The organism is Brevibacillus porteri, assembly GCF_003013475.1.
Classification (GTDB): domain Bacteria; phylum Bacillota; class Bacilli; order Brevibacillales; family Brevibacillaceae; genus Brevibacillus; species Brevibacillus porteri.
Genome location: NZ_PXZO01000038.1, coordinates 1 through 115,343 on the forward strand (window position 1 = coordinate 1; position 115,343 = coordinate 115,343).

Annotated in this window: 109 protein-coding genes and 1 pseudogene; 86 read left to right on the forward strand and 24 right to left on the reverse strand. The window is 48.8% G+C overall.

Features of this window, described 5'->3' with window-relative positions:
* The first annotated feature begins 228 nt into the window (after positions 1–228).
* Genes C7R92_RS18870 through C7R92_RS18880 form a run of 3 tightly spaced genes read left to right on the forward strand, consistent with a single transcriptional unit; the run spans position 229 to position 3,911 of the window.
* A complete protein-coding gene (locus tag C7R92_RS18870; protein ID WP_106835273.1) occupies positions 229–1,461 on the forward strand; it encodes an MFS transporter in 1,233 nt (410 codons plus the stop codon).
* Between the two features lie 25 nt (positions 1,462–1,486).
* On the forward strand, positions 1,487–2,908 hold the full coding sequence (locus C7R92_RS18875; RefSeq protein ID WP_106835274.1) for a M20 family metallopeptidase: 1,422 nt from the start codon (positions 1,487–1,489) through the stop codon (positions 2,906–2,908).
* A 19-nt stretch (positions 2,909–2,927) separates the two neighbouring features.
* Entirely contained in the window at positions 2,928–3,911 is a 984-nt protein-coding gene (locus C7R92_RS18880) for a glutaminase (RefSeq protein WP_412679010.1), read from the forward strand.
* Positions 3,912–3,962: 51 nt separating this feature from the next.
* Here C7R92_RS18880 and C7R92_RS18885 read toward each other — a convergent pair whose 3' ends face one another.
* Entirely contained in the window at positions 3,963–4,295 is a 333-nt protein-coding gene (locus C7R92_RS18885; protein ID WP_106835276.1) for a hypothetical protein, read from the reverse strand.
* A gap of 124 nt (positions 4,296–4,419) precedes the next feature.
* Here C7R92_RS18885 and C7R92_RS18890 point away from each other — a divergent pair, with 124 nt between their 5' ends.
* The 11 genes and pseudogenes from C7R92_RS18890 to C7R92_RS18940 form a co-directional block, all read left to right on the forward strand.
* Positions 4,420–5,385 (forward strand): PfkB family carbohydrate kinase, encoded by a 966-nt coding sequence (locus tag C7R92_RS18890; RefSeq protein ID WP_106835277.1) that lies wholly within the window; start codon positions 4,420–4,422, stop codon positions 5,383–5,385.
* A 12-nt stretch (positions 5,386–5,397) separates the two neighbouring features.
* Positions 5,398–6,291 carry an AEC family transporter gene (locus C7R92_RS18895; RefSeq protein ID WP_017251275.1) on the forward strand — a complete coding sequence of 298 codons (894 nt, stop codon included), beginning with the start codon at positions 5,398–5,400 and terminating at the stop codon, positions 6,289–6,291.
* Between the two features lie 29 nt (positions 6,292–6,320).
* Entirely contained in the window at positions 6,321–7,097 is a 777-nt protein-coding gene (locus C7R92_RS18900) for a GNAT family N-acetyltransferase (RefSeq protein ID WP_106835278.1), read from the forward strand.
* Between the two features lie 134 nt (positions 7,098–7,231).
* On the forward strand, positions 7,232–8,215 hold the full coding sequence (locus C7R92_RS18905) for a helix-turn-helix transcriptional regulator (RefSeq protein WP_106835279.1): 984 nt from the start codon (positions 7,232–7,234) through the stop codon (positions 8,213–8,215).
* A 115-nt stretch (positions 8,216–8,330) separates the two neighbouring features.
* Positions 8,331–8,609, forward strand: a complete 279-nt coding sequence (locus C7R92_RS18910; protein WP_069848546.1) for a DUF2277 domain-containing protein — start codon at positions 8,331–8,333, stop codon at positions 8,607–8,609.
* Positions 8,610–8,701: 92 nt separating this feature from the next.
* Complete coding sequence (locus C7R92_RS18915; protein ID WP_106835280.1) at positions 8,702–8,938, forward strand: hypothetical protein; 237 nt, start codon at positions 8,702–8,704, stop codon at positions 8,936–8,938.
* Between the two features lie 135 nt (positions 8,939–9,073).
* On the forward strand, positions 9,074–9,403 hold the full coding sequence (locus C7R92_RS18920) for a cupin domain-containing protein (protein ID WP_106835281.1): 330 nt from the start codon (positions 9,074–9,076) through the stop codon (positions 9,401–9,403).
* Positions 9,404–9,632: 229 nt separating this feature from the next.
* Positions 9,633–10,325: an FHA domain-containing protein gene (locus C7R92_RS18925; protein WP_106835282.1), complete on the forward strand. Its 693-nt coding sequence runs from the start codon at positions 9,633–9,635 to the stop codon at positions 10,323–10,325.
* 170 nt (positions 10,326–10,495) lie between these two features.
* Positions 10,496–12,547: a penicillin-binding transpeptidase domain-containing protein gene (locus C7R92_RS18930; protein ID WP_106835283.1), complete on the forward strand. Its 2,052-nt coding sequence runs from the start codon at positions 10,496–10,498 to the stop codon at positions 12,545–12,547.
* A gap of 11 nt (positions 12,548–12,558) precedes the next feature.
* Positions 12,559–14,568 carry a peptidoglycan D,D-transpeptidase FtsI family protein gene (locus C7R92_RS18935; protein WP_106835284.1) on the forward strand — a complete coding sequence of 670 codons (2,010 nt, stop codon included), beginning with the start codon at positions 12,559–12,561 and terminating at the stop codon, positions 14,566–14,568.
* A 70-nt stretch (positions 14,569–14,638) separates the two neighbouring features.
* Positions 14,639–14,818: pseudogene (locus C7R92_RS18940) on the forward strand (iron chelate uptake ABC transporter family permease subunit); the annotation flags it as partial.
* Positions 14,819–15,058: 240 nt separating this feature from the next.
* Here the strand turns inward: C7R92_RS18940 and C7R92_RS18945 are convergent.
* Positions 15,059–15,937: a proline iminopeptidase-family hydrolase gene (locus C7R92_RS18945; RefSeq protein WP_106835285.1), complete on the reverse strand. Its 879-nt coding sequence runs from the start codon at positions 15,935–15,937 to the stop codon at positions 15,059–15,061.
* Positions 15,938–16,111: 174 nt separating this feature from the next.
* Between C7R92_RS18945 and C7R92_RS18950 the strand changes: the two genes are divergently transcribed.
* The 10 genes from C7R92_RS18950 (at position 16,112) to C7R92_RS18995 (ending at position 26,836) form a co-directional block, all read left to right on the forward strand.
* A complete protein-coding gene (locus tag C7R92_RS18950) occupies positions 16,112–17,017 on the forward strand; it encodes a hypothetical protein (protein WP_106835286.1) in 906 nt (301 codons plus the stop codon).
* A 27-nt stretch (positions 17,018–17,044) separates the two neighbouring features.
* A complete protein-coding gene (locus C7R92_RS18955) occupies positions 17,045–18,502 on the forward strand; it encodes a sensor histidine kinase (RefSeq protein WP_106835287.1) in 1,458 nt (485 codons plus the stop codon).
* The gene (locus tag C7R92_RS18960) at positions 18,499–19,194 is read left to right on the forward strand and encodes a response regulator transcription factor (protein WP_106835288.1); all 696 of its coding nucleotides are present in this window, start codon (positions 18,499–18,501) and stop codon (positions 19,192–19,194) included. Before C7R92_RS18955 ends, C7R92_RS18960 begins: the two co-directional genes overlap by 4 nt.
* A 180-nt stretch (positions 19,195–19,374) precedes the next feature.
* Positions 19,375–20,370 (forward strand): beta-ketoacyl-ACP synthase III, encoded by a 996-nt coding sequence (locus C7R92_RS18965; protein WP_106835289.1) that lies wholly within the window; start codon positions 19,375–19,377, stop codon positions 20,368–20,370.
* Positions 20,360–21,535: an ATP-grasp domain-containing protein gene (locus C7R92_RS18970; RefSeq protein ID WP_106835290.1), complete on the forward strand. Its 1,176-nt coding sequence runs from the start codon at positions 20,360–20,362 to the stop codon at positions 21,533–21,535. Before C7R92_RS18965 ends, C7R92_RS18970 begins: the two co-directional genes overlap by 11 nt.
* A 15-nt stretch (positions 21,536–21,550) precedes the next feature.
* Entirely contained in the window at positions 21,551–22,552 is a 1,002-nt protein-coding gene (locus tag C7R92_RS18975; protein ID WP_106835291.1) for an NAD-dependent epimerase/dehydratase family protein, read from the forward strand.
* Positions 22,542–23,393, forward strand: coding sequence for an MBL fold metallo-hydrolase (locus C7R92_RS18980; protein WP_106835292.1), 852 nt, complete (start codon positions 22,542–22,544; stop codon positions 23,391–23,393). Before C7R92_RS18975 ends, C7R92_RS18980 begins: the two co-directional genes overlap by 11 nt.
* Positions 23,381–24,715, forward strand: coding sequence for a F390 synthetase-related protein (locus C7R92_RS18985; protein WP_106835293.1), 1,335 nt, complete (start codon positions 23,381–23,383; stop codon positions 24,713–24,715). The genes C7R92_RS18980 and C7R92_RS18985 overlap by 13 nt, the downstream gene beginning before the upstream one ends.
* The gene (locus C7R92_RS18990; RefSeq protein ID WP_106835294.1) at positions 24,708–25,853 is read left to right on the forward strand and encodes a GNAT family N-acetyltransferase; all 1,146 of its coding nucleotides are present in this window, start codon (positions 24,708–24,710) and stop codon (positions 25,851–25,853) included. The genes C7R92_RS18985 and C7R92_RS18990 overlap by 8 nt, the downstream gene beginning before the upstream one ends.
* A gap of 95 nt (positions 25,854–25,948) precedes the next feature.
* A complete protein-coding gene (locus tag C7R92_RS18995) occupies positions 25,949–26,836 on the forward strand; it encodes a DMT family transporter (protein WP_106835295.1) in 888 nt (295 codons plus the stop codon).
* On the opposite strand, the gene C7R92_RS19000 is transcribed toward C7R92_RS18995, so the two are convergent.
* Positions 26,837–27,544 (reverse strand): ArsR/SmtB family transcription factor, encoded by a 708-nt coding sequence (locus C7R92_RS19000; RefSeq protein WP_106835296.1) that lies wholly within the window; start codon positions 27,542–27,544, stop codon positions 26,837–26,839.
* 133 nt (positions 27,545–27,677) lie between these two features.
* Between C7R92_RS19000 and C7R92_RS19005 the strand changes: the two genes are divergently transcribed.
* Positions 27,678–28,277 (forward strand): DJ-1/PfpI family protein, encoded by a 600-nt coding sequence (locus C7R92_RS19005; RefSeq protein WP_106835297.1) that lies wholly within the window; start codon positions 27,678–27,680, stop codon positions 28,275–28,277.
* A gap of 71 nt (positions 28,278–28,348) precedes the next feature.
* On the opposite strand, the gene C7R92_RS19010 is transcribed toward C7R92_RS19005, so the two are convergent.
* Complete coding sequence (locus tag C7R92_RS19010; protein ID WP_106835298.1) at positions 28,349–29,338, reverse strand: M23 family metallopeptidase; 990 nt, start codon at positions 29,336–29,338, stop codon at positions 28,349–28,351.
* Between the two features lie 199 nt (positions 29,339–29,537).
* On the opposite strand from C7R92_RS19010, the gene C7R92_RS19015 reads away from it, so the two are divergent.
* Both C7R92_RS19015 and C7R92_RS19020 read left to right on the forward strand, forming a co-directional pair.
* Positions 29,538–30,263, forward strand: coding sequence for a response regulator transcription factor (locus C7R92_RS19015; protein WP_106835299.1), 726 nt, complete (start codon positions 29,538–29,540; stop codon positions 30,261–30,263).
* Positions 30,253–32,016 carry a sensor histidine kinase gene (locus C7R92_RS19020; RefSeq protein ID WP_106835300.1) on the forward strand — a complete coding sequence of 588 codons (1,764 nt, stop codon included), beginning with the start codon at positions 30,253–30,255 and terminating at the stop codon, positions 32,014–32,016. The genes C7R92_RS19015 and C7R92_RS19020 overlap by 11 nt, the downstream gene beginning before the upstream one ends.
* A gap of 89 nt (positions 32,017–32,105) precedes the next feature.
* On the opposite strand, the gene C7R92_RS19025 is transcribed toward C7R92_RS19020, so the two are convergent.
* The gene (locus C7R92_RS19025; RefSeq protein ID WP_106835301.1) at positions 32,106–33,863 is read right to left on the reverse strand and encodes a methyl-accepting chemotaxis protein; all 1,758 of its coding nucleotides are present in this window, start codon (positions 33,861–33,863) and stop codon (positions 32,106–32,108) included.
* Positions 33,864–34,102: 239 nt separating this feature from the next.
* Between C7R92_RS19025 and lplA the strand changes: the two genes are divergently transcribed.
* The 3 genes from lplA to C7R92_RS19040 all read left to right on the forward strand — a co-directional run bounded on the left by lplA (position 34,103) and on the right by C7R92_RS19040 (position 38,592).
* Positions 34,103–35,092: a lipoate--protein ligase gene (gene lplA, locus C7R92_RS19030; protein WP_106835302.1), complete on the forward strand. Its 990-nt coding sequence runs from the start codon at positions 34,103–34,105 to the stop codon at positions 35,090–35,092.
* A gap of 108 nt (positions 35,093–35,200) precedes the next feature.
* Positions 35,201–37,669: a toxin Cry1Ac domain D-VI-related protein gene (locus C7R92_RS19035; RefSeq protein WP_106835303.1), complete on the forward strand. Its 2,469-nt coding sequence runs from the start codon at positions 35,201–35,203 to the stop codon at positions 37,667–37,669.
* A 32-nt stretch (positions 37,670–37,701) separates the two neighbouring features.
* Positions 37,702–38,592: a GNAT family N-acetyltransferase gene (locus C7R92_RS19040; protein ID WP_106835304.1), complete on the forward strand. Its 891-nt coding sequence runs from the start codon at positions 37,702–37,704 to the stop codon at positions 38,590–38,592.
* Between the two features lie 51 nt (positions 38,593–38,643).
* Here C7R92_RS19040 and C7R92_RS19045 read toward each other — a convergent pair whose 3' ends face one another.
* Positions 38,644–40,707, reverse strand: coding sequence for a methyl-accepting chemotaxis protein (locus tag C7R92_RS19045; RefSeq protein ID WP_106835305.1), 2,064 nt, complete (start codon positions 40,705–40,707; stop codon positions 38,644–38,646).
* 221 nt (positions 40,708–40,928) lie between these two features.
* Positions 40,929–41,900, reverse strand: a complete 972-nt coding sequence (locus tag C7R92_RS19050; RefSeq protein WP_106835306.1) for a DMT family transporter — start codon at positions 41,898–41,900, stop codon at positions 40,929–40,931.
* A 137-nt stretch (positions 41,901–42,037) separates the two neighbouring features.
* Here C7R92_RS19050 and C7R92_RS19055 point away from each other — a divergent pair, with 137 nt between their 5' ends.
* From C7R92_RS19055 to C7R92_RS19065, 3 genes are all read left to right on the forward strand, one after another.
* On the forward strand, positions 42,038–42,898 hold the full coding sequence (locus C7R92_RS19055; RefSeq protein ID WP_106835307.1) for a LysR family transcriptional regulator: 861 nt from the start codon (positions 42,038–42,040) through the stop codon (positions 42,896–42,898).
* A 106-nt stretch (positions 42,899–43,004) separates the two neighbouring features.
* Complete coding sequence (locus C7R92_RS19060; protein WP_017251240.1) at positions 43,005–43,784, forward strand: helix-turn-helix domain-containing protein; 780 nt, start codon at positions 43,005–43,007, stop codon at positions 43,782–43,784.
* Positions 43,785–43,988: 204 nt separating this feature from the next.
* The gene (locus tag C7R92_RS19065) at positions 43,989–45,182 is read left to right on the forward strand and encodes an MFS transporter (protein ID WP_106835367.1); all 1,194 of its coding nucleotides are present in this window, start codon (positions 43,989–43,991) and stop codon (positions 45,180–45,182) included.
* On the opposite strand, the gene C7R92_RS19070 is transcribed toward C7R92_RS19065, so the two are convergent.
* Positions 45,151–46,107 carry a helix-turn-helix transcriptional regulator gene (locus C7R92_RS19070; RefSeq protein WP_106835308.1) on the reverse strand — a complete coding sequence of 319 codons (957 nt, stop codon included), beginning with the start codon at positions 46,105–46,107 and terminating at the stop codon, positions 45,151–45,153. The two genes, C7R92_RS19065 and C7R92_RS19070, sit on opposite strands and share 32 nt — an antisense overlap.
* 120 nt (positions 46,108–46,227) lie before the next feature.
* Here C7R92_RS19070 and C7R92_RS19075 point away from each other — a divergent pair, with 120 nt between their 5' ends.
* Entirely contained in the window at positions 46,228–47,103 is an 876-nt protein-coding gene (locus tag C7R92_RS19075) for an SDR family oxidoreductase (RefSeq protein WP_106835309.1), read from the forward strand.
* A 98-nt stretch (positions 47,104–47,201) separates the two neighbouring features.
* On the opposite strand, the gene C7R92_RS19080 is transcribed toward C7R92_RS19075, so the two are convergent.
* The 4 genes from C7R92_RS19080 to C7R92_RS19095 are packed head-to-tail and all read right to left on the reverse strand — an operon-like array spanning position 47,202 to position 52,350.
* A complete protein-coding gene (locus C7R92_RS19080) occupies positions 47,202–48,437 on the reverse strand; it encodes a benzoate/H(+) symporter BenE family transporter (protein WP_069848484.1) in 1,236 nt (411 codons plus the stop codon).
* A gap of 35 nt (positions 48,438–48,472) precedes the next feature.
* Positions 48,473–49,909, reverse strand: a complete 1,437-nt coding sequence (locus C7R92_RS19085; RefSeq protein ID WP_106835310.1) for a sigma-54-dependent transcriptional regulator — start codon at positions 49,907–49,909, stop codon at positions 48,473–48,475.
* Entirely contained in the window at positions 49,878–51,191 is a 1,314-nt protein-coding gene (locus C7R92_RS19090) for a sensor histidine kinase (protein ID WP_106835311.1), read from the reverse strand. The genes C7R92_RS19085 and C7R92_RS19090 overlap by 32 nt, the downstream gene beginning before the upstream one ends.
* A gap of 10 nt (positions 51,192–51,201) precedes the next feature.
* The gene (locus C7R92_RS19095; RefSeq protein ID WP_106835312.1) at positions 51,202–52,350 is read right to left on the reverse strand and encodes an iron-containing alcohol dehydrogenase; all 1,149 of its coding nucleotides are present in this window, start codon (positions 52,348–52,350) and stop codon (positions 51,202–51,204) included.
* 259 nt (positions 52,351–52,609) lie between these two features.
* Here C7R92_RS19095 and adhP point away from each other — a divergent pair, with 259 nt between their 5' ends.
* The 9 genes from adhP (at position 52,610) to C7R92_RS19140 (ending at position 60,224) form a co-directional block, all read left to right on the forward strand.
* Positions 52,610–53,623 carry an alcohol dehydrogenase AdhP gene (adhP, locus tag C7R92_RS19100; RefSeq protein WP_007729533.1) on the forward strand — a complete coding sequence of 338 codons (1,014 nt, stop codon included), beginning with the start codon at positions 52,610–52,612 and terminating at the stop codon, positions 53,621–53,623.
* A 369-nt stretch (positions 53,624–53,992) separates the two neighbouring features.
* Positions 53,993–54,451 (forward strand): EndoU domain-containing protein, encoded by a 459-nt coding sequence (locus C7R92_RS19105; protein ID WP_106835313.1) that lies wholly within the window; start codon positions 53,993–53,995, stop codon positions 54,449–54,451.
* A 16-nt stretch (positions 54,452–54,467) separates the two neighbouring features.
* Positions 54,468–54,848, forward strand: a complete 381-nt coding sequence (locus C7R92_RS19110) for a hypothetical protein (protein ID WP_106835314.1) — start codon at positions 54,468–54,470, stop codon at positions 54,846–54,848.
* 290 nt (positions 54,849–55,138) lie between these two features.
* Entirely contained in the window at positions 55,139–56,422 is a 1,284-nt protein-coding gene (locus tag C7R92_RS19115) for a helix-turn-helix domain-containing protein (RefSeq protein WP_106835315.1), read from the forward strand.
* A 3-nt stretch (positions 56,423–56,425) separates the two neighbouring features.
* On the forward strand, positions 56,426–56,548 hold the full coding sequence (locus C7R92_RS33170; RefSeq protein ID WP_279629822.1) for a hypothetical protein: 123 nt from the start codon (positions 56,426–56,428) through the stop codon (positions 56,546–56,548).
* A 288-nt stretch (positions 56,549–56,836) separates the two neighbouring features.
* Positions 56,837–57,076: an HD domain-containing protein gene (locus C7R92_RS19125; RefSeq protein WP_106835317.1), complete on the forward strand. Its 240-nt coding sequence runs from the start codon at positions 56,837–56,839 to the stop codon at positions 57,074–57,076.
* Positions 57,077–57,193: 117 nt separating this feature from the next.
* A complete protein-coding gene (locus C7R92_RS19130) occupies positions 57,194–57,667 on the forward strand; it encodes a tripartite tricarboxylate transporter TctB family protein (protein ID WP_106835318.1) in 474 nt (157 codons plus the stop codon).
* 18 nt (positions 57,668–57,685) lie between these two features.
* Positions 57,686–59,212: a tripartite tricarboxylate transporter permease gene (locus C7R92_RS19135; protein ID WP_106835319.1), complete on the forward strand. Its 1,527-nt coding sequence runs from the start codon at positions 57,686–57,688 to the stop codon at positions 59,210–59,212.
* Positions 59,202–60,224: a tripartite tricarboxylate transporter substrate binding protein gene (locus tag C7R92_RS19140; RefSeq protein WP_069848462.1), complete on the forward strand. Its 1,023-nt coding sequence runs from the start codon at positions 59,202–59,204 to the stop codon at positions 60,222–60,224. The genes C7R92_RS19135 and C7R92_RS19140 overlap by 11 nt, the downstream gene beginning before the upstream one ends.
* Before the next feature lie 54 nt (positions 60,225–60,278).
* Here the strand turns inward: C7R92_RS19140 and C7R92_RS19145 are convergent, their stop codons facing one another.
* Positions 60,279–60,752, reverse strand: a complete 474-nt coding sequence (locus tag C7R92_RS19145; RefSeq protein WP_069848459.1) for a GNAT family N-acetyltransferase — start codon at positions 60,750–60,752, stop codon at positions 60,279–60,281.
* Positions 60,753–60,847: 95 nt separating this feature from the next.
* On the reverse strand, positions 60,848–61,936 hold the full coding sequence (locus C7R92_RS19150; protein WP_106835320.1) for a DUF418 domain-containing protein: 1,089 nt from the start codon (positions 61,934–61,936) through the stop codon (positions 60,848–60,850).
* A 273-nt stretch (positions 61,937–62,209) separates the two neighbouring features.
* On the opposite strand from C7R92_RS19150, the gene C7R92_RS19155 reads away from it, so the two are divergent.
* The 4 genes from C7R92_RS19155 to C7R92_RS19170 all read left to right on the forward strand — a co-directional run bounded on the left by C7R92_RS19155 (position 62,210) and on the right by C7R92_RS19170 (position 65,035).
* Positions 62,210–62,980: a 3-hydroxyacyl-CoA dehydrogenase gene (locus tag C7R92_RS19155; protein WP_106835321.1), complete on the forward strand. Its 771-nt coding sequence runs from the start codon at positions 62,210–62,212 to the stop codon at positions 62,978–62,980.
* A 45-nt stretch (positions 62,981–63,025) separates the two neighbouring features.
* Positions 63,026–63,556, forward strand: coding sequence for a MarR family winged helix-turn-helix transcriptional regulator (locus C7R92_RS19160; protein WP_017251219.1), 531 nt, complete (start codon positions 63,026–63,028; stop codon positions 63,554–63,556).
* A gap of 106 nt (positions 63,557–63,662) precedes the next feature.
* Positions 63,663–64,151, forward strand: a complete 489-nt coding sequence (locus C7R92_RS19165) for a hypothetical protein (protein ID WP_106835322.1) — start codon at positions 63,663–63,665, stop codon at positions 64,149–64,151.
* A 17-nt stretch (positions 64,152–64,168) separates the two neighbouring features.
* Positions 64,169–65,035 (forward strand): SDR family oxidoreductase, encoded by an 867-nt coding sequence (locus C7R92_RS19170; protein ID WP_106835323.1) that lies wholly within the window; start codon positions 64,169–64,171, stop codon positions 65,033–65,035.
* On the opposite strand, the gene C7R92_RS19175 is transcribed toward C7R92_RS19170, so the two are convergent.
* A complete protein-coding gene (locus C7R92_RS19175) occupies positions 65,032–67,626 on the reverse strand; it encodes a winged helix-turn-helix domain-containing protein (RefSeq protein WP_106835324.1) in 2,595 nt (864 codons plus the stop codon). The two genes, C7R92_RS19170 and C7R92_RS19175, sit on opposite strands and share 4 nt — an antisense overlap.
* A 236-nt stretch (positions 67,627–67,862) precedes the next feature.
* On the opposite strand from C7R92_RS19175, the gene C7R92_RS19180 reads away from it, so the two are divergent.
* Positions 67,863–68,927, forward strand: coding sequence for a CapA family protein (locus C7R92_RS19180; RefSeq protein WP_106835325.1), 1,065 nt, complete (start codon positions 67,863–67,865; stop codon positions 68,925–68,927).
* On the opposite strand, the gene C7R92_RS19185 is transcribed toward C7R92_RS19180, so the two are convergent.
* On the reverse strand, positions 68,914–69,330 hold the full coding sequence (locus tag C7R92_RS19185) for a GNAT family N-acetyltransferase (protein WP_106835326.1): 417 nt from the start codon (positions 69,328–69,330) through the stop codon (positions 68,914–68,916). The genes C7R92_RS19180 and C7R92_RS19185 overlap by 14 nt on opposite strands.
* A gap of 122 nt (positions 69,331–69,452) precedes the next feature.
* Here C7R92_RS19185 and C7R92_RS19190 point away from each other — a divergent pair, with 122 nt between their 5' ends.
* On the forward strand, positions 69,453–70,835 hold the full coding sequence (locus C7R92_RS19190; RefSeq protein ID WP_106835327.1) for an aminotransferase-like domain-containing protein: 1,383 nt from the start codon (positions 69,453–69,455) through the stop codon (positions 70,833–70,835).
* A 61-nt stretch (positions 70,836–70,896) separates the two neighbouring features.
* A complete protein-coding gene (locus tag C7R92_RS19195) occupies positions 70,897–71,283 on the forward strand; it encodes a VOC family protein (protein WP_106835328.1) in 387 nt (128 codons plus the stop codon).
* A gap of 312 nt (positions 71,284–71,595) precedes the next feature.
* On the opposite strand, the gene C7R92_RS19200 is transcribed toward C7R92_RS19195, so the two are convergent.
* Positions 71,596–71,967, reverse strand: a complete 372-nt coding sequence (locus C7R92_RS19200) for a hypothetical protein (RefSeq protein ID WP_106835329.1) — start codon at positions 71,965–71,967, stop codon at positions 71,596–71,598.
* 117 nt (positions 71,968–72,084) lie between these two features.
* Here C7R92_RS19200 and C7R92_RS19205 point away from each other — a divergent pair, with 117 nt between their 5' ends.
* The 14 genes from C7R92_RS19205 (at position 72,085) to C7R92_RS19270 (ending at position 86,480) form a co-directional block, all read left to right on the forward strand.
* Positions 72,085–72,741, forward strand: coding sequence for a TetR/AcrR family transcriptional regulator (locus C7R92_RS19205; protein ID WP_069848435.1), 657 nt, complete (start codon positions 72,085–72,087; stop codon positions 72,739–72,741).
* Between the two features lie 13 nt (positions 72,742–72,754).
* On the forward strand, positions 72,755–73,702 hold the full coding sequence (locus C7R92_RS19210) for a phosphotransferase family protein (protein WP_106835330.1): 948 nt from the start codon (positions 72,755–72,757) through the stop codon (positions 73,700–73,702).
* Positions 73,703–73,867: 165 nt separating this feature from the next.
* Positions 73,868–75,616 (forward strand): ABC transporter substrate-binding protein, encoded by a 1,749-nt coding sequence (locus C7R92_RS19215; RefSeq protein ID WP_106835331.1) that lies wholly within the window; start codon positions 73,868–73,870, stop codon positions 75,614–75,616.
* 87 nt (positions 75,617–75,703) lie between these two features.
* Entirely contained in the window at positions 75,704–76,660 is a 957-nt protein-coding gene (locus C7R92_RS19220) for an ABC transporter permease (protein WP_106835332.1), read from the forward strand.
* A gap of 11 nt (positions 76,661–76,671) precedes the next feature.
* Entirely contained in the window at positions 76,672–77,598 is a 927-nt protein-coding gene (opp4C, locus tag C7R92_RS19225) for an oligopeptide ABC transporter permease (protein WP_069848428.1), read from the forward strand.
* 103 nt (positions 77,599–77,701) lie between these two features.
* Entirely contained in the window at positions 77,702–78,688 is a 987-nt protein-coding gene (locus C7R92_RS19230; RefSeq protein WP_106835333.1) for an ABC transporter ATP-binding protein, read from the forward strand.
* Complete coding sequence (locus tag C7R92_RS19235; protein ID WP_279629823.1) at positions 78,678–79,643, forward strand: ABC transporter ATP-binding protein; 966 nt, start codon at positions 78,678–78,680, stop codon at positions 79,641–79,643. Before C7R92_RS19230 ends, C7R92_RS19235 begins: the two co-directional genes overlap by 11 nt.
* Positions 79,644–79,976: 333 nt before the next feature.
* Positions 79,977–80,171, forward strand: coding sequence for a YezD family protein (locus C7R92_RS19240; protein ID WP_069848422.1), 195 nt, complete (start codon positions 79,977–79,979; stop codon positions 80,169–80,171).
* A 36-nt stretch (positions 80,172–80,207) separates the two neighbouring features.
* A complete protein-coding gene (locus tag C7R92_RS19245) occupies positions 80,208–80,489 on the forward strand; it encodes a DUF2325 domain-containing protein (protein ID WP_007729617.1) in 282 nt (93 codons plus the stop codon).
* A gap of 222 nt (positions 80,490–80,711) precedes the next feature.
* The gene (locus C7R92_RS19250) at positions 80,712–82,355 is read left to right on the forward strand and encodes a peptide ABC transporter substrate-binding protein (protein ID WP_106835335.1); all 1,644 of its coding nucleotides are present in this window, start codon (positions 80,712–80,714) and stop codon (positions 82,353–82,355) included.
* A 71-nt stretch (positions 82,356–82,426) separates the two neighbouring features.
* On the forward strand, positions 82,427–83,317 hold the full coding sequence (locus C7R92_RS19255) for a serine hydrolase (protein ID WP_106835336.1): 891 nt from the start codon (positions 82,427–82,429) through the stop codon (positions 83,315–83,317).
* 5 nt (positions 83,318–83,322) lie between these two features.
* Entirely contained in the window at positions 83,323–84,738 is a 1,416-nt protein-coding gene (locus C7R92_RS19260; RefSeq protein WP_106835337.1) for a serine hydrolase, read from the forward strand.
* A 133-nt stretch (positions 84,739–84,871) separates the two neighbouring features.
* Positions 84,872–85,591 (forward strand): 3'-5' exonuclease, encoded by a 720-nt coding sequence (locus C7R92_RS19265; RefSeq protein WP_017251200.1) that lies wholly within the window; start codon positions 84,872–84,874, stop codon positions 85,589–85,591.
* A 25-nt stretch (positions 85,592–85,616) separates the two neighbouring features.
* The gene (locus C7R92_RS19270; protein WP_106835338.1) at positions 85,617–86,480 is read left to right on the forward strand and encodes a GNAT family N-acetyltransferase; all 864 of its coding nucleotides are present in this window, start codon (positions 85,617–85,619) and stop codon (positions 86,478–86,480) included.
* Between the two features lie 64 nt (positions 86,481–86,544).
* On the opposite strand, the gene C7R92_RS19275 is transcribed toward C7R92_RS19270, so the two are convergent.
* On the reverse strand, positions 86,545–87,513 hold the full coding sequence (locus C7R92_RS19275) for an MraY family glycosyltransferase (RefSeq protein ID WP_106653894.1): 969 nt from the start codon (positions 87,511–87,513) through the stop codon (positions 86,545–86,547).
* A 185-nt stretch (positions 87,514–87,698) separates the two neighbouring features.
* On the opposite strand from C7R92_RS19275, the gene C7R92_RS19280 reads away from it, so the two are divergent.
* The 13 genes from C7R92_RS19280 to C7R92_RS19345 all read left to right on the forward strand — a co-directional run bounded on the left by C7R92_RS19280 (position 87,699) and on the right by C7R92_RS19345 (position 101,006).
* Positions 87,699–88,091, forward strand: coding sequence for a hypothetical protein (locus tag C7R92_RS19280; RefSeq protein WP_017251197.1), 393 nt, complete (start codon positions 87,699–87,701; stop codon positions 88,089–88,091).
* A 30-nt stretch (positions 88,092–88,121) separates the two neighbouring features.
* Entirely contained in the window at positions 88,122–88,634 is a 513-nt protein-coding gene (locus C7R92_RS19285; protein WP_069848406.1) for a GNAT family N-acetyltransferase, read from the forward strand.
* 79 nt (positions 88,635–88,713) lie between these two features.
* Positions 88,714–89,100 (forward strand): GNAT family N-acetyltransferase, encoded by a 387-nt coding sequence (locus C7R92_RS19290; protein ID WP_106835339.1) that lies wholly within the window; start codon positions 88,714–88,716, stop codon positions 89,098–89,100.
* Positions 89,101–89,182: 82 nt separating this feature from the next.
* Positions 89,183–91,036 (forward strand): sensor histidine kinase, encoded by a 1,854-nt coding sequence (locus C7R92_RS19295; protein ID WP_106835340.1) that lies wholly within the window; start codon positions 89,183–89,185, stop codon positions 91,034–91,036.
* A complete protein-coding gene (locus C7R92_RS19300; protein ID WP_106835341.1) occupies positions 91,008–91,766 on the forward strand; it encodes a response regulator transcription factor in 759 nt (252 codons plus the stop codon). Before C7R92_RS19295 ends, C7R92_RS19300 begins: the two co-directional genes overlap by 29 nt.
* 91 nt (positions 91,767–91,857) lie before the next feature.
* Positions 91,858–93,150 (forward strand): ABC transporter substrate-binding protein, encoded by a 1,293-nt coding sequence (locus C7R92_RS19305; protein ID WP_069848397.1) that lies wholly within the window; start codon positions 91,858–91,860, stop codon positions 93,148–93,150.
* A gap of 54 nt (positions 93,151–93,204) precedes the next feature.
* The gene (locus tag C7R92_RS19310) at positions 93,205–93,891 is read left to right on the forward strand and encodes a hypothetical protein (RefSeq protein WP_017251191.1); all 687 of its coding nucleotides are present in this window, start codon (positions 93,205–93,207) and stop codon (positions 93,889–93,891) included.
* 11 nt (positions 93,892–93,902) lie between these two features.
* Positions 93,903–94,841 (forward strand): carbohydrate ABC transporter permease, encoded by a 939-nt coding sequence (locus C7R92_RS19315; RefSeq protein WP_017251190.1) that lies wholly within the window; start codon positions 93,903–93,905, stop codon positions 94,839–94,841.
* On the forward strand, positions 94,831–95,688 hold the full coding sequence (locus tag C7R92_RS19320) for a carbohydrate ABC transporter permease (RefSeq protein ID WP_106835342.1): 858 nt from the start codon (positions 94,831–94,833) through the stop codon (positions 95,686–95,688). The genes C7R92_RS19315 and C7R92_RS19320 overlap by 11 nt, the downstream gene beginning before the upstream one ends.
* A gap of 43 nt (positions 95,689–95,731) precedes the next feature.
* Positions 95,732–97,075 carry an FAD-dependent oxidoreductase gene (locus C7R92_RS19325; RefSeq protein ID WP_106835343.1) on the forward strand — a complete coding sequence of 448 codons (1,344 nt, stop codon included), beginning with the start codon at positions 95,732–95,734 and terminating at the stop codon, positions 97,073–97,075.
* A 30-nt stretch (positions 97,076–97,105) separates the two neighbouring features.
* Positions 97,106–98,794, forward strand: coding sequence for a DUF4127 family protein (locus tag C7R92_RS19330; RefSeq protein ID WP_106835344.1), 1,689 nt, complete (start codon positions 97,106–97,108; stop codon positions 98,792–98,794).
* A 73-nt stretch (positions 98,795–98,867) separates the two neighbouring features.
* Positions 98,868–99,341 (forward strand): MgtC/SapB family protein, encoded by a 474-nt coding sequence (locus C7R92_RS19335; protein WP_106835345.1) that lies wholly within the window; start codon positions 98,868–98,870, stop codon positions 99,339–99,341.
* A 552-nt stretch (positions 99,342–99,893) separates the two neighbouring features.
* Positions 99,894–101,006, forward strand: a complete 1,113-nt coding sequence (locus C7R92_RS19345) for an aminopeptidase (RefSeq protein ID WP_106835347.1) — start codon at positions 99,894–99,896, stop codon at positions 101,004–101,006.
* Between the two features lie 25 nt (positions 101,007–101,031).
* On the opposite strand, the gene C7R92_RS19350 is transcribed toward C7R92_RS19345, so the two are convergent.
* Both C7R92_RS19350 and C7R92_RS19355 read right to left on the reverse strand, forming a co-directional pair.
* Entirely contained in the window at positions 101,032–101,460 is a 429-nt protein-coding gene (locus C7R92_RS19350) for a DMT family transporter (RefSeq protein ID WP_069848378.1), read from the reverse strand.
* 23 nt (positions 101,461–101,483) lie between these two features.
* Entirely contained in the window at positions 101,484–102,182 is a 699-nt protein-coding gene (locus tag C7R92_RS19355; RefSeq protein ID WP_069848376.1) for a cyclic nucleotide-binding domain-containing protein, read from the reverse strand.
* A gap of 192 nt (positions 102,183–102,374) precedes the next feature.
* Here C7R92_RS19355 and C7R92_RS19360 point away from each other — a divergent pair, with 192 nt between their 5' ends.
* Entirely contained in the window at positions 102,375–103,259 is an 885-nt protein-coding gene (locus C7R92_RS19360; protein WP_106835348.1) for an NAD(P)-dependent oxidoreductase, read from the forward strand.
* An 18-nt stretch (positions 103,260–103,277) separates the two neighbouring features.
* Here C7R92_RS19360 and C7R92_RS19365 read toward each other — a convergent pair whose 3' ends face one another.
* Positions 103,278–104,369, reverse strand: coding sequence for an AI-2E family transporter (locus C7R92_RS19365; protein WP_106835349.1), 1,092 nt, complete (start codon positions 104,367–104,369; stop codon positions 103,278–103,280).
* Positions 104,370–104,571: 202 nt separating this feature from the next.
* Between C7R92_RS19365 and C7R92_RS19370 the strand changes: the two genes are divergently transcribed.
* A complete protein-coding gene (locus tag C7R92_RS19370) occupies positions 104,572–107,484 on the forward strand; it encodes a WG repeat-containing protein (RefSeq protein WP_106835350.1) in 2,913 nt (970 codons plus the stop codon).
* A 50-nt stretch (positions 107,485–107,534) separates the two neighbouring features.
* Here the strand turns inward: C7R92_RS19370 and C7R92_RS19375 are convergent, their stop codons facing one another.
* Positions 107,535–107,717 (reverse strand): hypothetical protein, encoded by a 183-nt coding sequence (locus C7R92_RS19375; RefSeq protein ID WP_069848368.1) that lies wholly within the window; start codon positions 107,715–107,717, stop codon positions 107,535–107,537.
* 39 nt (positions 107,718–107,756) lie between these two features.
* Between C7R92_RS19375 and C7R92_RS19380 the strand changes: the two genes are divergently transcribed.
* Positions 107,757–108,263, forward strand: a complete 507-nt coding sequence (locus C7R92_RS19380) for a GNAT family N-acetyltransferase (RefSeq protein WP_106835368.1) — start codon at positions 107,757–107,759, stop codon at positions 108,261–108,263.
* A gap of 65 nt (positions 108,264–108,328) precedes the next feature.
* Here C7R92_RS19380 and C7R92_RS19385 read toward each other — a convergent pair whose 3' ends face one another.
* Positions 108,329–108,847: an acyl-CoA thioesterase gene (locus tag C7R92_RS19385; protein ID WP_069848366.1), complete on the reverse strand. Its 519-nt coding sequence runs from the start codon at positions 108,845–108,847 to the stop codon at positions 108,329–108,331.
* 166 nt (positions 108,848–109,013) lie between these two features.
* Between C7R92_RS19385 and C7R92_RS19390 the strand changes: the two genes are divergently transcribed.
* From C7R92_RS19390 to C7R92_RS19405, 4 genes are all read left to right on the forward strand, one after another.
* A complete protein-coding gene (locus C7R92_RS19390) occupies positions 109,014–109,223 on the forward strand; it encodes a hypothetical protein (RefSeq protein WP_106835351.1) in 210 nt (69 codons plus the stop codon).
* Positions 109,224–109,605: 382 nt separating this feature from the next.
* The gene (locus C7R92_RS19395; RefSeq protein ID WP_106835352.1) at positions 109,606–110,550 is read left to right on the forward strand and encodes a GNAT family N-acetyltransferase; all 945 of its coding nucleotides are present in this window, start codon (positions 109,606–109,608) and stop codon (positions 110,548–110,550) included.
* A 233-nt stretch (positions 110,551–110,783) separates the two neighbouring features.
* Entirely contained in the window at positions 110,784–112,541 is a 1,758-nt protein-coding gene (gene spoIIP, locus C7R92_RS19400) for a stage II sporulation protein P (protein ID WP_106835353.1), read from the forward strand.
* A 63-nt stretch (positions 112,542–112,604) separates the two neighbouring features.
* On the forward strand, positions 112,605–113,480 hold the full coding sequence (locus C7R92_RS19405; protein ID WP_106835354.1) for a pentapeptide repeat-containing protein: 876 nt from the start codon (positions 112,605–112,607) through the stop codon (positions 113,478–113,480).
* A 152-nt stretch (positions 113,481–113,632) separates the two neighbouring features.
* Here C7R92_RS19405 and C7R92_RS32380 read toward each other — a convergent pair whose 3' ends face one another.
* Positions 113,633–113,782 (reverse strand): hypothetical protein, encoded by a 150-nt coding sequence (locus tag C7R92_RS32380; protein ID WP_167403224.1) that lies wholly within the window; start codon positions 113,780–113,782, stop codon positions 113,633–113,635.
* A gap of 128 nt (positions 113,783–113,910) precedes the next feature.
* Between C7R92_RS32380 and C7R92_RS19410 the strand changes: the two genes are divergently transcribed.
* Positions 113,911–114,495 carry a sigma-70 family RNA polymerase sigma factor gene (locus C7R92_RS19410; protein ID WP_106835355.1) on the forward strand — a complete coding sequence of 195 codons (585 nt, stop codon included), beginning with the start codon at positions 113,911–113,913 and terminating at the stop codon, positions 114,493–114,495.
* Positions 114,485–115,240 (forward strand): hypothetical protein, encoded by a 756-nt coding sequence (locus tag C7R92_RS19415; RefSeq protein ID WP_106835356.1) that lies wholly within the window; start codon positions 114,485–114,487, stop codon positions 115,238–115,240. The genes C7R92_RS19410 and C7R92_RS19415 overlap by 11 nt, the downstream gene beginning before the upstream one ends.
* Positions 115,241–115,343 lie beyond the last annotated feature (103 nt).

Here is a 115,343-nt window from a genome sequence, read left to right on the forward strand (position 1 = left end):
TCACTCCCTCCTACTCGATTTGCCGAGAAATCAAACTGTTAAAAAAAACCGTTGCCAATAGTCTCAACATTTCGTAGAGTATATATAACGACATGTCGTAATATATGCGGTAAATAAAGGAGCTGGACCATATTTGCGCGGATCGTCAGTCATCGAACGAGATGAATGCGCTTTCGCCAAAATGAAAGACTAGCTTAGTAATGCATCTAGAAGGAGGTATCCACACATATGGTATCAGCACGCACGAGAAACTGGATTTTAGCGCTACTCTTTTTGGGCTGGGCATTAGGGAACCTGGATCGATACGTCATGAACTATGCCATTTTGTCGATCACAGAAGACTTGCAGCTTAGTGCTTCATCCACGGGATTATTGCTCAGTAGTTTTTTTGCTGGCTATGCACTTATGCAAATGCCTGGAGGCTGGCTGGCAGACCGGTTTGGTTCCAGGAAAGTACTCATCGCATCCGTTGTCATGTGGTCTATTTTTACAGGATTGACCGGAGCTGCTTGGTCTTTGGCTTCGATGATTCTTATCCGCTTTCTGTTCGGGATTGGTGAAGGTGGCTTCCAACCAGCCAGCTCGAAGATTATCGCCACGATTTTTCCTGTAAAGGAACGCTCGCGAGCAATGTCTGTGATGCTCTCCTCTAGTGCCATTGTTGGGCTTTTCTCCCCGATTTTATCCGTTTGGATGATTCAAAATATGGGCTGGCGAACCATGTTCGTCGTCATTGGTGCAGTTGGTGCCGTGATTGCTTTCCTGTACTGGCGCCATATTAAACTTCCGCAAGATGAGTCTGCAACGAATACAATGAATGGCTCCGAGCAACCAAAAAGCTCCGTGTCCTTGTTATTAAAAACGCCTTTGCTATGGAGTCTGTTAATCGCTTACTTTAGCATTTATGCAGTAAACTGGGGTCTTGTAACCTGGATGCCGACTTACTTGAGCAAGGTACGCGGAATGGATATGATTTCGCTCGGCTGGCTGCAAACGATACCAGGCTTCGCTACGTTGGTCGGTATTTATGTGAGCGGCTATGTACTGGACAAGCTGCCAAAAGGTCGCGAAAAAATTATTGGAAGTCTCTCCTGTGTGGTAGTCGCAGTGCTCTTGTACTTCATGTTTACCGCTTCGAGCGTGACGATGTTTATTACGTACCAAGCAATTGTGTCGCTGTTCCTTTCCTTTGTGATCATTCTGTTGCCATCTGTTGTCCTGAAAAATCTTCCGGCTGCCGTAGCGGGAACAGGGATGGGCATCGTGAATACAGGTGGACAGCTAGCTGGCTTTATCACGCCAATGGCGATTGGTTTTATTGTAGAAGCGTTTAACGGTTCATTTGATGCAGCGTTCTGGATGCTGATCGGCTTCGCAGTCATTTGCATTGGCGCACTATTATCGTTGAACTATGAAAAAGGCGAGCTGTTGCAGCAAAACGCCGACAGTGCATCCGCCTGAACACTTAGAGAAAGGAGCGTATGAAATGAACAGAACCGAGATCATTTCTGCGTTAATTGAACAAAAAAGAGACGCATTTATTCGCGTTAGCGATAAAATTTGGGAAACACCAGAAATTTACTTCGAGGAGCATCGTTCTGCCGAGTACTTGTATCAAGCTTTGGCAGCAGAGGGCTTTGAAGTGGAGAAAGGAATCGCTGGACTGGGGACTGGCTTTGTTGCTAGCTGTGGAAGCGGCAAGCCCGTCGTGGCCATCTTGGGCGAGTACGATGCACTGGCAGGATTGAGTCAGAAAAAAGGCGCGATCAACCATGATCCGATTGTGACTGATGGTCATGGGCATGGATGTGGACATAATCTCTTAGGTGCCGGCGCGCTGGCAGCAGCGGTTGCCGTTAAAGATTACATGGAGAAAACAGGCTTAGCAGGAACGGTCCGTTATTTCGGGTGTCCAGCTGAAGAAGCTGGCTCTGGAAAAGCGTATTTGGCTAGGGCAGGCATGTTTGCTGACGTAGATTTTGCGCTCTCCTGGCATCCTGCAACAGCACCTAGCATCATGAACATCAGCTCGCTTGCGAATTACTCTGTTCGTTTTCAGTTCCACGGAAAAAGCGCACATGCAGCAGCAGCACCGCATTTGGGACGAAGTGCGTTGGATGCGGTTGAACTGATGAACGTAGGCGTCAACTATATGAGAGAGCATATGATTCCGGAAGCACGGGTTCACTACGCGATTACGAATACAGGCGGAATTTCGCCAAACGTCGTCCAGCCGTTTGCGGAGGTCGTGTACTTGATTCGCGCTCCGAAAAAGCAGCAAGTGAAGGAACTGTATGAAAGAGTTTACGACATCGCACGGGGAGCTGCCTTGATGACGGGAACCACCATGGAAGCGGTGTTTGAGGGGACAGCTTCTGATCTGGTGCCGAATACGGTATTGGCGAAGCTCATGCACAAAAATCTGGTTGAAATCGGCGTGCCTACGTACGATGAAGCAGATCAGCAATATGCCAAACAAATTCAGGCAACGTTAACATCCGAGGATATGAGGGCTTCGTTGTTCGGATTGGATCGTGAAACAGCGAAGCAACTGAAGGACAAAGCGATTGCGGATGTGATCGGGCCACTTTCTACGCACGAGTTTACGCTTGCTGGGTCTACGGACGTGGGAGATGTCAGCTGGCAGGTTCCGACAATGCAATGCATGACGACATGCTGGGCACTGGGAACGCCTTTCCATACGTGGCAGGTCGTCTCGCAGGGGGCTATGCCAATTGCACACAAAGGGATGCTGCAAGCAGGTAAAGTTATAGCTGCTACAGCGATCGAGGCGATGGAAAACCCGGCACTGATTGAACAGGCAAAAGCCGAATTGCAGGAACGTTTGGAAGGGGAAGAATACTTCTCGCTCATTCCGGACGATGTTCAACCACCTCAAAAAGCGTAAATCGAAGGTGAAAAGGAAGTTGGTTAGACAAGTGGCGCAGCAAACAAGAACGATCGAGACAGACTGCTTGGAACAATGGATCGAGCAATATCGCGGGGAGTCCAGTAAGGGCAAATGCGCTGCATATATCCCTGCTTTGAAAGAGGCTGACCCAACACAGCTAGGGATTTGTGTGATAGGACCAGATGGACAAATTAGCAGGGCTGGCAACTACGATGCTCCTTTCACCCTGCAAAGCATTTCCAAAGTCATCAGCTTCCTGGCAGCATGTAAGCACCACGGGATTGCAAATGTATTGGAGCAGGTGGATGTAGAGCCTACTGGAGACGCATTTGATTCGATGGTTCGGCTGGAAATGCACAAGCCAGGAAGGCCTTTTAATCCCATGATCAATGCAGGAGCCATTACGGTGTCTTCCTTGTTGCAGGGGAACGGAGTCCAGGAAAAATTTCGCTCCTTTCAAGACATGGTCGAGGGCATGACAGGACGCAAGCATCAGATCAACGAGGAAGTCTATCACTCGGAGTGGCAAACGGCCAACCGCAATCGCTCCCTCGCCTACTATCTCTCAGCTACTGGCTTTTTGGCCTGTCCGGTAGAGGATGCTTTGGACGTGTACATCCGGCAATGCTCACTCGAGGTAACGGCAGAGGACATCGCGAAAATTGGCTTGATCCTGGCGCATGATGGCTATGATCCGGTACGCAAGGAACAGCTTTTCGACAAAGAGAAGGCTCGCGTGACCAAAGCACTGATGGTTACATGTGGCATGTACAACGCTTCCGGCAATTTTGCTGCTTTTGTGGGTGTGCCAGCGAAAAGCGGTGTGTCAGGAGGCATTATGGCTGCCGTCCCTCCGCGTGGGCGTTCTGGCGAGCTGCCTTTTGCTGGCGGCTGTGGAATCGGTGTGTATGGCCCTGCTATTGACCAGTACGGAAACAGCGTAGCAGGGGTAGCGCTGCTCAAGCATATGGCAAGTGCGTGGGATTTGACGATCTATTAAAAAGAAATGGCTAGAGATCACAGAACATGTCTGGATCTTTAGCCATTTCTTTTACTTTCGTAATTGCTCTTTGATGAGTTGCTGTTCGTATTCTGTGGGATTCGAAATACTATTTTCAATAAAGAATTCAGCCTGGCTCTTTATGATGCTAATTTCTCTCTCTTCCTCTACAATCTTGATTCCATCTGGAGTAGTGAGGTGAGCAACTTCTGATAGATTTCCTTCTTTTTGAATATGATCTGATTGTAAATCAACGAGCACTGTCATCAGAAGTTTATCTTTATAGAAGATTCTTGCCGTCACCTGTTGTTTCTCCAAATCAACCAAAGGATAATCAGTTCTTATTCCAGTTGGTTCAAAAATGGTAAACCCAAAACTTTTCACAGCGAATCACCTCGTTTCTTGATTTTACCAAATGGCAGCATCAACATACAGTCACTGGCTTTCATTGGCAAAAAAAAGAACCTGTGACATACTGGAGCTATCACGGTCATCGGAGGAAATCAACATGGTAGATGTGGTTGCATGTGGCGAGTTATTGATTGATTTTACACCTGTACAGCAGAAGGAAAAGCCAGGCAGCGTTGCATTTGAGCAAAACCCTGGAGGAGCACCTGCCAATGTACTTGCCGCTCTGTCGCGCTTTGGGAAGCGGACTTCCTTTATCGGTGCGGTGGGAAACGATGTGTTTGGGCGGTTTTTACAACAGACCTTGAACCGACAGAATATTGGCACAGAAGGTCTCGTACTCACGGAGGAAGCGCCTACGACGTTGGCGTTTGTTCATCTCTATGAGACAGGCGATCGTTCTTTTCACTTTTACCGCAATCCGGGTGCAGACATGATGCTGCGGAAGGAAGACGTGAACAAGGAGCTGATTGCACAGGCAGCCATTTTTCATTTTGGTACGTTGTCCTTGACGCATGAGCCAGCCAGATCAGCAACCTGGAAAGCAGTCGAATACGCGAAAAAGCATCAGCGGCTCCTTTCATTTGACCCGAATATTCGAGCGTCCTTATGGGCTGATCTGGAGGAAGCGAAGGCTATGGCCCTCAAAGGCATGGCGCAGGCTGATATCGTCAAGCTTTCCGAGGAAGAGCTGGCTTTTCTCATGGGGAGCGAGGACGTCATGGAAGCGACAGCGTGGATGCTTGCGCAATATGATCTGCAAGCTGTTTTTGTCACGTTGGGGGAAAAGGGATGTTTTTACCGTACTCGAAATCACTTCGGTACAGTCGGTGGATTTCAAGTAACCGCGATCGATACGACTGGAGCGGGAGACGCGTTTGTGGGCGCGCTGCTCTATCAGCTTCTTGAGGAGGGGGAAAGTATGCTGGATATCCCACAAGCGACGTTAGAGGGCATGGTTCGCTTTGCTAATGCCGCAGGTGCGCTCACGACAACGAGATCAGGTGCCATTCCCGCCATGCCTTCGCTGTCTGAGGTCAAAAGCTTCATGGAAGCAGCACGGTAGGAGGGAAGAATCATGATATTTGTGGAGGTCATCCTGCCTGTCCTGCTCATTTTTCTTAGTGGCTATATTTTGCAGCGCATTTTCAAAATGGATTTGAAGCCGATCTCCTCCCTGGCGATTTACATCTTGTCGACGGCGCTCGTTTTTCGTACCTTTTACAAAACACAGCTCGACTTGCAATTATTTTATATCGTCGTGATTTCGCTGCTTCTGCTGGCTGCTCTCGTTGTGATCACGCAGCTGACGGCACGATTGTTCAAATACGACAAGCAACAGGAAAGCGCACTGATGCTCGCGACCGCCTTCATGAACAGTGGCAACTACGGGACGCCGATTATTTTGTTCGCTTTTGGAGAGGCTGGCTTTACGTATGCGGTGCAAATTATGGTTTTCCATTCGATCATGATGGGCGTATTCGGCGTGTATTTTGCCTCCCGAGGCGGGAATGGGATGGGGACGGCCGTCAAGGCGATCTTCAAGCAGCCATCCAATTACGCTGTGGTTCTCGCGATTTTGCTGCAACAGCTGCAAATCGTCATCCCGCAAAGCTACTACCAGGCGATTGATCTCGTTGCACAGGCGGCGATTCCAGTTGTGATGCTCATCTTGGGCATGCAGCTCGCCAATGTATCTACCAAAGCGCTAGAGTGGCAGGGACTCAGTGCTGCGAGTGTCATTCGGTTGGTGGCGTCACCGCTTTTGGCGTACCTCATCTGTCTGTTATTCCCGATTGATCCGCTGCTGCAAAAGGTGCTGGTCGTTCTGGCAGCCATGCCTTCTGCCGCAACTACTGCGATCTATGCGATCCAATTCAACATGCGTCCACAATTCGTCTCCAGCAGCGTGTTGGTTACGACGGTGATCAGTATAGGTACATTAACGTTTTTGCTGAACATTTTGCACTAGTCCTGACATAGACAAGGGAGGAAGAAAACATGAACAAGACAGAGGTATTGCGCCTTTTTGACAAAGAGATGAGAGTGGATATTACCTATCCGCCACTTCGACGGGAGGAGACAGAACACCTCGTTCGTCACGTTTCACCCACCTCGGATGATTCAGGAGTCGTCTTGTTTTCCAGGCTGTCTGAAGAAAATGCAGAGGTAGTTATCAAGCAGGAACTCGAATATTTCTCAAGTCTTCAGCAATCCTTTGAGTGGAAGCTGTTTGATTATGACCAACCGGCTAATTTGCTTGAGAGGCTGAAAGGCCATGGTTTTACAGTAGATGAGGAGGAAGCGACGCTTGTGTTGGAGGTGGCGCAGGCAGAGGAGTTACGAAGCCTTGTCATTCCGCCAGAGATACGGCAAATCACTGATTCGACAGGCATTGATGATATCATGCAGTTGAAGGAGCAGGTATGGGGCAGTGCGAATGAGGAGCTTGCTGCTAGATTAAAACGGGATTTGGCCGAAGATCCTGAGCACCTGCTCGTGTACGCTGCGTACAGTGGTGATCAGGCAGTGAGTGCTGCTTGGATGTACTTGCATGAGGATACGTCCTTTGGCAGTCTGTGGGGAGGCTCTACTTTGCCTGACTTCCGAAATAAAGGCTATTATACGGCTCTCGTGGCAGTGCGGGTACAAGCAGCACAGGAACGCGGGTATCCGCTTTTGATGGTGGATGCGAGTCCGATGAGCCGACCGATTCTGGAGAAAAAAGGCTTTGAATTTCTCGCCTATACTTATCCATGTTTTTTTGAGTATAAATAGTATCGTGGAAAAGAAAGCTACCCATTGCTCTGAGGGGCAGCTTTTGTAGTTGCAGATAGTCGCCTGTGTCACTATTATGAGAATAAGAATCATTTGCAAGATTATCCTACGTATGGTTAGGCAGGGAGAAGGTCATGGATCAAGCAACTGTACATTCCATATACGATAGCTATATTAATGCATTGCCCTCAACAAAAAGTGATCGCATTGTGTCCGAAGCGAATCGGTATACACTGACGAATAATGATGGCTACTTTCGGAGAGTGATTCCTCGACCGGGATTGGAGCTGGTCGAATCGAGCTATTCCCTTCAGGAAAACCGCGTCATGGATTTACAGTCGCAGGCAGCCATGGTGGAGCTCAGCTTTTGCTTGGAGGGGAGTGGGGAGTTCGTCGTTTCGGGAAGTCAGCACGAGTTTTTGCCTGGGAGTTGCTCCCTTCAATTGATGAACGACTTTCATGCGCATTTTATGTACCGGGCAGATGTTCCTCATCGATCTGTTGGCATAGGTATTTCCGTGGAGCAATTTAATGAATGGGTGGCGGAAAGCGATGAGGGAGCAGCGTATTCGTTTCAAGGACTGCTTGGCAATCAAGCCTATCGTCTGTTTCGGATGCCGTTGCAACCGAATATGGCTCGGATGCTCCAGCAGTTGAACGATTTTTCATCCTCCCATTTGAAGTTGCGGAGATTGCATACGGAAGGCAAGATTCTTGAGATTGTGTCGACGGCGCTGGATACGTTTTTGTTCGAGCGGGAAGAGAATCGACCGAGGTCACAGTTATCCCGGAGTGATCGGGAAAAGATTCACAACGCCCGTGACATTCTACTCGAAAATATGGAGTCTCCGCCTTCTCTGATTGAACTGGCGCGTATGGCACAGCTCAATGAATACAAGCTGAAGATCGGCTTCAAAGAAGAGTTCGGGACGAGTGTATTTGCCTATTTGCGGGAAAGGCGTTTGGAAAAAGCGCTTGGACTGCTGCTAGAGGGCAATCTGAATGTCAGTGAGGTTGCACTCATCGTAGGATTCTCCAACTTCAGTCATTTCTCCGAGGCGTTTCGCAAGCAGTATGGATGTAATCCTTCCGAAGTGAAGCGGGGGAGATTTGGCTAGTATTACAATCCGCCAAACCGTGAAATTCGTTATCCTCACTCCGTTTCCTCTCATCTAGGATTCATCGATCACGTATAGTAGAATGATACAAAAAAGGGAACAGAAGGTGTAAGCGATGTGCCGAAACATCAAAACCTTGTTCAACTTCGATCCACCGGCGACAGAAGATGAGATTGAAGCAGCAGCCCTGCAATTCGTGCGAAAGCTCTCGGGCTTCAACACGCCTTCGAAGGCAAATGAAGAGGCTTTTCACCGTGCGGTCCAAGAGGTCTCCGATGTTGCGAAAAATCTCTTGGATTCGCTGGTGACGAATGCAGAGCCACGCAATCGAGAAGTCGAAATCGAGCGTGCTCGCGCGAGAAACGCCAAACGGTTTGGCACGACAGAGTCGTGAGACGATAAAGACAAACAGTCTAATCTAGGGGCAGTCCATTAGGGCGACTGCCCATTTTTCTTATGCAGGAAAATCAATACGGGGGTGAGCCTATGGAGCGGTTACATGAGTTGAACGATTTGCTAAACAAATTGGAGGAGCGGCATATTTTTTATCGCTTGAGTAAAATTAGGAGCGAAAGCATCATGATCGAGGTAGCTGTCCCTGGTCAAAGATGGGAGATCGAGATGATGGAGGACGGTACGATAGAGATCGAAAAATTTATTAGTGACGGTGACATATACGACGAGAAGGAGTTGGATGTACTGTTTCGGGACTTCTCCGATTAATTTATGGCACTATCCTCTGTTCAGTCAGAAATTTCAGCATCTTATCATCTTCTTATGAGGTGATTTATCATTTCGCTACTATGTCTCTCTCCTGCAAATTATATTATCGTAGAGTGCAAAGGGGAGAGGATCATCATGGAGAAAGTGAACGTCGCACAACATCTATCACGCTTGCAAGATTCCTGGGGCTCTCTGGTTGTCGGAGAGATGGATGATACGTCTATTAAGCTAGAGAAGCTTCAAGGTGAGTATCCTTGGCAACAAAATGACCAGAAAGATGAACTGCTGTTTGTCGTCAAAGGCAGACTGCTGCTGATGTACCACGAGCGTAATATATGGGTGGAAGCCGGAGAGTTTATTGTTGTGCCAAAGGGAGTTTCCTACAAGCTGTTTATCCCGAATGGCGATTGTCATCTACTGGCGATTGAACCGAAAAAATTTGCTGCTCTCAAGCGCTGCTCCTAAGACGATCAACATAGAAAAATCGAGCGCTATTCGTTCTCGGATAGTGATGATATAGAGCTGTCAATCGACCGGTCACTTTCGTAGGCTGGACAATTGGTGGCTTTTTTGCTATTAATATATGTTCAAAAAGACAGCTTTTTGAACTTCGGCTCATAGAAAAAAGTGTTGACTTATGCGTAATTTACTATGTAATAAATACAGATAGCTCCAACTCTTTTCGAGGTGATGAATGTTGGACGACGGCATATATGTATTGATTAAAAAAGGAGACCCCGAGCAGCTTCAGAAGCGTCAGTTTCTACATAAGGAAGAGTGTACGATTGGGAGACGGGGCAATCAATTACAACCAGACATTGCTTTTTCCAGTCCGTATATTTCCAGAAGGCATGCAGTGATACGGAAAATCAATAACCAATATTCGATTTCTGATTTGCAAAGCAAGCATGGGACAGAAGTGAACGGAATGCCGATACAGCAAGCACCGCATTTTCTTTATCACGGTGATCATATTACGCTGGCTAAAGGCGTGGTAGAGATGATATTTTTCGCTGAGGGTAGCGAGATGGATGTGACGCGGGAGTTCTCATTTCCTTTGATGATTCCAAAAGAAACTACCGCCACTTCCGGCTTGGTCATCAATTTGGAACGCAGAGAAATTCGTCTCGATGGCGCGAGAATCCATTTGACCGGAAAAGATATGGACTTGCTCATGCTTCTGTACCAACGTGCGAATCAGGCGGTCAGCTATGATGAAATCATGGTACTCGTCTGGCCGGAGCGGTTGCTGAATGCGGAGAGCAGCGTCCCGGATGTTGGACGAGCCGAGATCAACGCTCTCGTTTATCGCTTGCGTAAGCGGCTGGGCAGATATGGCGAGAACGTCACCACGATCCCGCGCTTCGGTTACATGTGGGAAGAATAGTAAGCAGTACGACAGACACAGGATGAATTTCCTGTGTTTTTTTTGCATTTGATGTAACTGTCTGACACTTATCATCGTCCTATGAGAATAGTCTCATCTTGCCATCATCTTTTTTCCATATATTATGGTACCCGACTGTAATATCGTGTGGTAGGGAAGGTGAACGACTAGTGAAAAAGACATGGATAGTATTTTGGACGGTTTTTGTCATTGTTCTTTCAGGGTTTTTCTATCTTTTCTGGGACTTTTGGAAGGACACCACGCAGTCGGATGGAGAGAGGGCAAAGGCAGCATTCACCGCGTATACGACAAAGTGGGGAGAACAGAAATTCTCTGACATGTACGAGCAGCTTTCTTTACATACAAAAAAGACCATTAGTAAAGATGAATTCGTTTCGCGTTACCAAAACATTTACGGTGGAATCGAGGCTAAAGCGATTGCTGTCGAGCCGATGTACAATGGCGACGTCATCCTAGGGGAGGATGGGCAGATCAATTTTCATTACCGGCTGACGATGGAAACGTTCATTGAACCGATTTCCTTTACAGGGAAAGCAACGCTTGTCAAAGAAACGCAGAATGACTTGGAGGACTGGTACATTCATTGGAATCCTTCTTTTATTCTTCCAGAAATGAAAGAAGGGGACAAAGTAAGAGCCAATACGGTGTATCCCAAACGAGGTGAAATCACGGATCGGGCAGGGCGTCCATTGGCAACAGAGCGTGTCGTGGTAGATATCGGGATAAATCCGGGAGAATGGAGCCAGGCTTCCCAGACCGGGAAAATGGAAGTCAGCAAGCTTTTGCACATTCCGTTGGATGACCTCACCTCGAAGGTCCAAGCTACGACAAGCAAGTCGACCAAGTTTATCCGGATCACCACGCTGCCGCAGGACGATGCACGGATTAAGCAATTAGAAAAAACAGAAGGGCTCCAATTGCACAAAAAGAAAGTTCGCTACTATCCTTATCAGGACGCGACTGCCCATCTGGTTGGCTATGTAGGAGCGATCAGTCAGGAAGAGTACGAGAAGCGAAAGGATCAGGGCTATAAAACGTCCGATGTGATTGGCAAATCAGGACTGGAACAGATTTTTGAGGAGGAGCTAAGAGGGAGTGCAGGTGGTCGTATCGTCATTACGGATGCAGATGGTACGGAAAAAAAGACCGTGGCGGAACGCTTCGCCAAGCAAGGACAGCCACTGGCATTAACCATAGATGCTGAAGTACAAAAGACGATTTACCAGGAACTGAAAAACGAAGCAGGCACGGCTGCGGCCATCTCACCAAAGACTGGGGAAATACTGGCCCTCGTCAATTCTCCGTCCTTTGATCCGAATGCGTTTGTGCTTGGTATGTCGGCAACAGAGTGGAAGCAAATGAATGACAACCCGCAAAAGCCGCTTCTCAATCGATTCGCGCGCGGGTTTGCGCCGGGCTCCACCTTCAAGCCGATCACGGCAGCGATTGGCCTTGCGTCAAAAGCGATTACCCCTACGGACAGTATCCACGTCCGTGGACTGCATTGGCAAAAGGATGCGTCCTGGGGTGGATACGAGGTAACGCGGGTCAGCGATTACGGGGGACCTGTCAATTTGGAAAAAGCATTGGTGTACTCCGACAATATTTATTTTGCGAAAGCGGCGCTCTCCATGGGGGAGGAGCCATTCGTGAAAAAGAGCGAGTTGTTTGGGTTCCATGAAGCTCTCCCGATTCCATATCCACTGGACAAATCGAAGCTGTATAACGACAGTTTCAAAAACGAGATTCAATTGGCAGACTCCGGTTACGGTCAGGGCGAGGTAACGATGACGCCGCTACACCTTGCGTTGGTGTACAGTGCTTTTGCAAATGACGGAAATATCATTTATCCATCACTGTTGCAGGAAGACAAAAAAGGCGGGTATTGGAAGACGAATGTCATACCTTCTGATGTGGCGAGCACGGTGAAGCAGCATTTGATACAGGTTATGGAAGACCCGCGCGGCACCGGACGAGGAGCACGGGTGCCTGGTATTCGCATGGCGGGCAAGACTGGAACAGCTGAGCTGAAACAGAAAAAGGGCGAGATCGGGTTGGAAAACGGATGGTACGCCGTTTTTAATGTAGATGATCCGCGTTTGCTGGTTACCATGATGATCGAAGATGTCCGTGGTCGGGGTGGCAGTCATGTACTCGATGCACGTATCAAACGAATTTTCACGAAGGTACTGAAAGAGTAGGGAGAGTAAGGATGAAGGAAGCAAAAAGTGATCGTTTAAAACGACTGCAAATCGTCTATATCGTCGTATTCCTTATGTTTGTGGCAATTATTTTGAGATTAGCGCAAATCCAAATCCAGCAAGGGAGCGATTATGCAAATGAGCTGGCAGACAGATCGTATAAAAAAGATTACATTCCCGCTATGCGAGGAAACATTTATGACCGCAACGGGTATGTCATTGCCGAAAGTCGGCCTTCCCATCTCGCTGTCTTCCGTGAACAAGAGGTCATGGAGAAGAAAGCGTACTTTGTCCTGGTGGAAAAGCTGGAGAAAATACTGAGCCTCGATAAGGCCACGCTGTTAAAAAAGATGGATGTCGGCTATGCCTACGAGAAAGGCAATTATGTGGAAGCGGCACGACAATTGCCGCGCTATTTGGAAAAAGAGCTGAAGGTGGATTTGACAGATAAAGAAATCGCAGTGCTGGGTGAGCATCGCGGCGAATTGCCGGGGATTGAAGTGGTGACAAAACCGATCAGGAAATACGATCCCAAGCAAATCGCCGTACAGGCGGTCGGGTATGTCCGGCCCTTTCATATAGCTGAAAATGTGAAGCTCGCCTCCTACAAGGATGAGATCACGCAGTATTTGCCGAACCAGTTAGTTGGGTTCGATGGAATTGAGCTCTCTTACGAAAAAGAGCTTCGCGGGAGCAATGGGTACCGGATGTATGAGGTCGCAGCAAATCAGACGGTTGTAAAGCAAGTGGAGGAAGTTCCGTCCGTCCCAGGCAATCATGTGTATCTCACCATTGATCAGCGGGTCCAGCTAGATATCCGGGATTCGATCCGAGCGTTTCTTCCAAAGTTGCGTGCAACCATCCCTGAGGCGAGGGCTGCAAAGGGAGCGTACGTCGTGGCAGTCGAGGTCAAGACAGGCAAGGTCGTCGCGATGGTCAGTTATCCGGAATACGATCCAAACGTGTGGATTGAGGGGCCGGATCAAAAAACGTATGACGAGATCAAGCTGGCGGTGACGAATGGTACGATTCGGGAAGCGCCATACGATACGCGGCCATTAACGGGCGAGGCGGCGATTCAGGAGGGCTACAAGCACCCGGGTTCCATTGTGCCGTCAGGGTCTGTCCTCAAGCCGATTACGGTATTGCTTGGTTTGCAGGAAGGTATCATCGCTCCCTCCGATCGTTGGAATGATGGAGGGGTGTATCACTATGGACGTGGAACAGACCGGATTAAGAACGACAGTTCCAAAGCGCATGGCATAATTACACCTGCGATTTCCCTGCAAAAGTCATCGAATACGTACATGGCGAGAATCGGGGAGGAATTGTCCCGCCGAAAAGGAAAAGAGTCAGCGGCCGTGCTGCAATCGTACTATCACGCATTCGGGTTAGGGGTTCAGACTGGCGTGGATTTGCCGAATGAAAACAAGGGCAAAGAAGACTATTTGGTGATGGATGAAAACTATGGACCATTAGCAGCGATGGTGCAAGCTTCCTTCGGGCAGCAAGTTCGGGCAACGACGGTGCAATTGGCACAGTTTGCGGCGACATTAGCGAATAAAGGCGTTCGTTTGCAGCCGCAGATGGTAGATAAGATCACAGACGCAGAAGGAAAACTGGTGAAATCGTACACGCCAAAAACCATGAGTACCTTTCCTCACCCAGATAAATATTGGGACATTCTAGAGCAAGGCATGGTGCTGGTGACGAAGCCAGGGGGGACGGCAGTCCGTGCGTATGAAGGAATGCCGTTTCAGGTAGCTGCAAAGACAGGAACATCTGAGCAAGATATTTATGTACCGGTGACGGTGACAGATGAGAAAACCGGACAGAAAAAGACAAGATGGAAAATGCACCGCCGCATTACGAATGGTGTGAGCATTTCGTATGCCCCAGTCGACGATCCTGTCCTGGCAGTAGCCGTAATCGTTCCTGAGGGTGGTTATGGGGGAAGATCGGCTGCGATCATTTCACGTTCTGTATACGATGTGTATAACAAGCATATCGGAATCAAATAGCCTCCAATCCAATTAAAGAACAACAGCGGCAAGTCTAGGAAGAACTGCACCCCGTCAAGTAGACAGTACAAAGCACACACTTCTTCTCCCAGTCGCTGCTCTGCTCGGTGCTACGCTCATGGTCGCCGCTGATGGGCTAGGCAGATGGCTTTTGCCGCCGATGGAGGTTCCCGTGGGCATCGTGACAGCTGTCATTGGGGCGCCGTATTTCTTGTATTTGATCGGACGAGAGAAAAGAAGAGGAGTATAAAAGAAGGGACCGAATCTTGCAAAAGGACTTGCTTGCCATGAATTTCATCTAAGTGGAGATGCGATGTCCACCTAGATGTTTTTCATCATATTAGGGTTAAACATACTTCATTTCCTTCTTTACTTAAAAAAAGAAGGAGGGCTCGAAGGTTGAAAAAACGGAAAAACGCGCATCGTTCAGCGATACGAAGTCTTTCCGTTTTTTTATATGCCAGGCTAAGCCAGTGAGGCCGCGGCGTTTTTATTTCGTATCTGCTTTTTGCAAAAAGCTGCGGATAACCTGCACGTATTCGTCTGTCTCTTCCAAATAGCCGACATGTGAGCTATTTTCAAAGACATGGAGCTCGGCGTTTGGCACCAGAGACTGATAATATCCTGTCGATTCAGGCGTCGCTTCATCGTAACGGCCACAAACGAACAAGGAAGGGATGTTAATTTGATGTAGCTTTGGTGTGTAGTCGAATGTTTTCAGATTCCCTGTCGGGCAAAACTCAGAAGGTCCCCACATCGTCATGTAAACCTCTTTGTTTGCTTTTGGACGGCTTTCTGTCATGACTGTTGGCATTGGATCAAGGCGGCACACATGGCGCTTATAGTATTCTTTCATGGCATCCTGGTATTCCTGTGAATCAGTTGTGCCCTGCTCTTCGTGTGTGGCAATGGTTTGTTGCACATCCACTGGCAATTGCTCGATTAAACGATCTGCGTCGTGTTTCCAGCGCTCTGCGCTCAGGCATGGGCTGGAGAAGATGATGCTCTGTACCCCTTCCGGCTTAGCATCCACTAAATAGGCTGCTGCTAGCATCGTGCCCCACGAGTGCCCCAGGATGTGAACCTCTTTTAAGCCAAGGGCTTGTCTGATGCAAGCTAGCTCTTCCACAAAGCGTTCGGTTTTCCAAAGAGTCAGATCAGTTGGGCGATCGGAATTTCCTGACCCGAGCTGATCGTAGAAAATGACGGGTCTTTCGTTGGCTAAGACATGAAGTGTTGATTTGAGCGGATCATGCGTATTGCCAGGTCCTCCGTGTAGGACGATCAGAGGCGTGTTCTCCCCTTCGCCGACGCGACTGTACCATACTCTTCCGCCTGGAACTTCAATATAGCCTTCTTGCATGCTCATAGATAATGCCTCCACTTCAGGTTCATGCTGATCTCTTCTTCTTTCAATATAGCATATGAAATTGTTTTTACACTTTTTTTAGAATTGATTTAGAGCGTGTTTAGACCCTCTATTTATCATCACTGGTATAGAAAGCGATGACAGTTGCTTTCGATGAAAATAGGAGGGATCATCATGCGAAAAAAATGGTTAGGTATCGGCTTGTCGGTTGGAGTCACAGGAGCATTGATTTGGGGGTATGGGGCATCAGCGAGTGCGGATAGCACGACGATGGGCGTATATGAATCAGCCCTGCATCAGACGAAGGAAGCGAAAAGCATGACGGCCCACGCGCAGCTATCACTCACAGACAACGGAGCGAAGCTGCTCACACTGGAGGGAGTCGCAAAGATCGATTATAACCAGTACATCGGAAATGTAGATGCGACTTTTACAGACACGCTGGGCGAGAAAAGCATGCAGGCCTTTCTGGAAAAGGATCAAGTTGTGGTTAAAAAAGGGGATAGTAACGTTTATCGGGTCATGGAAAAAATGGATAGAAGACACCAACCAGAAAATGACGCCGATAACAAACGCGGGGCCATGATGCATAAGCTGTTTGCTACGGTATTCGGCGATCTCGGAAAAAACGCGACCGTTGAGAATCTGCCGGATGGAGGCAAGCGTACGTCGCTTCAGCTCTCCGAAACGCAAATTCCGGCATTTATTCAAGCAGCCGGACCTATTCTCTACGATAAGCTCGCCGAACATAGTCAAGAAGCGTCTTCCTCTGAAAACCATCTATCTGTCCAGCTTCCTCACTTGCAAGAGAATTTTCAAGTGGACCAAGTATTGCTGAACGCCAAGATCGACGAAAAAAATCAAATCGAACAGCAATCTGCTGTGGTGCACCTCTCGGGAACGGACGCGTCTGGGAAAGAGCACAAGCTCCAGCTTTCTTTGGATATCCGCTTGTCCGATCTGGGCACGACCACACCTGATCGCATCGATCTTACAGGCAAACAAGTTGAGAAGGTTTCCCGCGAGGACATGAAGAACAAATGGAGAAAAGGCTGGACGAAGCATTCCGATTCGGAGTAAACCATGACTACAAGGGGGTGATGAACCATGTCGATCAAAACAAGACTTTTGCTCTCCTATATTGCCATGATTATTATCCCCCTTGTTTTGTTTGGATTGGTGGCATCGGGATTGGCGAATTACTTTTGGGGGGAACGAGAAGCAGGCAAACCGTTCCTTCGTGATACTCTCAATAAACGAGACGAGTTGTTTGCTGGTGTCACATTCATGGCCAAATACGCTCCCAATCAATTGACGAACCAGAACATGCTAACAGAAACGGATGAGCAGCTACAAGCAGTTGGCGGAGCATTGATACTGACAAAGGACGAAAAAGTACTATTCCTCTCCCAGTCGATTGATAGCGCTGACTTGCCTGACTATTTGCAGGATCAGCCGGATCAGGGGCGCATGCATAGCTGGAAGCAGTTTCAACAGGACGGCTACACGTTTGATACGTACGAGTTTACTTTTGCTGATCAGAGTAAAGGAAAGCTCTACTTCCTCGCGAATTCTTTCCCATTCATGCAGACAGGCATTTATTTTTTTATCACATTGATTCTCAGTCTTCTAACGATTGTGGCGCTGACGAACGGTGTACTAACGTTTCTTGTTTCACGCAGTATCATTCGACCTTTGTACGCATTAAAGCAGGCAGCGAACGAAATGAAAGAAGGCAATCTGGAGCGCCCTGTTCAACTCCATCGCAAAGATGAACTAGGAGAGCTGGGAGAAGCATTTGAAGAGATGCGTGGCAGATTGTATGATTCTATCCACTTGCAGCTTCAGTATGAAGAAAATCGTAAACAACTGATTTCCAGTATTTCGCACGATCTGAAAACACCCATAACAGGAATCAAAGCCTGTGTGGAAGCGGTTCAGGAAGGGATTGCGGACACAGAAGCGAAGCGGGAAAAATATATGAAGATGATTGCCATCAAATCAGAACAGATGAACCGTCTGATTGATGAGCTATTTTTATTCTCGAGACTGGATTTGAACAAGCTTCCCTTTCACTTTGAAGAAGTCGATATGCGAGCATATATGGCACAGTTTACCGAGGAGCTGCGGCTAGATCCGCGGATGAACGGCGTTCCTATTCGCTATGACGAGCATAATGAAAGTCCGATTCCAGTCATGGCTGATCAGGAAAAACTTCATCGCGTGCTTATGAATATCGTGGACAATAGCCTGAAGTACTTGAACAAGGACGAGAAGCTGATCCAATTGGAAGTGGAGAAAGCTGACGGTGAAGTGATTGTGGCGATCTCAGACAATGGGACAGGGATTGAAAAAGAAGCCATGCTCCATATTTTTGACCGTTTTTATCGGGCGGACCCTTCGCGTAATTCGGCCATGGGAGGCAGTGGTCTTGGACTCGCCATCGTCAAACAAATTGTGGAGGGGCACGGTGGTCGTGTTTGGGCGGAGAGCGAAAGCGGACGCGGGACCCGCATTTGTTTTACCTTGCCAGATCTCAAGAGAGCCGGGGGTGACATGGAATGAAACACATTTTAATTATTGAAGATGACACGGTGATCGCAGAGGTGCAAAAGGATTACTTGGAGGCAAACGGCTACTCGGTCGATGTCGCTACTTCCGGGGATACGGGCCTTCAAAAGGCACTGCGAGAGGAGTATGACCTCCTGATTCTAGACCTGATGCTCCCAATCGTGGATGGCTTTGAAATCTGCAAGCAAGTCCGGAAAGCCAAAAATATTCCGATCCTGCTCGTCTCCGCTAAAAAGGAAGACATCGACAAGATCCGTGGTCTGGGTCTAGGAGCCGACGATCATATCAGTAAGCCGTTTAGCTTGGGCGAACTGGTAGCGAGGGTCAAAGCCCATCTAGCCCGTTACGACCGTCTCGTCTCCGATTCCAAACCGCGTACGGCAAAAGAGGAGATCAGGCTTCGTGGGATTCGCATCGACAAGCTGGCGCGGAGGGTTTATATCAATGGAAACGAAGTAGCTTTCACTTCCAAGGAATACGACCTCCTGCTCTTTTTGGTAACCCACCCGAACTGGGTATTTAGCAAAACGGAACTGTTTGAAAAAATCTGGGGTCTCGATTCCTACGGGGATATCGCGACGGTGACGGTGCATATCAGCAAGCTGCGGGAAAAAATAGAAAGCGATCCGGCTAAGCCACAATACATCGAGACGGTGTGGGGTGTCGGTTATCGATTTTTACTATAAATAGGTGGAAACGAGTGAACTATCTTTTGTGAGAGCAATAAAGAAATACTGCATACGTAAACACTTGGGTATTTCGTACCAAGTGTTTATTCTGTTTACCAAAAATCGACAAACTTAGGTAAAATAAATGGCAGATGTCGAATAGTGTGTGAGTAACGCGAGCTAAGGGAGACACAGATCATGGAGAGAAAAATCAAAATCCTCGGAACAGGGAAATACTTGCCCACTCGGCGTGTGACAGCAGCAGAACTGGAAGAAAAGCTGGGACTTGCGGCTGGATGGGTAGAGAAAAAGTCCGGGGTTAGCGTCAGGCATTTTGTAACGAATGAAACGGCAGCACAGATGGGAGCCATCGCTGCTAGGCGTGCTTTGGAAGCGGCGGGCCTCTCTCTTCACGATATCGATTGTATCGTATGTGCAAGCGGGACGGCGCAACAGGAAATCCCATGCACGGCTGCCTTGATTCAGGAAGAGCTTCAACTAAGCAAAACAGGTATTCCTTGCTTTGATATAAATGCGACATGCCTTAGCTTCGTCACTGCGCTGGATGTGATGTCGTGCCAGATGGCGGTTGGTATTTACGAGCGAGTCTTGATTATTTCATCTGAGATATCTTCCGCAGGTTTGAATTGGGAGCAAAAAGAGAGTTGTGTGTTGTTCGGAGATGGAGCTGCGGCTGTTGTCATCGGCAGGACGCCTGAAACAGAAAGCTCCCGCATCTTGGGTTCAAGTATGAAAACATACAGTGAAGGGGCGCACTATTCCGAAATAAGGGGTGGCGGTACGCTGATCCACCCGAGCCAATTTGCGCAAGGAAGAGAAGCAGACTTTGCATTTGATATGGACGGAAGGAAAATTTTTCGCCTGACCTCACAGTTGATTACCGGATTTGTGGATCGCTTGCTGTCCGGAGCCTCCGTAGCCAAGGAGCAAATTCGTACAGTCATTCCTCATCAGGCCAGTGGGATGGCGATGCGGATCATGGCAGGCAAGCTCGGTTTTAGCGACCAGCAAATGGTGAACATTCTAGCAGAGCATGGCAATGTCATCGCAGCTTCCATTCCAATGGCGCTGCATGAAGCGATTGGGCAGAATCGGGTACAGAGAGGGGATCACCTGATGCTGTTGGGCACATCTGCCGGCTTGTCTCTCGGAGGAATTGTGCTTGAATACTAAACAAGCAGTCTTGCTGACAGGAGGACGAGCTCCAGCTACGTTAGAGCTAGCGCGTTTGCTGGGTTCTGTGGGACATCGAGTCATTGTAGCGGAGAGTGCGCGGCGACATTTATGCCAGCACTCTCGTTATGTAGAGCGCTCCTACCAAGTGCCTCCTCCCCGTCAGCAGCCCGATGCTTATATTGAAAAGCTGTGCGAAATCATGCAGCGTGAGCGTATCGATCTGTTGATCCCGACTTGTGAAGAGATATTCTACGTCTCGCGCGGGCGGGATCGCTTGCTTGACTTTGGTGAAGTGCTTGTAGAAGGTATCGAGGTACTGCGTTCGTTGCACGACAAATGGCTTTTTGCCGAAATGGCGCGCGAGGTGGGAGCACTGGTTCCAGAGACGGTTCGAGTCCAATCTCCTGCTCAACTGCGGGAGGCCATGCTACAAGCAAGGGGGCCTTTTGTGCTGAAGCCCGTCTATTCGCGCTTTGCCGCTCATGTACAGATCGTGGCAGACCCGTCCTTTGCGGCAGGGCAGTCTATGCTACCCGAACCGACAGTTGGGCAGCCATGGCTAGTCCAACAGTTTATAAAAGGGAAACAGGTGTGCAGCTACGCCGTTGCTCAGGATGGGCAGCTCGCCTTGTACGCCGATTACGAAACAACACATACAGCAGGGCAAGGTGCCTCGATTCACTTCGCCTATTCAGCCCATCCACAGGTAAGAGAATTTGTTAGTCGCTTCGTGCAACGGCATAAGTTAAGCGGACAAATCGCGTTTGATTTCATTGAGAATGAGCAGGGAGAGCTATACGTGATCGAATGCAATCCACGCCTGACAAGCGGTGTGCATTTGTTTACAGGACAGCAAGAGGCTGCGACTGCTTACTTTTCTGATCGGGGAAAAACCGTTGTCCCTGCTGGAAAACAAGCTTGCATGCTAGGGATGGCAATGCTGACATACGGCCTTGCTGGCATGACGAATGGCAAGAAGGCAAAGCGTTGGGTGAAAGACCTGCTTTCTGCGAGGGATGTACTGTTTAGGCGGGATGATCCACGGCCTTTTTTTGATCAGTTCTCCATGCTGGCAGATTTGGCTTGGCAGAGTTTTCGAACGAGAAAAAGCATGATCGCTTGTAGTACGAGCGATATCGAATGGAACGGAGAAGAGTCGTAAGGACGTGAGGAAGAAATGAACAAGCGAGTGCTAGTAACAGGGGCGACAGGGTTTCTCGGACAGAAGCTGGCCACGCGACTGCATGAAATGGGCTATGAGGTGACAGCGCAAGGACGAGACGAGCGAATCGGCCGGGAATTGCAGGAGCAGGGCATTCGATTCCTTCGGGCAGACCTAAGAGATAGAGAAGCCATGCTGAAGGCTTGCCGCGATCAGGACATCGTGCATCACGCGGCTGCTTTTTCCTCCCCGTGGGGAACGTACCGTGACATGTACGAGACGAATGTGACAGGAACCATTCATGTCATCGATGGCTGCAAGCAACACGGCATAGAGCGTCTGGTCCATGTATCGACGCCGAGTATTTATTTTGCTTTTGACGACAAGCTGGGTATCCGCGAAGATGAGCCGATGCCCGTACGGTTTGCTAATACATACGCACAGACCAAATACCAGGCGGAGCTGGAAGTCGACAAGGCGTTTCTTGCAGGGCTTCCGACGATAACGATTCGTCCTCGGGCCTTGTTTGGCCCTGGGGACAATGCCATTCTTCCCAGATTAATCCGCGCCAATGAAAAGAAATTCGTTCCGCTGATCGACGGAGGCAAGGCGATCATTGATTTGACGTATGTGGAAAATGTCGTGGACGCGCTGATCTTGTGCATGGATTCTCCAGCATACACATTGGGACAGGCTTACAACATTACAAATGGGGAACCAGTGACGATGATTGAGGTGTTGTCAGATGTGTTTCGTCGCTTGGGAGTTCCACTGAAAACGCGCGAGCTGCCATATTGGAAGGCGTATGCGGCAGCATGGGTACTGGAGACACTCTCCAAGACCGTTTTGGGCTATCGAGAGCCGGTTTTGACGCGTTACTCGGTAGGCGTGCTCGCCAAATCACAAACCCTGGACATCTCAAAGGCGAAGCGCGATCTGGGCTATGAACCGCGGGTGAGCATTGCCCGTGGCATCGAGACGTTTACAGATTGGTGGAGGACGCATGATGGACGTTAAACTAACGCTGATGGACACGGGCTACTGCCAGCAGCTCGAGATGTTTTCCCGAAAAGGCGGCAGGATGAAAAACATTCCGTTTCACGCCATCGCAGGGCTTATCGAGCATCCCGTCCACGGCTTGCTGCTCTTTGATACGGGCTATTCACAGCGCTTTTTTGAAGCCACGAGCAAGCTTCCTTATTCGCTATACGGCAAAATAACGCCGGTATTCTCTGAGGCACACGAGAGTATTTCTGAGCAGCTCGCAGCACGTGGAATCAAAACGACAGACATAGCGGGTATTTTTATTTCCCATTTTCATGCGGATCATATTGGCGGTTTGCGCGATTTTCCGCATGCGCGACTATACTGCTTTGAGAGTGCCTACAACCACGTAAAGGGAAAGACGGGGTGGGCAGCACTACGGGAGGCGTATTTGCCTGATTTGATGCCTGACGATTTCGAAGAACGGGTGACTTTCATTGATCTGGGAGGGCTAGTGGCATTGCCAGAGGCTTACGCGCCATACGCCGAAGGCTATGATTTATTTGCGGATCAGAGTCTGTACATCGTCGATCTGAACGGACATGCAATCGGGCAGTTTGGTGTGTTCCTGCGCGATCGGGATCATGGGGATGTATTTTTGTGTGCGGATGCCGCTTGGTCGAGTGAAGCCTATCTCGGCAATTTGTTGCCTCACCCGCTGGCTAGGTTGATCATGGCGGATCGACAGGCGTATCGCGAGCATTTGCACAAGCTGCATGTGCTATCCCGCCAACGTCCCGACATGAAAATCATGCCAACACACTGCAGGGAAGTCTGGCAGGCCAGCAGAGGAGAGTTCACATGGAGATCATGACGCTCTTGAAGCAATATGTAAAAACGAAGTGGCTTGCCCGTCGTTTTTCCTCGCGTGAGCAGCTGGTGAAATGGCAAGAAGCGCAGGTCAGAGCGATGTTGTCTCGCATTTTGCCAGCTTCTCCTTTTTACCGAAAAAGATTGGGAGCGCCAGAACAATGGAGACAGATGGAGCCGATTGATAAAAAGTACATGATGGACCATTTTGACGAGTTGAATACGTGCGGAATCAAGAAGGAAGAAGCATTTGCGATTGGACTGAAAGCAGAAACGACACGCGATTTCACTTCCCAATTAAACGGTGTGACCGTAGGACTATCTTCTGGGACATCTGGTAATCGCGGGCTTTTTCTCGTGGGACCGCAGGAGCAGGCGAAATGGGCAGGGGTGATTTTGGCGAAAGCACTGCCTGGTCAGCTATGGTCGACACAGCGGATTGCTTTTTTCTTGCGAGCGAATAGCAACCTGTATACGGCGGTCAACAGGCGTCGCATTCAATTCTCGTTCTTCGATCTGCAAATACCGCTCGATCAGCACCTTGATCACCTGAATCAGTATCAGCCGTCGGTGTTGGTTGCGCCCGCCTCGATGTTGAGAATGCTCGCGACTGCCCAGCGTCAAGGGAAATTGCGGATATCTCCGATCAAGGTGATCTCGGTGGCAGAAGTGCTGGACCCGTTGGATCAAACATACATCGCAGAAGTGTTCGGGCAGATCGTGCATCAAATTTATCAATGCACAGAAGGGCTGCTTGCGGTGAGCTGCTCACACGGGACATTGCATATCAATGAAGACATCGTGGTGGTGGAAAAGGAGTATCTCGATGAGCAAAAGGAGCGTTTCTTTCCGATCATCACAGATTTTTCCCGGGCGACACAGCCGATTATCCGTTATCGTTTGAACGACATTTTGACGGAAAAACGTACGCCATGTCCGTGCGGCTCTGTGTTTATGGCGCTGGAATCGATTGAGGGCAGGGCAGATGATATGTTTGTTTTTCGCCATGAAACGGAAGCCCGATGGGTATCGGTCTTTCCTGATTTCATCCGCCGTGCCGTCATTACCTCGTCTGATGCGATAGAAGAGTATACGGTACGGCAGCTAAGCTACGAGCAAGTGGAGGTAGCACTGCTCATGCAGGATGGAGACGGACCGTCCACGCAAGAGCAGGAGCGAGTACGCCAAGGTCTGGAGCGAGTCATTGCCGATCAGCAAGGACAATTGCCTGCGATTGTGTTTGCACCGTACGAGTTGAATCTCGGTACGAAAAAATTGCGGCGGGTAGAGAGGATGTTTATTCAAGGTGAGCAGGCCATTGATTGAATGGTATGAAGGGACCTCGGATGGGCAAATCCCTTGGGAACAGGCGCAGGATGCCGACTACGTCAAAAGCTATTTGTTGCCCATGATGACGGAACAACCATCCCGCTATGTGCAAAATGTACAGACGCGGATGCATGCACTCCGTGTAGGTGATCGGATCATGCCTGTAACGGTGAACGATACCGAGTACGACAATTCGTATGTCAGTTCGGTGTTTACCCATTACGTGACGTACGCGAAGGAAGAGCTAAGTATGCTCGATTCAGGGGTGCTTAGGCGGGTATTGTCGACTGTAATCACAGGGCTTGGACGCTGGATGAAAAAAAGCCAATGCAACCAAATGGTCATCGTCAACAATTGGCTGTTATCGACAAATCTGTATCATGATGTGCGTGCAGATGAAGTGAAGAACATTACGGAAAACGGCATCCAAAAGTTCCCCGGTCATATTATCGCATTTCGATCTGTTTGTCGCAGGCTATATCCGGATTTCCACAAGGGACTCGTAGAGAAGGGCTATCTCATGGTTCCCAGTCGCTACGTCTACCTGTTCCACCCAGATTGGCCAGCGCAGGGCAAGTGGCGGGTTCGCAATACGCTCAATCGCGATCGGAAAATGCTTGCCAAATCCGGCTATCGCATCCTGCGTCATGAGGAGCTGGGAGAACAGCATGTCGAGCGAATCGTTGCTTTATATAACGCGCTGTATCTGGATAAATACTCCCAGCATAATCCACAGTTTTCGGTGGAGTTCGTCCGACTGGCGATGCAAAAGAGGACATTGACCCTCATCGGCTTGGAAAAAGACGGACGGTTGGACGGCATTCTTGGCTATTTTGAGCGAAATGGTGTGATGACGACGCCGCTATTCGGCTATGATACGACGCTTCCCAAAGAGACCGGGCTGTATCGGATGCTGTCGTGCCTCTTGGTACAAGAAGCAGAGAGCAAGGGCATCCTGCTCCATCAAAGTGCGGGCGTAGGTGCTTTCAAAGCAGACAGGGGAGCCGAGGGGGAACCGGAATATACAGCGGTGTATGTCAAACATTTGCCGTATTATCGTCAAACGGTCTGGAAGGTGCTCGCTGTTTTGCTGAATCAAATCGGGATCAAAATGGTAGAGAAGTACCGACTGTAAACCATTTGCACACTTCGACCCTCATCGAACTAACCGTCAGGTACACTACATGTAAGTAGAAACAAGTAGCTTGCCTGAAACGGGGGAACAACGCCATGAATCGAATTTTGTTCGGGATACTTGTCGTCGTGACGACATCATTGATGGGCTCGTCTTTTGCGGTGGGGAAAATTGGATTGGCCTATTTTTCACCATTGCTGCTGGTAGGACTGCGTTTTACGTTAGCAGGACTGATCATGGGAGCGTGGGTATGGAAAAAGCCGCTTCCGAAGTCGGCGGGTGACTGGGGGAAGCTATGTTTGATCGGATTTTTGCAGACGGCCGCCGTCATGGGATGTATCTTTTTGAGTCTGCGTACAATTACAGCAGGTGAATCCTCGATCCTGACGTTTATGAACCCACTGCTCGTGGTCATATGGGGAACGTTGTTTCTAGGAATATCTTATCGGTTGACGCAATGGATGGGCGTTCTGATTGGATTGTTTGGGGTGTTCATCACGCTTGGCTTCCATCTGCAATGGGAGACTGGGACGTTGTTCGGCATCGGGTCCGCCCTTGCGTGGTCAATTGCTACGATTCTCGTCAAAAAGTGGGGAGTCCGCTTCAATGTGTGGGTGATGACTGCCTATCAGATGTTGTTCGGAGGAATTCTTCTCCTTGTTATGGGGTTCACGCTGGAAACGCCGAAGCTGATTGTGACACCGACCGCTGTGTTCGTCGTCCTTTGGCTCGCGATTATGGCTTCCATTGTGCAGTTTGCGACGTGGTTTTACTTGCTGAATCACGGAGATCCGGGCAGGACGAGTGCTTTCTTGTTCCTCGCTCCGTTCTTCGGTGTTTTGTCGGGGTGGTTGCTGCTCGGTGAGGTCGTGCAATGGCATGTGTATATGGGCGGATTGTTGATTTTCGCAGGGATTTTCCTGGTGAATTGGACGTTTGCTCCGCGAAGGCAAATGAGTGAAAAAGCACAGCTGGCAGAGTAGCTAGCTGTGCTTTTTGCATTCATCCACATGCAGTCCGAACTCGGTCATAAATCCAGAGCTGCCTAACGGCGTGACACGGACTGCTCTCCCTCCCGGCACTCGCTCGATCCAGCCAAGCTCAAAAAATCGGTTAGTGAGTGAGGCCCCGAGGCTGCCTGCCAAGTGGTGGCGACGCTCGCTCCAATCCAAACACGGACGGGCAAAACGACGCCTGCTCTTCGGCTTGGGCTGAAGGTCTACGCCGAGTGATTGTAGCTTGTTTTTTCCCGCTTCACTGAGCATGTAGTCTTGACCGGATGCTTCAATCAACTGCAATTCCAACATTCTCTGCGTCAGGGCAACGCCCACTTCGCCTGCGAGATGGTCGTAGCAGGTGCGAGCATAGCGGATGGCTCGCAATTGGTCGGACTCGCGCAAGGAACGAACCGGCTTAGGTGCAGCGATAGTCATTAACGATTCCATGGCTTGGGCGACTTCGGGGTTGGCTAGGCGATAGTAGCGATGTCGGCCATGCGATTCGCTGACCAAAAGACCGCCTTCCACCAGCTTTGCCAAATGCGTGCTTGCCGTTTGGGGGGTGACTTTTGCGTTTCGGGCGAGTTCACTGGCGGGGAGTGCCTTACCGTTCATCAGGCTGACCAGGATGGAGACGCGGGATGGTTCTCCTATGAGAGATGCGACCTCTATAATATTCGGACTGGTACTCATCAGACAGTGGACCTCCTCATCCTTTTTCTCTTCTTACCCATGACTCTAGCAGATTCTTACAGTGAAAAAAACAAGAGATGTTCCGTAAAAAGTTTTTGTAAAATATATCCAAACAAGGATGGGGGAGATCTACATGGAGACCAAGCAATGGCGAGTAGGAATTTTTTTGTTTGACGATGTGGAGGTGTTGGATTTTGCAGGTCCGTTTGAAGTATTCTCGGTGACATCTATGGAAAATGGCAGCCATATACCTTTTCGTGTAAAAACGGTATCGGAAAAAGGGAACATGATTCAAACGCTAAATGGTCTAAAGGTTCAACCTGATTACAGTTTTGCCAATATGCCTGTTTTTGATATTCTCATCATTCCTGGTGGGATAGGTGCGAGGGAACGAGAAGTACATAATGAACAAGTAATCAACTGGATTCGTGAACAAATGCAGCAGGTGGAGCTGATGGCCTCTGTCTGCACAGGAGCTTTTTTACTTGCCAAAGCAGGCATATTATCGGGCAAAAAAGCAACGACCCATTGGGCCAGTCTCGATCGAATGGAAAAGGAATTTCCAGAAGTCGTTGTGCAAAAAGGAGTAAAATTCGTGGATGAAGGAAATATCGTGACATCTGCTGGGATCTCAGCGGGTATCAATATGTCTTTTCATATCATCAAACGATTAGTAGGCGCGGAAGTAGCAGAACAGACTGCGAAGATAATGGAGTATGATATTGTCCTCTAAATGAAAGCGGCAGTCCATCTTTTTGGATACAAGAAAAAGGGATGGACTGCCACTGATGAACAGCTATACGATCATTTCGCGGTAATGCTTTCGCCTTGACGCGGATTCAATCCGTTCTCCCATTGCACGCGAATGGATTTGCTGTTGAACAAATCTTTGCCGTCAGAAACCTGATAATGCAGATGAGGCTCGCTGGAATTACCAGAGTTGCCGCATACCCCAAGCAAATCCCCTTTCTTCACATGATCGCCAACCTTTACCTTGGCGGAGCCTTCCTTCAAATGGGCGAAGTAGCTGAATTCTCCGTTGCCATGATCGAGGATGACGACGTTGCCAGCGGGCTGCTGCGCGTTCATCGCTCCGACAGGGACATTATCCTTGATATCAGTGATGACATGCACGACGGTTCCTGCCTGCGGTGCGAGTATTTCTTGCCCGAATGCGAAATAGCTCTCGTTTTTCGCAGGATCACCTTTATAGGATAATCCGTCTTTGACCTGAATCAGATCGTATGCATAGCGTTGACTTTCCACCTCGTAGTGATAGTTTGAAAGGACATTCTGACCTCCCCAGAACACATACCACTCACCTGTAAACGGGGCACTATACGCCAGCTTTGTCAAAGCATTGTCGGTGTCAGGGTAGCTTTGCAATGGCTTAAATAATACGCCTGTAATGATCCCTTTTTCATCCGTCGTAAGGACGAGACCCCGTTTGGCGTCCTGATCCACCCAGGTATCATAATAGCTGCCGTTTACGTACGTGTGGGAATGGTGATTCCACGACTTCAACCCCTTGCTAAAAGCAGTATACCCTTCTACAAATTGTGCTTTTGAAACCTGCTGTTTGAATGACGAGCTTGTTTGCTCATACACATCCTCTATTTTTCCGTTATGGAGAGCTTGCACAAAAGATTCCGTTTTAACCGTCATCGACTTTGCACCTTCTTCTTTCTTTGTGGGGGATTCAGTAGTAGAGGGTATTGCGGTTGCTTCTGATTGCACAGCACATCCTGTCAACAGAATTGCTCCTACACCGAGTGAAATCCAAACTTTTTTCATGTTGCCACTCCTATCTTGTTTTAAGCGCTAGCTCTATTATAGAAAGCCACTCTTATCGGACATGAAACGCTACCTTACAGGATGCTTAAATCGAACGTACGCAAAATTATGATTCCGTTAAGGTTGTTGTGGACGCGCGCTGACACTACGCATGATAAAATGGAGGATAACGCAAAAGCGCAAAAGGAGCGAAGTGATCGTGAAAGATGCAACTATCCTTCTCGTGGACGATGAGCAAGCCATTCTCCAATTGCTTGAGACCGTACTGCACAAAGAAGGATTCCACTCGATCGACAAGGTGAAAACGTCTGAGGAGGCGCTCTGTGCATGCGAACGAAAAGGCTATGACCTGATCGTCTTGGACGTAACGCTTCCGAACATGAGCGGCATAGAAGCATGTCCATTCATCCGCCGTCTGACTGATGCGCCGATTTTGTTCCTGAGTGCGAGAGATACCGATTTTGACAAGCTGACCGGATTTGCCGTTGGTGGGGATGATTACGTGACGAAGCCGTTTAATCCGATGGAAATTGTCGCACGTATCAAGGCATTGCTTCGCCGTACGCGCAAACTGAACCCGGTCGTACCGACAGCACCCGTTCAAGGGGTCTATGATTTTGGTCGTTTTCAAGTCTATGAAGCAGCAGGGGAGCTCTATGTGGAGGGGAAAGTCATTCCTTGTCCGTCCCTTGTTTTTCAACTGTTGCTATTTTTGTGTAAAAATCCGAATCGGATATATTCGAAAAGCGAGCTGTACGAACGAGTATGGGGCGTGAATAGCTTACGTGATGACAACACCATCATGGTACATATCCATCGGATTCGGGAGCGCATCGAGCCCGATCCAGCGCAACCGGAGTTTTTGGTGAACGTCAGGGGACTCGGGTACAAAATGGTGAAAAAGGGCCTTCCTTATGAATATTAAGAGCAGAATCGCGCTCCATCTGATCATGTGGCTGGTGCTGGTTGGCCTCATCCTCTTTGTGTTAGCCGGGTTTACGTTATATTGGACGCTTGAAGAAATGACAAAGGTACAGTCCTCACGTGAATTTGAGAGTGTCGGCTTGCAGCGGCTGATCCAGACCATTGAAGTAGAGGGAGAGGATGTACGTTTTAACCCGAAGCTGTTGGAGAAGGTGCGAGAAAGCGGAGGGTGGCTTCAGCGGATTGATGAAAAGGGTTATGTCACCGACTCTTTCTTTACCCCGCCTGACGTACCCAGTTATTACGGTCCTGGTCAATTAACGGCTTATTGGCTCCGAAAAAGCCCGTTTCCGTATCGGTTATCGTTATGGATACAGGAAAAAGACGGCGTGGTACACACCTTGCTGTATGGGATGACGAACCGCGATGACGATTTCTTGCAGCAGATGATTAAGGTGGCTGAGCTTAAAAATAGCGAGATCATGCTTCCTCTAAGCACCCAAAACCAATTGAAGAGTAAAGAGGGCTGGGTACAGCTCCTGGACCCGAAGGGAGCAGAGCTGGCTTCATTCAATAAGCCTGCAAAAGCGATCAAGGATTTCTCTGTGGAAGAGCTGGCGCTACGCTCGATATACCCGGATCGCTACGGAGCAACAATCGTATCGCACTATGATCAAAAAAGCGGCCAAACCTGGGTACTCAGTTATCCGTTGCCAGGAACGACTCCCGGGGAAGAACCGCTATTGACACCGGAAAGTAAGGCCCTTTTCATCGGAATGGGCATGCTGCTCTTATCGGCGATGTTCGTCTTCGGGATTGTGTCCTACTTGTTCGGACAGCGATTTGGCGCACCGATTGTTCACGTATTACGGTGGCTGACCTTTCTGCGTGGAGGAAAGTACGAGGAGCCTGCCAATGCGGATGGTGTTCCACTCAGCCAAGACAAGCGAGGGAAGAGAAAGCGCAAATATCGTATCTACCAAGATGTGATTGACTCGATGGATTCCTTGTCACAAACGCTTTACCGCAACGAAAAGCTGCGCCAAGAAACGGAGCAATTGAGAAATGAGTGGATCGCAGGCGTTTCTCATGATCTAAAAACGCCGTTGTCCTCTGTCAAAGGATACGCGCATCTGTTAGGAAATGCTGAGTATACGTGGACGACAGAAGAGGTACATACTTTCGCGAAAATTATTTTGGACAAGTCAGCGTATATGGAAGACTTGATCAACGATTTGGCGCTGACGTATCGATTGAGGAACGGACAAGGAGCTCCTACAGTCGAGCTCGTTGACCTGAATGGTTGCACGGCTGAAGCCATTACGGAAGCAGCCAAACATCCCTTGTACCCGGAAGGCTGCATCCGGTTTACCCCCTCTGCCGAGCCTGTTTACATGCTCATCTACAAGCCTTGGTTTCAGCGAATCGTGGATAATCTGGTTGCCAATGCCTTGATTCATAATGACAGCGGTACAATTGTATCCATCAGCGTACAGGCTGTCGAGCCATCAACAGTTGTGCTCATTTTTAGCGACAATGGTAGTGGGATGGATGAAGAAACAGCAGATCGACTATTTGAGAGGTATTATCGTGGCACAGACACCGAGTCCAGGACGGAAGGCTCTGGTCTTGGGATGGTCATTACTAAAGCATTAGTGGAAGCGTTTGGTGGTTCCCTCGAAGTGAAAACGGCTGTCGGGCAGGGGACGACGATTGCGATTACGTGGGAAGCGGAGCAACCGCCTCGGGCTTAAATAGGTTTTGATGGAGAAGAAAAGGCTGCGTTTTGCGAGGTCAGGGTTGACCAGCAAAGGCAGCCTTTTTCGTTTGCAAGATTATATGGTTACACCTTAAATTGCTGAATCGATTCATGCAGCTCGTCTGCCATTTTTGACAAGGAAGCAGCAGAAGACGAAATTTCCTCCATAGAGGCTAATTGTTGTTCAGCAGCAGCGGAAATGTTTTGTGTTCCGAAAGCCGTTGTCTCAGCAGTGGAGGCAATAGTTTCAATGGAATGGACAGCTTGCTCTGCTCCGGTCGTCATGTGATGAGTGGCTGTGGTCACTTGCTGAATTTGACGTGCTACTTCTGTCGTTCCAGACAAAATTTCCTGGAAGGCCTTGCTGGCTTCATGTACGACTTCGATTCCAGCCGAAACCTCAGATGTCGTCGTTTCCATCACGTATACGGCTTTGTTCGTATCGACTTGAATCGCGCTAATGAGATCTTTAATCTGCTGAGTAGATTTTGCTGATTGCTCGGCCAAGATACGTACTTCATTGGCAACGACAGCAAATCCACGTCCATGCTCTCCAGCACGGGCCGCTTCGATTGCAGCGTTTAGCGCCAACAGGTTCGTTTGTTCAGCAATCGAGGTGATGACCTCAACAATTTTACTGATTTCCGAAGAGCGGTGACCAAGCATTTTGATTGAATCTGCCAACTCAAGAACAGTAGTGCTGATGGAATTCATTTGAGCGATGGCACCGTCAATCGCTTGATTTCCGCTTGAGACCAACATGTTCGCTGTATCGACTGTCAGAGACACTTGTTCGCTACTGGATGCAATTTGTTGCAGACGCGAAGACATGTCGTTGATCGTTTTGACCGTTCCATCGATCGTTTTGGACTGATCCTCTGCTCCGAGGGCGATCTCTTGCATCGTGACGGCAATTTGCTCGGTTGCCTTGCTCGTCTGTTCTGCACTCGCCGTCAGCTCCTCAGAGGTAGAAGCGACATGCAGAGAGCTGATGCGGACATGAGAAATGAGCTGGCGCAAATTCTCTGTCATATGGGTCACGTCATGTACCAATTGCCCAATTTCATCACGGTTTTTTATCACGATGTCTTTCCCTGATAGATCACCACCGGCAATTTCTTTCACGCGCTCAGCAACCAAGGAGATGGGCTTGGAAATGAACCCGGAGGCATACCATGAGACGACGAATCCGACGATCAAGGAGATTCCCAGCACGATCATCAAATCAGACAGCACTTCTTCGGCAGGGGCATTGAAGTCTTCCATGTAGCTGCTGGCGCTTACGATCCATCCCCAGTGAGGGTCTAGTTTGGAGTAGGCGATTTTTGGATAGAGAACATCTGGCTCCGTTGGCTTCAACCACTGATAGTATGTAAAGCCGCCACCTTCCTGACCGCGCTTAATCATTTCTTGGGTAAAAAAGATACCGTCAGAATCTTTTGCATCCCACTGATTCTTCCCCTCAATCGAAGGAGAGGCCAGCATGACACCTTTCTCATCCAGAACGAACATGTATCCACTAGCACCAGTATCGATATTTTTGTTAATCGAGCGGGTTCCATCCGATTGCTTAGGTCCGAGGATGTGAATTTTTACTTGCTCTTGTGCATCTTCTTTGCTGATTTTTCCAGCTTCGACTTGTTTCTGGAGAACATCAATCATTTCAATCGTCAAGTTCACGTTGTTTTTTAAGATGCGGCTGCCCATATCGTCCAAGCTGTAGCTTGCAGAATAATAGCCCTGAATTCCAATGTTAAGGCAAGGAATCGCCATTAGCAGGAGACATAACAGGATGAGTTTGGTACGAAGAGAGCTTGAACGGGAGAACTTGGCTGTTTTCATAAAGAACACCTCGTTGGTCCATAGTATTTGATCTAGAAAAGAAAACACCAAGATGATTGCCCTAGACTTACGTCCTATATCGACAATATGAAAACGTTTTTATAGAGGAATTTTAAAAAATCCACAAAAAAATTATATAAGTAAATGTTGCTGCATGTATGAGCAGATTCGAAAGCAGTACAGACCAGCAGGAAATGGTATGATAGGAGGATAGAACGCTTACGGATGGAGGCTATCCAATGAAATTTATCGATAATCAAGGGATAACAGATCCACGGATCAATTTGGCCATTGAGGAATACGCCCTGAAGCATTTGACCAACAGTGACGACTACTTGCTGTTTTATATCAATGAACCTTCTATTATTATCGGAAAAAATCAAAACACAATTGAAGAGATCAATTCGACCTATGTAGAGGATAACAACATTCACGTCGTTCGCAGACTGTCTGGCGGTGGTGCTGTTTATCACGATCTGGGCAATCTCAACTTCAGCTTTATTACGAATGATGACGGCGAGTCCTTCCACAATTTCCGCAAATTCACGGCTCCTGTCGTACAAGCCTTGAAAACATTAGGGGTAGAAGCAGAGCTGACTGGACGAAATGACATACAGGTCGGGGAACGGAAAATTTCTGGCAATGCGCAGTATTCGACCAAAGGACGCATGTTCAGCCACGGCACGCTGCTTTTTGATTCGGAGATGGAAAACGTCGTGTCTGCGCTGAAGGTAAACGCAGAGAAGATCCAGTCCAAAGGGATCAAATCCATTCGCAGCCGCGTCGCCAACATTTCGGAGTTTTTGGTGAATAAGATGACCATTGAAGAGTTCCGGCTGGCGATACTTCGTTCGATTTTTGGAGAAGGAGAGATCGAAGAATACAAGCTGACTGACGAGGATTGGGAGAAAATCCACGAGCTTTCCCGTTCCCGTTACCAGACTTGGGAGTGGAACTACGGCAAGTCACCGAAAAGCAATTACCGTCAATCCAAGCGTTTCGATATCGGCACCGTGGAGATTCAGCTTGATATTGAGAAAGGCAGAATGAAAGAAGCGAAAATATACGGGGATTTCTTCGGTGTACGTGATGTAGCAGAGCTGGAAGCAGTGCTGCGAGATACGCCGTATGATCGTTCCTCTATCAGTGAGCGACTGGCCGATATCAATCTTCAGGAGTTTTTCGGGAAGCTGGATCAAGCGTCTTTTGTCGATCTATTACTCGTTTAAAAAGTACGTCAAAAACCTAACTTTTGTTAGGTTTTTTTCATTTCCACCTCTGATAGCATTAGTTTGCATGATTTTGTCATACAAAAGAAAAAGAGGGGGTATTTACATATGAGCAAAAAGCAGCCAAAGGCCAAAATCATTTTAACGGCTGTTGTTTCAACCGGTTTTTTGCTTTCTTTTGTCGGCAATGCCTATGCAGCCGTTTCTTATCCGATTAAAGAAAGGCAGACAATCGGCATAGCCAGTCCGTCAGTAGCAGAAGACCAAACTGATGAGGAAGTTCGAGAGGCATCAGAGGAAGTAGGAGAAGACGAGAACCAGTCAGGGGAGTCCTTGCTAGAGTCAGAGGAGCATACAGCGACCAACGGCTTCATTGCCTATCGATTGGAGACAGCTCCAGACAAGGCACTTGTTGCAAAGGATTTCCGTTTGACGGCCGCTATAGATGATCGAGATCCCACTCGAATCAAAATCAAAAACTTTGTCTGGCTAGAGGAAGAACAGCTTGTATTGCTCAGTTTTTCACCGATTCGTGCAGCGAAAAAAGAACAGACGGTTTCCCTGCGCTTGCAGTATGACGGCGAAGAAGAGGAATTAGAACCATTCGTAATCGCCGAAAGAGGGACGAAAGCAGAGCGGATTGAGCTGGTAGCAGTCGCAGAGGATGCCCGGCTATCTACCAAAGATCATACGGATAAGTCGCTAACGCTGATCGCCGTTGCATTTGATGAAAATGACCGCATCGTTACTGGACGGGAGCTGTTCTGGAGCTCTAGCAATAGACGAATTGCCTTCGTCAACTTTGAGGGCAAGGTAACAGCCAAGAAAGAAGGCCTGGTAGAAATTACGGCAAAAATGGACGAGGCGGAGGCCGTCTTTGAGATAGCTGTAGATGGAGCCGAATTGCCTGATTTGCCCGCGCTTTCTGTCAGCGAGGCGGTGATAGAAGAGGCAGGAGCAAATGATGGCAGCATCACGGCAAAACAAACGCTTAAGCTGTCTAACGGCAAGTTCCTTGGTGAACTGTCTGCCAATGATATCGAGGTACATAATCTGCCTGACGGGCTGGATATTGAGAGCAAACAAGAGAGTGACGACGAGCTCACCATTTTGTTTACAGGCCAGGCCAGGAAGCATACAGGCGCGGACAATGTAAAAGAGGTCAGCTTCACGATCGACAAGCGAAACATCAAGCGCGCACAGGAAGATGTCACGAGTGACAGTTTTTCCATTCGTTTCAAAGACCCCGTCATTGTGATTCCGTCCCCAATCGATCCTCCGCCGATCCCGGCTCTGCTAAAAGCGAAGAGAGCAGTCGAAGAGCTGTTTACGGATGGGAAAAAAGAAGAACTGCGCCCAGGCACGACACAGAAACAGATCGATGATGCGAAGAAGCTGGTCGAGGGGCTGGACAATCGTGTATCAGAAAAGCCGGGTCTGCTCGCCGATATTGAGAAGGCACAGGAGCAGTATGACGACTTGTTGCTAGTCGAAGCAAAAAAAGCCGTTCGTGACCTGTTCACCGATGAAAACCAGACAGGGCTAAAACCAGGAGTGACACAGAGCACGATCGATGCAGCGAAGGAAAAGGTAGAAAAGCTGAAAGACGGCTCGGAGACAAAGGTATTGCTGTTAGCGGATATCCAAAAGGCGCAAACGTTATTGGACAACGGGAAAGATTTGCTGAAAGAAGCAAAGCAAGCAGTAGAGGGTCTATATACAAATAATGATATGGTTGAACTGAGGCCCAAGGTTACTCAGGAAATGATCGATGCGGCCTTTGCCAAGGTCGAGCTTCTGAGTGAGGGCCCAGAAAAAACACACTGGATGTCCTACATATCAAAAGCACATTTGTTGTTCAACAACCCACGAATAGATCGCTTGCCTGATGCCGAGATCGAGCTGCCGATTGCTCCGACCCAGTCTCGTCAAGTTACGATTGCCGACAAGTGGGAGCCAGCAATGGACAAGAGGGCATTGAGCGAATATCTTGAGGTATCTGTAAAAAATCAGCCCCTCTCGTATCGTTATGACAACCAGTTGGACCGTTTTGTGATCAATGAAAAGGAATACATCACCGTCGAGGTCGACGAGTCAATGCTGGAAATGACCCATGGAGATTATGGAGTGACGATCAAGGCAAAGCCAACGGTAATAGAAGATGACAACTCTTATGCAGTGTTTAAGCTGTATCGGGGTGAAAATTTGTTGGATACAGAGGAGATCAGTGTCGGATTTGACGCTACCCCCCCACAATTGTCTCCAGACGTCACCTGCGAGGGAACAACCTATACCTTGTCAGCGTCAGAACCACTTCGAAATGACCCGAACCCCAATTTGAGAATGTTATTCTCACCTTCCGGGAATTTTGACGACAAGAGAGAGGTAACGGCGTATGCCAAATTCCAGGTGTCAGGAAACACCATTCGCGTTACGTTCCAGGATTCGTTCTACACCACGTACGGGTCTCTCATCACGGAACAAAGCAAGGTTTCCTTTGAACCAGGCTTCATGAGGGATAAGGCCGGAAATCTTATACAAGGTACAGCAACAGCACCTGTAAAACCCAAACAATGAGCAAGCCAAAGTCCATCGAGGAGGTACGAACATTGCAACTAGAGGAACTGACTGCTAGCACTGCACGGGCGTATAAATCGTTAGTGCACCCCAAACACCTGGAGTGGTTGGACCAGATCAACGGCTCATCAGTTTGGGGATTCGGGGCTTCTAACAACAATCAGCCTGCGGGCATCGTGTTGGGGCGATCCGCTGTAAACGAAGGACAGGCCAAGATCATCGAGCTAGTGGTAGCAGAGGGGCATCAACGGCGGGGAATGGGCATGAAGCTGCTGTGGCACGCTGAGCAAAAAATGAGAGAGCAAGGCAGCAGCGATGGACAGTTCGCTGGGTTCATCAAAGCACAAGATTTTTCATGGCTCTCCAAAATTGCGATCAGGGAAGGCTGGCAGTTGCCAAAGGTAAAAACCTATATGTACACACTCGGCTCGATGCGGTTGGGTGAATGCCATTGGGTGGAGAGGCTGGCACTCCCCGAAGGTTATACCCTCTTTCCCTGGAAAGACCTGACACCAGCAGAGAGACTGGACATTGAACAGGGAGAAGGGCAATGGTACACGCCGCTGTTGTCTCCGTTTTTTGAAGAAGGAAAATTCGATCCTGATTACAGTACAGGCTTGCGCTATCAGGGGGAAGTCATTGGCTGGGTGATCGTACAGCGAATGGCTGGTAATATGCTTTTGTACAAAACGATGTTCGTACAGGAGAAGTATCAGCAGCAGGCAAGAGGAATTGCGCTGTTGATGAAAACCATTGCACAGGCTCAGCCAGCCTTTCCCTTTGGCATTTGCTTTATCGAGCATGACAACGAGCCCATGCTGCGGTTTATGGAAAGAAGATTGGGTCCGACGATTTTGCATCGGAAGCTCTGGATTGAAACGACGAAGGTGCTGGCACTGCAATATGCAGATCACCTGTGCTAAATGGATGGAAAGCTTCCTGTATTTGCAGGAAGCTTTCCATTTTACCTCGTATTAATTTTGCGAATTCTGGACCTTGCCCTCATTTTCTACCGAAAAGTGGAACAGACTTTCTTGAAGCTGGTCAGCGGTATTACTGAGAGACTCAGCTGCTTGCGCAATCTCTTTCATCGCTGTCAGCTGTGATGTTACTGATTGTTTTACCTCCCGCGTATGTTCGGAAGCGGAGCGACTGATCGCAACGATCTCGTTCATGGAAGCAGCCACTTCCTCCGTTCCCGCCGAGATTTCTTCCGTAGATGCAGAAACCTCTTCGGTCTGTCCAGTAATCTCAACGATATTTCGGTAGATGCCCCCAACCATTTCTCCTGCTTGCTCGATCAGATGCACGCCTTGCTCCACTTCTTTTACGCCTGATAAAAGAGTTGCAGCAGCTTTGTCGGTCATGGACTGAATATCATGTATCATGCTGGTGATATCCCCAAGGGAGTTCGTTGTTTGTTCCGCCAACTTTTTCACCTCGCTCGCCACGACAGAGAAACCTCTGCCGTGTTCGCCCGCGCGAGCCGCTTCAATCGAGGCGTTTAATGAAAGCAATTGCGTTTGCATGGCTATCTCATTGATGACTGCCACAATGGTTCCGATTTGTTTGGTCATTTGTTCCAGCTTGTCCATGTCTTCTGAGGATTGACCTACTGTTTTGCGAATACCGTGCATATGGGTGACAACCTGCTGCAACAAAAGATTCCCTTGTTCTGCGATTACCTGTGAGTCCTGGGTTAAGGCGGAGACCTCAGTTGCAGATGTAGCTACTCGTTGGACCCCTTCCGCCATTTCGTTCATCGCGAGCGCCGTCTGCTGCGCCCCTTCATGCTGAGATTCTGTCCCTCGCATGATACTGCTCATCGCCGCATCGATTCGGTTGCCCATCTGTGCGGCTTCTGCCGATACTGCCGTCAATTGCTGTGAAGAGCCTGCAAGAATCGCAACTGTGTCATGCGCCTGCTGAATCGTAGTGCGGAACGAATCGATCATCGTATTCAGACTATCCGCAGCGACCCCCAGCTCGTCCCGGGAAGAATCACGCCAATTCACAGTCAAATCGCCCGTGGACAATACCTGAAGGACTGTAGTCAAGCCTAACAAACGCTTGAGAAGACGGCGAGTCAAGATATAGACCACAAGTACAAGTCCGCTGCCTGATAAAACCATCCCCACCAGTAGGATCGTGTTGTATTGCTCCAGTTCTGCCAGCGCTTCTTTTACGGAAATGGTTGCCCCAACGGACCACCCGGTTATAGGGATGGGAGAGTAGGCAACATATTTTTTTACACCATCGATGTCGGCTTCCTCAATCCCGCTTTCGCCCTTAATCATTTTGGTGGCGATACGGGCACGATCCCCTTCCTGCTCTGTAAACTTGGCTTTCATCACCAATTCAGTCTGCGGATGATACAGGACCGTACTGTCGTCGGACAGCAGGAAGTTGTATCCCGACTCTCCCAGCTTATAGACGTTCATGATTTCCGGCAGCTTGTCCAGCAGCAGGTCAATTGCAACAAATCCAAGGACTTTTCCTCCGTCTTTAACAGGCAGAATGGCACTGATAACCAGCTTGCCAGTCATCGCATCCACATAAGGATCGGAAAACCATACATCGTCCTTTGCTCCAGCCTCTTCATGCCATGGGCGTGTTTGGATATCCCAATCCGGTTTGGAAAGTGTCTTCCCGTTCCCCAACAAAAAGTTCCCTCGTTCATGGGCAATCCATACCAACGACAGCAGCGGGTCTGTGCCAGCTATCGCATCAAGAGAAGCCATCACATCCTGATAACGCGTATCCGTCTGAACGGTATCCCTGTCTAGGTCGGAACCAAGCAGCTTGAGAAACTGTTGATTGGTCGCCATTTGCCGTACCAGAACCGCTTTCTCCTCTAACAGAGCATCTACATCTGCGACAATACTTTCGCTGTTCTTCTGGAGACTTTTTTCAACATTGCTCACAATTAACGCGCGTGTTTCTGAATAGATCCAGTAGCCCAACAAAGAAAAGGTAATGAGGATGACGCATGTCAGCAATAAAATCATTTTGAATGAGATAGTGTTACGCCATGCCATAAAATTCCTCCATTGTCTGCATCTCTGCGTTAATATATTAGATAGTTAATGGATACCCTGAATTCGTTTATGTCGAAACATGGCGAATTTAACCAATTCTCCTACAAAATAAAAAAATGGATAGAGATCCAGGGTTAGCTGAATTTCTATCCATAAATTTTGTGGGACGCAAGACAGTAGTTAATTCACCTTTGTAGTTAATTCACCTTTGTAGTTCTTTCTTACATGGACGGAACTTTTCTTCCACTCGGTTGTTGCTTTGTGACGGAACGGTATTGTAGTTGCTTTCTTTGGAAGTGGTTGTTCCCGATCAGGGCCAGAATCACGAGCAAGGTGCCACACAATTCGTAACGGCTAATCTCATAACCTTGTAACGCCATCATGGCAAAGGTCGTGATCGGAACCAGGTTGATAAACAAAATGCCGTTGAGCGGAGTGAGTAGCTTGATGCCTGCATTCCAGCTCAAAAGAGCTACAAAACCGGGTAAAAGAACCATGAACGCCATTTCGTACTGGATGGACATCACCGTTTCGACGGTAGGAACCGGAAGCCATTGAAAGAGTGAAGCAGTCGTGACAATCACGAAATTCAATCCTGTTCCTAAGAGACACGTCAACGTGGAGTAGCGAAGTGTAGACCACGTGTGAAAACGCCCGCCGCCGATCGAGTAGACGACCCAACCCACGACACCAATGAAAATGAAGAACAACGGAATCAAATGCTCACTTGCTGTAGTAAAGAAGGTAAGATTGCCATTGGTAATAACAAGGACAGCGCCGACCAAAGCTATCAGAATCGTCGCCAAAGTATAGTACGGTGGCAGCTTTCTAGTAGTAATGGACAAAAGTACAATCGAGATCATCGGCATGAGCACTTCCATAATGGACGCTGCAATCGTGCCGGGCTCTCCCATCAAATCCTGCCCGAGAAATACTCCCATATTGTAGACGGTAAACGCCATTGTTCCAAAAAATAGCAGAGACTTCCCGCGCCCCTCAAGACGAAAAGCAGACAAGCCTTCTTTTGCCCAGAGCAAACCGCACAAAATGATCGTTACGAAAAAATAGCGAAGAAATGAGAAGTAAAATGGATCGATCTCTTGCAGCGCGATGTGCGCAACTGGAAACATTGCCCCCCATGACATACTGGCCACCATGCAGAAAATAGACCCCAAAAGTAGTTGCTTGTTCATTATGCGATTTCTCCCTTTCAATCTGAAGCTGACAAAGTTGACTTACCACATCATACTGGATGGAAATATGTTAGTATAATGATTGATAATAACTTTATGTATCATTTTCAGTGATAGATGAAAGAAGGGGGAGAAACGTGGAGATCAACGATTTGAAAATATTCCAGATGGTCGCCACTTTAGGCAGCGTGAGCAAGACCGCAGCCGAGCTAAGTTATGTTCAGTCGAATGTGACTGCGCGGATCAAGCTGCTGGAAAAAGAGCTGGGGACACCTTTGTTTTATCGCAACAAGCGAGGCATGACCTTAAATACAGAAGGGAAGCGCCTGCTCGAATATTCGCGAGAAATCATCGCCAAATTCGAAGAAATGCAAAAGTACTTTCATCGGGCTTCCGAGCCGTCCGGTGTGCTGGAGGTTGGGATGGTCGAGACGATCAATGCCCTTCCGAGGTTGCTATCCTCGTATTGCAGCCAGTATCCGCATGTGGATATCTCTCTCAAGGCAGGTGTGACAGAGAATTTGCTGCAAAAAGTACTGGATCTCGCGCTGGATGGAGCGTTCGTGAGTGGACCGATTAACCATCCTTTGATCGAGCAAGAGCAAGTGTTTCAAGAGGAGCTGGTGTTGGTAACGAAAAACAGTTCCTTCACTGCCAGTGATATCACAGGGAAAGCTCTTTTGCTCTACAAGAAGGGTTGCGGGTATAGAGAGCGGTTAGAGACCTGGATGAAGGTAGAGGGCTTGATTCCGAAAAAAGTGATGGAATTCGGAACGTTTGAGACAATCATCGGGGGCGTAGCAGCGGGGATCGGCATTACCATTTTGCCGAAATCGGCAGTACACCATTTGGTCGAGAGCGGAACGGTTCATATTCATCGCATCCCGGAGCCTTATCATGAGGTGACAACCGTCTTTATTCGCCGAAAAGATTCATTTGTAACGAACACGATGCAAGCGTTTCTGAACGAAATTCGTTTGCAGAAAACGAAAAAGTAAGTGCTACAATTTCCTCTTCCATATGTCAGAAAAATATGGTAAATTTTATTTCAGAACAAACGTTCTGTGTTTGGCTGTGCAGAAAAAGGAGGGAGCGGCTCCATTGATGGACAGGTATACCGAAATTGACGAAGTGATCGCTTATATACATCGACATTTAGATGAGCCGTTGCCACTTTCCCGGCTGGCGAATCATGTTGCGTATAGCCAGTATCATTTTGCACGGATTTTTAAAGAAAGAATCGGTCTCCCGCCGCTTTATTACGTATCGACCATGCGACTCCAAAGGGCAAAGGATTTACTGCTACGCACGAACATGAGTGTTCGCGACATTGGTCTGGAAATTGGTCAGCAGAGTCTGGGGACGTTCTCTACCCGTTTTACGGAGCGTGTCGGGGTATCGCCTAGCGAATTTCGAGAAACGGCCCAGGTAGCGGAAGACCGTCTCCGTTCCTTGCAGCAGTTGACAGAGTGGACTCGGTTACATCCAGCCCCCGAGCGACCGATGACCATTGCAGGGACAATCGAGTCTACAGAGCCTTTTCAAGGCGTCATTTTGATTGGTTTGTTTGCCAAGCCGATCCCAGAAGGTCTCCCTTTATACGGCACATTGCTGCCCTCGCTAGGGAATTTTTGTTTTACCAATGTCAAACCGGGTACATATTACTTGATGGCGACGTCTGTTGCCTGGGGCATGCAGGCAATGGATTTTCTCCTGCCGTACGAGACATTGCGCACACGTTCCAAGAAACCAATCATTGTCACACCAACTACGATCGTCCCTCATCAGCAAGTTACTCTTCATGTGCCTCATCCGGACGACCCTCCCATCTTGATTTCTCTTTCTTTGCTCATGAACAGATTCATTCAGAGGCTCCCTCAATAAGAACAAGTCTCTTGTTTCAAAATGGCGGTCTTACGAATCAGCGGACTGCCTTTTCGTCATGGGCTGGTTAGAATGGAGCTTCTTGGGAAAGCCTACTATCACAATAGTCGAACTTTTTTCCTCGAGCAGGATATTGGGCGAAAAAGTGAAATGATAACTAGGCGCGAATATCTTGCGCAAAAGAAAGGAAAGCAGGGAACGAGCATGTCAAAGCCTTACAAAAAAGTTTTTTGGGCAGCCGGTTTTGGTTGGATGTTCGATGCCATGGATGTTGCACTTTTATCTTTTATTATGGTGGCATTACGACAGGAATGGGGTTTGACAGGGGAAGAGGCTGGGCTCTTAGGGACGGGTAATCTCGTCGGTATGGCGATTGGAGCGATTGTAGGTGGCTATTTGGCTGACCGAATTGGCCGCAAGCCAGTGTTTTTGCTGACCTTGATCTTGTTTGGCTTGGCGAGCTTTGCGAGCGCTTTCGCAACTGGTTTTGCGACGATGCTGCTGTTCCGCTTCCTGATGGGACTCGGTTTGGGTGCCGAGCTGCCGGTAGCCTCGACGCTCGTAAACGAGTTTGCGCCACCGGAGAAGCGAGGAAGTACGGTTGTGCTGTTGGAGAGTTTTTGGGCGGTCGGTTGGATCGCGGCAGCTGTCATATCGTATTTCATCATTCCGGACTATGGCTGGCGCGTGGCTGTCATGATCGGGGCGTTGCCCGTCGTGTATGCCTTGTTTGCCCGGCGGAGCATTCCTGAATCTCCGCAGTTTCAAAAGCAGGCCGAGAACATTCCGATTGCAACGCTGTTGACGTCCCATCGGACAGAGACGATTACGCTGTGGGTCGTCTGGTTTGCGATTGCTTTTTCGTACTATGGCATGTTTTTATGGATGCCATCTATTTTGGTCGACAAAGGTTTTACGATGATCAAAAGCTTCCAGTACGTACTGATCATGACGTTGGCCCAACTGCCAGGCTATTTCGCGGCAGCCTATCTCGTGGAAAAATGGGGACGGAAATGGACGCTGGCGACCTTCTTGTTCATGACCGGAGTCATGGCCTTTGCTTTTGGACAAAGCAGTGGCACGACAGAGCTGTTGGTGACGGGAGCCTTCTTGTCCTTCTTCAATCTGGGGGCCTGGGGTGCTTTGTACGCGTACACGCCGGAAAATTATCCGACACCGCTGCGCGCTACCGGTTCTGGGATGGCATCCGGTGTCGGAAGAATTGGCAGTATTATCGCACCGTATCTCGTCGGTTACTACTCGTCGCATCATTACAGCTACACGTTCATTTTTAGTGTCTTTACCGCGGTGTTGATCGTGGGAACAATCGTCCTGCTCATGTGCGGACGAGAAACGAAAGTCCATGCTAATTCGGGACCTCGTACTGGCCAAGTATAGCACGCGCCTGCTCTATGACCTCCCGTTTCAGTTCTTGTGGCTCCAACACTTGGATGTGCGGGCCGAAGCTGAGCACTAGCGAGCATGCTGACGCAAGTGTATGAAATTCAACCTCTGCTTCCATCCAGTCGTCTGTTGCGGCTTGGGTGGAGGCTATTTTTATATAACGCTCCTGTTTTACAGCAGGCAACGTCTCTTTTTTGATTAGCAACCGCGCAGGATAACGTGGGAGGCTGGATTTGAAGTCCAAGGTGGATTGTTCCCAATAGGAAGCGAGATCGAAATCGCTTGGGCGGATGAAGCTATCATCTAGCAGCTGCGCATCCAAAAGTCGTGAAATCCGGTACGTCCGCATGTCCTCGTCCACTTTGGCGACCAAATACCAGATGCTGCGCTTGGCGACGAGTCCGAGCGGGTAGACAATGCGCTCTACGGTCACATCCTCGCGCATGTAACGAATGAACAGCTTGCGGGAAAGCCATACGGCATCTTGAACCATCGATAAGAAAGGAACCGTCTCCGTCGATTCATGCCAGCCAGCCCCATCGATATGAAGGAGCTGGCGTACGTGGATGGCATCCTGCTGAACGGTTTTTGGCAGGGCAGACAACAGCTTGAGAAAAGCAGCTTCATAGTTTTCATGTAGTCCGAGATCATTCAACAAGGCAGCAGGGGAGGCTACGAGCAGGGATTGTAGCTCATCTATTTTCATTCCGGTCAAATTACTGCGATACCCTTCTGCCAACGTCCAGCCCCCATCTGCACCGCGCAGCGCATAGACGGGAACGCCTGACGCACTCAAAGCTTCCATATCACGATGAACAGTTCGCTCGGACACCTCCAGCCTGTCTGCTAATTGCTTGGAAGTCATGCGACCGTGGTTTTGCAAGAGCAACAAAATCGTAAGGAGTCGATCTGCCCGCATAAAAAGCCCTCCTAGAAGTAAAAACAACATTACTTTGATTGTATCTTAACGAATATGACAGCAGTTGTCATATTTCCTTCGTTATTCTTGATGTATGAATCGATAAAGGAGGCATTACGAATGAAACCATTACAAGGCAAAGTAGCGGTGGTAGCAGGCGGCACAAGAGGAGCAGGACGGGGGATTGCAGTCAGTCTGGGAGAAGCAGGGGCAACGGTATATGTGACGGGACGCACGGTGCGTGGTCAGCACTCTGATATGGCACGACAGGAGACGATTGAAGAGACAGCAGAGCTCGTGACGGCAAGCGGCGGAATCGGGATCGCTGTGCGCGTCGATCATACGCAGGAAGAAGAGGTAAAAGCGTTCTTTGAGCGAGTAAAAGCGGAGCAAAATGGACAGCTCGATCTATTGGTCAATGACATCTGGGGTGGAGATCCATTGACTCACTGGGGGACGCCGTTCTGGGAGCAGCCATTGGCAGACGGTCTATTGATGCAAGAGCGCGCCATTCGTACGCATATGATCACCAGTCACTATGCGGTTCCGCTCATGGTGGCACAGAAAAAAGGGTTGATCATCGAGATTACGGACGGAGTCGACTATCGGTACCGCGGCAATCTGTACTACAGCTTGGCAAAAATCTCGACGATTCATCTAGCTGCTTCGATGGCAGAGGACTTGCGCCCACACGGGGTTACCGCGTTGGCTTTAACACCGGGCTTCCTACGCTCGGAAGCGATGCTCGATCATTTTGGCGTGACAGAAGAGACGTGGAGAGAGGCAGTGAAGCAAGAAAAGCACTTTATCATGTCGGAAACGCCTGCGTACATCGGTCGAGCAGTAGTTGCGCTGGCTACGGACTCGGCTGTTGCAGAAAAAACGGGGAAAATGGTCAGTACATGGGGCTTATCGGACGAGTATCCTTTTACGGATAAAGACGGTAGCCGCCCGCATTGGGGAGATTACGCCGAGGAACAAGGGCTTTACCGCTAGTTGCAAGGAACATACAAAACGGCTCCCCGGATTCGTTCGAAGGAGCCGTTTTTTCTCTTTATACGCCTTTGGAATAGAGCCATTCTAAACAACCTTGGCTACGCCAACGGCTGTGTATTTTTCTTTTTCAAAAACCAGCTTTTCACGTTGCCATTCAAAATCAGATGGGTGACTACTCCCGCAATCAAGCCCCAGAAAGCAGCGCCGATCCCGCCAATGGAAATACCGGAAATCGTGACGAGAAACGTAACCAAGGCGCATTCCCGTTCCTTTGCTTCGCTCATCGCCTGTGCGAGGCTGGAACTGAGCGAGGCAAACAGAGCCAAGCCCGCAATGACGGCAATCAATTCTTTGGGCAAGGCAGCGAATACCGAAGCCATCGTAGCGCCAAACATCCCGAAGATTAAGTAGAAGCCCCCACAGGCAATCCCGGCAATGTAGCGCTTAGTATGATCCTGATGAGCTTCTTTTCCCGTGCAAATCGCAGCTGTAATCGCCGCCAGATTGATTCCCGGTGAACCAAAAGGAGCGAGCAATAGCGAAGCGATGCCAGTAGTCGTTACGAGAGGTCCAGCAGGTGTATCGTACCCGTCTGCTTTTAAGACGCTAATTCCCGGGGCGTTCTGCGAGGCAAGTGCGACGATGCACAATGGAATCCCCAAGCCGATGATCGCATCGAGAGAAAACGTCGGCATCGTAAAGATGGGCTGGACGAGGGACATCTGGACATTGTCCATTTGCAAACGCCCCAAAAGAAAGGCGACAACCAAGCCAACCAAAAGCGTAAGCACGACAGCATACCGTGGAGACCAGCGTTTGGCGAACAGGTAGCAAAAGATCATCGGAAGAGCCAATGCAGGCAGGTGTTGCATGGAAACAAAGACGTCTACGCCAAAAGACAGGAGAATCCCCGCAAGCATGGCGGTCGTAATCGACTGCGGCACGTATTTCATCAAGACGGAAAACAAACCGGAAACACCGACGAGCGTAATGACCACGGCCGAAAAAATATACGCGCCAATCGCGTCGGGAAAGGAGTATACCGTCAAGCTGGTGACTAACAGAACTGCCCCCGGCGTCGACCATGCTGTAATGATCGGGGTGCGAAACCAGATGCTGAGCACAATGCACGTCAAGCCGCTCCCAATCGAGATGGCCCAAATCCAAGAGGCGAGGACAGCATCGCTGAGTCCTGCACCTTTGGCAGCTTGAAAGACGATCAGCAATGGTCCTGCATAGGAGACCATCGTGGCGATGAGTCCAACAATAACGGCAGATAGAGAGAAGTCAGCAGGGATTTTTTTTAGGTTCGAAAAAGGTTTTTCAGGTACCACGACGTGAATGCCTCCTAGATGCGCCAATGCAGACGTTATGCTTTTTCGTTCAAAATGTAGCGAATCGTCCGTTTGGTGATGTTTAATTTTTTGCTTAAAAGCTGTCTGTTTCCATTCGTTTCGGTCAAGCCCTTTTCGATAATCGTTCGCCCGATCTCGCCTTCGAGCTGTTTAATCCGCTTGATCAAATAATCGAAGTCGATCCCTTCTACAGAGGTGACAAGGCGGCTAATTGTATCGACAAAGCGCTCGCATTCGTGATCGATAACTTGTTCTATCCGTTTGGGGACAGTGGGCGGATGCACCTGTACCGTGCGGCTCCGCAAATTCGCTGGCAAATGCTCGGCACGCAGTCGTTTGCATTCGTTCAACGCGATGGTTTGATTCAGTACGTTGATCAGTTGGCGGACATTGCCCGGCCAATCATAGCGCTGCAAGAGCTCGATGGCATCCTGATCGATTTCGCACGGGCCTCCACTGCGCTTTTGCAAGTAGTAGTGCGCGATTGTCGGGATATCCTGAATCCGTTCTCGGAGAGGAGGAATCGACAGCTTGATCCCTTCCAGACGATACAATAGGTCACTGCGGAAACGATTCATCCCGACTTCATGTTCCAGATCGCGGTTGGTAGCAGAAATAAAGCGAATATTGCTCTGACCGATCTGCTCGCCACCGACGCGCATGAACTCTCCCGTCTCTAGCGTACGCAAGAGCTTCACTTGGATGGAAGGGGGAGCCTCCCCGATCTCGTCAAGAAACAGCGTTCCGTTATGTGCCAGCTCGAACAAGCCTTTGCGGGATTTGAGCGCTCCAGTAAAAGCGCCCTTCTCATAGCCGAACAGTTCACTTTCCAGCAAGGATTCCGGCACTGCCCCGCAGTTAAAAGCGACAAAAGGTTGCTGGGCGCGATTGCTTGCTCCGTGGAGGAAACGGGCCATCAGCTCCTTGCCGGTACCCGTTTCGCCTTCAATAAGCACATGGATCGCCTTTTTTGCTAATTTTTTGGCAATTGCGATTACATTGGCCATCGGACTGTCAGATGAATACACGATACCATATTGGGCGGCTTCTTGGGATAGGTGATCGATGTGTTTGCTGGAAGAAGAGAGCACCGCGTCGATGACCTGCTCCAGACTGTCCAGATCGTCGAACGGCTTCTCCAAGTAATCGCGCGCGCCCCATTGCATCGCTGTCACAGCCGATTTAATCGTACTGAAGCCCGTCATGATCAAGACTTCGCAGGCGGGAAATACTGCCTTGATCTGTTTGAGCAGCGTCAATCCGTCTGCATCGGGCAGCTTCAGGTCCACGAGTGCAGCGTGAAAGCCGGTAGAATCCGAATGAAGCAGTCGTTCCACGTCCTTTCCAGAATTAGCGACGACGATATCGCAGTCTTTTTTCTTGAGGAAATAGGTGAAAAAGGTAGTCACCTCTGTTTCATCATCCACGATCAAAATCCGTTTTTTCTCCATCGTTGTCCTCCTCGTCAGCTAACAGTGGCAAAAGCATCGTGAACTTGCTGTACTCTCCCTCCACGCTTTCAGCAAACAGCTTCCCGCCGTGCGCTTCTGCAATTCCAAGACTGACGGAAAGCCCGAGACCAGTCCCTTTTGCCCGTTCCTTCGTCGAGAAGAAAGGCTGAAAAATCTGCGAAAGCTGTTCTGCACAAATGCCTGTGCCGTTATCGTAGACGGATAAGCCTACGTAAGAGCCGTCCTCCTCTTGTACGAGGAAGGAACGGATGACAATGTGTGGAGATTCCCTGCCTACCACAGCGTCCCGTGCATTTAACAGGAGATTGATCACAATTTGCTCGATCTGATGACGACTTCCATGAAACAGCAGAGGAGGCTCAGACATTTCCCGGGTTATGGTCAAGCCGGAAACAGACAGCTGGTAGCCAATCAGTCCTAGAACGTCCTCTACGACCACGTCAATAGAGGTAGTAGAAAACAAGTACTCTTCCTGCCGCGAGAAGGTGAGCAGGTTTTGAATGATCTTTTTGCAGCGTACCCCGCATTGATAGATGTCTTTCATCAAGGGAGCCTCTGGTGCATCTGTCATCTCGCGCATGAGCAATTGAGAGTTTCCGAGGATGGCCGTGAGCGGACTGTTCAGCTCATGGGCAATGCCGGCAGCCATCTCTCCAATTGCCGCCATTTTTGCGGATTGAATCAGTTGGGCTTCGATTTTGATCTTTTCATTCACGTCTTGAAAAAGCAGGCTGTTTTCTACGACGACACCGACATGGCTGGCGACGAGCTGAATCAATTCGGCTTCGTCCCGATCGACTAGCTGCTTTGTTTGGCGTAAGAGTGTCAGAAAACCAAAAGTCTGATTCAACTGACTGCGCAATGGAACCGAGGTGGCGTGATGCTCAGGCAGTACTTCGGCAAGGGTAAGATGAACCTGCCCGGTGAGCACAGGGGCTTCCACTGGAACGGTCTGTGTCATCGTATGGCATTGCCAATCCCCATCATTCCACTTGGCGAGATAGGAGGAGAGCGTGCCTCCCTTCACGATGGTTAGGGCGAAATGCTCGAACACGAGAATTTGCGAGAGCTGTGCGGCGATATAACTGGTTGTTTGTTGCCAGGTGGCGTTGATCTGAATTTGTGTCAGCTGGTTAATAACGGCGAGCTGCTTGTTTTTCCTTTTCATCTCCTCGATAAGATAGACGAGTTCACTGTAATAACTTTTTCGCGAGGATTGAATCCCGGTCAATTTTTCCAAAATCTCTTGTTTGGTATGCATGACGAACCTCCTACAAGGCTTGGCGAAACAACGTCGCGACATCGTGGACGGTCATGTCGCGGGGATTGGTCGTCATACACACGTCCAGTACGGCGAGAGTGCTGAGCAGGTCGATTTGCTCTGGATGCAGCCCGATAGCCGACAACGATTGGGGCACTTCCAGATCGCTTACCAGCTCCTTAACCGCTTTGAGTGTGAGACGAGAGGCAGCATGTGTGCTCAAGCCCGCAGTGTTTTCACCGAGGCATTCTGCGATGTGTCTGTATTTTTCCGGTGCCGCGATGTAGTTGTACTCAAGCACGTGTGGGAGCAGGATGGCATTCACCTCGCCATGCGGAGCGTCGAGGAATCCCCCGAGCTGATGGGACATGGCATGCACAGCACCAAGGATGGCGTTGGAAAAAGCGATTCCGGCTTGAAGACTCGCCATGGCCATCGCTTGCTTGGCCTCTGTATTGTATTGACTGGCGACAGATGGGCGCAGATGCTGGGCGATGAGACGCATGGCTTGCAGCGAATGCACCTCGGTAAGCGGCGTTGCGGCGAGCGAAATATACGATTCAATGGCATGTGTCAGCACATCCATGCCTGTATTGGCAGTGAGCAGCTTGTCCTTGGTCATCAAGGTTTGCGGATCGATGATGGCGATATCGGGTATGAGCGATTTGGAGATGATCGCCATTTTCACCTTGCGTGCACTGTCTACAATGATGGAAAATTGCGAAACCTCCGATCCGGAGCCGGCAGTAGTCGGTACCATCACCATGGGAGGAAGGGGATGCTGGATATTGTCGACGCCTTCGTATTGAACGATGCTGCCCTCGTTGGTAGCCAACAGCGCGATAGCCTTGGCTGCATCGATGGCACTGCCTCCACCGACACCGAGAATGGCATTGCATTCCTTGGCTCGATATTCGGCAATCCCGGCATGAATCTCGTAGTCTTTCGGATTAGCTGTCACGTTAGTCCATAGATGGTAGTCGAGCTTTTGCTGCTGCAAATAAGAGATGATCCGCTCAATCCAGCCTGCGTTTGCGACACCAGGATCACTGACAAGAAAGACGCGAGAAGCTCCCAATCGGCGCAAGCTTTCCCCTACCTGGCCGAGGGACTGGTTCCCGAAAATGATTTCCGGCGTCATGAACTTGGATATTTGCATGCATTCTCCCCCTTTTTCCACTACGTAGTAATACCGCAGGCAAGGATGAATACCCTTTTTCGGCCAAAAGGTTGGCAGGCGGGCCGTTTTTTCGGCTCATGTGCCGCCATATCGGCTGCTTGGAAGAAAGGAAACGGCTAGATCATTGAATGATTAAGCGTTTTCATGTTGGCATACGGCTTGCAATTAGTAGGAGGCGGGAAGAACACCTGCCCTTTACGCACATGCCTGAAGGGGAAAAAAGAGGAGGAAGGTCAAGATGAAAGCAGCAGTAGTCAACGAGTTCCATCAAAAGCTGGAAGTAAAGGAAGTCGCTATTCCAGAAGTCGGACACGGTGAGGTTCTGGTAAAAATCAAGACGTGTGGTGTCTGCCATACGGACCTGCATGCGGCACACGGGGATTGGCCTGTGAAGCCAAAGCTGCCTTTGATTCCTGGGCATGAGGGCGTAGGTGTTGTCGAAAAGCTGGGGGAAGGCGTTACCTCATTGAAAATTGGTGATCGTGTAGGAATTCCGTGGTTATTCTCCGCTTGCGGCGAATGCGACTACTGCCTGACAGGGTGGGAGACACTGTGCATGCAACAGTTAAACGGGGGCTATTCCGCTGACGGTGCCTATGCTGAATATTGCGTAGCACCTGCTGCTTACGTGGCACGCATTCCTGACGAGCTGGGGGATGTGGAAGCAGCGCCGATCCTGTGCGCAGGGGTAACCACGTATAAAGCATTGAAGGTAGCAAACGTGAAGCCAGGTGAATGGGTGGCGATCTACGGCATCGGCGGTTTGGGGCATGTGGCTCTCCAATATGCCAAGGCGATGGGCTACAACGTCGTAGCGGTCGATATTCACAAGGAAAAGCTGGACTTGGCAAAAGAACTAGGGGCAGATGTGACAGTAAACGGCAGTGAGGTTGATCCGGTCCAAGCCATTCAAGAGCAGGTGGGCGGTGTCCACGGGGCGATCAGCGTGGCAGTCACCAAGAAGGCGTTTGAACAAGCGTACAAATCTGTTCGACGCGGTGGTTCTCTAGTCGTTGTTGGCTTGCCGAATGCAGAGCTGCCCATCCCGATTTTTGACACGGTGTTGAATGGCGTGACGGTGAAAGGCTCCATTGTGGGGACACGCAAGGATATGCAAGAAGCGCTTGATTTTGCAGCACGTGGCAAGGTTCGCGCGATCATCGAGACGCAGCCGCTTGATCAGATCAACGAAGTATTGGAGCGTTTGGAAAAAGGTCAAATTAATGGTCGGGTTGTTTTGACGATGGAGTAGTCGAAGAATATGTGAAGCTGTTGTCGGGCTATGCTTTTCGTAAGCATGGGCTGGGCGACAGCTTTTTATTTGTATGAATGAAAGCGGCTGTGGTAGGAGTACCACCCTACGCGGAAGTAGCCCATACCATTTTTCATCTGACCAACCAAATTCAAATATAGGTGACTACTATGCCCTATTTTCCAAGCTGATTGGTTATGTAGTTTTTAGGGTTTTTAATCTTGACTAATAAATTATCAGCCTAAGTTTAATAAACCTGAATTTTAACGAAGTAGAGAGAATAAATGTAGTGAAGCAACCATATTAGGTAACGTGTAAGTGTGACCAATCAAATCGAAGAGGCCTGCGAGTGTTCAGCACACCGATAGGATGTTTTATCTGTTCCACTTTTCTCTTAGTACCAGAATATCTGTATATTCTTTTGTGATTCTAACAAATGCTAGAAGACATATCCTTGAAGGAGAAATTAATGAAAAAGGAAAAGCTGTAGGGTGGCATCATGAGCTAAGTTCAGCAAGCAGCAGAATTGTCGGAAGCCCAACTAATCCTGATTCACACGGTGTTTATCAGGCAGTAGTAGATATTTTTAATGGCACATCTTATGTCAGGAAAGAGCAAACATCGTCCTTCTTTCCAAAACATTGGTCTGCTGATGATGTAATGACCGCTATTTATGAAGTGTATGTTGACGCAATCCCCGCCTTAAAGTCTAATGGAACGGAAATGATACACAAATGGGTAGGTAGGCATTCCTCTGGCATTAAAAGTGAACTTTGGCTAGACAAGGATGGAAGGATTACTACAGCTTACCCAATTTATGAACCGTAATCTAGGAGGAATCCTTATGATACATTACGAAATTGTGTTCGATGATCAGGCAGATAAACTACGTATCTGCTTACCAGAACATTTATCGATTATAGAAGAATTTTTAGAAGTCGAGGTTCGATCAGAACTCTCGAAGAACTTAATTTTAGACAGGATACAAAGAGTGGTATCTGGTGAAGAAGAAGTATCAGATGGTACTGGAAATTTATACAGTTCCGAAATACGGAGGGATTATACTCGAATTTATAACTCATACGTTGAGGAACAACTAGAAAAGGGTATAGACACTGGCGAGGATTTGGAGTCGATCATTGAAACAAAGTATTTTGCAGAGCTAGTTACGATTTGGATGAATGCTCTAAATGCGTATAGACAACAACGCGATTCTACGAAATGATTGAAAGAACGGATAGTATTAAAGAAAACAGAAGTAGATAGCCACAAAAAGCCGCTTATTTAGTTAAGCGGCTTTTTCGTAAATGCCTTTGGAGAAATTAAGTGATCATTGCCTTATGGATTCCTATCAATAGTATTGCACCCTCTAAAAAGAGAGTTTTCCATTTTCTCCTTTCCTCACTCTATTAGAAAGTGTAATCTATTTAAAAATGATTCAAATCGATTATATCATTCGTGGTTTAATGTGCTATCATATCCATAAAAAGGAATCATCAGGAGGGTGTATTTGCTGTGATTTCAGAGGGAAAGACCTTTGGGGGCATATTACGAGTATATCGAAATAGAGCAAACTTAACACTGACTGAGTTATCAGAAAGAACAGGTGTAGCTTCTGGAACCATTAGTAAGATAGAATCTGATGCATTTACTTTACCAAATATGCAGCATGTAATGAAACTGGCAAAAGTACTGGATATTCCACTTTATACAGCGATCGTACCCTATTTACATAAAATGAAGCGCGAAGCGACACTGCGGTCTCTATTAGAGGCTGTGATGCAAGAGAAGAATGTGGTTCTTACCAACAAAGTAGCTTTGCAATTGTTAAATTGTCCTAAAAGCAATACATTTCTTTCTTTAGACTATCTGTATCAAACAGCAGGAACGGAAACGGATGAAGAACTGCGCTTGGCTCTTTATGACGTGATCTGTGACTACTCACGCGAGCATGGAATTCCTTTGTATCTGGCAAGATCGCTTTTCCAACGCTATATGATTCGACGTGAAAATCTAAGCCAGTTAGATCAAACTTATGTAGAGGGTAAGGAGCTATTACACTATACATCCTATCTGCATATCAATGAGCGAATTTTGACCTACTATAAATTTTCCTTCCATGCATTGCGTCTTGGATTCTATTCAGATTGTATTCATCTGTGTAAACAAGGTCTTGAAATCGACCATAGTCAGAGTGAGCAAAAAGCAGCAGCGATCCTTGCGATCATCATTTCCTATTTTGAGCTGGAAGACTACACATTGGGACATTTTTATCTGGAGAGATACGAAATGTTCGATTATCCCGAAGTACATAAACATGCCAGACATATTCGGGGGAAACTATACGGAAAGACAGGGAAATTTGATAAGGCCATTCCGGTATTACAAGAATGTCTTGCGCAGCAAGCACAAGATGACAAGATTGTGATCGCGAATGATTTGTTGGAGATTTATATTCAGGTAGGAGAAGAAGAGAAAATCCGTGATCTGTTTTTGGCAGAAGCATCGATCTTGCCGAAGAGTCTCACTACTCCGAATCAATACAATCAAATGGGCCTGTATTTCCGAACGAAGGGCACCTTTTACATTCAAAAAAACGAAGTAAACTTAGGAATCGAGAGTCTTGTGGAGAGCGTGAATTACTATCGGGCAATCAATGAGATCAAACAAGCAGATAAGAGTCTGAGCGTTCTTTTTGAATTCTATGTGTCAAAGAAAAAAAATCTTCCTTTTGGTATACTCCATAAATTGGTAAACGTGTATAATGGAAGTAATCATAGAACCAAACAGGAGGTATAGGTCATGAAGAAATGGATATTGTCTTTGTGTATGTTAACCGCCTTCATTACAATGCCAGTTTTAGCAGAACAACCAGCCAAGCAATCCAATCTGATTATCCAATATGGCTGGCCGGAGCCTTGGTAATCATCTGAACAATACGATCAATGCCCTCCAATTGGAGGGCATTTGTTATAAGTACAATACGTTTCATACACGAAGAAATCCACAGCTGTACAGAAGTCCTGTCACATGCTTGGAAGGAGACCGCCCGAACGAAGGGAGGAAAAAGGCGACTGGAAAGCATGTGGCAGGGCTTCCACCTGACCACAACAGTTGGGAAGCAACCCAGTAAGGTTTTACTTGAGTAATTCGTTATAATTAATTATAACTAGTTATATATAGTTATAATTGGTATGGGGGTAGCGGATACAGATGGTGACGACGACGATGGTCAATTCGCAAAAATTATGGATGGTGGTTAAGCGGATGGAGCCTCATTTGATCCGCAATCAGGCCAATATGGAGAAGCTTTTGAAAATGCTCATGATCCACGATGTTTCGAACGGCGATATCAAAGAGCTTTGGAGCGAGTTCGAAAGCAATGAAACGTATGAAGCGAAAGTTGCCCATGCCATTATTCGTCTGATCGACCAAATAGAAATCGAAATCTAGCTGACTACCATATGCTGTGTCCCGTGTGGACTGGCTATGGTAGTTTTTTTCTGCTTTCGCACACAATGGGCGCATGTGCCATAGGCTGATGGTAGCTTTTTTGCTGAGGTGATACACATGAGACGCCCGGATAATCAGCCGGATTTTATCGGTGCCCTTCTAAGTATGATCCTTGGAGTCTTCATTTCGTTCGAGGCCTATCGTCTGGAGGCATTTTCGACGTCGTTATACGTAGGGGATCACACGCTGCCAGCGATTCTCGGTTTATTGTTTTTCATGCTGGGAGGTGTGCTTCTTATCCAATCATTCCGTGTGACGGAGGAAGCCTCTTCGCCCAATCCCGGACCGCTTCTTCCTGGAAAAAGGCTGCGCCTACTGCTTTGCTTTTTATTCCTGTTGCTGTATGTCTGGCTGCTCGGCGCGATCGGTTACACAATGGCTACGCTCTTTGTCTCCTTTGCCTTTTTTATCCTGATCGGCAGTTATCGGTGGCGTACGTCCATCGTGTACTCTGTTCTTTTGACAGGGGGGCTGTATGTGGTGTTCATCTATTCGCTGCATATCACACTGCCTGGAGGAGTTTTGCTTTAGAGCAAGCATGAGAAGGAGGTGCTGATTATCGAGACGTTCCAACTATTACTGGCTGGTTTTGCTTCAGCCCTCACCCCGGAGCATTTGCTCATGGCAGCACTCGGCGCTCTTATCGGCACCTTTGTAGGTGTATTGCCCGGTCTCGGTCCCACTTCTGCCATCGCGATTCTGCTTCCAGTGACAGCTGTCCTGGAGCCGACACAAGGCATGATCATGTTGGCAGGGATTTATTACGGTGCCATGTACGGTGGCTCGACGACAGCGATTCTGCTGAATATCCCGGGGGAGCTATCATCAGTCCCCACGTGTTTGGATGGCTATCCGCTCGCGAAAAAAGGGAGAGGTGGGCCGGCATTGGGGATATCCGCACTAGCTTCGTTTGGAGCAGGGGTACTCGGGGTAATCGGACTCGTCTTTTTCGCGCCCATTTTGGCAGATCAAGCGTTAAAATTCGGACCGCCTGAATATTTTGCGCTGATGATTTTGGCTCTCACGCTGATGGTCAGTCTATCAGGAGGATCATTGGTCAAATCGTTTTTGATGGGGGCATTCGGTTATTCGCTCGCTCTAGTTGGGCTGGGACCATCATCTGGCATGCCGCGCTTTGATTACGGTGTCCCCGCATTGGTCGGAGGTTTTGACATGATTAGCATCATCATCGGGTTGTTTGCGATTACAGAAGTCCTTAAAGGGATTGATGAAAAACGCACAGCTACCCTCATGGGCAAACCGGGCAGTGTCTACCCGAAAAAGGAAGACTTGAGAGTAAGTGCCGGGCCTATGCTGAGGGGCGGGATTGTCGGCTTTTTTCTTGGATTGCTGCCGGGCTGTTCGGCTGCGATCACGTCGTTTTTGGCGTACGATATGGAGAAAAAGCTATCGAAGCATCCCGAGAAGTTCGGTCAGGGAACGATCGAAGGGGTGGCGGCACCAGAAGCAGCGAATAATGCGACGAGCAGTGCGGGCTTCATCCCGCTGTTTTCGCTAGGGATTCCTTCCTCACCACCACTGGCGATTTTGTTGGCAGGCTTGATGATCTACGGATTGACGCCAGGCCCAGTTTTGTTTGAACAAAATGCGAGCTTTGTCTGGACGGTCATCGCCTCGATGTTCGTGGGGAATGCAATGCTTCTCGTGCTGAACCTCCCGATGGTATGGGTGTGGGTGAAATTGACAAGGGTGCCATATGGCATCATGGCTCCGATTATCCTGATGTTCTGCACGATTGGGGCATACAGTGTGCGGAACAGCATGTTTGATGTGTGGGTCGCGTTTCTGTTTGGCGGACTTGGGTATGTCTTTTCCAAATATAAATGGCCAGTTGTTCCGCTGGTTTTGTGCTTCATTTTGGGACCTCTTCTGGAAGAATCATTCATTCAAACGATGGCGATGGGCTCGGGTGATCTCAGCATTGTTTTGTTCCGGCCTTTATCGTTGACCATCTTGCTGGCAGCAGGAACACTCTTGATCATCTCCATGATGCTGAACCGCCGGACACAGCAACGGTTGAAGGAAGAGAGAGACCGGGGAGTAGATGTCGCGTAGGGAGGAAGAGTCAGTGAGAGGGTATAAACAATGGGCGGCTGTCATCATGTCGTTGCTTTTGGCGGCAGTCGTTAGTGCATGTGGAAATCAAGGTGCAGCCGAGTCGGCCTATCCATCGAAGCAGGTGGAGTATATCGTGCCGTATTCTGCTGGGGGCGGAGTCGACCTCGTGGCCAGAGCGGCAGCTGATTATTTGAGCAAGGAATGGGGGCAGCCCATCATCGTCGTCAACAAGGCGGGAGGTGGTGGGGCAGTAGGAGCGGAGTATGCCTTAAAGCAAGCCAAAAATGATGGTTACACAGCGCTTGCCGTCAATGTATCCAATACGACGATGCTCGCTGCTGGGATGAAAACGCCGCCGATTACAAACGAGGATCAAGTCTATTCGGCCAGGATTGGCAAAGGAACGCTTGCTTTTGCAGTAAAAGCCGACGCGCCTTGGAAAGATTTCGCTGAATTTTCCGCGTGGGTGCGCGCGAATCCGGAGCAGTTAACATGGACTTCTGTAGGGCCAGCAGGCTTTTCCGCATTTGGGGTAGCAGAGTGGCTGGATGTGATCGGAGCAGACTTCTCCAAGACGAGAATGATCGTGACAAAAGGCGCTTCCGATTCCGTCCCGAAAGTCGCTGGAGGGCACGCGATTTTGGCGGTGCATACAGTAGGGGAAATCATGCCGATGCTGCAAGCGGGCAAGGTCAAAATCCTCGCCGTATCCGGTGACACGCGAAGTCCATTCCTGCCTGACGTCCCTACTGCGGAGGAGCAAGGCATTCAAGGCTTGTCGGTTTTCTGGTGGACCGGAGTGTCTTTTGCCAAAGGAACGCCAGAGTCGGTTATTCGCAAATGGGAAGAAGCGATTGCCAAGATGGAAAAGGACCCAGCCTTTTTGCAAAAGCTGAGTGAAATTCAGGTGGAGCCGGCATACGCGGTCAGTGAAGCATTTACGAAGGAAACACAGGCAGAAACAACGTACTACTTGGAATTGGCGACCAAGAAGGGCATTCGAAAATAAGGGTAAACGAAAAAAGGGAGAATGGCTTAATAGCTGTTCTCCCTTTCCATCTATTTATTTAGGTATCCGTTTTTCGTACCTGAATTTATAAAAACCATTTGCTGCGTTCGGCGCTGTCTCGCCGACCTTTTTGTAACCGCATTTCTCGTAAAAGTGCTGGTTGCGCTCGGCTTCATAGCCGGTATCGAGCGTCCACTTCTTGATGTGTGGATACGCGGCCTCCATGAACTGCATGGTTTGGCTTCCGATACGCAAGTTTTGTTTATCAGGATCGACATAGATGATCCCCAGCTCCAAATGCTCATGATCGACTGGAAGGAGGCAAAAACCGCCAACGATCTGGTCATCCAGCAAGATCGTATAGTAATGGGCCTTTTGCATGAACAAAACATGCTGGTCAGGCTGGTCATGTCCGGCAGGGCCTTCTCCATACTTTTGGACGTCTTCTGCAAAGCAGCGAACAGCAATTTGGGTGAGTTGCTCCGCGTTCGCGGGGACAGCCTTTTTGAAAAAAACCATTGGACTCATGAGATCATCTCCAGTTCGTCTGACTACTTCGAAATTGGTGTATGTATGATTAGCAAAATTCTCCTATATAGCAGACGGATGAACCCACAGAATGGTTACCTACTCATTTTTCTCATGAAGCTCTCCAACGGTCCCCTCTCGAACCAACGTCTCCATACAAGCGTGAGCACAATGGAAAAAAGGAAGAATCCTACGGCGTAGAGCATCGCAAAAGCAAGCGTTTGATTTTCGAGTCTGCCAATCAAGGCGAGGAAGCCGAGCCCAACAATGATATGGCTGACGTAGTGTGTCAGTGTCAGCTGTCCGGTTTTTACCCATGTCTGCGTAAACCAGCTGTTCGCGAATTTTTCCGCAAAGCTGACGCACAGAAGGATGATAATGACAGCGGTGCTTGAGCTGGACAGCACATAAAACAGGTTGGGTGGGACTGGTTTCGTTCCCCATAAAAATAGGGCCATCTCGCTTCCGACGACCGGAATAGAGAGCTTGATCAACCCATACGATAAAACTTCCAAGCTGACGAACAGAGCAGTTGCCCAGCCCAACATATTTTTGCGTACAGATCGATCGAGCAGGTTGAGTCGACCTAGCCACAAGCCGAGAAGGAAAAAGCACATCCAGGGAAATACCGGGTGATAGCCGTTGTACAGCAAGTTGCGCAGGAATCCTTCGACTGTCCAAAAATCAAGATACTCGATAAATGGTTGCTTCGGGTTCCACCCTTGCATGTAGTTGAGCGACAATTGTAGCGTTTGAGCTGTGAGCAGGATACCGCTAAATGCGAGAAGAAGCGTTTTTTCCGATACGACGAGGAGGAAGGAGGCAATGAGCATATAGACACCGTAGTAATGCAGGATGTCGCCGCTCCAACTACCGAGATAGAGCAACATCCCGGTCACGAATAAAAATGAGGAGCGCTTCCAAAGGACGTGGCGGCTAGCCTGCAAGAGGGCCGGGTCACCTGAGGTCCTGGCCTTTTTTGTCATATACGCAATGCCGATTCCCGCTAAAACAACGAATACGGTAGATGCTCTACCTTGAAACAAACTGGATAAAGCGATGAGCCAGTCAGGTCCGTTATGCTCTGCGTTCAAGATGACAACGTAGTTGACGATCATCATGCCGAGCATGGCCCACGCCCGCGCAAAATCGAGACCAATGACTCTGGTAGAAGACACTTTCATCTGGGTTCTTTCCTCTCCAATTTGATTTACTTACCGGTAAGTAAAATATAATGGGGTTGATTGTAAATAGCAAGCCCTAAAATGGTGGAGATGGATAAGCACAACTGTCCTTTGCCCGGACACAGATGTCTCATACCTGTCTGGATTTGAGAAGGTCGAGACAGCTTGTCGCTTGTAAAAACGACGTGTGGCAAGGGGGGATTCGTTTGGTATCCAACTTGCAAAGCATTTTCCTGAATGCGGATGCAATTGTAAAGGAAGGGAGAGAATGGCTTGGATATGCGGGAAGTGGTTGCCATTGTAACGGGTGGTGCTTCCGGTTTGGGAGAAGCCGCTGTGAGGAATGTAGTTCAACACGGGGGAAGAGTAGCCATTCTTGATTTGACGGTGGAGAAGGGGCAAGCGCTGGCGAATGAGCTGGGGCGCGAAAATGCTTTGTTCGTGCATACGGATGTCGTGAGTGAGGCGAGTGTACGCGATGCAATCGATCAGGCTGCTGGCACATTCGGTACGATTCACGCCGTGGTCAACTGTGCGGGGATCGGTTTGGCACAAAAAACGCTGTCGCGAAGCGGTCCACATTCACTGGAATCCTTCAGCAAAGTCATTTCAGTCAATCTGATCGGTACTTTTAATGTCATTCGGTTGGCAGTGGAGCAAATGGCAGGAAACGAGCCGAACCAACAGGGGGAGCGGGGTGTCATCATCAATACCGCATCGGTGGCAGCTTTTGAAGGGCAGGTGGGGCAGGTTGCCTATAGCGCCTCCAAAGGCGGAATCGTAAGCATGACCCTGCCACTAGCAAGAGACCTGGCTTCGTATGGCGTACGCGTGATGGCAATTGCTCCGGGTCTATTTGACACGCCGATGTACGACCAACTGCCTCGCTCTGTAAAAGATGCGTTGGGTGCGACTGTTCCTTTTCCCGCACGCATGGGTGATCCGAAAGAATACGCGATGCTCGTGAACAGCATCATCACCAATTCGATGTTGAATGGTGAAACGATCCGGCTGGATGGGGCAATCAGGATGGCACCGAAATAGAGAAGACGTGTTGACAAGAAAATAGTTAGGTGCCATACTATATCTATGACAAACCATTCAAACGGAAGAAAACAAGAAGAAGCGATCCCATCGCTTGTTCAATCGCAGCGCCAGATTGATCAGTATGGACTCGATGTTGATGCGCAAGCTGTACTCGTCGCCGCTAGGCTGATGGAGGCAGGAGCCAAGCTTGGGCATGCGGCCGAAATACATTTTGCCAGATTCGGCTTATCAACGGGACGATATCGCTTATTGGCAGACCTCGAAGATAACGGTGGGGAAGTGCTGCCGTCACAATTGGCAGAGCATCTGGGGGTAACACGGGCTACTGTTACTGGTCTGATCGACATCCTGGAGCGCGATGGCCTTGTTTCCCGACGAGCGAGTGCAAAAGATGGCAGGCAAAAATCGGTCATTTTAACGGAGCTCGGTGCTAGCAAGCTGCGTGAAATGGCGCCTGAGCACTTTGCGAGATTGGAAGCGATGGTCGGATTGCTCAATACCGAGGAGCGCAGTGTGTTTCTCGACCTGCTGGGCCGCGTGACACAAGGCATCTCGGCGCTGACAGACGAATAGTAAGCAGCAGGAAAGTTGTAAAGCGGGCTAGGTAGCTAGCCCATTTTCATTCTTATGTAGTTAGGTTCCTAATTATTTTTTAAAAAGGGGAAAGGAGGTGAAACACATGCATGACCCTGCAAAAGCGGGAGATGTTTATCCGATCAAAGGCGCACGTTCGGAACGAAAATCGTTTGTTTTATGGCGAGAAGTAATCATGGCTTATTTGTCTCCTGCGATTATGGCGAGCATAGGGAGATGGATCACCGCTGACAAAGGGCTGCAAATAGGGGCATTGACCACGATTGGCGGAACATCCGCATTGATTGCCGCACTCCTTGGGCGATGGTTACAGGGCCGTGGTATACATAAACGCTGGGTCACCGACACGCCTCATTTGGCGACGGTAGCGGTTATGGGGATGACAATGGCAGTGATCGGTCTCTTGGCAGCATGGCTAACAACGGAGTTACTCGCCATCTCTGCTCCCGGTGAATCGTTGGCTTGGCTAAGTCGTGTCTGGATCGACTTCCCACTGTCAGCGATAATCGCCAGCACGTTAATCACTTGGCGTTGGCGTAATGCCATCAATCATGACCATCAAAAAATGAATTAGTTACGGAGGAGATAAAAATGATCGTAGTCATGGGAGCAACAGGAACCATAGGTCGTGCACTTTTAGAACGATTGATAGAGCTTGGTGTCCCAACCCGGGCATTGAGCAGAACGCCGGAAAAAATTCAGATGCTAATGGGAGAGCAGGCAGCATCTACGGTGGAAGTCGCAGCAGTGGAAGCTTCTGACCCTGAATCATTGCGCCGAGCGTTTGCGGGTGGGAATCAGCTCTTCCTTTCCCTTTCAAACAGTCCCAATCAGGTCGAGCTGGAAACATCGATGATTCGCATAGCAGCTGAGGTTGGAATCCAGCATATCGTGAAAATATCCAGTCCAGCATACGACGAAAAGGCGCCAGTCGCTGTAGCGGGATGGCACCAGGAAATCGAGAGCGCTTTATCAGAATCGGGTATGAAAAGTACCGTGCTGCGACCGTACGCCTTTATGCAAAATCTGCTCCGCTTCGCACCGACGATCAAGACGCAACATGGTTTCTTCGGTACGATGGGTGAAACAGCATGCAACTTTATCGATTGCCGGGATATCGCCGATGTTGCCGCAAAGGTATTGACCTACCCTGAAAAGGCAGGTCGTGTATACACCCTGACTGGTTCTGAGGTTTTCAGCTATCCGCAAATTGCGAGCAAGCTGTCCGAGCTGCTCGACCGCCCAATCACGTACATCAACAAGGATAGCGAAGTACTCCGCCGAGATCTGATGGAGTATGGAAACATGCCGGAGTGGCTCGCCAGTCACGTCGTTGAAATTCAAGCTATGTCAGTAGCGATCCCGGAAAAGCCGACAGATGACGTATGGCGTGTCCTCGGCAGAGAACCTCGCAAGCTGGACGCTTTTCTGCATGAACATATTGAAAAGTTCCGTTAATCAACAGCGTTATTTTCTAGCAGCGAAATTTCTTGCGCTTTCAGAAGAGCTTGTGTGCGATTGGTGACACCGAGCTTGCCATATATCCGATGTAGGTACACCTTGACCGTCCCGAGCGTATTTCCTAGCTCATCGGCAATCATCTTGTTGGATGCTCCTTGGGCCAGCATCGAAAGGATGATCATTTCTTTTCCGGTTAGCGGCTCGATCAAGGGAGCTTTTCTTTTCTCCATTTTCTTAGGGAAAAGGGATAGCAGTTGATTGACATACGCAGTCGAGACGGACGGACCAGGTAGTTGGGATCGTTTTTTCAAGCGTAGCTGGTAATCGTGCAAGAGGTGAGACATCGCCGTACCTTCGTCCAGAAAGCTACGGACGTAGCAGTTGTTTCCGCCAATCAAGAGTGCTTCGTGGAGGAAAGCCAGCGCTTCCTTTTTGTTGCCGCACTGCTGGTGGGCGAGCGCTTGCAGAATGGCGATGTCTACCTGACTGATCAATAGCTCCTCGCGTATACTGGATGGCTTTAGGAGCGCTAAAATACGCAAGGCTTCCTGTTCCTGCTGCTGGGCGAGCAACAAACGGACATAGGTCAAAACCTCTAATTCTCTTTGAATGCTAGGTTGATTGAAAATGGAGGGGGGAAGCTTGGACAACTCCGCTTTCGCCAAAGCGATGTCCCCTTCCTGGATCGCGATGTGTGCGAGAAATGCTTGTAACGGACTAAACCAATACGGAGCACCCCAGCTCGCGACCGTCTCTATCGTCTCCGAAACAATCTTGCGGGCCGCTGAAAAATTCCCCTCTACCAGCTTGATTTTGGCCGAAGTCAGTACATAAGGGACGAGTAGGCCAGGAATTTGCTTGTGCAGGGCAACGAAACGAACGCGCTGCAGATACGCAAGGCTCTCTTCCAGCCTGTTTTCCTCATAAAACCCCTCTGCTAATGCCTGAACGACGTACAAATTAATCAAGGAGTCCTTCCAGCCATGTGCTTCAAGTATGTCGGAGAACTGATTGCCTACAAGCTCTGTCTGATCGGATAGGATTCCTTTTAACCCGAATCTCGTTCGCCGAATAAATGGTTCTGTCGTGTTGTAATTAAAGTGGTAAAACAATGGACTCTCAGGAAGTCCACCACTTAACTGTGAAGAACTGGCGATCCAGCGATCAAAATCCATAGTGGCGAACACCAAATTGGCTCGAACAAAAAACAGACCGCTCAAAAACTGCCGATGCTCTGTTGAATCTTCTATGTCAGCAATGCTTTGCTCCAATTCGGTGAGGGCCAGCTCCGCCCGATCCGTTTGAACACAGGTTACCAAGAGGAACACATAGATCAGGCGAAAAAGTGGTGAGAAATAGTTCGCGTGATCAGGGATGCTGTCCAGCGTTCTGAGAAAGCTGGAAAACTCGCCGCGTTGAAGCAGTACCGGAATATGTTGCGCAAGGAAGCTTACAGCCAACGTGTAATCAACAGCGGCAATCGCATGATCGATCGCTTCGTCCATCATTCCACGCTCCGCATAGCTCTCACTGGCTAGCCGGTGCAGCACACGTGCTTCTCCGGGAGCTGTCTGCTCCAATTGACTGCGCAAAAAATCGGCAAATAAGTGATGGTACCGATACCACGTCCCGTAATCATCCAACGGGATTAAGAAAATGTTTTGGCGGTGCAAGTGGGTCAGCATTTGTTGGCACTGGGGCAGGCCGGTCAGAGCGCGACACACATGAGCGTCCATTCTCGCCAGCACAGAGGTTTTGAGCAAGAAGCTGCGCTCCTCTTCCGGGAGTCGCATGATCACTTCATGAAACAAATACTCCGAAATATTGCGATGAGAGCCAGTAAATCCGGCAAAAAATTGATCGTAGTTCTCCATATTCACGAGTGAAATGGCAGCGAGCTGCAAGCCGGCGATCCATCCCTCTGTACTTTTCACCAGCTGCTCGATTTGCATTTCGGTCAGAGGTAAATCGTGAACCTGCCGGTAAAAGCTGTCCGTCTCTTGAAGACTGAAAAGAAATTGTCCCGACTCAATATGACATACTTCATGACGTACGTTCCATTTGACTGTAGAAAAAGGCAACGTGTTGCGACTGGCGATGTACAGATGGACGTGACTCGGAACATATTCCAGAAAATAAGCGAGACTGTTGTGAATCGTCTCATCCGAGATCACGTGGTAGTCATCGAGAATGATAGCAAGGGGCTGCGTCGTAGAAGCGAGTTCATTGAGCAGGGAATCGATGAAGGTCAAGATCGAGGTATGACTGGTTGCCTTCATGGCTGGTTCCATTCGTTCGGAGAGTTCTGCGAAGTCAGATTCAGACAGTGTAAATACGATGTATCTCCAAAAGCGAATCAAATCATTATCCATCTCATCGAGTGAGAGCCATACAGTGGTACCACCGTACTGATGCGCCCATTGACTGAGCAAGGTCGTTTTTCCATACCCGGCTGGGGCGTATAACGTGGTCAGTCGGCATTGCAGACCGGCGTCCATTTTTTGCAGTAGTCGGCTCCTGTGAACGCTATTCGATCGAACGGCGGGCATTGCTGTTTTGGTTTTCAGCATAATGGAATGATGGAGCATGTTTGTACCGTCCTATGTATTAGAATCGTATGTGTCCATTATACTTGTTATCGGCAAAAATCGACATTTGAAAAAAGAAAGAGTCTTTTGTCCCGAGATGCAGGTCCTAAACCGCCATCTTTTGCATGCCAGTCACTTTAAGGCGAGAAATTTCCATGGAAGCTAGACATGCTTCAACAGGCTTCACATCCCACGCCTTCTAGAATGAAAGCAAAAAGAGAGATGGGTTGAGAGGCATGAAGATTGGACGATGGAAACACGCGGTAATCGTGGTAGCTGCTGTGATGCTCTGTGCTGCAATGGGAACGGAATCTGTCGCGGTCCAGGCGAGCAGCGAAGGGGATGTACAGGAGCAGGATTCTATTCAGGTAGCGTTTGTCGGGGATATGATTTTGGATAAGAGCGTCGGGAATCAGATCGGGCGGTACGGCGTAGATTATCCGTTTCAAAAAACAGGTGATTTTCTCAAGCAGGCAGACTTGACGATTGGTAATCTGGAGACACCAGTCAGTACGCGGGGACGTCCGGAGAAAAAGGAATATACCTATCGTGCGAAGCCAGAGTCGTTGCAGGGGCTCGTGAACGCGGGTTTCGACGTGGTCAATCTGGCGAATAATCATTCGCTGGATTACGGAATGGACGCGCTCTATGACACAATGGAGCATCTGAAAAAGGCAAAGATCGGTTACGTCGGGGCGGGGAAAAACGAGGAAGAAGCATTCGCACCCTACATCCAAACGATCAAGGGGAAACGCGTGGCAGTCATCGGGATCAGCCGTGTCCTTCCAAATGAGCGCTGGTATGCGCGAAAAAACAAGCCAGGTCTCGCCCATGCCTACTCTTATGAGCCGATGCTATCCCATGTAAAAAAGGCAGTGGCGGAGTCAGACATTACGATTGCGGTCATGCACTGGAATCTGGAATATAAGAATTACCCGGAACCATATGCGCGTGAGATGGCGAAAAAGCTGATCGACAGCGGTGTGGATGCCATTGTTGGGTCGCACAGCCATTCGATTATGGGTGTTGAGTTTTATAAAAAGGCGCCGATCTACTACAGCGTAGGGAATTTTGTGTTTACCACCTCGCGCAATCCGAAAGGTCGCGAAGCCATGATGGTCCAACTGACATTTTCAAAAGACGGGAGCAAGAGCCGCGTGATCCCGGTGAAGCTCACGAACGGTCAGCCTGCTCCGATGGACGAGAAAAACAAAAAGCGGATCATCGACAAGCTCAACCGCATTTCCTATGGGGCGAGCGTTGACGCAAAAGGCGACGTTAGCGAGTCTAAGCCTCAATAGCTGGTCTGCGCATCATTTCTCTTCGTGTGAAGTCATACTGCTCGTATAAACCATGAGCATCCCGAGTAGCGAGTATCATGCTCGTATGACGGATGTCTGGATGTTCCACCATCACTTCCATGAGCCATTTGCTCAATCCCTTACCTCGATGCTCCGGGTCGACGAAGACATCACACACCCAGGAAATCGTCGCGTAATCACTCACGACCCGGACGAATCCAGCCTGTCCATCCTCACCGTACAATCCAAAACAGAGTGAATTTTCGATACTTTTTACGATCATTTCCTTGGAGCGTTCTGACGCCCAATACGTTGTCGACAGCCAATCGCTGATGCGCTCGATATCGAGTAAAGCTTTCTCATCAATGATTTTGTAAGGCAGTGTCGCGTGTCTTGCTTCCATCTGTATCCCTCCGTATATGTATTTACTCCTTTGCTTACGATTCACTATACTCAAGGGACTAGGGCGCATAAAGGAGAGAAAAGTGAATCTGTACCCACACAGATAACGGGGGAGTGAACGGGATGAAGAATAAATACGAAGTCGTGAAAGACAGCATCAAAGAACAGCTTCGTACCCATACAATCAAGCCAGGGGAGAAGCTGCCGTCGATTCGTACTGCATCCGAGCGTTGGTCGTGCAGTTTGAATACGGCGATACGGGCGTATCAAGAGCTGGAGAAGGAGCACTTGATTTATTCCATTCCCAAAAGCGGTTATTACGCGGTCCTTCGCCCTCTTCAAAGTACGCGTTTTCCAGAGGAGCGAATTGACTTTACGGCAGCCAGCCCCGACTCAGAAGTTATGCCATTCAAAGATTTCCAGCATTGTTTAAACCGTGCGATTGAATTATATGAAGATCAGTTGTTTTCCTATTCGGAGCCCCAGGGCTTTTTCTCCTTGCGTCGGGCATTGGAGAGCCATCTCGCCCAATCACAAGTGTTTGCATCCCCTTCGCAAATTTGCGTCGTTTCGGGAGCTCAGCAAGCGCTGCATCTGCTCGCCTCCATGCCTTTTCCAAATGGAAAGAATGCAGTGCTAGTCGAACAGCCTACCTTTCACGGCATGCTGCGTTCACTCGAGCTGCTGGGAGTTACCGTTCTGGGCATCCAGCGGACCGCGGCAGGCATCGACATGGATGAGCTGGAGCGGCATTTCCGCAACAATCAAATCAAGTTTTTCTACACGATTCCCCGGTTTCACAATCCGTTGGGGACAAGCTATTCAACGGAACAAAAGAAACAAATCGCCAAGCTGGCTCAGCGCTACGATGTATACATTGTCGAGGATGACTATCTGGCGGACATGGAAACCAATCTAAAGACAGACCCGATCTACAGCTACGATCAATCAGGGCGTGTCCTGTACGTCAAAAGCTTTTCTAAGATCATGCTGCCCGGACTTCGATTGGCGACAGTCGTCCTACCCCCTTCCGTAATGGAAACGTTCCGGTTGTTTAAAGCATCGTGTGATTCCAGTACGGCCGTCTTGTCTCAGGCGGCTTTGGAGCTGTATTTGAATTGCGGGATGTACGACCATCATGCTGCTCTTGTCCGGGAACGTTATCGCCTGCGGATGGAAACATTGGCCGAGTGCTGCCGGCGCTATCTTCCCCCACAGCTTCACACACAAATCGGAACAGGCGGGATTTTTTCGAGAGTGCTGCTTCCTGATGAGCTAGACGCTCAGGATATCATTGCCGCGTTACATCAGCAAAACGTGCGGGTCATGTCCACGAACCAGAGCTATTTGCCTACCTTCCCGCGTGAAAACGGGTTACGAATTAGTATTATCCAAACAGATGCTGATATGATAGAGAGAGGGATCGCCCTGTTAGCAGAGACGGCTACTGCACTCTTGCAAAAGCAAAAAAAAGAAGGTCAGTGGCGGATCATCGATTGGATCTAGTGGTTATGCATATTTGAGGAATGGGCAGAATGGAGACGTATATCATCACGAAAAGGAGTGATTGTCAGTGCAAGCTATCACTACGTTTCTCATGTTCCATGGACAAGCGGAAGAAGCGATGAAGTTTTACACGTCTATTTTTGATCGCTCAGAAATCAAGCAGGTTATGCATCACGAGAATGGACAAGTCCTGCAAGCTACCTTCACGTTAAAAGGTCAGACTTTCATGTGTATTGACAATACGAACGGTGACTATCATGCCTTTACCCCGGCGATTTCGATGTTTGTGGACTGCGATACAGAGGAAGAGGTTGACCGTGTTTTTGGACAGCTCTCTTCGGATGGACAAGTACTCATGCCGCTTGGACAATATCCGTTCAGTGGAAAGTTCGGATGGGTCCAAGATCGTTACGGAATATCGTGGCAGATTCATTTACCGAAAAGATGATAGTTAAAAAGCCGGTACACCTCTTGATACCGGCTCTTTTTGTGTTAATTAACGTTGCTGTAGTGGGGGAAGAAGCTATTCATTAATTTGAATGTGATTCTAAGGTGTTTCGGGCCAAATGAATTAGTCTTTCAGAAGCTTTCCCTGTGTTAACTTGCAAAACGTTTAAAGGCACGAAAAAATCCACAGCTGTACGAAAGTCCTGTCACATGTTTGGAAGGAGTCCGCCCGAACGAAGAGAGGATACAGGCGACTGGAAAACATGTGGCAGGGCTTCCCCCGACCACAACCGATGGAATATAGTCTTTTTGTCTACATCGTCATCAACTGACGAAAACTACGACGATAGCTCCACAACAAATACACTTCCAAAATCGCGACAATCAGTCCCAATGCGAGCATGTCGGGATCGACAAACAGGTGGAACGTCAAGATGTTGACAGCAAGAGGCGCAGTGGCGGTTAGAGCCAGTGGGACGAAGCGGTTGGTTAGGAATAGCGATCCACAGATGATTTCGACGGTTTTGACCAGAACCAGCAAATACCCTTGCAAAAGCTCCATGGCAGCAGGACTGGTTGGAAAGATAGGCTCGAATCCAAACAAGACCATGTAACCATTCACACCTGCTCCAAGCAAAATCAATCCAAGGATGATACGGGCGAATACGGGCAATGTCCGTGCCATCAGGCATCACTTCCTTGTAGTGGAATAGGGCTGATGAAGTCTTCGAGGAAAGTATAACTCCACTTTGACCACCTGGTCAATATGCGTTATGATAGGAAAAAGAAGAACGGAGAGAAGGTGACGGACATAAAAGGAATTTGGCAGGACGAAACACTGGAGCCGAACAAGCGAAAACTGTTGGAAGCGGCCCTTGTTGAATTTTCCGCGAAAGGCTATGAAAGAGGCTCGACCAATCAAATCGTTCAGAACGCAGGCGTATCAAAGGGGATGCTGTTCCACTTTTTCGGGAATAAAAAGGGACTGTTTCTCGCGATTGTCGATGCTTGTATCGAACGTTTTTTTGCCTGTATACAGGCGCGAATGGAAGCGGCGCCGCAAGACTTTTTTGCGCGATTTCTTCATGTCAATCAAGCAAAAATGGCGCTCTTTGCCGAGGAGCCAGTTATTTATCAAATGGCAGTGGCGACCTTTTTCGATTATCCCGAGGAATGCCAGGCTGAGATCGAAGACAGAGAAACACAGTTCAATGCGCGATATATTCCCTTGTTTCTGGATCAAGTCGATACGTCATTGATCAAAGCACAGTTCGATCCACAGAAGGCGCTGCATTTTTTGCTGTCGACTGTAGAGGCATTGACGCAAAAGTACGTCCGCGAAAACTACGATGCCAGCGATAAAGGCTTCGCACATGTCCAATCCTTTTTTGCGGAATTAGAATCGTATATGGAAATGATGAAGGTAGGACTGTATAGACAATCAGACAGTGGAGCATAAAGGGGAAACATATATGGATGAGAAATGGACACGCCTGGTACATAACATGAACCCGTCAGCCAAGCTCCTTCGTGCATGGGAGCTAAAAGGCGGGATTTCTGCACAGGTTACCTCTCTAGAAATGGAGAGCCCTGACGGCACGAAGAAAAAAGTAGTCGTCCGCGAGCATGGTCAGGCTGACCTCAAGCGAAATCCGCAAATCGCATCAGATGAATTCAGACTGTTGCAAATACTGAAGTCAGCTGATTTGCCGACTCCAACGCCTTATCATCTCGAAGCAGCCAGCGATATGTTTCCGACACCGTGTCTTGTCATCGAATTCATAGAAGGAGAGACAGTCACCGCACCAGCCAACTTGTCCAGCTTTCTGCAACAAGCAGCTGAGGTGCTGACTCGCATCCATTCGGTAGACGCTACTAGACTGGTGGGCACTTCTTTGCCAAAACAAGAAGAAGCGATAACGGAGAAGCTCCACAAAAGACCCGCGAGCCTGGACAAATCATTGGATGAGGGACTCATTCGCGAAATGCTGGAGTCTGTTTGGCCGCTGCCGCAGTCGAATGCAGCATCTCTGTTGCATGGCGATTTCTGGCCGGGGAATACGATGTGGAAGGAAGAAAAACTGGCTGCTGTTATCGACTGGGAGGACGCTGCGATCGGCGACCCCTTATCTGATCTCGGCAATGCCAGACTGGAGATTTTGTGGGCATTTGGAGTGGAGGCCATGCATGAGTTTACGCTTCATTATCAATCTTCTGCCAGCAAGACACTCGATTATACCCAGCTTCCGTACTGGGATTTGTGTGCGGCACTGCGGCCAGCTTCGAACCTATCTGATTGGGGATTGGAAAAAAGGATAGAGGACACCATGCGTGAGCGACATTCTCTATTCGTGATGCAGGCGTGTGAAAAACTAGGCATTCCGTATAAAAGGCATACGATTAATGAGAGCCTCGAATAATCGGGGCTTTTTTTGTTTGGAAAAAACTGTTGACCGATCCGGTATCGATACCTATAATCTAATTCATAGTAAACAGGTAAGAATTATAAGTTATTGTTTTTTGATCCGACCGGACCACCGGAGGAGCTGGTTTCACTGAGTGAGTGGATATGAAGGAGGATCAACATGAAAAAAAGGTTTTCGCAAATCATTTCAAGCTTGCTATTAGGGACTCTGTTGGTCACAGGGTGCAGCTCCGAAGGCAGTGCGCCGGCTACCTCGACACAAACGGCGACTCCGTCGACAGAAGCATCAGCACCTGCTGCCAGCAAGGTGCAAGACATAAAAGACGGCATCAATTTGGCTACGGATTTATCCAAGCTGCCGGAAGCAGCAGCCAAAAGGACCGATACATTTATTGCGGGACTGACAGAGCCGGGTGGTGTATTTAACCCGTTCTTTTACCACAACGGCTACGATGGCAATGTCTCCTCAGCGATCTTCGAATCCCTGGTGGATGTCGATGCGACAGGAAAGCCAGTACCCAAGTTGGCGGAAAAATGGGACGTATCTCCTGACCAGCTCACGTATACATTCCACCTGAGACCGAATCTGAAATTCAGCGATGGTTCACCGCTGACGGCAGAGGATGTGGCCTTTACACTGACGATTTTGCACGACAAAATGTACGATGGCGAAACGGACATTTTCGTAGCAAGTATCAAGGGTGGCCGTGAATACAAGGAAGGCAAAGCGAACACGATCGAAGGAATCAAAGTGATTGATCCACAGACGATCCAGATCACGACGGAGAAAGTGAACGCCAAATCTCTCGTTCTGTTAGGCGGGCAGGTGCTCTCCAAAGCGTACTACGGCAAGGAGTACAAACCAGGTAATCTGGAGTATCTCCGCACCCTGCACGGCAAGCCATTGGGAGCTGGACCTTACAAATTTGAGGCGTACATTCCTGGTCAAGAAGTCCGCTATCTCGCAAACGAGCACTATTTCGCGGGCAAGCCGCAAGTCGAGCACTTTATCTACAAGACGACCGAGGGCGACGCTCTACAGTTTATCCAGACAGGGGAAATGGACTACAACTCCTTTACCGTCAACTCGGATAACATTGAGCAGTTGCAAGAACTAGGATACGTGAATATCAATCTGTACACATCCAGTGCCTATTCGTACATCAAGTTCAATCATTCCAAGCCATTTTTCAAAGACAAGCGCGTCCGCCAAGCCTTCATCTACGGACTGGATCGCCAAAAGATTTTAGACCTGACCTACCAAGGATACGCGCAAGTCGCCAATGTACCAATCAGCCCTGTTTCGTGGGCCTATACGGAGGATGTCAATCCATACGCCTACAATCCGGAAAAGGCGAAGCAGCTCCTGGACGAAGCGGGCTGGAAGCCGGGCGCGGACGGTATCCGTGAAAAAGACGGACAAAAGCTGGTCGTGCATTACTACACGACAAAAGGAAAGCTGGGAGAGGTACTGATCCCGATTGCCAAAGAAAACTACAAAGAGCTGGGCATCCAGTTTGAAGCGGAAATGATGGACTACAACGCCGTTTTGGCACGGACGGAAAAAGGAGATCACGACCTCGCTTCGTTCTCGACCACGATGCTGATCGATCCAGATGACGGTGTAGACGCCTTCTCGACGAAAAAGGGCAAGAGCGGATTTACTGGAACGAATGGTTACTCCAATGCCAAAGTAGACGAATTGCTGGAAGCAGGTCTATCTACGCTGGACATCGGGAAGCGCAAAGCGATCTACAAAGACCTGTACAAAGAGCTGAGCGATGATCCACCGTACATCTTCCTCGGCTACCGCAAAATTTTGTCTGCGCACAACGGCAAGATCAAGGGCTTGGAGCCGAATCCGTTCACTGGCATTTCGACCAGCCTGCCTGGTATCAAATTTGAGTAACAAGTTCGAGTAACTGACTCACGAATGTTGTGCCCGGCCCTGGGGCTGGGCTTTCTTTTTTTCCCCAAGCATGAAAGGAGGCAAACGATGACGTCCTACTTCTTGAAAAGGGTCTTTTACATGGCGTTGACGCTCTTCGGCGCATCCATTTTGATTTTTTTCCTGTATGCTCTGACGCCCGGTGATTTCGTCGATACGAGTCCCAAGCTGACAGCGGAACGAAAGCTGGAGCTAAAAGCGATGTACGGGCTGGATAAGCCTGTCGTCGAACGGTATTTCATCTGGATGAAAAACGCCTTCCAAGGCGATTTTGGTTATTCCCTGCAATACCAGCAGCCAGTGATGTCGCTGTTGAACGATTACATCTGGAACTCGTTTTTGCTCGCGATTACCTCCACCTTTTTTACGTGGCTGATCGCGATCTCTATCGGAGTTCTGTCTGCTGCCAGGCAGCATTCCTGGTTCGATGCACTCGTGACGATCGGCGTTTTTGCAGCGATGTCATTGCCTGTTTTTTTCGTCGGGCTGTTATTTATCAAGTTGTTTGCTGTCGATGCCAAGCTATTTCCCGCAGGAGGCATGATGACGATTGGCAGCAAGGAAGCGGGGTTCGCCTATGCGTGGGACGTGGTCCAGCATATGTTTTTGCCTGTGACGGTGCTGACTTTGCTGAGCGTGGGGACGCTGACTCGTTATTTCCGCACGAACATGCTGGAGGTCATTCAACAAGACTTCGTGCGCACGGCCCGGGCAAAAGGACTGAAGGAAAAAGTCGTCCTGCACAAGCACGCGCTGCGCAATGCACTCCTGCCCGCCATTACACTACTAGGCTTTGAGCTGCCAGCATTGTTCGGTGGGGCGATTATCACGGAAAAAATCTTTAACTGGCCCGGTGTCGGACAGTTGTACATGCAGGCGTTTTCTGTACGGGACTACCCGCTCTTGATGGGCTTTACGATGTTCCTGGCGATTCTCACCGTCATCGGAAATTTATCTGCTGATTTGCTGTACAGAGTGGCTGACCCGCGGGTTCGGTTGAAATAGGAGGGGAAACGATGGCATCAACGGTAAGTGAAGTAGCTGAGGTGACGAGACCGGAGCAGGTAGCGTTGCGTTCCTCCTTGTGGCACGAGGCGTTTTTGCGACTGAAAAAGAAGCGACTGGCCATGGTTGGACTTGTGTTTTTACTCGTCATGGCAGTGGTATGTTTCATCGGTCCGTTTTTTTCTCCGTACGCATCCGGCAAGATTAATACGGCCATGATCAACAAGCCGCCAAGCTTCTCCCATTGGCTAGGGACGGACAGCTTGGGCAGAGACATTTTGACGCGGTTGATGCAGGCTGGCCGAATCTCATTGACAGTCGGCATCGCTTCTATGGTGCTCTCCGTTTCTATTGGCGCCCTTCTTGGTGCACTGGCTGGCTTTTACCGCGGGTGGGTCGATCAAGTGATCATGCGCGTAGCAGACGTGCTCATGACCATTCCTGGTCTGCCGCTCTTGTTTATTATGGGTGCAGTCCTCTCCGAGTGGAAAATCCCGACCGACTACCGCATTTACATCGTCATGGTCATGCTGAGCCTGATCGGCTGGCCTGGCTTGGCGCGAATGGTCCGCAGCCAGATGCTCACCTTGCGTGAAAGTGAATTCATGCAAGCAGCAGAAGTACTCGGTCTGCGCGACAGACGCAAGCTATTCTTCCATTTGCTGCCCAATCTGACACCACTCTTGATTGTAGTTGCCACCTTGAATGTCGGCGGTGCGATCCTGAGCGAATCCGTATTATCGTACTTCGGCCTCGGTGTCGTCCCACCAACACCCACATGGGGCAACATGATGGATGCGGCGAATACCTTGATCGATTTTCAGAAAAGACCGTGGCTGTGGGTTCCTCCGGGTATTGCTATTTTTGCTACCGTTATCTCGATTAATTTGTTGGGGGATGGATTGCGGGATGCTTTGGACCCGAAGCAGAAGCGTTAAGGGGTGCTTTTGAATTGTTTTTATCTTCTTGAACTTACTTTCAAGAGAATACTTCTCCCCCTCTACAGCTCCTTCTATACACGAAAAGGCAGGTGAGCCAAGCATGAATGCTTTAGTCGAAATCCAAAATTTAAGCACCTACTTCAAGTCCGAACAAGGCGTGGTCAAAGCAGTCGATGCCCTCGAGCTGCGCGTCCATGAAGGAGAGACCGTATGCATCGTAGGCGAGTCGGGCTGCGGCAAAAGCGCGGCAGCCATGTCATTGATGAGACTAATCCCAGAGGCGGTAGGCAGTATCGTTTCGGGTGAGATATGGTTTGCAGGCCGTGATCTGCGAAAAGTCAGCAAAGAAGAGATGCGAAAGCTCCGCGGTAACGAGCTGGCCATGATTTTTCAGGAGCCGATGTCGTCACTCAATCCCGTACTGACCATCGGTGAGCAGATCATGGAGCCGATCATGGAACATCAAGGACTAAGTAAAAAAGCAGCCCAAGCACGAGCCATCGAGCTGATCGAGCTAGTCGGAATCCCGCGGGCAAAAGAAATCGCCAAATCGTACCCCTATGAATTGAGCGGGGGCATGCTGCAACGCATTATGATTGCCATCGCAATATCCTGCAATCCTCGACTGCTGATCGCTGATGAGCCGACGACTGCTTTGGATGTGACGATTCAGGCGCAAATTCTCGATCTGCTGCGCAAAATCAAGGACGAAGCCCAAACTGCGATTCTTTTTATCACGCATGATCTGGGGGTCGTTGCGGAGATGGCCGATCATGTGGTCGTGATGTACGCAGGGAAAGTGGTAGAGGTGTCTCCTGTCGTCGAGCTGTTCGAGGAGCCGAAGCACCCGTATACACAAGGCTTGCTTCGTTCCAAGCCTGTACTGAATCAGCGCAGAGCCAAGCTGTATTCCATCCCTGGTCAAGTACCGAATCCGACGACACTCGGTGAATCGTGCTATTTTCATGACCGATGCGATCAGTGCTTGGACATTTGCCGAGTGAAGCAGCCGCCTTTGCGTGATGGGGGAGACGGCAGAAAGGTCGCGTGCTGGCTGTATGAGGAGGAGAGCGTCCGTGGACAGTAATTTACTGGAAGTGCGCCGATTGAAAAAATATTACCCGATTACCGGAGGGCTTTTCGGCAGGACGATCGGCCATGTAAAAGCGGTGGATGACGTCAGCTTTTCCATCCAAAAAGGGGAGACGTTTGGGCTGGTCGGTGAATCCGGCAGCGGGAAAAGCACGACAGGTCGCACCATCCTGCGCCTTTTGGAAAAGACAGAGGGAGAAGTCCGCTTCCAGGGTATCGATGTGCACGCGTTGAATCGCCAAGAGCTCCGAGCATTGCGCCCACGGATGCAATATATTTTTCAAGACCCGTACAGCTCGCTGAATCCACGCGTTCGAATCGGAGAAGCACTGGGGGAAGCGCTGCTTGATCACGGGCTGCTCCCACAAACGCAGGTCAGAGAAAGAGTCTTAGAGGTCATGGCTTTATGTGGATTGGCGCCGTATCATGTCGATCGGTATCCGCATGAGTTCTCGGGCGGTCAGCGTCAACGGATTGGCATCGCACGGGCCATTATGATGAACCCTGATTTTATCGTCGCGGATGAGCCAGTATCTGCTCTGGATGTGTCGATCCAAGCCCAAATCATCAATTTGTTTGCAGAGTTGCAGGAGCAGAGGAAGCTGACGTACTTATTTATTTCACATGATTTGAGTGTCGTGGAGCATCTGTGCACGAGGATCGGCGTCATGTATTTGGGGTCATTGATGGAGCTGGCACCTCGGGATGAATTGTTTTTGGAGCCGCTCCATCCGTACACGAAAGCATTGCTCTCCTCTGTGCCGCTCCCGATCCCAAAGAAAAAGCGCGAGCGTATCGTCCTGCAGGGAGACATGCCAAGTCCGGCAAATCCTCCAGCAGGGTGCAAATTCCATACGCGCTGCCCGTACGTGAAAGACATTTGCCGACAGGAAGTGCCTGCTTTTCGGGAGGTTAGCACCGACAGATTTGTCGCCTGTCATTTGGTGTAAAGGGAATCATTGGGGGAACGAAGAACTGCACGGAGCATTGACCGATAGCAGAATCGTATGGTAATATTTTCATATCATAGTAAATGTATCGGTTTTTAAATGATTAGCTGATCGGTCAACCGAAAGCTCCCGCGAGGACAAAGACAACCAAGCTGTCTAGTTTCGCAGGGAGCTTTCGGCAATCGAAGGAAAATGAGGTGAGAAAAGCCTCTTGCTGCCTAAACTGTTTGACATTGACAGTTATGGGCAGCAAGAGGTATTATCAGATCATAAAACTAAGTAAATAGGTAGGAATAATATGTATTAATTTATCGAAACAGGAGGGTGGTCCCCATGGCAAAAGATGAGATTTCCCTAGACGATCCCTTATTAGAGAAAATCGCGCGCGCACTGGATGGTTTGGAATACGGCTCCATACATATTGTGGTTCACGATTCACAGGTCGTTCAGATTGAGCGAACGGAAAAATACAGACTCCCGGCGGAAAAGCCTGAGGCAAAGATTTCGCAAGCGCGTACCGGAAAATAGAAGAATAAGCGTGGAAAAAAGAGAGGAGGAAGGACTATGGCAGGCGTTCTTGTAGTAGGAGGAGATCGGGTAGCAGAAATCGAGAGCTTGTTACAGAACAAAGGGTTTCAGAATGTCTATCACGTATCAGGTCGCAAAAAATCCGATGTGAAGGCGACGATTCCTTCTGATACGGAGCTTGTTCTTGTCTTTATTAACTTCGTGAGTCACAGTTTGAGTAAAAATATAAAGAAGCTGGCGAAGCAAAAGCACGTCCCGATCGTTTTTTGTCGAAGGTCATGTGATGCGGTAGCCATGTATGAACCAGCGATAAGCTAGAGAGGACAGCCCCATATGCGCGAATGAATAGAAGTATTCAAGGATGAATACTTCTTTTTTGCGTGACAGAGACTACTGGTAGAAACTTGTCGGACCGACTCGGGTAAAAGTATTCAGCACTGAATAAAACCAACAAAAGAACAACCGAAAACACGAATGGCATAAAATTTGCAGAATATTTATTTAATAATCGGTTATCCGACTCAAACAAGGGGGTACAGCATGAACAGACCAGTTGTCCTAACAAGTCTCTTCGTTTTGCTTACGGGGCTATTTGCAGGCTGTAGCAGTGGCAATACGCCGACTCAAACCGCACCAGACAACCAGCAGCAACCAGCACCAGCACAGCAGGCAACTGCGCATCCTGCGGCAGAGCAGATCTTGCACATGAATGCAGCCGAGCCTGAAACACTTGATTCAGGCATGTCCAACGATGTCATTTCCGGCGCCTTCATCCGTTCGCTGTACGACGGGCTCGTTCGATTGGACAAGGATGGCAAGCCAGTCCATTCCGTTGCATCCGACATTCAAGTATCTGAGGACAAAAAGGTGTACACCTTTACTTTGCGCGACAGCAAGTGGAGCAATGGCGACCCGGTTACGGCTCAAGACTTCGCCTTCGGCTGGATGCGCGTGCTCAACCCGAAGACAGCCAGCGGCTCCGCCTACAAGTATTATCCGATCAAAAATGCCCGCGCCTTTTACGAAGGAAAGGCGAAAGCGGAGGATGTCGGCATCAAGGTCGTCGATGACAAGAAACTGCAAGTCACCCTGGAAAACCCTACTCCTTACTTCCTGACACTTGCGACCTTCTACTATCCGGTCAATCAAAAGGTGGTAGAAGCCAATCCCGATTGGGCGAAAAAGCCCGAGTCCATCGTGACCAATGGGCCGTTCAAGCTGGTGAATTGGGAGCATAAAAACAAGATTGAGCTGGCCAAAAACGAGCACTATTGGGACAAAGACGTCGTGAAGTTCAACGAAGTCGAGTTTTCCATGATAGAGGATACGAATACCGAGCTGGAGCTGTTCAATAGCGGCGAGCTGGATTGGGCTGGCGGCCCGATTAGCGGTCTGCCTGCGGATGCCATTGGACCGTTGCGCGACGAAGGCAAGCTGCAAACCATGAAACGTGCCACCAACTACTATCTCTTGTTCCAAACAGAGAAGCCGCCATTTACGAATAGCAAAATCCGCAAAGCGTTTGCCTATGCGATCAACCGTAGTGACATCGCAGAAAACATCGGCCAGGCCGGACAGACTCCCTTGATGGGCTTTGTCCCACTTTCCGCCTCCTTGAAGCCGGATGGGTATTTCAAGGATAACGACGTGGAGACGGCGAAACAGTTATTGGCAGAAGGAATGAAGGAGATGGGCATCGCCAAGCTGCCTGAAATCACTTATCTTTACAATACCTCCGACCTCAACAAGAAGATTGCTGAAGCATTGCAGGCTCAATGGAAACAAGCCCTCGGTGTGGACGTAAAGCTGATCAATAAAGAGTTGAAGGTCATGTTTGACGATCAGGAGCAAGGGAAGTACATGATTTCCCGAACAGGCTGGACGGGAGATTACAACGACTCCGTCAACTTCCTGGAGCTGATGATGGAGAAGTACAGCTCCAATAACTCGACCTTCTGGTTTAGCGAGAAATACGTAGAGCTGGTGAAAAAGGCGTACGCCGAACCAGATGAGGCCAAGCGCAATCAGTATCTGGTCGAAGCGGAGAGCATCTTGATGGAAGAAATGCCTATCACGGGTGTGTACTCCAGCGTCAATTCATGGGTACAAAATGAAAAGGTAAAAGGCATTACAGTAGATCCGTTGGGCTACATCGACTTCAAGTGGGGATACAAAGAACAATAGCGCTGAAAAGAAGTGGCCGACATAAAAATCCATGTGTGGGCCGTTTCGCGAGCGATGGGGGAGGAATTTTCATGACATGGCAGCAAGCAGTAGAAAACGTGCTGAAGGAAGCGTCCGGTATTTTTGGAATCGCAGCTGTTCATCTGGAAACAGGAGAGTCAGCAGGGCATCTGGATGAAGAGTTGTTTCAACTGGCGAGTGCATTCAAAATTCCGATTATGGTCACCTTGATGCGCGAGGTGGAAGCAGGACGAATCCGCCTCGACCAGCGTGTGACACTGAAATGGGAGGATCGCGTACCGGGGTCAGGCATTTTGCAAGAGCTGGATGCCGGAGCGGCCTTAACGGTAAAAGACTTAGCGACACTGATGACGATTGTCAGTGATAACTATGCGACGGACCAAATCATCGAGTTGATCGGCGGCATCGACAAGGTGAATGAGCACATGCATGAGCTGGGTCTTTCGCAGATTCATTTGACGCATAATTGCTGGGAGCTCCTCAACCACTGCGTGGGTATGAACGAACCTACACCTTCGCAGGCAGGGTTCGATGAGTTCATGCGCCGGGAAGAGTCAGGCAATTACGAATTGATCCACGATGTATCCATGCCTACCCTTGATAATAACGTAGCGACACCAGCCGAGCTAAACCGCCTGCTTATTATGATTGCGCGAAAAGAAATTCTCACGGAGTCCTCCTGCGAGCAGATGCTAGACATCATGCGACGTCAGCATTACAACAGCCGTCTGCCGTACTTGCTGCCAGAAGGAACAAAGGTCGCGCATAAGACAGGAACCGTCAATGCAGTCGTCAATGATGCAGGCATCATTTATTTGCCCGAAGGAAAAGGGATGATTGCGATCACGGCACTATCACGCGGTGTGACTGACAAAGAAGCGGCAGAGTTTACTATCGCTCGTGTTGCAAAAGCGATTTATGAGCAAACGATGGGGAGTTGATGAAAATGACGGCATGGAAAGAACAGTTCCACACGTATGCACAGCAGCTGCTGGACGAGGCAAAGGCTCCGGGCGCAGCTATTGCTGTTGCACGTGATGGTGAGCTTTTGTACGAGGGGACATTCGGTTTTCGTGACAGAGAACAGCAACTGCCACTTTCCCTCGACACCGTTTTTGGCATCGCATCCATCACCAAATCGTTTACCTGCGTTGCGATCATGCAGTTGCAGGAGGGAGGCAAGCTGTCTGTCCACGATCCGGTCGTAAAATATTTGCCTGAGTTTCGGGCGGGCGACCACGAGCTGACAGCACGAATGACGATTCATCACTTCATGACACATACGCCTGGAATAGCGCCGATGCCTTACTTAGACGGCGCAATGAGGCGGAGCATGGAGAATGATCCTGCTGTCATTGGAACCAAAGCAGAGGAAGAACTGAAGACCGTGCCTTACTTGGATACGTACGAAGAAGTCACGAAAGCCATTGCTGGGTTCGAAGGGAAGCCGCTCTCAGAGCCAGGAGGTGCCTTTAGCTACAACAACGATGCGTATGGGCTTTTGGGGGCGATCATTGAACGGGTCAGCAACCAGACGTATGAAAACTACGTTGCGACGCATATTTTGCAGCCATTGGGTATGGACAGAACCGTTTTCTCCGTGGATGAATTGGCTGACAAGGATGACGTCACGATTTTGTATACCAACAAAAAAGTCGATGACGAAAACCAAATCATTGCAGCACCCATCTGGCACGATGCCCCAGCAATGCGAGCGGCAGGGTTCCTCAAATCCACGGTGAACGATCTGCTCGCCTATTTGGAAGTCTTTCGTCAGGGAGCAGCGGGAAAACCGACACCTATTCTGTCTGCGGATAGCGTCAGGCAGATGCTCACTCCCTTGGCTCGTGTGGACGGGCACCGCTCATACGGCTATGGTCTGATGGTCTCGCCTGCCTTTCCAGATGGCTTGCTGGTAGAGCATGGCGGATCGCTGAAGGGAATCAGCTCGCACATTTTCTCGGTTCCGGATCAAGGGATTACGGGCGTGATTCTGGTCAATCTCGATGGAGTGAGTGTCCGAGAGTTGGTTCTCGGCTTTTTGAACAGTTTTTTTGCAAGGCCGGCTGGCGCTCCGGTCTATGCCTATGATCCATACGAGGTCGCTGATGAGCAATTGTCACTGTACGAAGGTCGCTACTCTTCGCAGGAATGGGTAAGCGCATCGATAGCCAAAAGCGAAGGTAAGCTATTCTTGGAGGTGGATGGTCTCTCGTACCCGCTGATACCCGTACAAAAAGACAGCTTCGTTTTCCAAAAAAGAGATTCCATCCCTTGGATTGAGTTTTTCCGGGATGAAGACGGGCAAATAGTTAGGATGAGCTACGGATTGCGTCAGTTGACGAAGGAATCCACAAAATAAGCCAAGTGAAAAGGGGAAACAAAAGAATTTTAAAAAAGTGGTTGCCAATCAGGCAGCCGCTTTTGTCTTTGTTTTGCTTTCTATGCCCGATCCAAGCCATAATAGAGACAATACATACAGGATGTGATTAGGCTTGCAGATCATTGTTTTTGACCTTGAAACGACACTAACGTATCAGAGAGACAAGATCCCGGAAATTATTGAGATCGGAGCGGCAAAAGTCGTGCCCGGAAAAAATGGCGTGGAGGTCGACACATTTCAGCGCTACACCTTTCCAGCCATTGAGCGCCGAATCACAGAGAGGACGCGTAAGTTCATCGGTCTCGATAAAGAGAATATGCCAACCTTTATCCCGTTTCGCCGGGCATTCGCAGAATTTATGGAGTGGATTGGCAACGATTCTGAATACTACCTGTGCACTTGGGGGCAAGACGACAAGCGTTTGATGATCGAGCATTGTGCGCGATTTGGTTTGGACTTCAACTGGATGCGCAATTACAACGACATCCAGCCGCCGATTAGCATGCTTTTGGCTGATCGCAAACAGATGAGCCTGAAAGAAGCGATCGACACGGCAGGAATCATCCAGGAGGGCAGACTGCACTCGGCCTTGGTCGATGCCATCCACACAGCTCATTTGCTCATCAAATACAACAAGACGGTGCACCTGAAAGAAAATACGCCAGAAGAGAATTACAATTTGTCGAGCTCGTTGTACATTACGTGCCGATCTTGCAAAAAAAGCAAATATTACACGGCTTTCGGGCGAAAAAGCAGAAGATGCGAGGCTTGCTTGCAACATCGCAAGAAGTTGGAAAAAGCCGCAGAAGCAGCAACCGTCCAGCAGAGTTAACGGGAGAGAACGGAGGAGTGCGTAGATGATACGACAAGCACAATCCAATGACAAAGAGACAATCGTCACGATGATTGGCGAAGGCATGCTTTGGAGGACAGAAGAGATTGGCGATATCGTGGAAAAGGCTACGGTTTACATCTGGGAGGAAAACGATCAAATCATGGGCTGCGGCACATATGATTTGAACTCCTCTGGCGAAGTCGGAACAGCAGAAATATACGTCTATACACGACCAGATCATCGAAAGCGAAGAATCGGCTCTCGGCTGTTCGATAAGCTGTGGCTGGAACTGCAACAGCACGAGGAGAAGCCAATGGCCGTCATGGCTACCTACCGCGTAGAACACGGGCAGGGTGCTGATTTTTTTGCCAAGAGAGGTTTTGCTTCTATCTGGGGCCACCATCTGATGAAATACACAGGAGAGATCGGGCCGGAACCGACACTCGACGTACGAAAGTTCATCGAATCCGATATGGAGATGTACATCCAATCGCAGAGTGACGCTTACTACGAGGTGCGCAAAGGCATTGATCTTCAGCCATACCGTCTGGCGGATTATCCTGAGAAAACGATGAACGCATGGAAAAACTGGCTGCTAGGTGAGATGAAAGAGGACATTTATTTGTTCGAGTATGAAGGAGTATTCGTCGGGTCCTTGATCATCACAGGGCATGGCGAGGTCTACGATGTGTTCGTAGATCCCGTGCATCAAGGCAAAGGCTACGGCAAAGAGCTTGTCCGTTTTTTTGTGAATCGGACGCTGGAAAAGGGTTTGAAGCCGCATCTCGTCACAGGTACCCACAATGAACCTGCGATTGCATTGTACGAACGGACAGGCTTTCAGACGTTTCAGACGACCACGACAGCGAAGAGAGACTTTGCGTAATCCACTCATAAAAAAATGCCGCAGGGATTAGACCCAAGCGGCATTTTTCATTGTGACCGATAACCTATACTCCGAGCAGGAGCAGGATAATGGACGTCAGACTAAAGCAAACACTGATCAAGCACAGGAAGGTGACGACCTGTTTTGGATTGAGTCCAGAACGCAGCAGGCGATAATGAACTTGACTGGCATCTGCTTGATAGATCGGCTTTCCTTGTAGGAAGCGTTTGGTCACTACAAACAGATTGTCAAAAATCGGCACACCGAGTGCTAAAATCGGAATGAACAAGGAGAGAACCGTTGCCTGCTTAAAGGCACCATCCAACGCGATAACCGCCAAGATAAAGCCGAGGAAGGTCGCGCCTGCATCTCCCATGAAAATTTTGGCCGGCGGCTTGTTGTACCGCAGATAAGCCAAGGCAACACCGATCAGACTGATCGCCATGATCGCAGATGTGCTTTGTCCTTTTACCAAGGCAACCACGAAGAGCGTGCCTGCGGAAATCGCAGAAAGCCCTCCAGCCAAGCCATCCATGCCATCCGAAAAATTGATGACCGTCGTTACTCCGAAAATCCACAGAATGGTCAGGATGAACTGCAACCATTCCGGGAGCAATATGTATTCGCCACTCAATGGATTGTAAAAGCCGGAAAAAGTAATACCCGACAAGTAGACAATCACGGCGGCCGATACTTGGACGATCAGCTTTGGTAAGGCGGAAAAATCCTTGCCTTGCGTCTTGTACCAGTCATCAATGGTACCGATAATAAGCAGCAGTAGTGAGCCTGATAGAACAGCAATCGTTTGCCCAGTCGATTCTTTCGAGAAGAGCAAAAACGATGCAGCAAAGCCGACAAAAATAGCGTAGCTGGCTGTCAATGGGATAGGCTCCCGGTGAATCTTTCTTTCCACGTCTTTACGTGGCTTGTCCACAAAATCAAGGCGAAATGCCAATTTAGCCAGAGGCGGAATCAGCACCATAACGATACAAAACGACAGGAAAAACGAAAGAGCGTACGTTATCGTAACCATCTCCTACAGGTAGTGAGCTTTCTATTGCAAAGATACTCGCATACTGTGTTGTTTGACAAGTCTATTATAGGAAGGATTCCAAATTTTGTCGACTCTTGTAATCACGTGAGGATGAGGTACCAAAAAAAGTTGGTACTTATCTCCAGTAGATCCGATCCCTATAATCCTTCGTAGGAGGGATCCACATGGAATACATGGCATTATGGTTTATCCTAGGAATCATTTTTTCCATAACACTCGCCGCGAAGCAGATCAGGCCTTGGCTGAAATTCGTTATATTCGGTTACTACCTCGTGCTATCGTACCTATTTGTCTCACGTAAAGAACAGATATATAGTGAATATCATCGGGTGCCCGTGCCGGAGCAGTTCTGGGAAACCAACTCGGATTGGGTGGGATTCATACTCGGTTTTTATTTTGTTCCATTTCTCCTCATCCTGCTGTTCATATACTTTTGGTTGTTTCGAAATGCCAACAGTGTGAAGAAACGGTTTTTCATTGCCCTTACCATTGTACCCGCAGCGATTATCTATCTATGCTTGCTGTTTGTTTTCAGTATGTACGGATATCGACCTTGATAAAGAGATGTTAGATACGGAGGGGCTCTTATGAAGTCAGCGCTTTGTTATCGGGAAGGAACCGAGTTTTCAGAGGAAGAACTGCGTCAGCTGTCCCAATTGCTGATCGATGTCGTGGAGGATGGGGCTTCCCTTGGGTTTTTACCGCCTATGCAGTTGGAAGAAGCACGTGCCTATTGGAATTCGGTGTCCCATGAACACATGAAAATTTGGGTAGCTATACAGGAAGATGTCATCGTCGGAACCATCCAGTTGCATCTGGTGAGCCGTGCAAATGGATTGCATCGAGCAGAAATCGCCAAGCTGATGGTTCATCCTACTGCGCAGCGTCAAGGGATTGGGCGTGGACTGATGCTGCTGGCAGAGGCAAGGGCCCTTGCTGAAAACCGCAGCCTCCTCGTTTTGGATACACGAGCGGGCGACCCGTCGAACCAGTTGTATCAGTCGATGGGCTATCAAGAAGCAGGGCGCATCCCGGGGTTTGCCCGAGCGGCTGATGGTAGCTTGCATGATACCGTCCTTTACTTTAAAACATTGGAATAGTCGTACAAGCTACAAGCGGACGGTTAACAGGCGTCCGTTTTTTTGTTTTAATAGTATGAAAAAAGCTGGGGAGGTTCTCATGAAGGTATCCAAGCTTAGGTCTGGCCAAGAGGTTATCATCCGTTTAGGAAAAATCACTGACGCAGAAGCCTTTATTGCATTCGTACATCGCGTATCGGGAGAGTCGGATCATTTGTCATTTGGACAGCAAGAATGGACAGTCACCCCTGATGAGCAAAAAGAAAACATCAAAAGATGTCTAGAAACTCATAATCAACTGTTTTTAATGGCAGAGGTGGACGGGAGAATTGTGGGGAACCTGACTTTTCGAAGGGGGATCCGATCGCGGACGCAGCATGTAGGTGAATTTGGGATAGGCTTCAAGGAATTTGGTACGTTGACGAGAGATTTTATGATTGAGGATACATTCTACGATTGTCTCTACATGGGCATCGAAATAGACTGAGGAATAGACCGTCAGGATTTTACCTGGCGGATTTTTCGATGGATAAAATACTGATTATTCGAACAAGTGGAAAGGAGCCATCATGAAAAGGAAAGTCTCGACGCTTTTGCAAGGAACACTGCGGGCAAAGATTCTCACGCTTTTTCTCTGCTTGATCGCAATCCCGCTAAGTTTGCAAGGAATCATCACGTACAAAAAGTTTTCGGCTTCAACGGAATGGAGGACGGCTGAATACACAGGGCAGATTGTGGGTCAGATCAATCGCAACCTGGAGCGCAATATACGGGAGATGAAGCGTTTATCACTCATGCCGCTCTACGATCCAGAAGTCCTGTCCATTTTAAAAGAAATTCAGACAAATACGTCAGCTACTTCTTTTCTCTCCATGGAAAAAAGGGAGAAGATGACGCTGTATATATCCAGTCTTTCCTATAGCCGACCAGAAGTAAAGGGCATTCAAATCATCGCGGGGAATGGCATGATTTTTTCCAATCTGGACCCTTCCGTCATGAAGAGCAAGGGAGATTTGGCAGAAGAGGGATGGTATTCGCGCGTAATCAAGGAACAGGGGGCAGCCGTCATTATTCCACAGCATCGGCCCGGCTATTATTTGGATGCCTCTGGTGAGCTCTATGTGTCAGTGGCTCGGTTATTGCGGGAGCCTTATACGAAAGTACCGCTCGGAATCATTAAAATCGATATGAAAATGGCCATGTTTGATCAAATCTTGTCCGATATGCCTTTTACCAAGGATGGGAGCTTGATCATCGTCAATGAGGGAAACGAGCTGTTTTATGAAAAGAGAGATAGCGAAGGCTCACCGGGTTATCGTACTTTGCTGCAAGAAACTGACGGGATCAATCGCGGGGATGCGAATCAGATAATGATTCAGGGACAGCAATATCTCTTTGTGGATCATCAATCGAGAGAGACAGGGCTTGTAGTGATTAGTCTGATTCCGCTCGACGTCCTGCTCGCAGAATCCAATAGCTTGCGTAGTTTTACGATGCTGATTGCGGCGATGTTTTTACTCGTCGCTGGCGGACTCGCGATTTATTTTTCCTATTCGCTCAGTAAGCCGCTCGTTCAATTGAAAGAAAAAATGCTACAAGTAAAGCGAGGGAACTTCCATGAACGAGTTCCTGTCGATTCCAAAGACGAGATCGGGAAGCTGAGTGAGCAATTTAATCAGATGGTCGAGGAAATCAACCGCCTTGTCAATGAGGTCTATCTCAGCAGCTTGCGTGAGCGGGAGGCGGAGCTGGCGGCCTTGCAGAGCCAGATCAATCCGCATTTTATTTACAACACACTCGAATCGATCAATATGATGGCGATCCGCTCAGGTAATTACGATGTGTCCGACATGGTTTCTTCGCTCGGAAAACTCATGCGTTCTACGGTCGCTCGAGAGGATGGTCACGTTACACTGACGCAAGAACTCGTATCGTTACAATCCTACGTCCGTATCCAAAAGATTCGTTTGGGAGATCGCCTTCGGGTGTATATGGACGTGGAAGAGAGCCTGTCGGATCAGCGTATCCCGAAGCTACTACTACAGCCATTGCTTGAAAATGCAATTGCACACGGGATTGAGCATCAGGAACAGGGAGGGACGATATGGCTCACGGCGCTTTGTCAGGAGGGTGTGATGCAAATCAGCGTGAGGGACAATGGCAAGGGAATGTCTGAGCAATCATTAAGTCGTCTGCTCGCAAGTCTGCGTACGCCCATGCAGCAGCATGAGGTGACAGGGAACGGACACAATGGGACAGCATTGCGAAACATTTCCCAGCGGCTGACCTTATTGTTCGGGGATGAGTACGGGCTGACGATTGTGAGCAGACCGGATCAAGGCACGGAAATTACGATGAAGATTCCGCTCGATTTTCAGAAGGGAGAATCACGCCATGTACAAAGTATTGCTGGTGGAAGATGAACGAATGATTCGGGAAGGCTTGAAATTGTTAATTGAAAAAGGAACGTCCGGTTTTGCCGTCATGGCAGAAGCGGAAAATGGAAAGGATGCCCTGTATTATTTGCGTACGGAAATGCCTGATTTGATTGTGACGGATATCCGCATGCGGGAAGTCGACGGCTTGGCGCTGATCGGGAAAATTCGGGAGATGTACGAGGAGCTGCCCATTGTGATTATTAGTGGCTATGGTGATTTTCACTACGCACAGAAAGCGTTGAAGTACAAAGTCTCCGACTATCTCTTGAAGCCCATTGATCGATTAGAGCTGGTGAGCACGCTCGCAAAAATCAGGCAAGTGTTGGATCGCAAAAAGAAAGTCAGGGAAGAAGAAAACGGCGTCGACGGCAGCCATCGAGAAGAAAGACAAATCATTCGTAAGGTAAAAGCATTTATTCACGATCATTTGGACGGTGATCTGAGACTCCAGACGCTGGCGGAGTCTGTTCATTTGAATCCGATCTATTTGAGTCAATTGTTCAAGATCGAGACGGGGGAAAATGTCTCTGACTACATCACGCAGGTGAGGATGAACCGCGCCAAGCAGCTGTTACACGAGACGAGCCTGAAGGTGTATGATATCGCCCGCTTAGTAGGGTATCAGAGCGCGAAACATTTCATGCTGGTATTTAAAAAGGAAGTCGGGATGACACCCGGGAGCTATCGAGATCTCGTAGGGAGTAAAGATCTTTAAATCTCATACCAAATCTAAATCCTGCGTGATTTATCTTACTATTCACTCAATTTTATACTGGTGACAGGGAAAACAGATAAGGAGGTACGCCATGAAAAAGGCAATCCTATTGGCATTGTCTACTGCTTTGACAGCGTTTACATTTGGGTGCAGCAACACCGCGACGACTCCCGGTGACTCCGCAACAGGCAAGAAAGAAGCAGTAGAGCTTACGTTTTTGACATGGGGCAACCAAGCCCACCTGGACCTGTATACGAAGCTCTCTGAAAAATTTACGCAACAAAACCCGACCATCAAAGTGAAGCTGGAATCTGTGCCATTCCCCGATTACCAGCAAAAGGTGACGGTGCTGGCTGCTGGTCAGGAGCTGCCTGACATCGGTTGGGTGTCTGAGCGAATGGTGCCGCAGTTTATGGAGAATGGGATATTGGAAGATGTCTCGGATGTAAAGAACGACGCTGCTTTTAAGCTGGACGACTTTATTCCGTCGACGCTTGAGCTGTTCCAAAAAGACGACAAATTGTACGGACTGCCGTTTTCTACCCCGCCTACCGTCATGTTTTACAACAAGGACTTGTTTGACAAGGCAGGCTTGAAATCGCCCAACGACCTAGCGAAAGAAGGAAAATGGACGTGGGAGGAATTTGAAAAGTCGGCGCAGGCGATCTCGAGCGGAACTGGGGCGAGCAAAATCTATGGGGCCAACTTCTTCCGCGATTGGAAAACGTGGATCATCCTGTCTTCCTATTCATGGTCAAATGGCAGCGGCCCGTTCAACAAAGAAATGAATCAGTTTACATGGAATGACCAATACGGGGTGGAGACACTCAGCATGCTCCAACGGATGATGTTTACAGATGGGTCGCATCCGAAGGCGGGTGAGCAGGTCAGCTTTGAATCAGGCAAAATTGGCATGTTCTTTGATGTGTACAGCTACGTTTCGAAGGCGCGAACGATCAAGGACTTCAAGTGGGACATTGCTCCTATGCCAGCGGGTTCAAAAGGCTCGGCACCGATGCTCGGTCAGGCAGGGTATTCGATTTTCAAAGGAACAAAGCATTTGGAGGAGACTAAGCTATTCCTCAAGTTCCTCGCGAGTGAGCAGGGTGTCCAAGAGACCTCGACTTACTTTGTACCGCCGCGCTTGTCTGTGCTGAATTCCGATCCGTTTTTGAATGTTCCAGGCAACCCAGACCCTGCACACATCAAGCAGGCGGTTATCGATGAAATGCCTAAGGCACACCTGCAACCAGGCCATGTGGACTGGCAAAAAATCGATACGACAATACTGGCTGGTTTTGATCAATTATTCGGTCAAACGGCACAGCCTGCGGATATCGTGAAGTCGCTGGAAGAGAAAGTCAATCCGATCATGAAAAAGTAAGCTCATCACAACGGTCTGGGATACAGGCCGTTGTGACTTGAGAAGGAGGTTACGATGAATCGTTTTCGACAGGCACTGGAAGAGAAGCCGTTTCTGCTCATGGTCAGTCTCCCGCAAAACGACGAGACCTTAGCCAGAGCTGCAATGGAGGAAGGCGCAGATGGTTTGAAGATGCACATCAATGTGTACCATCGTGCCAGTGGCAACCGGTTTGGTCCTCTGGCTGAATATACGGACTTTCTCCAAACGATACGCAGCCAGTTCGCAGGGCCGATTGGCATTGTTCCGGGCGGGTCAATGGAGGAGCTCAATCCCGAGGAAATCAAACAGTTCGATTCGCTGGGAATCGATTTCCTTTCCATCTATGGTCATCATTTGCCAGCGTCCCTTTTGAAAAATGAAGGGGTGGCGAGTACGTTTGCCATCGATGATCAGTTTGATTTGTCCCGATTGGAAGCCGTGAAGCATTTTCCCATGACCGCATTGGAGGCGTCGATTATTCCGGGGAGTGAGTATGGCACGAGGCTTACATTTGCCGACCTGCTCACCTATCGGTACATCGTAGAGAAGGCGGGCATCCCCATCATCGTTCCGACACAGCGAAAAATTGTGGCGGAAGATATGGAAGCTCTGCGAGAAACGGGAGTTCGTGTCTTGTTAGCTGGAGCGATGGCGATCGGGAGGACCGAGGATGAAATGCGCCGTTCCATCCATGCATTGCGGAATGCGATTGACAACTGAGGAGGGATCGTATGGAGAGCAATTTGAATGTCCCGCTCTCTCCTGACAAGAGAACAAGTGGCACAAGGAAAAGATCCTTCAGCCGGGAAGCGAATCTGACAGGATGGCTGTTTATAAGCCCGATGGTCATCGGGTTTGTGGTGCTGTTGCTAGGCCCGCTTTTGCTCGCGCTGTACATGAGCTTTACGGATTGGCCGTTACTAGGGGAAGCCGAATTTATTGGTTTGGAAAATTACCAAGCGATCTTTCAGGATACCGAATTTTGGACAGTCGTGGGCAATACATTTGCGTTCTCGGCTGGTCTCGTCCCCCTGAACATCGTATTGGCGTTGGGGTTGGCCTTACTGCTCGTGCGCAAGCTGCCGGGGATCGGGATTTTCCGCACGGCCATTTTTGTGCCGGTCATGACATCGCTGATTGTCTGGGCGATTGTGTGGAAGTATTTGTTTGCGACAGACACGGGGTTCATCAATCAAATCTTGCAGATGTTCGGGATTACAGGCCCCTCATGGCTTTACAATCCAAAGCTGGCGATGCCGGTGGTGATCGTGACGAGTGTCCTGAAAAATGTGGGCCTGAACATGGTTCTGTTTATCGCTGCCTTACAGCAGGTGCCTGTTCATTTATACGAGGCGGCGCGCATTGATGGAGCTAGTCGGACGCGTCAATTGTTTCAGATTACGATCCCGATGATTAGTCCGACGGTTTTTTTAACCACGTTGTTGACGATTATCGGCTCGCTCAAGGTGTTTGGGCAGATTTACGTCATGACCCAGGGTGGGCCGGATAACAGTACAAAGGTGCTCGTCTATTACATATGGGAGCGTGCCTTCAAAAACTTTGAATTTGGTTATGCGTCTGCACTTGCCTTTGTGCTCTTCTTTATCATTTTAGTCTTTACGCTCTTGCAGTGGCAGTTTAGAAAAAGGTGGGTGTTCCATGAAGAGTAATCGCCACGGATTACAAGCGGGCAAGTTAGTGGGGATTGGCGGTCACTATGTGGCGTTAGGAGCGATCTCCCTACTGATGCTGGTGCCTTTTTTGTGGATGCTTTCTACATCGTTAAAAGAGCCGGCCAAAATATTCGTCTTTCCGCCAGAGTTTATCCCTTCATCAATCCGCTTGGAGAACTACACGGAGGTTTTGGCGAATACGCCGTTTCATCTGTTCTATTGGAACAGCCTGTACATTGCGATTCTGGTCACGGTTGGAACGGTATTATTTGCCTCGATTGCGGGCTATGCGTTTGCCCGAATTCCGTTTCGCGGACGCAATATCGTCTTTCTGGTGCTATTGTCGACGATGATGATCCCGCATGAAGTGACGTCGATTCCGATGTTTTTGTTCATGCGCATGCTTGGGCTTATCAACACGCATGTGCCGCTGATTGTGCTTCCCATTTTTGGAGCAGGCGGAATTTTTGGTGTGTTCGTCATGCGCCAGTTTTTCCTTGGGATTCCGAAAGAACTGGAGGAGGCGGCGATGATTGATGGCTGCTCGCGTTGGCGGATTTACTGGAGCATCATGCTGCCACTGGCGAAGCCAGCCATCGCGACGCTGACGATTTTTACGTTTTTGACGAGCTGGAACGAGTTTTACGATCCGCTCATTTTCATCAACGACAGAGAGCTGATGACGCTACCGCTCGCTTTGTCCTTGTTTACTGACGAAGTAGGGACAGCTTGGCATCATCTGATGAGTGCGTCCGTCATGGCGACCTTGCCGCTTTTGATCGTGTTCTTTTTCGCCCAAAAGCAGTTTATCGAGGGTGTATCGATGACGGGCCTAAAAGATTAAAAGATGAAAGGATTAAAAGAAGTTCAACAAGGAGTGAGTGCAGATGGATCGAGTAGTGGAAGCAGATGTAGTCGTGGTAGGCGGGGGACCGGCAGGAATCAGTGCCGCTCTCGCCAGCGGACGATTGGGAGCCAAGACGATCCTGATCGAGCGTTACGGCTTTCTCGGAGGGATGTCGACGATTGCGCTCGTTTATCCGTGGATGACGTTTCATACGGAGAAAGGCGAGCAAGTCATCAAAGGAATTGCACAGGAAATCGTCGACCGCTTGCAAGAAAAGGGGGGATCGCCTGGACATTTGCAGGATACGGTGGGATTCGTGAGCACAGTCACGCCGTATCATCCGGAAATTTACAAGCTGGTCGCGGTGGAAATGCTCAAGGAAGCGGGCGTCAAACTGTTTGTCCACAGCTTTGTCGATCAGGTGAAGGTAGAGGGGACAGAGATTACTTCTGTTACACTCACTAGCAAATCGGGCAAGTATGAGATCAAGGCCAAGGTGTTCGTCGATGCGACAGGCGATGCAGATATCGCTCATTTATCGGGGGCGTCGACGAGCAAAGGGCGAGATGCAGATGGTCTGACACAGCCGATGACCATGAAGTTTCGCATGCGCGGCGTCGATCTGGAGCAGGTGAAGCAGTACATGCTTGATCATCCGGAGGAGTTTTATCACAAGACGCCCTTTGCACAGCTACCGTCCATTCCACTGACGGGTGTCCAAGGCTTTTATACGCATTGGAAGATGTCAGGTGTTCCGATTAATCGGGATCAAGTTCTGTTTTTCACAGGGCCCGAGAGTGATGAAGTTCTGATCAATTGCACGCGTGTGCAGGGATTGGATGGAACAGATGTCGAGGACTTGACGGAAGCGGAGGAAGAGGGAAGACGTCAGGTAATATTTATGTCTGAATTTTTGAAAAACAAACTTCCGGGCTTCGCAAAAGCATCCATCTCTGCAGTCGGAACGCAAATTGGAATCCGCGAGACACGCAGAATCGTCGGAGAGTACAGCTTGACGATCGAAGACGTGGTAACGGGTAGACGTTTTCCGGATGTCATCGCACGAAGCGGCTATCCGGTTGACATTCACGATCCTTCTGGCAAAGGAGTAGTGGCAGCAGATATTGAAGGAGAGGGCGCTTATGACATTCCGTATCGATGCCTGATCCCTCAATCCATTGACAACCTGCTTGCGGCGGGGCGTTGTATCTCCACGACACATGAGGCGCTGGCTACGACCAGACTTACCCCGAGCTGTATGGCTACAGGGCAAGCAGCAGGTACAGCAGCGGCCATTGCATTTCACGACAAGAACATTCCGCGTTTGATTCACGTGGCGAAATTACAGGAACAATTGCGTCTAGCGAATGCCGTCCTCGATTAAACCTTTTCATTTTGAAAGGAGATTGGATCTATGAAAAAGTTGCGCGTTGTCATTTCAACAGTGGCTATGGCAGCACTAGTAACAGGCATGGTTCCATTTACGCAGACGAGTACAATTGCAGCGAAAAAAGCGTCGCCAAAGCCAATTGCCAAAGTCGCTCTTGTTCCCCTTGATGATCGTCCGGTCAATACGTATTTTCCTCAAATGTCAGCACGGGCAGGCGGGGTGGAGACGATTATGCCGGATGAAGACATGCTCGGTCACTTTATGACTCCGGGCGATGGGGAAGAAATTGGCGATTGGCTGATTAAACAAGCAAGCAAAGTAGACGGCTCAGTCATCTCTGTCAGCATGCTGGCATATGGCGGACTAGTTGCGTCCCGTACCGATCAACAGTCCTATGAAGATGCCCTATCGAATATCGAAGCCATTAAAAGACTGAGAGACAAAAATTCCAAAAAGCCGATCTACGTCTTCGATACGATTCAACGCTTGGCGGTGACGGCGACTGATCCCGAAACATTGAAGTACTATGAGCAAATCAGGGAATGGGCCATTTTATACGATGAAGTGCACAACCTCGGCATGACAGAAAAAAAGGATCGACTCGATCAGTTGGAAAGGGAGATTCCCGAGTCTGTGCTGGAAGATTACTTAAACGCCCGCGAGCGGAACCACAAGATTAACTCCTTGTTGATCGACTGGGTGGAAGATGGAACCATTGATTATTTAGTGCTGGCTCAGGATGACGCTGCTCCCCATGGTCTTCACCGGGCAGAGCGGGAGACCTTGGTCAAAAAAGCAAAGGAGCTGGATGTAGAAGATCGTGTAGCGATTTTCCCTGGAGCGGACGAAGTAGGAACCGTCTTGTTGAGCCGATTCTCCTTGAACGAAATGCGCATTCATCCAAAAGTAGCAGTCGAGTATTCGGGTATAGATGGCAGTGAGTGGACGGCGCCGTTTGAAGACACGACCTTTGATGTAAATGTCGAGAAGCATATCATCGCAGCAGGCGGCAAGCCCGTTCGGGATGAAGACGATGCAGATATCGTATTAATGATCCATTCACCGAAGAAAAAAGGACAGAGCAACGCAGAGAGACGCGATGATCTGGATGAGTTCGTCGAAGAAATCAATGATCTTCTGGAAGAAGGAAAGCAGGTCGCAATTACAGACGTTACGATTACAAACAAAGCTGACCCTGAGCTGATTGAGCGACTACAAGAAGGAGTAAAGCTGCCGGAACTTTTCGCCTACACGGCATGGGGAACGGCGGGAAATAACATGGGAAGCGCGTTGGGACAGGCGTTGCAACGATCAGCCTTTTTGGAAAAAGGAAATCAGTTCGGTGTGCCCTTAACGGTGGATGCGGCAGAAACTCATATCAATCTGCTCTTGTCATCGTTTGTAAATGACCATCATTACCGAAATGAAGTGATGGCAGAAGCACGTAACCTCGTAAAAGAGTTAAAGGGAAATGAGTGGAATCTCGGCGATGACTACGACGAAGTCAATGATTTTGTGAGGGATGAACTGACGCCACATGCGGAAGAATGGTACGAAAACTATTTTGCCAATCAATTGCTGGTTATCGGAAAGAGAGGCAAGAATACGTTTGAAGGCGAAATCGTCGAAGTAACGGATATAGTGATTAAGCTTCCTTGGGAGCGGTTGTTTGAAGTCTTTGTCGGGCCAGAAGTGAAGATTGAAAGGAAGTAAGATGTAGAAGAAGACGGTCTATTTTTCGAATCTGCACATATCATGTCTCTATCGCTATAAGAAGGTGACGAGGATGGAGACTCTACAATGGGTGTATGTGCAGTATGACTTGGAAATGTATGTGCGGGTAGTGGTGAGCGCGATTCTCGGTTTGTTCATCGGATGGGATCGCTCGCACAGAAACAAGCCTGCCGGGCTGAAAACGTACATGTATGTGTCCGTAGCCTGCACGCTCATCACACTCGTTTCTATTTACAGCACAAAGCTATACAGCGCGGCTGGCAACGGAACGATGATGGACCCGATGCGCTTGGCGGCACAGATTGTCACAGGTCTTGGTTTTTTGGGAGCAGGCGTCATCTTGAAGGACGGCTTGAAAGTAAAAGGACTGACCTCCGCAGCCATGATCTTTTTCGCTGGTGGGATTGGCATAGGGATCGGAGCCGGATTTTACGGCATTGTGATATTCTCGGTTATCGTCGCCTTTGTACTTGCGCGAATCAGTCAGCGTGTGGAAGATGTCCAGCACAAGCGGTTAGGAAAGTGATTCATGGAGAAGCGGTGCATTAGCATCGCTTTTTGTTTATGCGAATTTCTAGTCTACGCTTCGGCCTACGCACCGCAAGGGGGTATTGACTGTCCGCTTCGGAAAAAATGGCGGGAGCGCTTCAAACGCAGAAGTTTCAAGGAGGTAGTCTATAAAGTGAAGCTGAAATTCCCCGCCATTTTTTCCTACGCTAGGGTGGGCTCCAGAGGCGCTTGGACTGGAAATTCGCTTCTTCCTACGTAGCTTTTTCGTAAAATCGTTGAAAGTGACTCTAAGATGACTTTTCCAACTGAATTGACTTTCAGAAGCTTTCCCTGCGTTAACTTGCAAAATGTTTTAAACGCACAAAATCATCCACAGCTGTACGAAAGCACTGTCACATGTTTGGAAGGAGACCGCCCGAACGAAGAGAGGATACAGGCGACTGGAAAACATGTGGCAGGGCTTCTCCCGACCACAACAGTGGAGATCACGATTTTTTCGATGATATTCCTCTGACAAACGCGCGTTATGCTGGAAGAGCAATCACAATCTGGAAAGGACGCGTGCGCGATGAGAGATGAAAGACTAGGAAAAATAGCAGACAACTTAATTTCGTACAGCTTGGATGTGCAAGCCAAACAGCATATTATGATCATGGTCGTGGATGAAGGGGAGCCGCTGGCCATGGAATTGGTGAAGCGGTTGTATGCGAAGGGAGCGTATCCCCACCTGCGCTTTGTCCGGCCAAAGGTCCAGCGGGAATGGTTGAAAGGAATAACCGAAGAGCAGCTTGCCGAGACCGTTCAGTGGGAAAAGGACATGTGGTTTGGCATACAAGGCTATATCGGAATTCATGGCGAGACAAATGACAGTGAGATGAAGGATGTTCCGCAGGAGAAGTACCGTCTGTACGCAGAAGCGTATGATTCCATTTTCCATCATGTCGACAATCAAATTACAGGACTGCGCATTAATTTCCCGACCTCGGCCCTTGCTCAAAAGGCCAACATGACGACAGAAGCGTTTGAGGATTTTTATTTCAACGTATGTGCACTCGATTATCGAAAGATGGCCGAAGCGTGCCAGCCGTTGTACGACCTCATGGACAAAACGGACAAGGTGCGCATCGTCGGACCAGGGACAGACCTGACGTTTTCGATCAAAGGGATTGGGACGCGGACAGCGGTAGGCAAACGCAACATACCCGATGGCGAAGTGTATACATCTCCCGTGCGTGACTCGATTCACGGGACGATCAGCTACAATACGCCCAGCAGTTTCAAAGGTACGACGTTTGAAAACATCCGGTTTACTTTTCGGGAAGGAAAGATTGTCGAGGCGTATGCTAACCATGCGGACAAGCTAACGGAAATATTGGACACGGATGAAGGTGCACGCTACATCGGTGAATTCGCCATTGCGTTTAACCCGTACATTTTGCACCCGATGGGCGATACTTTGTTTGATGAAAAAATCGCTGGCAGCTTCCATCTCACACCGGGCCGTGCCTATGATCAGGCGGATAATGGCAACCGCAGCGCGATTCACTGGGACCTGATCTGCATTCAGCGTCCGGAATACGGTGGCGGCGAAATATGGTTTGACGATGTGCTGATTCGAAAAGACGGAAGGTTTGTGCATGAGGCTCTGCTGGGGCTGAATCCGGAGCAATTGATTCTGTAGGGGAGGGCGATAATGCCCTCCTTTTTTATTTGAATTTGAAAACTACTACGCCTGCGATCATGATGCCGATTCCGATGATCTTGTTCAAGGTGATCGGAACCTTTTGTACGCCGAACAGGCCGAGAGAATCAATGAGGAGAGCGACGAGCAATTGGGAGATGAGCAGAACCGATACAGCATAGGCAGGGCCGATGGCCGTAATGCCTTTCATCACACTAAAGACGATGAGCGCTCCGAAAACGCCTCCAAGCAAATACACCTTGTTAACTTCCCCAATGCTTTTCCAATCGCCATCACGAACGTAGAGAAAGATTGCGAATGATACAAGAAAGCCTACGGCGTGAACAATCGCATTGGTTTGCCACAGTCCGAGCTTTGTACTGGCTTGCGCATTGAACACGCTTTGCAGACATATAAAAACGCCAGCGAGTAACGAAAAGAGAATGCCTTGCACAATATGACCTCCTATATGGTTGATTACTCATAGATGTTTCCGCTCGCAAGCTCACTGATTTTTTCTCGATCCTTGATAATCAGTGCGCCTTTTTTGCGTTCGATCACGGAAGCTGCGCAAAGATTGCGGATGACCCGGTTTAGATGTCGGTAGCTGGTACCCAACAGCTCGGCTACCTCCGTCAGCTTCGCCGTCTTTAGCTCCTCGGAAGCAGTCGACCCTGTGTCGCTGGACAGCGTAGAGAGCATATAGCTGGCAAAGCGATTTTCAACGGGATACAACAGGTTCAGGCTGGTTGAGTTCGATGATGTATGCAGCTTGTGACTGATTTTATGCAGAATGAATTGCAAAAAAGGCGGGTGGTTCTGGTAGTTTTCCTGCAAAACTTTAAAAGGGAGACTGACCACGAGACTGCGATGGACAAACTCAACGGTATTGCGGACCTCGCATTGTGTGACATACTCGACATCTCCAATAATCGCGAGTGGATTGTTAAAGCGCAGCAACAAAGATTTTCCGTTAGGAAGCGTCGTGAAAATTTTGATTTTTCCCTTCAGAATGAAGTACATGTGGTGAAGCTGATCGCCCTTCGAACAGAGGATGTCACCCTTCTCAGCCTGATACAGGCGCATTTCATGGAGGGTAATGGCATCAAAAATATCGGGCAAGGGACTATTTTGCACCAGCGTATGCAAAAGGGTGCGGTCGTGAAGTTCTTTCATGTATCAAGCCTCCTGCTTGTTTGCTTGCAGGCTATACCCCCCTTTAGTAAAAGGTATTTACGCGCGAAAAAAAAGGACATATGTCCTTTTTCCCATTTAAACACAGAAGACGCGTAGCAGGAATATTCGGATAGATTCGAGAAGTACAATTGTCGAGATAATAGGAAAGAGAGAAACGAAGGAGTGGTTCACATGACTTTGCCTGTAAGTGAAAGCATTATTGGATTTGTAGGAACGGGTGTCATGGGGAAAAGCATGGCAACCCATTTTGTGCAAGCAGGATATACAGTACTGGTGTACACGCGTACAAAGGAAAAAGCGGCAGATTTGCTGGCAGCCGGTGCGATCTGGAAGGAACAGGTCAGTGAGCTGGCAAAAGAGGCAAACGTCATCATCACAATGGTCGGCTACCCATCTGATGTCGAGGAAGTGTATCTCGGCGTGGACGGAATTGTGGCAAATGCGAAGCCAGGCACTTATTTGATCGATATGACGACATCGAAGCCGTCGCTGGCGAAACATATTTATGAGGAAGCCAAAAAACACGAGCTGTATTCCCTGGATGCGCCTGTCTCTGGTGGAGATGTGGGGGCACGGGAAGCGCGACTGACTATCATGGTTGGCGGCGATCAGGAAGTATTTGATGCGATGGAGCCTGTGTTTACGATCATGGGGACAAACGTCGTCTTGCAGGGCGGACCAGGTGCAGGTCAGCATACGAAAATGTGCAACCAAATTTGTATTGCCACGAACATGATCGGTGTGTGTGAAGCGATCGCGTATGCGAAAAAAGCAGGTCTGGACCCGGAGAAAGTGCTGACGAGCATTGGAGCGGGTGCCGCAGGTAGCTGGTCGCTGTCGAATCTGGCACCACGCATGATCGCGGGCAACTTCGCACCTGGCTTTTACGTCAAACATTTTATCAAGGACATGGGCATTGCATTGGAAGCAGCGGAGGAAATGGGGCTGATGACGCCAGGACTCGCGCTCTCCAAATCGCTCTATGAAGAACTGGCAGCAAACGGCGAGGCAGATAGCGGCACGCAAGCTTTGATCAAATGGTTTGAAGGCAAGTAAAGGAAAAAGGAGCCCTATTCATGAGGGCTCCTTCTCTATGGTGTTCATCCGTTGGTTGACTTGTACATCTCGTACATCTTTTGGAACGGATTTATTTTTGGACGAGGGTTGTTCCATTTTCTTCACTTCTAAGATGTCCAGCAAGAAAACAAAGGACGGAATCCCGACAATCAGCCCCCATACGCCAAAGAAATGCTCGGAAAAGATCAGGACGACAAACGTGTAGAAAATCGGCAAGTGAGTCTTCGTTGCCATCAAGCGAGGGTTCAACACATATGCCTCAAGCGCATGAATCAACATGATGAAAACGAGCAAATAAATAACGGTTGCGATACCACCGACGCTAAAAGCGATGGCACTGAGCGGAATCAATGAAATGGCGACACCTGCAACCGGAATGAGCCCCAGTATGAAGACCATGATCGCGAGTCCCAATAGATTCGGAAAGCCCATGATCCATAGACCGATAACGGTGAAGGTCGTATTGAATAAGGCAATCAACAGCTGTGTTTCGATTACTTTACCAAAGGTCAGGATGAATTTTTGGCTGAAGTAGGCGATTTCGTTGTACAGCCAGGATAATTTGCTCGTGCGAAATTGAGCGGTAAACGTAACGACATTGTCTTTGCCGAGCAGGAAAAACAGACTCAGAATAATCGCCAGAAAGACATTGAACCCAACGTTTCTGACCACTGCGAGAAAATCAAGGCTGCCTTGAACGATGCCCTTCATATCTAGCTTCCCAACAACAGACATAAGATAAGGGGCAAACTCATTGTGCTGATTTTGGCGGTACACTTGCTCGATGACATGGAACAATTGTCCGGTTTGATGAATAAGCGCCGGAATGGCTTTCATCCCACCCACTACGAGAAAGAACGTCAGCAACATATAGAGGAAAATAAGAATCAGCTTGGGATGGATCGGCACGACTTTGTGTGTGAGACGTGTAAGATATTGATGCAGCCGATTCATTAAATAGGTAACTAAAAAGGTAAGCAAAACCATGTTCAGCATACTTCCCAAGGAGTAAAGCAACAAACAAAACAACGCCAAAATCCCAAATCGTCTTACATCCGGCTTTTGCAAGGCGGCAGCAAAGAAATTCATGGGAACATCCTTTCCAAGTGCTGTTATAAGCACTCCCATCCGTATACGATGATTATACTGCGTCGGTGTGAACAATTATAGCACGCTTAAAAGCGAGTGGAGGGAAAGAAAAGGTTCCAGTTGTTTGAAAAAGGGCAACGAAACTATTTCACCCTACGAAGCGTCAAAGGGAGGGAATGTTTGCCAAGGGGGCCTATCACGTATGAACATAAAAACGAAAACCATTAGTCTGGTTACGGCTGTCGTACTCGGGACAAGTGCGTGGACTTCTTCTGTCCATGCTGCTACGTTTTCCCAGATTCAGCCGTATCTAACAGACTACAAGATTGGTTTTACGGACGGTAACAAGCTGGTCACACAGGCCATTTATGATGATTTTGAGCTATTTTCCAAAGACATGATCGTAACAAAGGGCGGTAAAAAAGGAATTCTCGATGCGCGAACCGGGAAAGAAATAACCCCTGCGATTTGGGATAACATTGACATCCCCGATTCCAAAAATATCGCGATTGTTCAAAAAGGCGGCTGGTTCCAATATATCGACTTGAAGACGCATAAGCTGTCGACCATGAAGTTTGCCGGAGCCCATCCGTATTATTTGGCCCCAGAGCAAGGGACGGCGATTATGCTGCTGGGAAAATCATCGATGCTGATTCATACAGATGGAAAGGTCCTGATTCCGCCATTTGCGGGCAAGCTGTCGATGGTTGAACTCGTTGCTCCTGATCAGACGGAAAATAAAGAGGCGGAGAAAAAGAGGTATTTCGTCGCGACTACTCCAAAAGAGCTCATCATGTACGATCCTGCTTCCGGCAAAAAACTGTTCGCGCTGGCAAAAGCAGAACTGATTCCGAACGAAGGCGGTTCTGACACTGCGTATCTCAAGGTGCGATCCGGTGGAAAAGAAGGCTTGATCGATCGTAATGGCAAGTACGTACTCGAGCCGAAATACAATGCGATCTATATTTGGAACAATGGATACTTTCAGGTGATCGGACCCAAGGGACAAGGGCTGTGGAAAGACGGACGGATACTGGCAGAGCCCATTTACAAAGAAGTCGGGTTCGAGCATAACAATCCGGATATGTATTGCACGGTTTCTGGAGATGTCATCACGTATCACTCCAGGTCCAAAGGTACGTCGCATCCATTGAAAAAAGGTGCCCAGTTTTTGCATGGCAGCTATGTGCTGGGACAGGACCCGAAAACAAATCTGTACGGTGTCCTCCAAGTCGGGGGAGAGACGGTCATCCCCTTTGCTTATCCACGGGTAGAAGGTCCGCCAGCTGCACGCTTGCTCGTCCGTAGCGACGGCAAAAAAGCGATCCTCCCAGCCTGGGGAAAAGAAGTCAAGGAGCCTGATTTCTGGTTCGACTCGTATGTGACATTGGGCAGCTACAGCATGCTGAGCATCAAAGACGGAAACAAAATCGGGCTTTATTCTGAAGATGAAGGCTTGGTCCTGTCTCCGGTTGAGAATCGAATCATTCGCCACGAGGAAGTAACGGGCGAGGTTCTGGTGACGGAGCCGGGTGGAAAGGTGCTGCGATACAGCATCGGAGGGAAACAAATAGAAGCTGTCAATCCAAATCCGTTGTCCGATGATTTGATGACAGCGTATCAGCCGGGAAAAGGCGTTATGATCGTGGACCGCAAGACGAACCAACCAATCAGCAAGCTCTACCAATCTGTCTACATGGATTCCGATACCAATCTTATCGTTGCGATGGATCACGATTGGGCGGATCTTTATACCCCTGAGGGCAAGCTGTTGACGACGGAGATCAAAGTCGCCGTGTGGAAGTCAGGCAACGACGGACCGCCTCTCACTTTGATTAAAGTTGCTGACTCCGTATACACCATGGGTGTGAGAGCGGGGAATATCGAAATGGCGATGATCAAGGCCGATGGCGGGCAGCTTCAGGTCGTGAGCGATTTTGTGTATCGGGATGCAGACGAAGCGATCGTACAAAATCAAAAGATTGCAGTGACAGCACGTTTGGACGGTACACTGGATGTATGGGTGCAAGAAGGGAACCAGCTCACAAACAAGCTCACTAGCGTGAAAGGTTTTCACAGGGAATCTGATTTTGATCGGGTATTGATTCAATCAAGTACAGGATGGGATGTATATTCACCGCAGTTGCTCCGCCTAAGCACGGGCGATTATCAGTCCATGAAGTATTTGCCCTTACCGGATCGTAAGACGGGTGTCATTGCCTACCAGGACAAGAAGACGGGATTGTATGGCCTCATGTCACTGGAAGGCAAGGTGCTGACAGCGGCCAAATATGAGGCGATTTTGCCAACGAACAAAGTATTCTCACAAATGTGGAGTAAGGCAGACGATCAGACGCCTTATGTATTCACAACGAAAGACCAGTTCGGTTATCTCAGTCAAGGTGGGCAAGAGTTGTTTGCGACAAGATTCCTGACGAAAAAACCAGTGGTCTCCTATAGTCCGATTACGTTCCAAGCGTTTTCGGCCTACTCGGATGTGATGCGACATCGCCCGCTTGAGCTGATCGATTTCGGCAAACCGTATAGCTGGCCAGCTGGTGGCAACAGCGAGAGCAAATTTTTTGCCAATCTGGCGCTTTATTTGAATCTGCCGAAGGATGCTGGCAAGCAAGCGGTACTTTCAGATCTGGTGTCCAAGGGTATCATCAAAGCCGATGAGAATCGTTCTGTCATGAGCGACGAAGATATGTTCCGAGTGGCTTATTTCATGGCGACAGGCAAAACGAGTCAAGCGATGAAGACGCCACAGGTGATGGAGTGGGCACAGAAGCGGGGAATTGTGCCGGTGCGAGAGGGAATGAGCTACTACATGACAATGGATTTGTACACGGAGTATCAGCACATCCTGATGACCGAGCTCATGCGTTCCCTGAAAGGAAAAAAAGTGCTCAAGCCAAAGACGTTAACGACGGCTTCACTCAGTGACGCACAACAACAAATGCTAACAACAGCTCTGATCGTAAACGGCAAGCCAGCCAATCAATTATCAGTGCCGCTCCCGCAAGCTGAGTGGCAAAAAGCCATTCAAGGCTTGGTCAACCAGTACAACAAGCAAGCGGCTCAATTGCTTGCGGCCTACGAAGCGAAGCTGTGAGTAGATAAACGTACAGGCGCGGATGTTCATCCTGCGCCTTTTTTGTGCTATTAAAAAAACGGCCAATATTTTACAATTAGCACGTAGAAGGCAGCATGAACGCAAGCCGTGACAGCCAAGGAGACAATGAACGAGACAAACGAAATCTGATCGAGCTTGTAAGCGACCAAGAAAAATATCGTAAAGGCAATAAAGGCGATAAACGTACCTTCTTCTAGATAAGCAACAGTCATATGAAAATTCCACCTCTATTCAAGAAAGGATACCTTCCCCTGATGATTTCTATTGAAAAATTAAGTATACAAGATGCAGCCAGCTTGTTTCAATTTGAAGTGTACAATCGCGCTTTTTTTGAAAAATCGGTTCCCAGTCGGGGAGACGCTTACTACCAATATGACCATTTTTTACGTGGTCTGCAAGCCTTGCTCGACGAGCAGGCGCAAGGAATCTCGTTTTTTGGCCTCATAAAAAACAGCCAGGGTGACATCTTGGGCAGAATGAATTTGGTAGACATCGAGAAAGACGAAGGAATCGGACATCTCGGTTATCGAGTCGGGGAGGATACTGCTGGTAAAGGAGTGGCTTCGCAAGCACTGAAGATCTTTTTAACGGAGCACGTTCCCCAATTGGCTGTCAAAACCATCTGTGCTAAAACTACAACGGATAACATCTCCTCGCAAAAAGTGTTGTTGAAAAATGGATTCGCGCCCTATGACATAGGGCTGGAAACACCAGATGACTTTCTCCACTTTCGCTTTTGCGTCCAAAGAGTAAGATAGAAACAGCAAAAAGTCCCCAGCCTGCAAAAAGGTAAGGGGACTTTTTGGCGTTATAGGGTGTCCAATCACGGTTCCCACGGACGTCTCGTTCCGAGCATATCCGCGAGATGCTTATTGTCCTTGCGACGAACTTTCCGTTTCTCCGCTCGCTTTTCAGCACCATCATGCAAGAATTTTTCCTCTTCTGTTTCTGGAACGACCTTGGGCACGGGGGTAGGCCGTCCATCCTCGCCAATGGCAACAAACGTGAGAAACGATGTAGCACAGACTGTCCGAACGCCTGTTAGCAAATCCTCTGCGACAATTTTGACAAAGACCTCCATCGACGTGTTATGCGTCCATGTGACGAAGGCTTCGAGCGCAACCTCATTGTCGACCCGGATTGGCTGCAAAAAGTCGACGGAATCAGTAGAAGCGGTAACGACTGGTCCACGGGCATGCTTCATGGCAGAAATCGCAGCAACATCGTCGATATGCGCCATCAGCCTGCCCCCGAACAGCGTATTGTGATTGTTCGTATCCGGGGGTAACACATGGCTTGCTTTGAATGTGCGCGACTCCCGAACAAAACGTTGAATCGTCATAAAGGTAGCTCCCTTCTTTCTTGCAATCGGATTATGAATGATGACAATCTTCTCTCCTTTTCATTGTTCCACAAAAAATGGATCTATTCCTCTTCGTCGGAGTAAGGCGGCGAATTTTATCAAAGGCTATGGACGGGATAAGGTATGCGAGAGGAGGTTTTTCGGTTTGGGGGATTATGTGCAGTATTTCAATAATCTTATCGCCTCGATTAATGATATTCCGAACAAGCTGATGAGCGTTTTATCTGTTATTCAGGCACCCATTCAGCATTTGACGAACACATTGATTGTCACAAACATCCTGTTGGGTCTACTTGTACTGACCTCTATTGCGAATGTGTATATGCTTTGGCGAAATGGGAGAAAGAGACACTAATGCTGTTGCCACGAACGTCATTTGCCACTATACTTGTGGAGTAGTTCATGGATAATAATGTAACGGTTGTTTGCTACGACCGTCTCTATATCGAAATGGTATGCACGAAAAAACAGCGGAAAGGAGGGTATCCACATGAAAAAAAGATCATTACTGTCTTTGCCAAAAGGAATTGGATACTCCACCGCTGTTTTCTTTGATCTGGCTAAATCACGGGAGAAGTATGTCCAAAAACGGATATAGCGACCATCCTTTGATGTAGTGGGGATTCATCAGGATACAGTGGAAAAACGCCACAGGTCGCTTCCTGTGGTTTTCTTTTTAGGGCACCGCAGGATTTCCTGTGGTGTTTTTTTTATTTCGAAAAAGGGAGATGGATGGTATGCAAGGAAACGGAGAGAACATTTACGTAAGACTGGTACAGGAATCGGATGCACAGAGCCTCTGGGCGCTTGAAGGGAGAAACAGAGACTTCTTTCAAAACTTCACAGGGACGAGAGAAGAGGCGTTTTACACGCTGGAAGGACAAATCGACAGGATCAAGAGCTCGATGGCTTTAAAAGAAGAAGATAGAGGGTACGTCTTTGTCATTGCAGAAAAAGGACAGGATGAAATCATTGGGGAAGTCATCCTTTCAGAGGTTGTAAGAGAGAATCTGCAAAGCTGCTGGATCGGCTACTTCCTAGATAAAGAGCATAATGGAAAAGGCTACATGACCGAAGCGGTAAAACTCGTCGTTGACTATGCCTTCGAGACGCTAGGTCTTCACCGCTTGGAAGCAGGAGTGATGCCGCATAATATAGGCTCGATCAAGGTGCTGCTAAAAGCTGGTTTTCACAAGGAAGGGATTGCCAAGAAAAACGTGAAAATCAATGGTCGGTGGGAAGATCATCAAACACTGGCGATCGTCAAAGAAGAACAAACCGACCAGGCGAAGCCCAAGGTTCACCGCAAAAATCCTAGTACAGTTGCTCCGCCTATGGGACCCTATACACATCTGACGGTCGTTCCAAAAGGAGCCGATTTGCTCGTGCTTTCTGGGCAAGTAGGAATGGACCTTCATGGAGAATTGCCGACAGATATGAAAGAACAAGTAGAAAACACGCTACAGAACATCCTGCGCAATTTTGAAAGTGAGTCAGTAACTGCGGACCATATCATCAAAATCAATATATGGGCAACCGAGCAAATGGATTGGAAGCATTTTAATCAGGTGTGGGAGAAGTTTCACGGGGGGACACCACCAGCGATGACGATGTCTTACGTCCCAGCATTGGCAGTCCCTTCGCTCAAAGTGGAGATAGAAGCTTGGGCAGCGAAATGGTAGGAAGGAAATAGAGGAGAAAGAAAAAGGGTGAAGCTTGTCGCTTCATCCTTTTTTCTGTAACTTTTTTCTAGCAAAAACGTCACTATTTTCAGGAGATAGAATGATCGTGAAGTTATTGCTGTTTTGACAGCAAAAGATGTCAATACATGAAGGAATATGCGGACGAATCGAGAAGTTCTTTCTATTAGCTAGACTTTCCAAAAATACGAAAAAAACAGAGGGGAACGAGGAACTTGCTTTTACGAGTAAATGTCAGCTTGCTAGCTGTTTTCTTCCTGATTTTGCTGATGCCTCTGTCCATTGCGCGAGCGGCCACCCATGTAGACGTGGCGGTCGATCAGTTAAATATTCGAAGCGAGCCAGGTACGACTACCCAGATCGTCGCAACACTCAAAAAAGCCACGCGGTTGCCAATCACCAAACAGCAAAAAGATTGGACTCAGGTAAAGCTGCCGAACGGCAATACCGGATGGGTCAATAATAAGTATGTGAAGATGATAGAAGTTCCACAGATCAAATATGTCAAAAGCAATGTGGACATGCTGAATGTTCGGGCAGAACCAAATGCCACTGCACAAATTTTGCAGATCATCGACAAAAACGGTGTGTTTTTGCAAATGAGAAAGCAAGGGGAATGGGCACAAATTAAGCTGTCTGATCAAAAGAACGGCTGGGTGAAAGTCAGTTACTTGACGGAGACAACGGCACCAGCACCAAAACCAGCCCCGGTACCAGCGCCTACTCCGGTACCAGTGCCAACACCAATCCCAGACCCGACAACATTTCCAGCACCGCCCCCTCCTGTACTCCCATCCAATACGGGAAGTGAATTCGGACAAGGGACAATCGTATTAACGGAAGGCTATGAAGTTTATGCACAGCCAGATATTCTAGGTACCGTCATTGGTCAAATTCATGGCGGGATGACAATCAATCATTACGGATATGCAAATGGTTGGTACACCATTAACTTTAACGGGACCTATGCCTATATCTTCAAACCAATGGAACAGACTGGGGCAGTACAGCCACTGCCGAATCCAACACCGGGGGCACCAGCGACTTTGCCAGCAACAACGCCTCCCGCTGTACAAGAACTACAGATTCGCGTCAAAAATCCGGATTCTAACATCCGCAACGGCCCCTCAACCGATCATGCAATCATTGGAACCGTTCAACCTGGACAAGTATTCCCGGTTGTGCAAACAGTAGGAGACTGGTACATCATCAGGCTGGCAGACAATTCGACCGCCTATATCGCGGGGTGGATCGTAGAGAAGATTCAACCAGCCGGTACTCTGCCACCGACAGGAGCAACGTACGAGTACAACAATGGGATGATTGGAAACGAGAAAGTGTATATCTATCACACCCATAACCGTGAGTCTTGGCGAAATGTTGCACGGAACCAACAAGGGAGCTCGGTAGATGATCCTGAGATCAACATCACGCTTGTTGGGAAAAGGCTGGGCGAGCTGTTGCAAGCAAGAGGCATTTCGGCAATGGCGAGCCAGGACGATTTCGCTCAGAGATTGAGGGAACAAAATAAAAGCTACTCGATGTCTTATTCCGAGTCGTACAAGGCGGTAGCGGCAGCGGCTGCAACCAGTCCGCACTTGCAGTACATTTTCGATATTCATCGGGATAGTGATGAGCCACGCAGCAAGGTAGCGATCACGATTAATGGCAAAACCTATTCCCGGATGCTGTTTGTAATTGGAACAGCGAATCCGAACCATCTGGCGAACAAAAAGCTGGCGGAAGAGCTGAACGCCCGTCTGGAAGCTTCTTATCCCGGTTTGTCGCGAGGGATTATCCTGAAAGGTTCAAATCAAGGGAACGGGGTGTACAATCAGTCGATTTCAGAGGGAGCCCTGCTTTTGGAATTCGGTGGTACGAACAACACCTTGGAAGAAGGCTATAATACAGCAGAAGCCTTTGCTGAAGTCTTCGGGAATTACCTGATCGAATCTCAAATCGCATTTAACTAAAAGTAGCACGATTCTTTTCGCCAGGAGCGAGAGAATCGTGTTTTTTTCCAGGAGGATAATTATATGGCTACGCATCAAGAACACATACACGCGACTGACGATAACAGTAGGGGTCATCTTCAAGGTGACTGTGAAAGCTGCTTTGGCTTGTGCTGTGTGGCATTGCCTTTTGCTGCTTCCTCTGACTTTGCTATCAATAAAGACGCAGGCAAGCCCTGTAGTAACTTACAGGCAGACTTCCGGTGTGGTGTTCACACAAAGCTGAGGAAGATAGGCTTTCGCGGTTGTACTGTCTACGATTGTTTTGGAGCTGGTCAAAAGGTGTCTCAAGTCACTTATAGCGGCCAAGATTGGCGTAAAGAACCCGGATCAGCGAAGCAAATGTACGAAGTATTTCCGATCATGTGGCAGCTGCATGAGCTACTCTGGTATATAACGGAGGCGTTGACCAAGCAAGCTGCCCAGTCCCTCCATCCTACATTGAAGGAAGCGTTGGAGGAGACACAACGCCTGACGGATCACAGTCCTGAGGACATCCTGAAGCTGGACATCGCTTTTCATCGAGCAAAAGTTAACGAACTATTATTGCAGACAAGTGAATTGGTACGTAAGGACGCGGTTACCAAATACAAAGCGGGTAAGCAAGGAAAAACCTATGGCCGAGGCGCTGATCTCATCGGTGCCAAGCTCAAAGGCGCTGATTTACGAGGAGCCCATTTGCGGGGCGCTTATTTGATTGCTGCTGATCTGAGAGGAGCAGATTTGCGGGGCGCTGATCTCATTGGTGCAGATTTTCGCGATACAGATGTGAGCGGAGCGAACTTGACGGAGACGTTGTTTCTCACGCAGGTTCAGCTCAACGGGGCGAAGGGCGATGCAAGCACCAAGTTGCCACCTTCGTTCACGCGCCCACCGCACTGGGATATATCCAAAGCATGAAGATGTAAAAAGCAGGATGTCATTCGTTGACAACCTGCTTTTTGCTAGTAAAAGAGAGGGAACTAGAATTGCCCGATTAATTGAAGAAAAACATGGCGCTGGCGATTTCTAGGAATCCAGTCATTTGATGACCTCCAAGTCCAGATGCATTTTTACAAGTTTGGATTTGAATGCAACCCAACGATTTCGATTACTTCGACTACCGCTACCCTTTTCGGACCTTCCATGAAATATCCGATCACCCCAAGCTCAACTCTTTTCGTGTGCACCTCTTTACGCATGTGAGGGAAAAGAATCCACATGTCATTTCCTCCGATCTTAGAAAAATATTGTTAATACATTTCAGCTTTTTCCGTATTAACTAGCGTGAGTCTCACAACCAAACAAATTGCGCAATTTGTTCATTTCATTTAGAAGGGAGGGGAAGTAGTTGGAGATCGCCCAAGTGAACAGAGGCATCTGTCAAAACGAAGAAAACGATAGGCAAACAGAAAGCATGTCGACCGAAACGTTTGCCCAAATTTACGGTGCGTATTACAAGCGCGTCTACAAATATATTTGCTATCGGATCAACAATCACTATGCAGCAGAAGAAATATGTAGCCATGTGTTTGAAGTTGTTATTTCTAAATACAGCAGTTATTCACCTGCTAAATCAAACTTTGAAGTCTGGTTGTTTGCAATCGCCAGAAACGCAGTGACAGATTACTTCCGCTCACAGAAAAAAAGAATGAGTTTTTCACTGGATTCTATTCTGGATATGGTCCTGCCGAAGTCATCTCCGGAAGAAATTGTGATCAAGGGCGACAATCATCAAGCGTTATTTCAAGCACTGGCGAAGCTGAGTGACAAAGAACGCAATATCATCGCCATGAAATATGCGGCTGGACTAAAAAACGCGGAAATCGCAGACCTGCTTGGTGTCAGCGGTTCAAATATCGGCGTCGTGCTCTACAGATGTCTAAAAAAGCTACAAAAAGAATTGCAAAGAGGGGGCTTCCACTATGAAGAGTAAGCATGATCTAGACGATTTTCGTGAACTCACCGACTTGCTTACTGATCTGGAGCTGGATGACACCACTCCAAAAGCCAACATATACAATCGGCTGAAATTCAAATTGGAATCAGGAAACATACAACCAAATGATAGCAAAAAGGACGGGATCTATATGAAAACGAATAAATGGAAAGCTGCCACAGTTAGTGCTGTTGCTGTTGTTTGCCTTTTAGGTGCATTCTCGACTACATCATTTGCCCAAGGAATGCTCCAGACGATTCTGGCACGCTTTCAGGTGGGAAACATGGAAATTACCCAATATGATAAAGAGCTGCCTGCTACACAGTCCAATACCGAAGGAAACGAGACACGTGCAGAACGCAAAGCCCCCCCACAGCTAACATTGGAAGAAGCACGTGCAGCTAGCAAAATGGATTTTCCAGCACCGACATGGCTGTCAGAGCATTATTCCTATGTAAACACGGTTGTTCATGGCGAGGGTATGGTAGAAATTCAGTATAAAAAAGAGGAAGAGTTTCTTTCCTTGTTGATTTCGAACAGTGGCGAAAACGGCATCAGCACGACAGAGGGTGTCAAGATCGAAACCATCGGCGGGAAAAAGGTTTATTTCGCCAACGGGATCGTGATTTGGGAGCATGAAGGATTCACGTACGAGCTGTACCAGATGTCAGAGAAGAGCTTTGATGCTGCGACCATCGGCAACATCATCGAATCCTTGTCAACGAAATCCGCCAAAAAATAAGCGGTTGTTAGCGCATGTTCTCTTGGGGCTTTGTTAACTGAATAGGGGAAAGATGGACCCGTAGAAGGGTCCATCTTTTCTACATACGATAACTTTCGATATA

Coding starts and splice junctions, on each gene's coding strand:
- C7R92_RS18960 (WP_106835288.1), top strand. CDS start 18,499: ATGAAACACATTTTAATTATTGAAGATGACACGGTGATCGCAGAGGTG.
- C7R92_RS19035 (WP_106835303.1), top strand. CDS start 35,201: ATGAGCAAAAAGCAGCCAAAGGCCAAAATCATTTTAACGGCTGTTGTT.
- C7R92_RS19330 (WP_106835344.1), top strand. CDS start 97,106: ATGAAAAAGTTGCGCGTTGTCATTTCAACAGTGGCTATGGCAGCACTA.
- C7R92_RS19290 (WP_106835339.1), top strand. CDS start 88,714: ATGAAGGTATCCAAGCTTAGGTCTGGCCAAGAGGTTATCATCCGTTTA.
- C7R92_RS19125 (WP_106835317.1), top strand. CDS start 56,837: ATGGTGACGACGACGATGGTCAATTCGCAAAAATTATGGATGGTGGTT.
- C7R92_RS19250 (WP_106835335.1), top strand. CDS start 80,712: ATGAACAGACCAGTTGTCCTAACAAGTCTCTTCGTTTTGCTTACGGGG.
- adhP (WP_007729533.1), top strand. CDS start 52,610: ATGAAAGCAGCAGTAGTCAACGAGTTCCATCAAAAGCTGGAAGTAAAG.
- C7R92_RS19075 (WP_106835309.1), top strand. CDS start 46,228: ATGAAACCATTACAAGGCAAAGTAGCGGTGGTAGCAGGCGGCACAAGA.
- opp4C (WP_069848428.1), top strand. CDS start 76,672: ATGGCATCAACGGTAAGTGAAGTAGCTGAGGTGACGAGACCGGAGCAG.
- C7R92_RS19060 (WP_017251240.1), top strand. CDS start 43,005: ATGGACAGGTATACCGAAATTGACGAAGTGATCGCTTATATACATCGA.
- C7R92_RS19150 (WP_106835320.1), bottom strand. CDS start 61,936: ATGAAAGTGTCTTCTACCAGAGTCATTGGTCTCGATTTTGCGCGGGCG.
- C7R92_RS19230 (WP_106835333.1), top strand. CDS start 77,702: ATGAATGCTTTAGTCGAAATCCAAAATTTAAGCACCTACTTCAAGTCC.
- C7R92_RS18945 (WP_106835285.1), bottom strand. CDS start 15,937: ATGAGCATGCAAGAAGGCTATATTGAAGTTCCAGGCGGAAGAGTATGG.
- C7R92_RS19260 (WP_106835337.1), top strand. CDS start 83,323: ATGACGGCATGGAAAGAACAGTTCCACACGTATGCACAGCAGCTGCTG.
- C7R92_RS19315 (WP_017251190.1), top strand. CDS start 93,903: ATGGAGAGCAATTTGAATGTCCCGCTCTCTCCTGACAAGAGAACAAGT.
- C7R92_RS19310 (WP_017251191.1), top strand. CDS start 93,205: ATGAATCGTTTTCGACAGGCACTGGAAGAGAAGCCGTTTCTGCTCATG.
- C7R92_RS19320 (WP_106835342.1), top strand. CDS start 94,831: ATGAAGAGTAATCGCCACGGATTACAAGCGGGCAAGTTAGTGGGGATT.
- C7R92_RS19270 (WP_106835338.1), top strand. CDS start 85,617: ATGATACGACAAGCACAATCCAATGACAAAGAGACAATCGTCACGATG.
- C7R92_RS19090 (WP_106835311.1), bottom strand. CDS start 51,191: ATGCATACCAAACAAGAGATTTTGGAAAAATTGACCGGGATTCAATCC.
- C7R92_RS19370 (WP_106835350.1), top strand. CDS start 104,572: ATGAACATAAAAACGAAAACCATTAGTCTGGTTACGGCTGTCGTACTC.
- C7R92_RS18890 (WP_106835277.1), top strand. CDS start 4,420: ATGGTAGATGTGGTTGCATGTGGCGAGTTATTGATTGATTTTACACCT.
- C7R92_RS18870 (WP_106835273.1), top strand. CDS start 229: ATGGTATCAGCACGCACGAGAAACTGGATTTTAGCGCTACTCTTTTTG.
- C7R92_RS19285 (WP_069848406.1), top strand. CDS start 88,122: ATGAAGTCAGCGCTTTGTTATCGGGAAGGAACCGAGTTTTCAGAGGAA.
- C7R92_RS19215 (WP_106835331.1), top strand. CDS start 73,868: ATGAAAAAAAGGTTTTCGCAAATCATTTCAAGCTTGCTATTAGGGACT.
- C7R92_RS19295 (WP_106835340.1), top strand. CDS start 89,183: ATGAAAAGGAAAGTCTCGACGCTTTTGCAAGGAACACTGCGGGCAAAG.
- C7R92_RS19275 (WP_106653894.1), bottom strand. CDS start 87,513: ATGGTTACGATAACGTACGCTCTTTCGTTTTTCCTGTCGTTTTGTATC.
- C7R92_RS32380 (WP_167403224.1), bottom strand. CDS start 113,782: ATGTGGATTCTTTTCCCTCACATGCGTAAAGAGGTGCACACGAAAAGA.
- C7R92_RS19020 (WP_106835300.1), top strand. CDS start 30,253: ATGAATATTAAGAGCAGAATCGCGCTCCATCTGATCATGTGGCTGGTG.
- C7R92_RS19280 (WP_017251197.1), top strand. CDS start 87,699: ATGGAATACATGGCATTATGGTTTATCCTAGGAATCATTTTTTCCATA.
- C7R92_RS19145 (WP_069848459.1), bottom strand. CDS start 60,752: ATGAGTCCAATGGTTTTTTTCAAAAAGGCTGTCCCCGCGAACGCGGAG.
- C7R92_RS19000 (WP_106835296.1), bottom strand. CDS start 27,544: ATGAGTACCAGTCCGAATATTATAGAGGTCGCATCTCTCATAGGAGAA.
- C7R92_RS19325 (WP_106835343.1), top strand. CDS start 95,732: ATGGATCGAGTAGTGGAAGCAGATGTAGTCGTGGTAGGCGGGGGACCG.
- C7R92_RS18975 (WP_106835291.1), top strand. CDS start 21,551: ATGAACAAGCGAGTGCTAGTAACAGGGGCGACAGGGTTTCTCGGACAG.
- C7R92_RS18915 (WP_106835280.1), top strand. CDS start 8,702: ATGGAGCGGTTACATGAGTTGAACGATTTGCTAAACAAATTGGAGGAG.
- C7R92_RS19355 (WP_069848376.1), bottom strand. CDS start 102,182: ATGAAAGAACTTCACGACCGCACCCTTTTGCATACGCTGGTGCAAAAT.
- C7R92_RS19305 (WP_069848397.1), top strand. CDS start 91,858: ATGAAAAAGGCAATCCTATTGGCATTGTCTACTGCTTTGACAGCGTTT.
- C7R92_RS33170 (WP_279629822.1), top strand. CDS start 56,426: ATGAAGAAATGGATATTGTCTTTGTGTATGTTAACCGCCTTCATTACA.
- C7R92_RS19220 (WP_106835332.1), top strand. CDS start 75,704: ATGACGTCCTACTTCTTGAAAAGGGTCTTTTACATGGCGTTGACGCTC.
- C7R92_RS19140 (WP_069848462.1), top strand. CDS start 59,202: ATGTCGCGTAGGGAGGAAGAGTCAGTGAGAGGGTATAAACAATGGGCG.
- C7R92_RS19070 (WP_106835308.1), bottom strand. CDS start 46,107: ATGCGGGCAGATCGACTCCTTACGATTTTGTTGCTCTTGCAAAACCAC.
- C7R92_RS19200 (WP_106835329.1), bottom strand. CDS start 71,967: ATGGCACGGACATTGCCCGTATTCGCCCGTATCATCCTTGGATTGATT.
- C7R92_RS19050 (WP_106835306.1), bottom strand. CDS start 41,900: ATGAACAAGCAACTACTTTTGGGGTCTATTTTCTGCATGGTGGCCAGT.
- C7R92_RS19130 (WP_106835318.1), top strand. CDS start 57,194: ATGAGACGCCCGGATAATCAGCCGGATTTTATCGGTGCCCTTCTAAGT.
- C7R92_RS19415 (WP_106835356.1), top strand. CDS start 114,485: ATGAAGAGTAAGCATGATCTAGACGATTTTCGTGAACTCACCGACTTG.
- C7R92_RS19085 (WP_106835310.1), bottom strand. CDS start 49,909: ATGGAGAAAAAACGGATTTTGATCGTGGATGATGAAACAGAGGTGACT.
- C7R92_RS19335 (WP_106835345.1), top strand. CDS start 98,868: ATGGAGACTCTACAATGGGTGTATGTGCAGTATGACTTGGAAATGTAT.
- C7R92_RS18950 (WP_106835286.1), top strand. CDS start 16,112: ATGCGAAAAAAATGGTTAGGTATCGGCTTGTCGGTTGGAGTCACAGGA.
- C7R92_RS18905 (WP_106835279.1), top strand. CDS start 7,232: ATGGATCAAGCAACTGTACATTCCATATACGATAGCTATATTAATGCA.
- C7R92_RS19025 (WP_106835301.1), bottom strand. CDS start 33,863: ATGAAAACAGCCAAGTTCTCCCGTTCAAGCTCTCTTCGTACCAAACTC.
- C7R92_RS19300 (WP_106835341.1), top strand. CDS start 91,008: ATGTACAAAGTATTGCTGGTGGAAGATGAACGAATGATTCGGGAAGGC.
- C7R92_RS19405 (WP_106835354.1), top strand. CDS start 112,605: ATGGCTACGCATCAAGAACACATACACGCGACTGACGATAACAGTAGG.
- lplA (WP_106835302.1), top strand. CDS start 34,103: ATGAAATTTATCGATAATCAAGGGATAACAGATCCACGGATCAATTTG.
- C7R92_RS19045 (WP_106835305.1), bottom strand. CDS start 40,707: ATGGCATGGCGTAACACTATCTCATTCAAAATGATTTTATTGCTGACA.
- C7R92_RS19210 (WP_106835330.1), top strand. CDS start 72,755: ATGGATGAGAAATGGACACGCCTGGTACATAACATGAACCCGTCAGCC.
- C7R92_RS18935 (WP_106835284.1), top strand. CDS start 12,559: ATGAAGGAAGCAAAAAGTGATCGTTTAAAACGACTGCAAATCGTCTAT.
- C7R92_RS19190 (WP_106835327.1), top strand. CDS start 69,453: ATGAAGAATAAATACGAAGTCGTGAAAGACAGCATCAAAGAACAGCTT.
- C7R92_RS19005 (WP_106835297.1), top strand. CDS start 27,678: ATGGAGACCAAGCAATGGCGAGTAGGAATTTTTTTGTTTGACGATGTG.
- C7R92_RS18900 (WP_106835278.1), top strand. CDS start 6,321: ATGAACAAGACAGAGGTATTGCGCCTTTTTGACAAAGAGATGAGAGTG.
- C7R92_RS19065 (WP_106835367.1), top strand. CDS start 43,989: ATGTCAAAGCCTTACAAAAAAGTTTTTTGGGCAGCCGGTTTTGGTTGG.
- C7R92_RS19365 (WP_106835349.1), bottom strand. CDS start 104,369: ATGAATTTCTTTGCTGCCGCCTTGCAAAAGCCGGATGTAAGACGATTT.
- C7R92_RS18875 (WP_106835274.1), top strand. CDS start 1,487: ATGAACAGAACCGAGATCATTTCTGCGTTAATTGAACAAAAAAGAGAC.
- C7R92_RS19360 (WP_106835348.1), top strand. CDS start 102,375: ATGACTTTGCCTGTAAGTGAAAGCATTATTGGATTTGTAGGAACGGGT.
- C7R92_RS19255 (WP_106835336.1), top strand. CDS start 82,427: ATGACATGGCAGCAAGCAGTAGAAAACGTGCTGAAGGAAGCGTCCGGT.
- C7R92_RS19395 (WP_106835352.1), top strand. CDS start 109,606: ATGCAAGGAAACGGAGAGAACATTTACGTAAGACTGGTACAGGAATCG.
- C7R92_RS19105 (WP_106835313.1), top strand. CDS start 53,993: ATGTTTTATCTGTTCCACTTTTCTCTTAGTACCAGAATATCTGTATAT.
- C7R92_RS18995 (WP_106835295.1), top strand. CDS start 25,949: ATGAATCGAATTTTGTTCGGGATACTTGTCGTCGTGACGACATCATTG.
- C7R92_RS19110 (WP_106835314.1), top strand. CDS start 54,468: ATGATACATTACGAAATTGTGTTCGATGATCAGGCAGATAAACTACGT.
- C7R92_RS19180 (WP_106835325.1), top strand. CDS start 67,863: ATGAAGATTGGACGATGGAAACACGCGGTAATCGTGGTAGCTGCTGTG.
- C7R92_RS18955 (WP_106835287.1), top strand. CDS start 17,045: ATGTCGATCAAAACAAGACTTTTGCTCTCCTATATTGCCATGATTATT.
- C7R92_RS19385 (WP_069848366.1), bottom strand. CDS start 108,847: ATGACGATTCAACGTTTTGTTCGGGAGTCGCGCACATTCAAAGCAAGC.
- C7R92_RS19165 (WP_106835322.1), top strand. CDS start 63,663: ATGCATGACCCTGCAAAAGCGGGAGATGTTTATCCGATCAAAGGCGCA.
- C7R92_RS19175 (WP_106835324.1), bottom strand. CDS start 67,626: ATGCTCCATCATTCCATTATGCTGAAAACCAAAACAGCAATGCCCGCC.
- C7R92_RS19245 (WP_007729617.1), top strand. CDS start 80,208: ATGGCAGGCGTTCTTGTAGTAGGAGGAGATCGGGTAGCAGAAATCGAG.
- C7R92_RS18920 (WP_106835281.1), top strand. CDS start 9,074: ATGGAGAAAGTGAACGTCGCACAACATCTATCACGCTTGCAAGATTCC.
- C7R92_RS18985 (WP_106835293.1), top strand. CDS start 23,381: ATGGAGATCATGACGCTCTTGAAGCAATATGTAAAAACGAAGTGGCTT.
- C7R92_RS18910 (WP_069848546.1), top strand. CDS start 8,331: ATGTGCCGAAACATCAAAACCTTGTTCAACTTCGATCCACCGGCGACA.
- C7R92_RS19375 (WP_069848368.1), bottom strand. CDS start 107,717: ATGACTGTTGCTTATCTAGAAGAAGGTACGTTTATCGCCTTTATTGCC.
- C7R92_RS19160 (WP_017251219.1), top strand. CDS start 63,026: ATGACAAACCATTCAAACGGAAGAAAACAAGAAGAAGCGATCCCATCG.
- C7R92_RS18965 (WP_106835289.1), top strand. CDS start 19,375: ATGGAGAGAAAAATCAAAATCCTCGGAACAGGGAAATACTTGCCCACT.
- C7R92_RS19010 (WP_106835298.1), bottom strand. CDS start 29,338: ATGAAAAAAGTTTGGATTTCACTCGGTGTAGGAGCAATTCTGTTGACA.
- C7R92_RS19185 (WP_106835326.1), bottom strand. CDS start 69,330: ATGGAAGCAAGACACGCGACACTGCCTTACAAAATCATTGATGAGAAA.
- C7R92_RS19345 (WP_106835347.1), top strand. CDS start 99,894: ATGAGAGATGAAAGACTAGGAAAAATAGCAGACAACTTAATTTCGTAC.
- C7R92_RS19170 (WP_106835323.1), top strand. CDS start 64,169: ATGATCGTAGTCATGGGAGCAACAGGAACCATAGGTCGTGCACTTTTA.
- C7R92_RS18925 (WP_106835282.1), top strand. CDS start 9,633: ATGTTGGACGACGGCATATATGTATTGATTAAAAAAGGAGACCCCGAG.
- C7R92_RS19095 (WP_106835312.1), bottom strand. CDS start 52,350: ATGCAAATATCCAAGTTCATGACGCCGGAAATCATTTTCGGGAACCAG.
- C7R92_RS18895 (WP_017251275.1), top strand. CDS start 5,398: ATGATATTTGTGGAGGTCATCCTGCCTGTCCTGCTCATTTTTCTTAGT.
- C7R92_RS19240 (WP_069848422.1), top strand. CDS start 79,977: ATGGCAAAAGATGAGATTTCCCTAGACGATCCCTTATTAGAGAAAATC.
- C7R92_RS18980 (WP_106835292.1), top strand. CDS start 22,542: ATGGACGTTAAACTAACGCTGATGGACACGGGCTACTGCCAGCAGCTC.